The organism is Mesorhizobium sp. M1348 (genome assembly GCF_040317925.1).
In the GTDB taxonomy this organism is placed as follows: Bacteria; Pseudomonadota; Alphaproteobacteria; order Rhizobiales; family Rhizobiaceae; genus Mesorhizobium.
The window spans coordinates 1-113,415 of the sequence record NZ_JAMYLH010000007.1 but is presented as its reverse complement, the minus strand read 5'-3'; the positions used below and the strand labels follow the sequence as shown (position 1 = coordinate 113,415).

110 protein-coding genes and 3 pseudogenes are annotated in these 113,415 nt (G+C 63.1%); 51 read left to right on the top strand and 62 right to left on the bottom strand.

Annotated features, from left to right (window positions below):
* Positions 1-118 precede the first annotated feature (118 nt).
* The gene (locus tag NKH13_RS14730) at positions 119-1,951 is read left to right on the top strand and encodes a hypothetical protein (protein ID WP_352912872.1); all 1,833 of its coding nucleotides are present in this window, start codon (positions 119-121) and stop codon (positions 1,949-1,951) included.
* Positions 1,952-2,195: 244 nt separating this feature from the next.
* Here the strand turns inward: NKH13_RS14730 and NKH13_RS14725 are convergent, their stop codons facing one another.
* From NKH13_RS14725 to NKH13_RS14690, 8 genes are read right to left on the bottom strand one after another with little or no spacing between them, the layout of a single operon-like run.
* On the bottom strand, positions 2,196-3,242 hold the full coding sequence (locus tag NKH13_RS14725; protein WP_352717729.1) for a UDP-glucuronic acid decarboxylase family protein: 1,047 nt from the start codon (positions 3,240-3,242) through the stop codon (positions 2,196-2,198).
* A 23-nt stretch (positions 3,243-3,265) separates the two neighbouring features.
* Positions 3,266-4,375 carry a CgeB family protein gene (locus tag NKH13_RS14720; protein ID WP_352717731.1) on the bottom strand — a complete coding sequence of 370 codons (1,110 nt, stop codon included), beginning with the start codon at positions 4,373-4,375 and terminating at the stop codon, positions 3,266-3,268.
* Positions 4,372-5,466 carry a CgeB family protein gene (locus tag NKH13_RS14715; protein WP_352717733.1) on the bottom strand — a complete coding sequence of 365 codons (1,095 nt, stop codon included), beginning with the start codon at positions 5,464-5,466 and terminating at the stop codon, positions 4,372-4,374. Before NKH13_RS14715 ends, NKH13_RS14720 begins: the two co-directional genes overlap by 4 nt.
* Positions 5,463-6,593, bottom strand: coding sequence for a CgeB family protein (locus NKH13_RS14710; RefSeq protein WP_352717735.1), 1,131 nt, complete (start codon positions 6,591-6,593; stop codon positions 5,463-5,465). The genes NKH13_RS14715 and NKH13_RS14710 overlap by 4 nt, the downstream gene beginning before the upstream one ends.
* A 2-nt stretch (positions 6,594-6,595) precedes the next feature.
* The gene (locus NKH13_RS14705) at positions 6,596-7,696 is read right to left on the bottom strand and encodes a glycosyltransferase family 4 protein (RefSeq protein ID WP_352912871.1); all 1,101 of its coding nucleotides are present in this window, start codon (positions 7,694-7,696) and stop codon (positions 6,596-6,598) included.
* Positions 7,681-8,973: a TIGR04295 family B12-binding domain-containing radical SAM protein gene (locus NKH13_RS14700; protein ID WP_352912870.1), complete on the bottom strand. Its 1,293-nt coding sequence runs from the start codon at positions 8,971-8,973 to the stop codon at positions 7,681-7,683. The genes NKH13_RS14705 and NKH13_RS14700 overlap by 16 nt, the downstream gene beginning before the upstream one ends.
* Positions 8,970-10,049, bottom strand: a complete 1,080-nt coding sequence (locus NKH13_RS14695) for an NAD-dependent epimerase/dehydratase family protein (RefSeq protein WP_352912869.1) — start codon at positions 10,047-10,049, stop codon at positions 8,970-8,972. Before NKH13_RS14695 ends, NKH13_RS14700 begins: the two co-directional genes overlap by 4 nt.
* Entirely contained in the window at positions 10,046-11,152 is a 1,107-nt protein-coding gene (locus tag NKH13_RS14690; protein ID WP_352717741.1) for an NAD-dependent epimerase/dehydratase family protein, read from the bottom strand. Before NKH13_RS14690 ends, NKH13_RS14695 begins: the two co-directional genes overlap by 4 nt.
* A 238-nt stretch (positions 11,153-11,390) precedes the next feature.
* Between NKH13_RS14690 and NKH13_RS14685 the strand changes: the two genes are divergently transcribed.
* Entirely contained in the window at positions 11,391-11,660 is a 270-nt protein-coding gene (locus NKH13_RS14685; RefSeq protein WP_352912868.1) for a hypothetical protein, read from the top strand.
* 24 nt (positions 11,661-11,684) lie between these two features.
* Here NKH13_RS14685 and NKH13_RS14680 read toward each other — a convergent pair whose 3' ends face one another.
* Positions 11,685-12,281 carry a response regulator gene (locus NKH13_RS14680; RefSeq protein WP_352717743.1) on the bottom strand — a complete coding sequence of 199 codons (597 nt, stop codon included), beginning with the start codon at positions 12,279-12,281 and terminating at the stop codon, positions 11,685-11,687.
* A gap of 1 nt (position 12,282) precedes the next feature.
* The gene (locus tag NKH13_RS14675; protein WP_352467976.1) at positions 12,283-12,480 is read right to left on the bottom strand and encodes a hypothetical protein; all 198 of its coding nucleotides are present in this window, start codon (positions 12,478-12,480) and stop codon (positions 12,283-12,285) included.
* Between the two features lie 148 nt (positions 12,481-12,628).
* On the opposite strand from NKH13_RS14675, the gene NKH13_RS14670 reads away from it, so the two are divergent.
* Complete coding sequence (locus NKH13_RS14670) at positions 12,629-15,733, top strand: CheR family methyltransferase (RefSeq protein WP_352717745.1); 3,105 nt, start codon at positions 12,629-12,631, stop codon at positions 15,731-15,733.
* On the top strand, positions 15,730-16,089 hold the full coding sequence (locus tag NKH13_RS14665) for a response regulator (RefSeq protein WP_352717747.1): 360 nt from the start codon (positions 15,730-15,732) through the stop codon (positions 16,087-16,089). The genes NKH13_RS14670 and NKH13_RS14665 overlap by 4 nt, the downstream gene beginning before the upstream one ends.
* A gap of 68 nt (positions 16,090-16,157) precedes the next feature.
* Here NKH13_RS14665 and NKH13_RS14660 read toward each other — a convergent pair.
* Positions 16,158-18,459, bottom strand: a pseudogene (locus NKH13_RS14660) (FdhF/YdeP family oxidoreductase).
* Positions 18,460-18,604: 145 nt separating this feature from the next.
* Here NKH13_RS14660 and NKH13_RS14655 point away from each other — a divergent pair.
* The 5 genes from NKH13_RS14655 (at position 18,605) to NKH13_RS14635 (ending at position 20,135) form a co-directional block, all read left to right on the top strand.
* The gene (locus tag NKH13_RS14655; protein WP_254818791.1) at positions 18,605-18,823 is read left to right on the top strand and encodes a hypothetical protein; all 219 of its coding nucleotides are present in this window, start codon (positions 18,605-18,607) and stop codon (positions 18,821-18,823) included.
* A gap of 27 nt (positions 18,824-18,850) precedes the next feature.
* Complete coding sequence (locus tag NKH13_RS14650) at positions 18,851-19,288, top strand: GFA family protein (protein WP_352912867.1); 438 nt, start codon at positions 18,851-18,853, stop codon at positions 19,286-19,288.
* Positions 19,289-19,437: 149 nt separating this feature from the next.
* The gene (locus NKH13_RS14645; RefSeq protein ID WP_352717753.1) at positions 19,438-19,596 is read left to right on the top strand and encodes a hypothetical protein; all 159 of its coding nucleotides are present in this window, start codon (positions 19,438-19,440) and stop codon (positions 19,594-19,596) included.
* 137 nt (positions 19,597-19,733) lie between these two features.
* Entirely contained in the window at positions 19,734-19,913 is a 180-nt protein-coding gene (locus NKH13_RS14640) for a hypothetical protein (RefSeq protein ID WP_292657139.1), read from the top strand.
* Positions 19,914-19,916: 3 nt separating this feature from the next.
* Positions 19,917-20,135 carry a hypothetical protein gene (locus NKH13_RS14635; protein ID WP_352717755.1) on the top strand — a complete coding sequence of 73 codons (219 nt, stop codon included), beginning with the start codon at positions 19,917-19,919 and terminating at the stop codon, positions 20,133-20,135.
* Positions 20,136-20,178: 43 nt separating this feature from the next.
* On the opposite strand, the gene NKH13_RS14630 is transcribed toward NKH13_RS14635, so the two are convergent.
* Complete coding sequence (locus NKH13_RS14630) at positions 20,179-20,454, bottom strand: hypothetical protein (RefSeq protein ID WP_352717757.1); 276 nt, start codon at positions 20,452-20,454, stop codon at positions 20,179-20,181.
* Positions 20,455-20,893: 439 nt separating this feature from the next.
* Between NKH13_RS14630 and NKH13_RS14625 the strand changes: the two genes are divergently transcribed.
* The 9 genes from NKH13_RS14625 to NKH13_RS14585 all read left to right on the top strand — a co-directional run bounded on the left by NKH13_RS14625 (position 20,894) and on the right by NKH13_RS14585 (position 28,731).
* The gene (locus NKH13_RS14625; protein WP_352717759.1) at positions 20,894-21,610 is read left to right on the top strand and encodes a GntR family transcriptional regulator; all 717 of its coding nucleotides are present in this window, start codon (positions 20,894-20,896) and stop codon (positions 21,608-21,610) included.
* A complete protein-coding gene (locus tag NKH13_RS14620) occupies positions 21,610-22,704 on the top strand; it encodes an LLM class flavin-dependent oxidoreductase (RefSeq protein ID WP_352717994.1) in 1,095 nt (364 codons plus the stop codon). Before NKH13_RS14625 ends, NKH13_RS14620 begins: the two co-directional genes overlap by 1 nt.
* Positions 22,704-23,249, top strand: coding sequence for a flavin reductase family protein (locus NKH13_RS14615; RefSeq protein ID WP_352717761.1), 546 nt, complete (start codon positions 22,704-22,706; stop codon positions 23,247-23,249). The genes NKH13_RS14620 and NKH13_RS14615 overlap by 1 nt, the downstream gene beginning before the upstream one ends.
* Positions 23,250-23,338: 89 nt before the next feature.
* Positions 23,339-24,316 (top strand): TRAP transporter substrate-binding protein DctP, encoded by a 978-nt coding sequence (gene dctP / locus NKH13_RS14610; protein WP_352912866.1) that lies wholly within the window; start codon positions 23,339-23,341, stop codon positions 24,314-24,316.
* A 78-nt stretch (positions 24,317-24,394) separates the two neighbouring features.
* Positions 24,395-24,907, top strand: coding sequence for a TRAP transporter small permease (locus NKH13_RS14605; protein ID WP_352912865.1), 513 nt, complete (start codon positions 24,395-24,397; stop codon positions 24,905-24,907).
* A gap of 3 nt (positions 24,908-24,910) precedes the next feature.
* A complete protein-coding gene (locus NKH13_RS14600) occupies positions 24,911-26,221 on the top strand; it encodes a TRAP transporter large permease (RefSeq protein ID WP_352912864.1) in 1,311 nt (436 codons plus the stop codon).
* A 26-nt stretch (positions 26,222-26,247) separates the two neighbouring features.
* A complete protein-coding gene (locus tag NKH13_RS14595; protein WP_352717996.1) occupies positions 26,248-26,961 on the top strand; it encodes a hypothetical protein in 714 nt (237 codons plus the stop codon).
* A 42-nt stretch (positions 26,962-27,003) separates the two neighbouring features.
* Complete coding sequence (locus tag NKH13_RS14590) at positions 27,004-27,762, top strand: HpcH/HpaI aldolase family protein (RefSeq protein ID WP_352717769.1); 759 nt, start codon at positions 27,004-27,006, stop codon at positions 27,760-27,762.
* A gap of 12 nt (positions 27,763-27,774) precedes the next feature.
* Positions 27,775-28,731, top strand: a complete 957-nt coding sequence (locus tag NKH13_RS14585) for a C-terminal binding protein (protein WP_352717771.1) — start codon at positions 27,775-27,777, stop codon at positions 28,729-28,731.
* 234 nt (positions 28,732-28,965) lie between these two features.
* Here NKH13_RS14585 and NKH13_RS14580 read toward each other — a convergent pair whose 3' ends face one another.
* The 8 genes from NKH13_RS14580 to NKH13_RS14545 all read right to left on the bottom strand — a co-directional run bounded on the left by NKH13_RS14580 (position 28,966) and on the right by NKH13_RS14545 (position 36,293).
* Entirely contained in the window at positions 28,966-29,445 is a 480-nt protein-coding gene (locus NKH13_RS14580) for a MaoC/PaaZ C-terminal domain-containing protein (RefSeq protein WP_352717773.1), read from the bottom strand.
* 1 nt (position 29,446) lies between these two features.
* A complete protein-coding gene (locus NKH13_RS14575) occupies positions 29,447-30,523 on the bottom strand; it encodes a Gfo/Idh/MocA family protein (protein ID WP_352717774.1) in 1,077 nt (358 codons plus the stop codon).
* Positions 30,516-30,845 (bottom strand): L-rhamnose mutarotase, encoded by a 330-nt coding sequence (locus NKH13_RS14570; protein WP_023676093.1) that lies wholly within the window; start codon positions 30,843-30,845, stop codon positions 30,516-30,518. The genes NKH13_RS14575 and NKH13_RS14570 overlap by 8 nt, the downstream gene beginning before the upstream one ends.
* A 9-nt stretch (positions 30,846-30,854) precedes the next feature.
* Positions 30,855-31,967, bottom strand: coding sequence for a mandelate racemase/muconate lactonizing enzyme family protein (locus tag NKH13_RS14565; RefSeq protein WP_352912863.1), 1,113 nt, complete (start codon positions 31,965-31,967; stop codon positions 30,855-30,857).
* A 4-nt stretch (positions 31,968-31,971) separates the two neighbouring features.
* Entirely contained in the window at positions 31,972-33,069 is a 1,098-nt protein-coding gene (locus tag NKH13_RS14560; protein WP_352912862.1) for an ABC transporter ATP-binding protein, read from the bottom strand.
* Position 33,070: 1 nt separating this feature from the next.
* Complete coding sequence (locus NKH13_RS14555) at positions 33,071-33,937, bottom strand: carbohydrate ABC transporter permease (RefSeq protein WP_352465970.1); 867 nt, start codon at positions 33,935-33,937, stop codon at positions 33,071-33,073.
* 2 nt (positions 33,938-33,939) lie between these two features.
* Positions 33,940-34,836, bottom strand: a complete 897-nt coding sequence (locus NKH13_RS14550; protein ID WP_352660447.1) for a carbohydrate ABC transporter permease — start codon at positions 34,834-34,836, stop codon at positions 33,940-33,942.
* 140 nt (positions 34,837-34,976) lie between these two features.
* Positions 34,977-36,293 carry an ABC transporter substrate-binding protein gene (locus NKH13_RS14545; RefSeq protein ID WP_352912861.1) on the bottom strand — a complete coding sequence of 439 codons (1,317 nt, stop codon included), beginning with the start codon at positions 36,291-36,293 and terminating at the stop codon, positions 34,977-34,979.
* Positions 36,294-36,449: 156 nt separating this feature from the next.
* Here NKH13_RS14545 and NKH13_RS14540 point away from each other — a divergent pair, with 156 nt between their 5' ends.
* Entirely contained in the window at positions 36,450-37,238 is a 789-nt protein-coding gene (locus NKH13_RS14540) for an IclR family transcriptional regulator (RefSeq protein WP_352912860.1), read from the top strand.
* Between the two features lie 67 nt (positions 37,239-37,305).
* Entirely contained in the window at positions 37,306-38,142 is an 837-nt protein-coding gene (locus tag NKH13_RS14535) for an amidohydrolase family protein (RefSeq protein WP_352912859.1), read from the top strand.
* A gap of 6 nt (positions 38,143-38,148) precedes the next feature.
* Here the strand turns inward: NKH13_RS14535 and NKH13_RS14530 are convergent, their stop codons facing one another.
* The 8 genes from NKH13_RS14530 to NKH13_RS14495 are packed head-to-tail and all read right to left on the bottom strand — an operon-like array spanning position 38,149 to position 45,683.
* Positions 38,149-39,114, bottom strand: a complete 966-nt coding sequence (locus NKH13_RS14530) for an ABC transporter permease (RefSeq protein ID WP_352912858.1) — start codon at positions 39,112-39,114, stop codon at positions 38,149-38,151.
* 5 nt (positions 39,115-39,119) lie between these two features.
* Entirely contained in the window at positions 39,120-40,070 is a 951-nt protein-coding gene (locus NKH13_RS14525; protein ID WP_352912857.1) for an ABC transporter permease, read from the bottom strand.
* On the bottom strand, positions 40,067-40,810 hold the full coding sequence (locus NKH13_RS14520) for an ATP-binding cassette domain-containing protein (protein WP_352717785.1): 744 nt from the start codon (positions 40,808-40,810) through the stop codon (positions 40,067-40,069). Before NKH13_RS14520 ends, NKH13_RS14525 begins: the two co-directional genes overlap by 4 nt.
* Positions 40,803-41,540, bottom strand: coding sequence for an ATP-binding cassette domain-containing protein (locus NKH13_RS14515; RefSeq protein ID WP_352717787.1), 738 nt, complete (start codon positions 41,538-41,540; stop codon positions 40,803-40,805). The genes NKH13_RS14520 and NKH13_RS14515 overlap by 8 nt, the downstream gene beginning before the upstream one ends.
* 55 nt (positions 41,541-41,595) lie before the next feature.
* Positions 41,596-42,783, bottom strand: a complete 1,188-nt coding sequence (locus tag NKH13_RS14510) for an ABC transporter substrate-binding protein (protein ID WP_352717788.1) — start codon at positions 42,781-42,783, stop codon at positions 41,596-41,598.
* Positions 42,784-42,804: 21 nt separating this feature from the next.
* Positions 42,805-43,971, bottom strand: a complete 1,167-nt coding sequence (locus NKH13_RS14505) for an extracellular solute-binding protein (RefSeq protein WP_352717789.1) — start codon at positions 43,969-43,971, stop codon at positions 42,805-42,807.
* Positions 43,968-45,128, bottom strand: a complete 1,161-nt coding sequence (locus tag NKH13_RS14500; protein WP_352912856.1) for a CaiB/BaiF CoA transferase family protein — start codon at positions 45,126-45,128, stop codon at positions 43,968-43,970. Before NKH13_RS14500 ends, NKH13_RS14505 begins: the two co-directional genes overlap by 4 nt.
* A 3-nt stretch (positions 45,129-45,131) precedes the next feature.
* Positions 45,132-45,683: a MaoC family dehydratase gene (locus NKH13_RS14495; RefSeq protein WP_352660477.1), complete on the bottom strand. Its 552-nt coding sequence runs from the start codon at positions 45,681-45,683 to the stop codon at positions 45,132-45,134.
* A gap of 190 nt (positions 45,684-45,873) precedes the next feature.
* On the opposite strand from NKH13_RS14495, the gene NKH13_RS14490 reads away from it, so the two are divergent.
* Positions 45,874-46,971, top strand: a complete 1,098-nt coding sequence (locus NKH13_RS14490) for a lactonase family protein (protein WP_352912855.1) — start codon at positions 45,874-45,876, stop codon at positions 46,969-46,971.
* 7 nt (positions 46,972-46,978) lie between these two features.
* Here NKH13_RS14490 and NKH13_RS14485 read toward each other — a convergent pair whose 3' ends face one another.
* Complete coding sequence (locus tag NKH13_RS14485; RefSeq protein WP_023676076.1) at positions 46,979-47,692, bottom strand: GntR family transcriptional regulator; 714 nt, start codon at positions 47,690-47,692, stop codon at positions 46,979-46,981.
* Between the two features lie 258 nt (positions 47,693-47,950).
* On the opposite strand from NKH13_RS14485, the gene NKH13_RS14480 reads away from it, so the two are divergent.
* The 6 genes from NKH13_RS14480 to NKH13_RS14455 all read left to right on the top strand — a co-directional run bounded on the left by NKH13_RS14480 (position 47,951) and on the right by NKH13_RS14455 (position 53,936).
* The gene (locus tag NKH13_RS14480) at positions 47,951-49,039 is read left to right on the top strand and encodes an ABC transporter ATP-binding protein (protein ID WP_352717795.1); all 1,089 of its coding nucleotides are present in this window, start codon (positions 47,951-47,953) and stop codon (positions 49,037-49,039) included.
* A gap of 36 nt (positions 49,040-49,075) precedes the next feature.
* Positions 49,076-50,365 (top strand): ABC transporter substrate-binding protein, encoded by a 1,290-nt coding sequence (locus NKH13_RS14475; protein WP_023716671.1) that lies wholly within the window; start codon positions 49,076-49,078, stop codon positions 50,363-50,365.
* A gap of 254 nt (positions 50,366-50,619) precedes the next feature.
* The gene (locus NKH13_RS14470; protein ID WP_352912854.1) at positions 50,620-51,528 is read left to right on the top strand and encodes an ABC transporter permease; all 909 of its coding nucleotides are present in this window, start codon (positions 50,620-50,622) and stop codon (positions 51,526-51,528) included.
* 4 nt (positions 51,529-51,532) lie between these two features.
* Positions 51,533-52,351: an ABC transporter permease gene (locus NKH13_RS14465; protein WP_352717797.1), complete on the top strand. Its 819-nt coding sequence runs from the start codon at positions 51,533-51,535 to the stop codon at positions 52,349-52,351.
* A gap of 2 nt (positions 52,352-52,353) precedes the next feature.
* Complete coding sequence (locus NKH13_RS14460) at positions 52,354-53,094, top strand: aspartate/glutamate racemase family protein (protein WP_352717798.1); 741 nt, start codon at positions 52,354-52,356, stop codon at positions 53,092-53,094.
* Positions 53,095-53,099: 5 nt separating this feature from the next.
* Positions 53,100-53,936 carry a GNAT family N-acetyltransferase gene (locus tag NKH13_RS14455; RefSeq protein WP_352717800.1) on the top strand — a complete coding sequence of 279 codons (837 nt, stop codon included), beginning with the start codon at positions 53,100-53,102 and terminating at the stop codon, positions 53,934-53,936.
* 52 nt (positions 53,937-53,988) lie between these two features.
* On the opposite strand, the gene NKH13_RS14450 is transcribed toward NKH13_RS14455, so the two are convergent.
* The 6 genes from NKH13_RS14450 to NKH13_RS14425 all read right to left on the bottom strand — a co-directional run bounded on the left by NKH13_RS14450 (position 53,989) and on the right by NKH13_RS14425 (position 58,970).
* Positions 53,989-54,135 (bottom strand): hypothetical protein, encoded by a 147-nt coding sequence (locus NKH13_RS14450; RefSeq protein WP_352717802.1) that lies wholly within the window; start codon positions 54,133-54,135, stop codon positions 53,989-53,991.
* A 108-nt stretch (positions 54,136-54,243) separates the two neighbouring features.
* Positions 54,244-55,542: an NAD(P)/FAD-dependent oxidoreductase gene (locus NKH13_RS14445; protein WP_352912853.1), complete on the bottom strand. Its 1,299-nt coding sequence runs from the start codon at positions 55,540-55,542 to the stop codon at positions 54,244-54,246.
* Entirely contained in the window at positions 55,539-56,522 is a 984-nt protein-coding gene (locus NKH13_RS14440) for a branched-chain amino acid ABC transporter permease (RefSeq protein ID WP_352717998.1), read from the bottom strand. Before NKH13_RS14440 ends, NKH13_RS14445 begins: the two co-directional genes overlap by 4 nt.
* Positions 56,519-57,427, bottom strand: coding sequence for a branched-chain amino acid ABC transporter permease (locus NKH13_RS14435; RefSeq protein WP_352717805.1), 909 nt, complete (start codon positions 57,425-57,427; stop codon positions 56,519-56,521). The genes NKH13_RS14440 and NKH13_RS14435 overlap by 4 nt, the downstream gene beginning before the upstream one ends.
* Positions 57,424-58,173 carry an ABC transporter ATP-binding protein gene (locus tag NKH13_RS14430; protein ID WP_352717806.1) on the bottom strand — a complete coding sequence of 250 codons (750 nt, stop codon included), beginning with the start codon at positions 58,171-58,173 and terminating at the stop codon, positions 57,424-57,426. Before NKH13_RS14430 ends, NKH13_RS14435 begins: the two co-directional genes overlap by 4 nt.
* Positions 58,170-58,970: an ABC transporter ATP-binding protein gene (locus NKH13_RS14425; RefSeq protein WP_352717807.1), complete on the bottom strand. Its 801-nt coding sequence runs from the start codon at positions 58,968-58,970 to the stop codon at positions 58,170-58,172. Before NKH13_RS14425 ends, NKH13_RS14430 begins: the two co-directional genes overlap by 4 nt.
* Before the next feature lie 127 nt (positions 58,971-59,097).
* Here NKH13_RS14425 and NKH13_RS14420 point away from each other — a divergent pair, with 127 nt between their 5' ends.
* Genes NKH13_RS14420 through NKH13_RS14395 form a run of 6 tightly spaced genes read left to right on the top strand, consistent with a single transcriptional unit; the run spans position 59,098 to position 63,468 of the window.
* Positions 59,098-59,826: a GntR family transcriptional regulator gene (locus tag NKH13_RS14420; RefSeq protein ID WP_352717809.1), complete on the top strand. Its 729-nt coding sequence runs from the start codon at positions 59,098-59,100 to the stop codon at positions 59,824-59,826.
* A complete protein-coding gene (locus tag NKH13_RS14415) occupies positions 59,823-60,311 on the top strand; it encodes a DUF3830 family protein (protein ID WP_352717810.1) in 489 nt (162 codons plus the stop codon). The genes NKH13_RS14420 and NKH13_RS14415 overlap by 4 nt, the downstream gene beginning before the upstream one ends.
* Positions 60,312-60,671, top strand: a complete 360-nt coding sequence (locus NKH13_RS14410) for a TIGR04076 family protein (protein ID WP_352717811.1) — start codon at positions 60,312-60,314, stop codon at positions 60,669-60,671. It begins immediately after the preceding gene.
* On the top strand, positions 60,668-61,723 hold the full coding sequence (locus tag NKH13_RS14405; RefSeq protein WP_352717813.1) for an aldo/keto reductase: 1,056 nt from the start codon (positions 60,668-60,670) through the stop codon (positions 61,721-61,723). The genes NKH13_RS14410 and NKH13_RS14405 overlap by 4 nt, the downstream gene beginning before the upstream one ends.
* 8 nt (positions 61,724-61,731) lie before the next feature.
* Entirely contained in the window at positions 61,732-62,160 is a 429-nt protein-coding gene (locus NKH13_RS14400; protein WP_352717815.1) for a DUF4440 domain-containing protein, read from the top strand.
* A 48-nt stretch (positions 62,161-62,208) separates the two neighbouring features.
* Complete coding sequence (locus NKH13_RS14395; RefSeq protein WP_352717817.1) at positions 62,209-63,468, top strand: ABC transporter substrate-binding protein; 1,260 nt, start codon at positions 62,209-62,211, stop codon at positions 63,466-63,468.
* A gap of 75 nt (positions 63,469-63,543) precedes the next feature.
* On the opposite strand, the gene NKH13_RS14390 is transcribed toward NKH13_RS14395, so the two are convergent.
* The 3 genes from NKH13_RS14390 to NKH13_RS14380 form a co-directional block, all read right to left on the bottom strand.
* Positions 63,544-64,461: a sigma-70 family RNA polymerase sigma factor gene (locus NKH13_RS14390; protein ID WP_352912852.1), complete on the bottom strand. Its 918-nt coding sequence runs from the start codon at positions 64,459-64,461 to the stop codon at positions 63,544-63,546.
* Positions 64,462-64,470: 9 nt separating this feature from the next.
* On the bottom strand, positions 64,471-65,010 hold the full coding sequence (locus NKH13_RS14385) for a dihydrofolate reductase family protein (protein WP_352912851.1): 540 nt from the start codon (positions 65,008-65,010) through the stop codon (positions 64,471-64,473).
* A 141-nt stretch (positions 65,011-65,151) separates the two neighbouring features.
* Positions 65,152-65,691 carry an Lrp/AsnC family transcriptional regulator gene (locus tag NKH13_RS14380; protein WP_352452390.1) on the bottom strand — a complete coding sequence of 180 codons (540 nt, stop codon included), beginning with the start codon at positions 65,689-65,691 and terminating at the stop codon, positions 65,152-65,154.
* A gap of 48 nt (positions 65,692-65,739) precedes the next feature.
* Between NKH13_RS14380 and NKH13_RS14375 the strand changes: the two genes are divergently transcribed.
* Positions 65,740-66,921: an MFS transporter gene (locus NKH13_RS14375; RefSeq protein ID WP_352717823.1), complete on the top strand. Its 1,182-nt coding sequence runs from the start codon at positions 65,740-65,742 to the stop codon at positions 66,919-66,921.
* 49 nt (positions 66,922-66,970) lie between these two features.
* On the top strand, positions 66,971-67,399 hold the full coding sequence (locus NKH13_RS14370; protein WP_352717825.1) for a GNAT family N-acetyltransferase: 429 nt from the start codon (positions 66,971-66,973) through the stop codon (positions 67,397-67,399).
* On the opposite strand, the gene NKH13_RS14365 is transcribed toward NKH13_RS14370, so the two are convergent.
* The 9 genes from NKH13_RS14365 to murA all read right to left on the bottom strand — a co-directional run bounded on the left by NKH13_RS14365 (position 67,400) and on the right by murA (position 78,057).
* Complete coding sequence (locus NKH13_RS14365; RefSeq protein WP_352717827.1) at positions 67,400-68,530, bottom strand: anhydro-N-acetylmuramic acid kinase; 1,131 nt, start codon at positions 68,528-68,530, stop codon at positions 67,400-67,402. It lies immediately after the preceding gene.
* 5 nt (positions 68,531-68,535) lie between these two features.
* Positions 68,536-69,537: a serine hydrolase domain-containing protein gene (locus NKH13_RS14360; RefSeq protein WP_352912850.1), complete on the bottom strand. Its 1,002-nt coding sequence runs from the start codon at positions 69,535-69,537 to the stop codon at positions 68,536-68,538.
* A gap of 70 nt (positions 69,538-69,607) precedes the next feature.
* Positions 69,608-71,356 carry an ABC transporter ATP-binding protein gene (locus NKH13_RS14355; protein ID WP_352717831.1) on the bottom strand — a complete coding sequence of 583 codons (1,749 nt, stop codon included), beginning with the start codon at positions 71,354-71,356 and terminating at the stop codon, positions 69,608-69,610.
* A complete protein-coding gene (locus NKH13_RS14350) occupies positions 71,353-72,192 on the bottom strand; it encodes an ABC transporter permease (protein WP_352717833.1) in 840 nt (279 codons plus the stop codon). Before NKH13_RS14350 ends, NKH13_RS14355 begins: the two co-directional genes overlap by 4 nt.
* Positions 72,192-73,151, bottom strand: a complete 960-nt coding sequence (locus NKH13_RS14345) for an ABC transporter permease (RefSeq protein ID WP_352717834.1) — start codon at positions 73,149-73,151, stop codon at positions 72,192-72,194. Before NKH13_RS14345 ends, NKH13_RS14350 begins: the two co-directional genes overlap by 1 nt.
* Positions 73,152-73,185: 34 nt before the next feature.
* Positions 73,186-74,706, bottom strand: a complete 1,521-nt coding sequence (locus NKH13_RS14340; RefSeq protein ID WP_352717836.1) for an ABC transporter substrate-binding protein — start codon at positions 74,704-74,706, stop codon at positions 73,186-73,188.
* 98 nt (positions 74,707-74,804) lie between these two features.
* Positions 74,805-75,728, bottom strand: coding sequence for an N-acetylmuramic acid 6-phosphate etherase (gene murQ, locus NKH13_RS14335; RefSeq protein WP_352912930.1), 924 nt, complete (start codon positions 75,726-75,728; stop codon positions 74,805-74,807).
* A gap of 185 nt (positions 75,729-75,913) precedes the next feature.
* The gene (locus NKH13_RS14330; RefSeq protein WP_352717838.1) at positions 75,914-76,804 is read right to left on the bottom strand and encodes a glucosamine kinase nucleotide-binding domain-containing protein; all 891 of its coding nucleotides are present in this window, start codon (positions 76,802-76,804) and stop codon (positions 75,914-75,916) included.
* Positions 76,801-78,057 (bottom strand): UDP-N-acetylglucosamine 1-carboxyvinyltransferase, encoded by a 1,257-nt coding sequence (gene murA, locus NKH13_RS14325; RefSeq protein WP_352912849.1) that lies wholly within the window; start codon positions 78,055-78,057, stop codon positions 76,801-76,803. The genes NKH13_RS14330 and murA overlap by 4 nt, the downstream gene beginning before the upstream one ends.
* Positions 78,058-78,242: 185 nt before the next feature.
* On the opposite strand from murA, the gene NKH13_RS14320 reads away from it, so the two are divergent.
* The 3 genes from NKH13_RS14320 to NKH13_RS14310 all read left to right on the top strand — a co-directional run bounded on the left by NKH13_RS14320 (position 78,243) and on the right by NKH13_RS14310 (position 81,386).
* Positions 78,243-79,091 carry a MurR/RpiR family transcriptional regulator gene (locus NKH13_RS14320; protein ID WP_352717842.1) on the top strand — a complete coding sequence of 283 codons (849 nt, stop codon included), beginning with the start codon at positions 78,243-78,245 and terminating at the stop codon, positions 79,089-79,091.
* A gap of 243 nt (positions 79,092-79,334) precedes the next feature.
* Positions 79,335-80,444 carry a carbohydrate kinase gene (locus NKH13_RS14315; RefSeq protein ID WP_352717844.1) on the top strand — a complete coding sequence of 370 codons (1,110 nt, stop codon included), beginning with the start codon at positions 79,335-79,337 and terminating at the stop codon, positions 80,442-80,444.
* Positions 80,445-80,456: 12 nt separating this feature from the next.
* Positions 80,457-81,386, top strand: a complete 930-nt coding sequence (locus tag NKH13_RS14310) for a pseudouridine-5'-phosphate glycosidase (protein ID WP_352717845.1) — start codon at positions 80,457-80,459, stop codon at positions 81,384-81,386.
* Between the two features lie 35 nt (positions 81,387-81,421).
* On the opposite strand, the gene NKH13_RS14305 is transcribed toward NKH13_RS14310, so the two are convergent.
* The 12 genes and pseudogenes from NKH13_RS14305 to NKH13_RS14250 form a co-directional block, all read right to left on the bottom strand.
* Complete coding sequence (locus NKH13_RS14305; RefSeq protein ID WP_502914566.1) at positions 81,422-82,822, bottom strand: FAD-binding oxidoreductase; 1,401 nt, start codon at positions 82,820-82,822, stop codon at positions 81,422-81,424.
* A 183-nt stretch (positions 82,823-83,005) separates the two neighbouring features.
* Positions 83,006-84,250, bottom strand: coding sequence for a VWA domain-containing protein (locus tag NKH13_RS14300; protein ID WP_352717847.1), 1,245 nt, complete (start codon positions 84,248-84,250; stop codon positions 83,006-83,008).
* A pseudogene (locus NKH13_RS14295) lies at positions 84,243-86,500 on the bottom strand (DUF5682 family protein). Before NKH13_RS14295 ends, NKH13_RS14300 begins: the two are co-directional and overlap by 8 nt.
* Before the next feature lie 4 nt (positions 86,501-86,504).
* A pseudogene (locus tag NKH13_RS14290) lies at positions 86,505-87,584 on the bottom strand (ATP-binding protein).
* Positions 87,585-87,604: 20 nt separating this feature from the next.
* Complete coding sequence (locus NKH13_RS14285) at positions 87,605-89,038, bottom strand: DUF5691 domain-containing protein (RefSeq protein WP_352717848.1); 1,434 nt, start codon at positions 89,036-89,038, stop codon at positions 87,605-87,607.
* Positions 89,035-90,435, bottom strand: a complete 1,401-nt coding sequence (locus NKH13_RS14280) for an SWIM zinc finger family protein (protein WP_352717850.1) — start codon at positions 90,433-90,435, stop codon at positions 89,035-89,037. The genes NKH13_RS14285 and NKH13_RS14280 overlap by 4 nt, the downstream gene beginning before the upstream one ends.
* Before the next feature lie 192 nt (positions 90,436-90,627).
* Positions 90,628-91,908 (bottom strand): amylo-alpha-1,6-glucosidase, encoded by a 1,281-nt coding sequence (locus NKH13_RS14275; protein WP_352717851.1) that lies wholly within the window; start codon positions 91,906-91,908, stop codon positions 90,628-90,630.
* Between the two features lie 33 nt (positions 91,909-91,941).
* Complete coding sequence (locus NKH13_RS14270) at positions 91,942-92,982, bottom strand: ABC transporter ATP-binding protein (protein ID WP_352912848.1); 1,041 nt, start codon at positions 92,980-92,982, stop codon at positions 91,942-91,944.
* 21 nt (positions 92,983-93,003) lie between these two features.
* Complete coding sequence (locus tag NKH13_RS14265; RefSeq protein ID WP_352717854.1) at positions 93,004-93,846, bottom strand: carbohydrate ABC transporter permease; 843 nt, start codon at positions 93,844-93,846, stop codon at positions 93,004-93,006.
* Complete coding sequence (locus tag NKH13_RS14260; RefSeq protein WP_352912847.1) at positions 93,843-94,688, bottom strand: carbohydrate ABC transporter permease; 846 nt, start codon at positions 94,686-94,688, stop codon at positions 93,843-93,845. Before NKH13_RS14260 ends, NKH13_RS14265 begins: the two co-directional genes overlap by 4 nt.
* Before the next feature lie 72 nt (positions 94,689-94,760).
* A complete protein-coding gene (locus NKH13_RS14255) occupies positions 94,761-96,029 on the bottom strand; it encodes an ABC transporter substrate-binding protein (protein WP_352912846.1) in 1,269 nt (422 codons plus the stop codon).
* Positions 96,030-96,067: 38 nt separating this feature from the next.
* On the bottom strand, positions 96,068-97,111 hold the full coding sequence (locus NKH13_RS14250) for a substrate-binding domain-containing protein (RefSeq protein ID WP_352717858.1): 1,044 nt from the start codon (positions 97,109-97,111) through the stop codon (positions 96,068-96,070).
* Positions 97,112-97,339: 228 nt separating this feature from the next.
* On the opposite strand from NKH13_RS14250, the gene NKH13_RS14245 reads away from it, so the two are divergent.
* From NKH13_RS14245 to NKH13_RS14200, 10 genes are all read left to right on the top strand, one after another.
* Positions 97,340-98,314, top strand: a complete 975-nt coding sequence (locus NKH13_RS14245) for a sugar-binding transcriptional regulator (RefSeq protein WP_352717860.1) — start codon at positions 97,340-97,342, stop codon at positions 98,312-98,314.
* Positions 98,315-98,358: 44 nt separating this feature from the next.
* Positions 98,359-99,804: an ABC transporter substrate-binding protein gene (locus NKH13_RS14240; protein WP_352717862.1), complete on the top strand. Its 1,446-nt coding sequence runs from the start codon at positions 98,359-98,361 to the stop codon at positions 99,802-99,804.
* A gap of 153 nt (positions 99,805-99,957) precedes the next feature.
* Positions 99,958-100,881 carry a carbohydrate ABC transporter permease gene (locus NKH13_RS14235; protein ID WP_352717864.1) on the top strand — a complete coding sequence of 308 codons (924 nt, stop codon included), beginning with the start codon at positions 99,958-99,960 and terminating at the stop codon, positions 100,879-100,881.
* A gap of 9 nt (positions 100,882-100,890) precedes the next feature.
* A complete protein-coding gene (locus NKH13_RS14230) occupies positions 100,891-101,748 on the top strand; it encodes a carbohydrate ABC transporter permease (protein WP_023676025.1) in 858 nt (285 codons plus the stop codon).
* Positions 101,749-101,752: 4 nt separating this feature from the next.
* Positions 101,753-102,871 carry an ABC transporter ATP-binding protein gene (locus tag NKH13_RS14225; protein ID WP_352717866.1) on the top strand — a complete coding sequence of 373 codons (1,119 nt, stop codon included), beginning with the start codon at positions 101,753-101,755 and terminating at the stop codon, positions 102,869-102,871.
* On the top strand, positions 102,868-103,992 hold the full coding sequence (locus NKH13_RS14220) for an ABC transporter ATP-binding protein (RefSeq protein WP_352717867.1): 1,125 nt from the start codon (positions 102,868-102,870) through the stop codon (positions 103,990-103,992). Before NKH13_RS14225 ends, NKH13_RS14220 begins: the two co-directional genes overlap by 4 nt.
* Positions 103,992-105,554, top strand: coding sequence for an FGGY-family carbohydrate kinase (locus tag NKH13_RS14215; protein ID WP_352912845.1), 1,563 nt, complete (start codon positions 103,992-103,994; stop codon positions 105,552-105,554). The genes NKH13_RS14220 and NKH13_RS14215 overlap by 1 nt, the downstream gene beginning before the upstream one ends.
* A 7-nt stretch (positions 105,555-105,561) precedes the next feature.
* The gene (locus tag NKH13_RS14210; RefSeq protein WP_352717871.1) at positions 105,562-106,602 is read left to right on the top strand and encodes a 2-hydroxyacid dehydrogenase; all 1,041 of its coding nucleotides are present in this window, start codon (positions 105,562-105,564) and stop codon (positions 106,600-106,602) included.
* 19 nt (positions 106,603-106,621) lie between these two features.
* Positions 106,622-108,139, top strand: coding sequence for a glycerol-3-phosphate dehydrogenase (locus NKH13_RS14205; RefSeq protein ID WP_352717872.1), 1,518 nt, complete (start codon positions 106,622-106,624; stop codon positions 108,137-108,139).
* On the top strand, positions 108,139-109,077 hold the full coding sequence (locus tag NKH13_RS14200) for a sugar phosphate isomerase/epimerase family protein (RefSeq protein WP_352718003.1): 939 nt from the start codon (positions 108,139-108,141) through the stop codon (positions 109,075-109,077). The genes NKH13_RS14205 and NKH13_RS14200 overlap by 1 nt, the downstream gene beginning before the upstream one ends.
* A 47-nt stretch (positions 109,078-109,124) precedes the next feature.
* Here the strand turns inward: NKH13_RS14200 and fba are convergent, their stop codons facing one another.
* A complete protein-coding gene (gene fba / locus NKH13_RS14195; RefSeq protein ID WP_352717873.1) occupies positions 109,125-110,189 on the bottom strand; it encodes a class II fructose-bisphosphate aldolase in 1,065 nt (354 codons plus the stop codon).
* A gap of 262 nt (positions 110,190-110,451) precedes the next feature.
* Between fba and NKH13_RS14190 the strand changes: the two genes are divergently transcribed.
* From NKH13_RS14190 to derI, 3 genes are read left to right on the top strand one after another with little or no spacing between them, the layout of a single operon-like run.
* A complete protein-coding gene (locus tag NKH13_RS14190) occupies positions 110,452-111,216 on the top strand; it encodes a DeoR/GlpR family DNA-binding transcription regulator (protein WP_292653840.1) in 765 nt (254 codons plus the stop codon).
* A 10-nt stretch (positions 111,217-111,226) separates the two neighbouring features.
* Complete coding sequence (locus tag NKH13_RS14185) at positions 111,227-111,985, top strand: triose-phosphate isomerase (protein ID WP_352717874.1); 759 nt, start codon at positions 111,227-111,229, stop codon at positions 111,983-111,985.
* A 25-nt stretch (positions 111,986-112,010) separates the two neighbouring features.
* The gene (gene derI, locus NKH13_RS14180; protein WP_352717875.1) at positions 112,011-112,454 is read left to right on the top strand and encodes a D-erythrulose-4-phosphate isomerase; all 444 of its coding nucleotides are present in this window, start codon (positions 112,011-112,013) and stop codon (positions 112,452-112,454) included.
* Here the strand turns inward: derI and dhaL are convergent.
* Positions 112,451-113,086 carry a dihydroxyacetone kinase subunit DhaL gene (gene dhaL, locus NKH13_RS14175; RefSeq protein ID WP_352717876.1) on the bottom strand — a complete coding sequence of 212 codons (636 nt, stop codon included), beginning with the start codon at positions 113,084-113,086 and terminating at the stop codon, positions 112,451-112,453. The two genes, derI and dhaL, sit on opposite strands and share 4 nt — an antisense overlap.
* A gap of 9 nt (positions 113,087-113,095) precedes the next feature.
* On the bottom strand, positions 113,096-113,415 hold a 320-nt coding region (locus tag NKH13_RS14170), incomplete at its 5' end, for a dihydroxyacetone kinase subunit DhaK (protein WP_352912844.1).

Sequence of the window (113,415 nt, the reverse complement as noted above, 5' to 3'; positions counted from 1 at the left end):
AAACCGCCTTCCTCCCGGATTGTTCCTTGCCGGCTGCAAAAATCGTGCAACCGATAGTGGATCAAAGTAGCGCCCGCCGAGTTGTGCAGCCAGGGGTGAGGCAAACCGGGACGGGACAATGATCGTCTATGGCGACCACAAGCGAATTGAGAGCGCGCGACATGTTCGCGGCTCGGCCTGCGACGCGGCCGGGCACATTGCGGACATGCCAAGTGGGATCGAACGCCACGCAGCCTTGGTCGGCCTGTTCATCAGGGCTTCGGAACTGGTCCAGGGCCTCGCCGATGCTGAATTCGAGGCCAACGGCATGGACAGGAATTCCCTACAGCGGATCGCGGGCGCAAATCTCCTGGTCGGCTTGGCCCGGGACGTTGGCAGATCGTGGGGGGCCGGATTCGCCATCGACGGCCCGATCGATGCTGAAGTGCCGCGAATGCTGGCCGAACTCGATTGCGATGGCGAAATCCTGACCGGCACGGCTGAAGGATTTGCCCATTACGCGCTCTATCCGGAGAGCTATTTCGTCGCCGCGCGGCAGTCGGGTCTCGATGCGAACACATGCGTGATCGGCATCCGCAGCATCGGCCTGGGGCTGGCAGCGATGGTGGCGGCAGCCATCGGCGCACCGGCACCCGTCAGCGTCCGTCCGACCGATCATCCGTTTCGCAGGCGGCTTGCCGCCGATCCGGAACTGATCGGCGGCTGGAGGACAAGGCCGTCGGCCGATTTCGCTGTCGTCGACGAAGGCCCGGGCCTGTCAGGCAGTTCGTTTCACGCCGTCGTCGCATGGCTGCAAGCGCTGGGCATCGATGCCGGGCGCATCCATCTGTTCCCAAGCCATTCGGGTGGGCCGGGTCCCGAGGCATCGGCGGACAGTCGTGAGGCATGGACGGTTTGCCAAAAACACACCGCGGATTTCGAACGGACTTTCCCCGCTGGATCCGCTGTCCCGACGTTGCGGGATTGGGTCGCCAGGACGATCGGCAGCACGGAGGTCAGCCTGATAGAAACATCCGGCGGAGAGTGGCGTCGCCTGCACTATGGCTCGCAGGACCATTGGCCACCCGTTCACCGCGGCTTCGAGCGGCGGAAGTTCGTCGCTTCTGCGGGCCGGGAAAAATGGTCGGTCAAATTCGTCGGCCTCGGTGAAATCGGAATGCACAAGGCCGAGACTGCCAGGAGGCTGCACGATGCAGGCTTTGGCCCGGACGTCGCCGGGCTGTGCCATGGCTTTCTCGTCGAACGCTGGATCGACGGTACAACGCTGGACCGGGCAAGGCATTCGAAAGAAAAGGTGGTCGCTCATCTCGCGCGCTATCTGTCTTGGCGCGCAGCCAATCTGCCCGCCTCCGAGCCGGGTGCCTCGCTGGAGGCGCTTGCAGACATGGCCGTGCAGAATACAAGCGAGGCTTTAGGCGAAAGCCGCGCCACGGAGTTGCGGAACTGGTTCTCGAGACAGGCTCCACCCAAGACCATGCAGCGGGTCGAGATCGACGGGCGGCTTCATCCGTGGGAGTTCATCCTTTCGCGCGGTGGAAGGCTGGTCAAGACGGACGCCCTCGACCATTGCCGATCGCACGATCTGATCGGCTGCCAGGACATCGCCTGGGACATTGCCGGCGCCCGCGTTGAATACAGCCTCTCCAATGCGGCGACTGCGGCGCTCTGCAAGGCTGTGGAAGCGACTACGTCTCGTCCCGTCGATGCCAATCTGGTCCACTACTACGAGCCCTGCTATCTCGCCTTCCAGCTTGGCTTGTGGAGCATGGCTGCACGATCTGGCGATGATCGGGAACAGATCCGGCTGGCGGCCGCGGCAAGACGTTATACGGCGATGTTGCTTCGTTTCCTGGATAACCAAGGGGACCTGCGGCCCTTCGACCAGGATCAGTCCAGCCGGCGAAGCATATCCGCTTCCTTTTCGAGGATGGCCGCTACCTCCTCCCTCTGAAGATGCGTCAGCATCAGGCTCACGCAACATTCCAGATAGGTGATGGAGGCGCGCCGCAGGAAGGCAGCCGTCTCTCTTGCGGCCATTTGTTCGATGTCTTTGGCGGATCGTTTGGGATGCACAATCGTCTCCATGCCGGTACCTTGGCAGAACCAGAAGCTGGACGGGTTGTTCCCGCGACGAGAAAAAGTGACCAAATCCGCAACGACCGCGCGATCATGCAGCGGCCAGACGCTCCCCGCTATCAGGCCGGCAGGTTTTGCAGCCGGCCTGATGCGGAACGCGCGGTGGCGGCAATTCGACGTCTTCTATCGACCATCTGCGCCGTCTCAAGCTCGGCAAAATATCCGATCGTGCGCATCAAACCTTGCCTGAGCGGCACTTTTGGCGACCAGCCGAGAAGCTTCCTTGCACGGGAAATGTCGGGTTGCCGACGACGAGGATCGTCTTGCGGCAGCGGCAGGAATTTCAAGGCGGATTCGGTGCTGGTCATGCGCCTCACCAGGCCCGCCAGTTGCAGGATGGTGAACTCCCCCGGATTGCCCAGATTGACCGGCTGGCGCGGATTGGGATCGACCTCCATCAACCGGATCAAGCCGTCGACCAGATCGGAAACGTAGCAGAACGACCTGGTCTGCAGCCCGTCGCCGAATATCGTCAGCGGCCGTCTCTCGAGTGCCTGCATGATCAGGTTGGAAACGATCCGTCCGTCCGCAGGGTCCATCCTGGGACCATAGGTGTTGAAGATGCGCGCGACACGGATATCGGCCTTTCCCATTCTCAAATAATCGAAACACAGGGTTTCGGCGGTGCGCTTGCCTTCGTCATAGCAGGCGCGGGGGCCGATGCAGTTCACGTGGCCGACATAGTCTTCCTTCTGCGGATGCTGTTCGGGATCGCCATAAATTTCGCTGGTGGACGCCTGCAGGAACCGGGCGCCGTTACGGGCGGCGAGCTCCAGCAGATTGAGCGTCCCGATGACACAAGTCTGCGTCGTGTGGACCGGGTCGGCCTGGTAACGCGGCGGCGAGGCCGCGCACGCCATGTTGAAGATGCGGTCAACCGGTTCGCCAAGCTCCAACGGTCGGCAAATGTCTTGCTTGATCAGCCGAAAATCCGGACGATTGGCGATCGATGCTATGTTCTCCATGCGGCCGGTAAGGAAATTGTCGACGCAGATCACGCGCCAGCCGGCCTGGAGCATTGTCTCGCAAAGATGCGAACCGAGGAAGCCTGCGCCGCCGGCGACAAGCACGGTCTTGGTCCGTTGCGCCTTTCTTGATAGCTGCATCTCTATCTTCTCCCGTCTGCGGGTCATGCTGCGCTCTCGACGTCCAGATCGAGAACAGAACGTGGCGATTTGGCCTGCGCCAGCAGCGAAACGAATTCGCGGGCTCTTGCGATGCTTGTGTGGGCTGCCAGGATGAGCACGCGCGCCTGCTTGGCCATGGCAAGCCGGGCGCCATCGGACTCCCCGGACAGGATTCCGATTACGTCCTCGGTCCTGCGCGCGGTGTGGATCGTCCGCTCTGGAAACAGGCTGTCCAGTCCGGCCCAGCGATCGCTGATGATCGCCGTGCCGCAGGCGGCTGCCTCGAAGAGTCGCACGCTGGGCGACCATCCGGCCGCGATCATGGAACTGCGCGTGACGTTCAACGTGTAGCGTTGGCGGCTGTAAAAGGCCGCGTGATCTGCCGGCGGCAGGTGTTCGATACGATCGACGTTGTCCGGCCAGACGATTTCGCGCGGATATTGCGAACCTGCCACGACGAAGCGGCGCTCCGGCATGCGACGCGCCGGTTCGAACAGCAGGGCCTCCAGCGTCGCCTGGCGGTCGGGGCTGTAGGTGCCGAGATAGCCGAGATCCCAGCGGATTGGATCACCGGTTCCGTGATGCCGTTCCGGGTCGACGGAGCAGTAGAGCGGCTCGGCCCGCCTCGCGCCGAATTCCGCCGTCAGACGGGCAAGCGTCGGCCCGCCGGTGAAGGAGAAGTACACGTCGAAATACGGGACCTGCCGCCTGGCAATGTACTCGCAATCATCGGTTGAAAGCTTTGCCAGCGTGACCGGCGTGTCGATGTCGTAAAAGCAGAACTGACCCGTGCACAGCGATGCCACGACGTCGATGATTTTAGGGCCTTCCGGAACAAAGGAGCCGACGACCACGATATCGGCATCGCGCAGGCAGCGCGCAAAATTGCGGCGAAGATCGTCGATCGTTTCATAGTAGCGTAACGCGCAGAAATCGGGATCGCGCAGATCCCGATGACTTGCGTACCACGGCACGTCGCGTTCGAGAAAGGTGACGCGGTGGCCGAGTTCGTGGAGACCTTTAAGCAGCCCCCGAAAGGTGGTGGCGTGGCCGTTTCCCCAGGATGAGGAGAGCGACAGGCCAAGAAAGACGATGTCGAGCGGCTTCGTCATTCGGCCGCCTCCACGGTCGGACGCTCGAAATGGCGCCTGAAAATGGCGTCGGCCAAAACGGCCCGTGTCGTATAGGTATGTTCACCAAGCACCCGCCGAAGCGCAGATGCCCCGATCGCCTTGGCCCGTTCGGCGCTAAGGCTTTGCGTGATCTCGGCGACATCCTCGCCATCGCGCGCGACCAGGATTTCCTCGCCGGATTTCAGGAACAGGTCTACACCGAGCCAGGCGTCGGTGATGAGGCATGCGCCGGCGCCCGCCGCCTCGAAAACGCGCGTCGCAGGTGAAAAGCCGTTGGCCGCCATGCTGTCGCGGCTGATGTTGAGGACCGCCTTGGCCGTGACGTTCAATGCATTGTGGTCACGCGTGCCGACATGGCCGAGCCATCGGACATTGGCGGGCATCTGCTTGTCGCCCCAGCCCGATCCGCCGAGCAGGAAGCGCTGATCGGCCGAGCGGCTGGCCGGGTCGAGGAAGAAAGCCTCGACGCGCGCCTCGCGGTCCGGCAGCCGGTTGCCGAGAAAGGCGAGATCGCAGGCGAAGCGCCTATCCTTGCCGACCGGATGATGCGTTTCCGGATCGAGCGCATTGTAGATCGGCACGCATTCGGCCGCCCCCAGTGCCCGATAAGCCCAGACCACCGGGTCGCCGCCGCCATAGGTCAGCACGAGGTCGATTTCCTGCAGCGCGCGATGCAGCGGATGGTCGGGCTCGTCGCGCAACTGGCCAAGCGTCGCCGGCGCATCGACATCCCAGAATACGGTGAGCGCATCGGCACGGGCGTGATCGAGCACCGCCCGCAGCAGCGCGTCGTCGGCGAATCCGACGCCACTCGCCTTGACGACGATATCCGCCTCCGCCGCCCGCGCCGCCACCTGCATCATGGCATGCGGGGTGGCCTCGTAGACGACGACGGCACACCAGTCCGGCGCTTCGATGTCGCGATTCTTCTGGCGATCGTAGACGTCCGGCTCGTAGAAGGTGATGTCATAGCCCAGCTTGGCCAGGGCCTTGAGCAATCCGCGGTAATAGGTGGCCGCGCCGTTCCAATAGGTCGACAGCAGGCTCGATCCGTAAAATGCGATCTTCATTCGGCGGCCTCCTTTGCAAGGATCGTGTCGGCGGCTTGGCGGTGCCCGCATTCGGCGAGCACGCCGAACAATTCATCCGCCCGGTGCCGGCATGTGTGCCGTGAGCGGATCGTCTCGAGGCCCGATGTCGCCAGAGATGCGGCGAGATCCGCGTCACGCAGCACGGCGCGAAGATGATGCCGCATCTCGAAGCCGGTGTTTGCAAACAGGAAATCGGTGCCCGGCCTGAACAGACGTTCGACATCGGACCACGGCGCCGAAACGAGTGGGATGCCGCAGGCGAGCGCCTCGAACATGCGGATGGTCGGGATGCCGGGCAGGCTTTCGCGATATGGACGCCGCGGGATGTGAACCGTGATGCGGTTCGCCGCGAATGCCTTCGGCACGTCGGCATTGGCGATCCAGCCTTCGTAGCGCAGGCCGGCGGCGGCGAGGTCGGCGAGCGCCTCGCGTGGATAGCGGACGCCGTGGACAGTGCCGCTCAGGCCAAGCTCATGCACCGGGTCGACCAGGAATTCCCTGATTTCGGTGCTGCGCTCGTCGTCGCCCCAATTGCCGATCCAGATCAGGTCGGCGCTACGCTCGATTTCAGGATGGGGCTGGAACAGATGGTCATCGGCTGCCTCGTGCCAGGTGAAGACCCGCTTGCCCCATCCGGCGCGAAGATAGCTTTCCCGCAGCGCCTCGCCGAAGGCGAGCACGCCATCATAATGTTCAAGCTGCAAGGCGGAAATCGCTTGCGTGGCCGAGATGGCGCGATGGTGCGTGTCGTGGAACAGCAGCGTGAAACGGCCGCCAATTGCTTTCGCCCTTCCCAGCCGCGCGACAAGGTCCGGCTCGGTCCACTCATGCACGATCACCACATCGGCATCGGAGATCCAGGCTTCGTGGTCGAAGGCGGTGTCATAGGTGACCGGCATCAACTCGGGAAAATCCTTCCGGAATCGCTCGATCGCGAAGGACCCTTTCTCGGCCAGCAGGTTCGACCGGCTCCAGCCGTCGGCCGGCTCCAGCGCAATAGCCTGGTGCCCGCGCGCGACCAGCTCACGCATGATGCCGCGCAGGAAATGTGCGTTGCCGTGGTTCCAATCGGAAACGATCGAATGGGTGTAGAACAAAAACCGCATAATCAACTATCCGCCACGGTGGCCAGGGCCGCCTTGTCGTAGACGCCGCGCATGGCGGTCGCCTGTCTTGCCAATGAAAATCTGCGGCTTCGGCGGGCGGCTGCTTCACCGAGCTCTCGCCGGCGCTGCGCGTCGCTGCAAAGGCTATTGATGCATCTGGCGAGATCGCCCGGATCGCGCGCGTCGTAGAACATGGCCGCGCCGTCCCACAGTTCGCGATAGGTCGAAATATCGGCGAGCACCAGGGGCGTCGCCGACATCGCGGCTTCCAGCGTGGCCAGACCGAACGGTTCGTAGAGCGACGGCGATACGAAAATGCCGGCCCGGGCCATCAATGAGCGTACCTCTTCATGTGGCACCGGCCCGACGGGAACCGCATGACTGAAGCCAACATGCTGGCCGTCCGGGCCTTGCAAGGAGCCGGCAACGAAAACCGGCCATTGCGTCAGGGAGGCGGCCTGGTCAAGCACCGCCGCGTTCTTTCCTTCATCCCACCAACGCGCGGCGGCAAAAACGACCGATTCCCGCCTCTCGCCCTTCGCGCCGGGCCGCGCGCCGTTGCCGACGACGCTCAGCCGCGTGATCGGCCCGTAGCAGGTTTCGAGCATGTCGGCATGGCTGCGGCTCGGTGCAACGACCATGCCTGCTTTGTCGAAACCGCGCCGGTTGCGCTCCTTCTGCCAGGCCCATTCGCCGTCCGCCGCCTGTCCCTTGACGGCGTGGAACCATGTCACCACGCAGGAATGCGACACCGCCACGACTGGGCAGGGCACGTCGAGCCCCGCCGCCTGCGTCGGCGCGTTTAGATGGACGATTTCGATGGCGTAGTCACGGATGAGTGGGTGCAGCCCCTGCTGCAATGCGTCGAGGTCGTGCTCGTTGCGGGTCATCCAGTCGGGCGGCGTGTTGAGCCACGTCAGCGCCGCGAACGACTGGGCCTCTTCGGCCTGCTGCCTGGACGGTTCCGGACCAAGCCCGGCAAGCACAACGCTGTCGCCGCCGGCGACCAGTTGCCTGGCCAGATCGAGCGCATAGCGCCAGACGCCGCCAACCGCATCGACAGTCATCAGGATACGCCGTGGCGGGCTCAGTGTCCGCAACATGTGGCCTCCAATTCGGCCAGCGGACGCGGACGCTTCTCCTGGATGTCGCTGAACGTTCGGAAGGATGCGAGGTAATGTTCATGCGCGCGCTCCCAGGCGAGGTCATCGGGCTCGCCCCAAAGTTCGCGGTAGCTCGGCGAACTCGGATAGGGATAAAGCGGCACCGGTTCGTTGGCCCAAACGCCGTTGTCGATCAGGTGCTTTCGCCAATAGTCGACCAGCGCGGGGTCGTCCTCGACCACGCCGATCAGATTGGCCTGCACGAACGGCACGTGGCGCCTTGCGTCGACCAGCAACGCAGCTAGTTCCTCGGTGCCCAGCCGGCAGCGTTTTGCCAGCATGGCGCGGCCTTCCACCGTCAGGCTTTCGAGGCCCGCCTCGATCGAGACGCAACCGGCGGCACCGAGCAGCTTCAGCAGTTCCGGCTTCCAGAGGTCAATACGGGTCTGCACGCCGAACTTCACATCGCGATCGACCAAGGCCTCCAGCAGCGCCTTTTGCGGCAGGAAGATCTCATCGATGAAGTAGATGTAGCCGACACCCTGTGCGATCAGCCGGTCGATCTCTGCGATCACCGCCTCGTGGTTCCTGCGGCGGTAAGCATCGCGGAAATCGATCTTGGCGCAGAAGCTGCAATTATACGGGCAGCCGCGCGACGCCTCGACCTCCGCGCCAAAACCGACCTGATCATCGTCGAAGCGGTGATGATGGTGCTGATGGGCGGCAATCCAGTCCGACGGCCATTCGAGCGCTGGGTGATCGATGAACGAGCTCGCATGCACGCCGCCGTTCGAAACCAGTTCTCCATCCTTGAAATGGGCCGTGGACGGCACTGCGCTCCAGTCGTCGCGCCGGGCAAGTTCCGCGACCACTTCCTCGCATTCGCCGCGCACGACGATGTCGACGCCAAGCTTGCGCAAAGTCGGCGTCGGCGTCGCCGAGCCATGTGGCCCGATAGCGACGGTGCGGCCGCCGCGCCCGGCAAGATGGTTGAGGAAATCAGCCGGCACGCGCAACTCGGGCGGTGCGCAGCGCCAGAACAGGTAGGTCGGCGCGGTGCTGACGACGGTCATGCCAGGCTCGAAGGCGGCGACGCGATCGGCAAGCGCGGTGTTATCGAGCTTCTGGATCTGCCCGTCCAGCATCAGCACCTTGTGGCCGGCGGCTTCGAGCAAGGCTTTCGAATAGCCGAGTTCGAGCGGCAGATGCGGCTGCCGGCAGCCGAAATAGATGCTGTCCTGGTAGGTCCAGGACGGATTGACCAGAGCGACCTTCATGCCACGTACCTCGCCGGTTCGGGATGCGGGTCGAGGCGATGACGCTGCAGCCAGTCGGTGAGGTCGCGAATGCCGTTTCGCCACGAGACGTGCGCTTTCCATCCCAGCGCCGCCTCGATCGCGCGTGTGTCGGCGACGAAGAACGGTTGATCGCCGGTGCGTTCGCGGTCGTAACGGATCGGAACGTCCCGTTTCGTTATGTCGCGAATCTCCTTCAGCAGCATGCGCAGGCTGACGGCGTTGTCCGGTCCGCCGCCGAGATTGAATGCTAGGCCCTTGACTGCCTCGATCCGGTCGAGCACCGCGCGGTAAGCCGCAACCGCGTCGGCAACGTGGAGGATGTCGCGCACCTGCTTGCCGTCGCCATAGATGGTGATCGGCCGGTCGGAGAAGGCGCTGAGCAGGAAATGGGCGACCCAGCCCTGATCCTCCGTCCCGAACTGGCGCGGGCCATAGATGCAGCTCATGCGCAGCACCGCCGTCGGCAGATCGTATGACTTGGCGTAGTCGAGGACATATTGGTCCGCCGCGCCCTTGGAGCAGCCATAGGGCGTGCAGAAATCGAGGCCGCGCGTCTCGTCGACGCCGTGCGCCCGGATGCCCGCGTCGCAAGGCGCGTATTTGCCATCCTCTTCGCGCATGGCGAGGTCAGCGAGGCGGCCATAGACCTTGTTGGTGCTGGCGAAAACGACGGGGATGCGCTTGCCGCCGCGGCGAGCGGCTTCCAGGACGTTGAATGTCCCGCGCAGGTTGATGTCGAAATCCTCGTCCGGCCGAACCAGGCTCGTGGTGACGGCGGTCTGCGCGGCAAAGTGGAAAACCGCCTTCGAACGCGCCACCAGCGGCATCAGCGCCTCGGTGTCACGGATATCGGCGATTTCGGCGGCGAGGCGGTTGCCGTGCTTTTGCGTCAGCCATTCGAGATTCTGCTCGACGCCGGGACGGCTCAGATTGTCGATGACCAGCACCGGTTCGCCGTCCGACAACAGACTGTCGGCGAGGTTGGAGCCGATAAAGCCGCTGCCGCCGATAATGGCGACGGGCGCTTCGCGAAAATCGGGTGAATCCGGTCTCATGACACCAGCCCTCGCGCTTCGAGTTCCCGCTTCATCTCGGCGCTGCGATCGATGGCGACCGTGTTGCGCACCCACGCGACGAAATCCCCGAGCGAATGCTCCAGCCGGTACTGCGGCTGGAAGCCGAGCAGTTCGCGCGCCTTCGAAATGTCGGCAAAGCAGTTGCGGATATCGCCGGAGCGTGCCTTGCCGAGGATTTCCGGCTGGCGGCCAGGCACGCCCATTGCTTCGGCGAGCAGTCGGGCGACGTCGCTGACCGCGTAGGCTCGCCCGCTGCCGATGTTGATGACATGGCTGCGCGCCTGGGGCTGTTCCAGCGCCAGCCGGAAGGCGCGGGCAACGTCGCGCACATGCACGAAATCGCGCTTCTGTTCGCCGTCCTCGAAAATCAGCGGCCGCTGGCCATTGGCGATGCGCGAGGCGAAGTTCGCCAACACGCCGGTATACGGGTTCGAGAGCGCCTGTCCGGCGCCGAAGACATTGAACAGGCGCAGCGCCACCGCGTCGACGCCGTAGGTTTCGCCGAAGATCAGTACGGCGCGTTCCTGGGCGTATTTTGTCAGTGCGTAGATCGAGGCGAGATCGACCGGTTTCTGCTCGTCGGTCGGCAGCGGCGACAGGACTTCACCTTCCGGCGACAGGGGATTCCATTGGCCGCTGCGGATGTCGTCCGGCTGCCGTCTTGCATTGTCGATGCGCCGGCCGTCCGGCGTGGCATAGAGACCCTCGCCATAGACACTCATCGACGACGCAACGACGATCCGTTCGATCGGCCGTTTGATCAGTGCCTCCAGCAACGTGGCGGTGCCGAGGTCGTTGGCGCCGACATAGCGGGCGATCTCGTACATGGACTGGCCGACGCCCACTTCAGCCGCCAGGTGAATGATCGCGTCGACATCGTCGACCGCCTCCGTGATGGCGTCGCGATCGCGAACGTCGCCTTTGATCAGCTTGGCGCCTGGCGGCAGGCTGATTGCCTCGCCGCCATGCACCTGGTCCAGCAGTGCATCGAGAATTGAAACCCCATAGCCATGTTCAACGAGTTCCTGGGCGACGTGGCGGCCGATAAAACCGCAGCCTCCCGTGACCAGTATACGTTTCACGACAACTCCTCATACGAATGGCTTTGCCGCCCCAAACTTCCGGGCGAAAGGTTTGTTCCCTTGCTTCAACAAAGTTCAGGAGGCTCGCCGGGGTAGGTTTCAACCAGGCGTGGGAACATCGAAGGCTGCTTGGTGTTAGGAGCCATGTTCGACCAACCGCGCGCACATGCCGGGCAGCGATGCATTTGCTGGTTGTGCAACGCGGGGGATCTCGCGGTGGAATCGAAGGGAGATTGCGATGTCTGAATCGAAGACGACCACCGATCACGACGAAATCCGCCGTTGGGCCGAGGACCGCGAGGGGCGGCCAGCGGTGGTGCGCACCAAGGGCGAGGGCGGCATACTGCGCATCGATTTCGGCGAGCCTGAAGAGACGTTCGAGCCCGTCGAGTGGGACGAGTTCTTCAGGATATTCGATGAGAACGAACTGGCCTTCCTCTACCAGGATGAGACCAGCGGCGGAAAAACCAGCCGCTTCAACAAATTCGTCGAACGCAGCCGGAAGTAGAGTCGCGACAAACAGCGGCTGCGGTCAGTGCAGCAGGCTTGGCCCGCGTGCCCTGACGATGTTTCGCATGATGCCGTTGAGCCAGTCCTCGGTGGAGGAGCCGGATCGTCTCTTGTCGATTTCGCCGATGGCCTGCTCGAGCGTTCGCTCGACCAGCCGGTCGGAAGCATCCATGTCTCCCAGCAGCAGACGTGCCGCGAGCCGGAGCTTAGGCAGCAGCGAAAATACGTCGTCTGAGGGCTCGGACGCTCGGCCTCCCTTCGATGCCGTCGTCTCGGCTGGGAAAAGAGCATCGAAAACAGCCTGGCCGTCCGAGGATTTTCGGAGGCTGCTGGCATACCGGAGGCGCTCAGGAATAACGATGTCTTCGTCGCCGCTGAAAAACACGAACGGCACGCCACGGCGCATCAACTCGTCGGCGATCGGGAACACTCGTCGGCCGTTGAGATTGACGTCCAGGATCGCGGCTTCCGCCTCATCCGTATGTTTCGATGCCTGTTCGATCGTCGCCACTGGGCCAAGCACGACGGCGCCCATCTTGCTGAAATAACGTGCAAGATCGCCCGCCAGCATCCATTCGTCCTCGACGATCAGGATATGCAAGCCTTGCAGGTCGCGCACCTCATTGTTCCTTCTTCCTGCGGGTTTTACGGCCGTCGGCGCAGACTTGTTCAAAGTGGCTGGCCAGGAGCTCTTGCAATCGTTCCGCGAGCGCGAGCAGGCGAGGCGGAATGTTTTCAGATACGGGGAACTTGGTCAGATCCGGCGAGGGCAACAGGATTTGCTTAGCCCGCTTTATTTCAGGTGGTCGTTTTGCCATTGGAACCGCCTCCAAAGTCAAATGTTAATGCCCACCGGCGGTGCTTTGTTCCGTTGGTAGACTATTCGCTGGCCTGAGGCTCGGCCCGGTCTTAACCTAAGGCCCGATTTGACGGTCTCGTGTTCGCGGCTGTTACCAGAGGCGTGGCGTGGCATTCCAGAATGGAAGATTTCCCGTTGTCGGCGTCGGCGCATCGGCCGGCGGCATTCCCGCGATGGAGGCCTTGTTCAAAGGACTGACCGGCGGCACCGGCATGGCGTTCGTCGTCGTCACGCATCTCAGCCCGGAGCGGGAAAGTCTGCTGCACGAGGTCATCGGACGTTACACCGAAATGCCGGTCGTCGTGGCCGAGGAGGGCGTGGCGGTCCAACCGGACCAGGTCTATGTGATGCCGCAAAACGTCGTCCTCACCATCCGCAAGGGCGCGCTTTCGCTGCGCCGGCCGAACACGCTCAACCGCGAGCGCAAGCCGATCGACATCTTCTTCAGCGCATTGGCCGAGGACCAGGGCGAGTATGCCGTCGGCATTATCTTGTCGGGTGGCGATTCGGACGGCACGCTCGGCGCCAGGGCAATCAAGGAGCATGGCGGGCTGACGATTGCCCAGGCGTCCAATGGTTCCGCCCCGCGCAATCCGGACATGCCGCAGAGTGCGATTTCGAGCGGCCTGATCGACATAGCGGCGCCCGCCGAGCAGATCGGGGCAAAGCTTCAGGCGTTTGCCCGCGGCTTCGAGGTGCTGAGCGGACTGGCCGAAGCGGACGACGAGCACAAGGCCGAGATGGATCGGGCCCGCGATGAAATCTACGCCATTTTGCGCAGCCATTCCGGGCACGACTTTTCCGGCTACAAGCCCAAGACGTTCCTGCGTCGCGTAAAGCGGCGCATGCAGATCACGCAGCTGCAGTCGATCACCACCTACATAGAGCGGCTGAAGAGGGATCCCGACGAGGTGGCGAAGCTGTTTCGCGACCTGCTCATTAATGTCACCAGCTTTTTTCGCGACGCCGAAGCGTTCAAATTGCTGGAGGACAAGATCATACCGCAGATTTTCGAAGGCAAGAGCGCCTCCGATGCGGTGCGCGTCTGGGTGCCCGGCTGCGCCACTGGCGAGGAGGTATTCTCGATCGGCATGCTGATGCGCGAGCGCATGGAGAAGCTTTCCGCGGCGCCGCGCGTCCAGATATTCGCGACCGACATCGACGAGCCGGCGCTCGCCGTGGCGCGTGCGGCGCGTTATCCCGAAGCGCTGCTGCACGGGCTATCGGCACAGCGCAGGCAACGCTTTTTTCACAGCGACGGCGAGAGCTATGTGCTGGGCCAAGAGGTGCGCGAACTCTGCATTTTTTCGCCGCACAGCGTTATCCGCGATCCTCCCTTCTCGCGCATCGACATGATTTCGTGCCGCAACCTGCTGATCTATTTCGGCCCGCACATCCAGAACCGGGCCATTCCGATCTTCCATTACGCGCTGAGGCCGGGCGGTTATCTGTTCCTCGGCACGTCGGAAAGCGTCGGTCAGCACGGCGACCTGTTTGCCACGGTCGACAAGAAGCACCGGATATTCCAGGCGCGGGAACATGCCACGCCGCGGCCGCCGGTCCTTATCGGCAATGGCCGCGCGGATGTCCGTCCGGTCGGACGCGGCGGCTCGAAGAACGATGCCGCCAGTCATTCGCTCCGCCAGGCGATCGAGGCTCAGGTGCTGGAGCGGTTCGCCCCGCCTCACGTGCTGGTCAATGGCGATGGCGACATCGTCTACTATTCGGCACGGACGGGCAAATATCTGGAAGCGCCGCAAGGCGCCCCGAGCCGGCAGCTGCTGACCCTGGCCCGCCGCGGGCTGAGACTTGAGCTGCGCGCCGCGTTGCGGGAAGCAGCCACGACGCGCCGCACGGTCGTGCGGGAGAACATAGCTGTCGACGAAGACGACGGACAGCTTCAGTTCATTACACTGACGGTCGAACCGTACACGGAGCGCGGCAATGGCGAGCCCCTCTACCTCGTCCTGTTCAATCCGGTGGGACAGGCCCAGCTACGCTCCGAGCGGGCACGCGAAAGCCGCGGCACCGACGATGCGGCCGATCTCGAACGGGAGTTGCGCGACACACGCGAGCGGCTGCAGTCGACCATCGAGGAATACGAAACCGCGCTGGAGGAAGTAAAGTCTTCGAACGAGGAACTCGTCTCCGTCAATGAAGAGGCGCAGTCGACCAATGAGGAGCTTGAGGCCTCGAAGGAGGAGATGCAGTCGCTCAATGAAGAGCTCAACACCATCAACGCGGAGCTGACTGGCAAGATAGAGGAACTCGATCGCGCCAACAGCGATCTCAGAAACCTGTTCGAAAGCACGGAAATCGCCACCATCTTCCTCGACCGCAACCTTGTGGTGCGGACCTTCACTCCCGCCGCGTCGTCGTTCTTCAACTTGCGTCCATCCGATGTCGGCCGACCGCTGACCGATCTTTCGAGCCGGCTCGACTACCCCGAGCTGAAGCGGCACATCCAGGCGGTGTTCGAGACGGGAGAGACCCTGAACCATCATCTCACGCGCGACGACAAGGGCCGGTTCTACCTGGTTCGCATCAACCCTTACCGGGACAAAGGCGGCAGCATCCAGGGCGTGGTCGTGACCCTGATCGACGTGACGACACTGGCGCAGGCGGAAGAGCGTCAGCAGGTGCTCATCTCGGAGCTGAACCATCGCGTCAAGAACATGCTGGCGGTCGTCGCCAGCATCACCAACCGGACACGTGAAAACTCGGCGTCGAAAGACGAGTTCGCCGACGCCTTGATCGGCCGGCTGCAGGCGATGTCACGAGCCTACAGTCTGCTCTCGCGAGAAAGCTGGACCGAAGCTTCCGTCGAGGAACTGCTGCGCCAGGAACTCGATCCCTTCGGGGCCGAACGGTTCGAACTCCATGGCAAACGGGTGAGCCTCAAGCCGGTACAAGGGCTTTCCTTTGGCATGGCAATCCATGAACTGGCGACGAATGCCGCTAAATATGGCGCACTGTCGAAACCTGCCGGGCGGATAGTCGTAAAATGGTCGGTCGCAGACGGAACCTTCAGGCTCACTTGGCGCGAGAAGGGCGGCCCCCGCATCAAGGAGCCAACCGACAGCGGCTTCGGCCTTACCCTTCTACGTGGCGAAATCGGCTACCGGCTGGGCGGAAAGGTTGAAACAACTTTCCACTCAAATGGTTTGGAGGCGGAAATCGCATTCCCTCTGACCCGCGAGGGCTCGTCGTGACCGGACAGATGCGCGTGCTGATCGTCGAGGACGAATGGCTGATCGCCGACGACGCGGCGGCTTACCTGCGCAAAGCCGGCCATCAGGTGGTCGGGCCTGTTTCGTCGGTGACGGCAGCACTCCGGCTCGTTGGCGAAGGCGGCATCGACGCGGCGTTACTGGATATCCAGTTGAACGACGAGACCAGCTATCCGATCGCGGAAGCGTTACGGACCTGCGGTGTTCCGTTCGCCTTCCTCTCTGGGTATGGCGAACGCGAAATTCCGGCCGGGTTCCGCACTTGCAGGATCGTGCAGAAGCCGGCGAGCCAGAGTGCGATCCTGAATGCCGTGGATGAACTCGCGCGAGCCTGCTGAGGTCACGATTTTGAAAGTCGCGCCAGGTCACATCGGCGTGGTGCGTGCCCGCCGCGAATAACGAACGCCTATGCAACAATCCGCACCGGTACCGATTTGGCGGCCGGAACATGGGCCTTCTCGGCTCTGTGCCACAAAGGAATCAGCGGGTTGAGCTCGGGATAATAACCGGCGCAATTTCCTTCCGGCACCGAGAAAGGCGTGATGCGCAGCCCGCGCACGCGGCGCTCCACACCATCCTGCGCATTGGCTTCGAGATCGACTTCCTGTCCCGCGCTCAAACCGAGGCGCTGGATATCCTTTTCATTCATCAACAGCACCATGCGTGTGCCGCTGATGCCGCGCAGCCGGTCGTTGTAGCCGTAGACGGTCGTGTTGAACTGGTCGTTGGAGCGCACCGTGATCAGTGTCAGCACATCGCGGCCGGCGACATCGATGTCAGGGTCGGTTTCAAGGCCACTTGGCAGCTTGAAATTGGCCTTCTTGTTCGGCGTCTCCCACACCCGCTTGCTCGCCTTGATGTCGCGATGGAAGCCGCCGGGCGTCAGGAAACGCTCGTTGAAGTCGCGGAAATGTTGGGGGTAGCAGCGCTCGATTTCGTCGCGGATGCGGGAATAATCCCCAACCCACTCGTCCCATGGGATCGAACTCCTGCCCGGCAATGTCGCCTTGGCAAGCTCGGCAACGATCCTGGGCTCCGAAAGCAGATGTGGCGAAGCCGGAGGTCGCGACCCGAATGAGCCGTGGATACAGGCGGTGGAATCCTCTACCGACACCCTTTGGTCGCCGCTCGCCTGATGATCTCTTTCCAGCCGTGACAGGCAAGGCAACAGATAGGTTGTCCGGCTGGTGATCAGGTGGCTGCGGTTGAGCTTGGTCGCGATCTCGACATGCAGGTCGAGCCCACGCCAGGCTTTCTCGACCAGGCCGGTTTCCGGAACGGCCCGCACGAAATTGCCGCCGAGCCCAACGAAGCCCCTGACCGATCCGTCGATGACGCCTTCGCAGGTCTCGACCGTATCGAGACCTTTCTCGCGCGGCGGTTCAAAGGCGTAGAATTCGGCGAACTTGTCGAGCGGGACGAGCTCGGGTTTTTCCGATATGCCGACGGTGCGCTGCCCCTGGACATTGGAATGGCCGCGCAACGGCGAAATGCCGGCGCCGGGTTTTCCGATATTGCCGCGCATCATCAAAAGGTTGCACAGCATCTGGACGTTCTCGGTGCCGTGCCGATGCTGGGTCAGGCCCATGCCGTAATTGCCGATCACCGCGTTGGAATGGCTGTAGACCTCGGCGACATGCTCCAGATCGGCCTGCGCAATGCCGGATCGCGCGACGATATCGCTCCACTGGGTGTTGCGCAGGAAGGCTTCGAACTCGGCGAAGCCATGCGTGTGTTCGGCGATGAAAGCCGTATCGAGGACACGCGTCCTGCCGCTCTCGCGGGCGGCATCGTCGAGGGCCAGCAACGCCTTGGCGATACCCGTCATCGCGGCGATGTCGAGCGCCCGAACGAACCTGGAAGAAGTCGCTGGACATTTTGGTGCCCGGTCCGGGCGACAGCATGTCGAGGGGGTTTTGCGGATTCTTGAAGCGCTTCAGTCCCCGCTCGGGCAAGGGATTGAAAGTGAAGACGGGCACGTTGCGTTGACGTGCCTCTTGCAGCGGATGCAGCAGGCGCGGCGCCGTCACCCCGGTATTGTGCCCGAAGAAGAACATCATGTCGCATTTCGCAAAGTCTTCGAGCTGCACGGTCCCGACCGGCGAACCGATCGATTCCGGCAAGCCGACCGAGGTCGATTCATGACACATGTTGGACGAATCGGGCAGGTTCGAAGATCCATAGATCCGCGCAAAAAGCTGGTACATGAAGGAGGCCTCGAGCGAGGCCCGGCCAGACGTGTAGAACACCACCGATTTGGGATCGAGCCGCCGCAGTTCGGCAGCTATGTCGCGGAACGCATCGTCCCAGGAGACCGGCTCGTAACGGTCAACGGCGGCATTGTAGCGCATCGGCTCCGTAAGCCTGCCCTGCTTCTCCAGATCGTGGTCCGGCCAATCGAGCAGTTCCGCCACCGAGTACTCGGTGAAGAATGCGGGTTCGCAGCGCAGCTTGGTTTGGTCCCACATCGTCGCCTTGGCGCCGTTTTCACAGAATTCGAAAGGCCTCGGCTGGGCTGGCTTTGCCCATGAGCAAGACATGCACATATAGCCGTCGGCCTTGTTCTGCTTGAGCAGCGTGCTCCATATCCCGGACAATAGCAGGCCTTCGCCTCGCGCCTTGCGGACCAGGGATTTGAGCGATCCCCAGCCGCCTGTCGGGTGGTCGTATTTCTTGGTTTCGATGCGATCGGTTACGGCGGGTTTCATGCGAGCCACTCCCTGTAGAAGAGCACTCATACGAACCCGCCGTGAGGCTGAATGTTCCCGGCCGGCTCCGTCCCGTCACGCCGTCCGTCTACCCGGAACCATTTCCGCCATCGTTTGTTCGGCTAAAAGAAAGGAGCCGTGCGAAATGGAGCGACGTAACGCGTTAATTGCGATGGTGATTTCGGCCATCATCATCGTCGGCTTCCTCATAGGTTTTTTGTACGGCGATATGGGCTGGCAAACCTCGCCGCTCAAAAGAGCCCCTGAGCAGAACCAGGGTGGCAATGCTCCGGCCGACACCTCGCCTGCCGCCGGCATCAAGAAGAACCCTAAGGAAAATACCGAAATGCCAGGCCAGCAGTGAAGGCGAGTCCAGCAATGAAGTTAGCCAATGCCACGAACTGAAACGGGTTCCTGTTTTTGCGGCGCCATAACGGCGCAAATGCGCGGCGAGCCGTTCTGGGTTTGCTCCGATCACGATGACGACTGTCGCAAGGCGATAGGGAGCCCGCTAATGGTGTGGGTCGGTTATCGGCCTTCTGAATTCACATTGCTCACCGGCACACCGAAGACCTTTTCGAAAACCCCCGGCGTGCTCCGGTCCTTCTGCGCGGATTGCGGAACATCGATCGGCTATATCGACCAGGGCCTGCCCGACGAACTCTATCTGGCGATCGGCTTTCTCGATCACCCCGAACGCTTTCCGCCACAGGCCCACGCATATTGGGACATGAGGCTGCCCTGGGTCGACTTTCCAGATGAGCTGCCGCGGGTGGGGACGTATTCGAGGCAGCGAGATCCGGCCTTCGGAAATCCGGCGGAACGCTAGCTTTCGATCCCCTCGCTGGTTGGAAAACGTGCCATTCGGGGCTGCGTACGAAAACGACGATTGGCGCGCGGCTGAAAACGCGCGATCATGTGCCAATGGGCCGCCGTTTGGATGACAAGCTCGATTGCAAGGCGTGCGGGACGATCCTGATGGAGATTCCCGACAACCCGAAGGATTCGACGCCGATCTATTGCAGCAATTGCGGCGGCTATCTCGGCGAATGGGGCGATCTGCAGGAGGACTTCTTCAGGCAGGCTTTCGGCGCCCAGGCCTTCGATCTGAACAACGGAAACATCATCAAAAAATAGTCCTGGATTGTGCCGGCCTCCCGCCGGTCATGCCACGGCCTGTGGACCTGGCTCGTTGCGGCAACCGCCCTTCGTATCGGACCCTCGGGAACCTTTCTCCCGAGCCGCTTGTTTTGGGTGGCGGAAGGAGACACGCCATGAGCACAAAACCTCCCCCTGTGCCGCCGAAGAATCTGAGCCCAAAGGGCGCCGGTGACAAAAAATCGGTAGCGGCCGACCAGGCACCGCAATCTGCCGTTCCGGATCCCGACAAGCAGGGCCAGCAAGGCAATACGAAGGTCAACACCACTCATCAAGGCAACGTCCAAGATCGCTAGGCCATGTCCACGTCGAAAAAAACTCCTGCCAGCATCCGCCAGGGCGGTCCTGGCGCCGCGCACGAAAACGCCAAGAAGGCGCTGAGCGTCGAAAAGCCGCCGGCCGACTCCGACCGTCGCAGCCACAGCAAGGTCTCCGGCGGCGGTGGCGAACGCGACAGCCACCATACCCACGACCCCGAAAAGAAAGGCGACACTCGGCCCGCGCATCAGGACAAGTGAAATCGGATGGGGACGCGGAGATCGGTAGAGCTCGAGCGAAATGTCAGCGGGGACGTCGCGCCGAGACAATCGACACGACGTTGTCGACCTTTGCTACCGGGACCACCGGCAAGTCGAACAGCATCGGAAGCCCCCGCGTCGCGGCCATTTCCACGATCAGCTCCTCGATGGATTGATCGGTCAGACGGGTCTCGACGCTCCGCCGGATCATCGCTGCAAGTTTATGGACTGGCACCGGCACCGACTTCGCCCGGTCGTCGAGCAGCTTGCTGATCTCTATCACGAGGTCAGCGTCGATATTCCTGGGCAAGTCTCGCATAAGCGCCTCCTCGCCAACGAAAAGCCCGCCGCACCTTTCGATACGGCGGGCGATCCAGTAATGCGCACCGGCGAGGGGATCGGGGGTGGGCGTGCCGGCGCGCGCAGATCGCAAGTAATTTTAGTTAAATCCGCCAGCTTGGATGTGTCACGGAAAAACGTCTGTACGTTTTTTCCGAAGCGAGCGGATCGTTAGCTGTCCCCGCCGTCGCCCGGCGCGGCAGCACGCATGGCGCGCTCCGCACCCTCCGGACAGCGAGCTCTAAACAGTATACATTATAAACTTAAAACATCTTGCCAGGCGATCCAGCCTGTGCTCCACTTCGCATTGGAACAGGGCCTGCAGGTCGAATTCTATCGATATGGGGCTGCATTCAACGGATGACTGCGAGAACACCAGCCTCAAACCATATACGAAATCTTCGCATGGGAAGGCGTGGATGACGGAAACGATAGAATTCAAACGGGTTGGCGATGGCAATCTGCGTGCCCAGGTCTATCAACAAATCCGGCTGACGATACAGCATGGCGAATTGGCGCCTGGCCAGAAGCTCGTCGATGTCGACATTGCCGCCCAGCTCGGTATTTCCAGAATGCCTGTCCGCGACGCCTTGATGCAGTTGGTGCATGAGGGCTATCTCGTCGGCACCACACGCGGCTTCACGCTGCCCACACTTACCGCAACGGATGTCGCCGACATCTTCGAGGTCCGCCGCTTGCTCGAGCCGCGGGCCGCCGCGCACGCTGCGCGGACACTCGACGCCGCCAGCCTCAAGACGCTTGCAGCCGCGCTTCGGGAGGCGGAGGCTGCGGCCGCCGCCGGCGATGCCGACCGCTTTTTCCAGGCCAATTCGGCATTCAGGAATTGTTGGCTCGGTGCCGTCGAGAACGAGCGCCTTTCACAAACGATTGCCCGCTTCGCCGACCACGTGCTCGTCGTCCGCTTAAGGACGCTGTCGCACCAGCCGACACAGGCCGTCGTCGTGGCCGGCATGCGCGCCATCTACGAGGCATTCGTCAAGCGCGACGCCGTCGCCGCTTACGACTGCATGACCCACTTCATTCAGAACGCCGAGGAGCGTTTCATGAAGCTGAGCCCACCGCTTCAACATTCCAGCGGTGAAGGTGAGAGCATGTCGCGGCGGGGGAAATCATGATCAGGAAGCAGCACCCGCTGAAAGGGCCGAACAGGTTCAAGCTCGGCGTCTTTTCCATGAACGCCGATGGCGGCCTGGCAATGACCACCGTCCCCGAGCGCTGGCGCGCTCGCTGGGAAGACAACCTCAATTCCGCCTGTATCGCCGATCGCGCCGGCCTCGAGTTTCTGCTGCCGATCGCCCGTTGGCGGGGCTTCGGCGGTTTGACGCATGTGCGGGAATGGTCGTTCGAGACTTTCACCTGGGCGGCGGGTCTCGCCGTCGCCACGGAGAACATCGGTCTGTTCATGACGGTGCATGTGCCGCTGGTTCATCCGCTGCAGGCCGCAAAAGCCCTGGCGACGGTCGACCACATCTCCAACGGGCGTGCCGGCTTGAACATTGTCTGCGGCTGGAACCCGGACGAGTTCGCCATGTTCGGGCAGACGGTCGGCGACCGGACCTACGATCAGGCCGAGGAATGGATCAACATCATTGAGCGTGCCTACCAATCCAGGGAGCCGTTCGACTTCGGCGGCGAGTTCTATGATCTGAAGGGGGTCGTCAGCCGCCCGCCAAGCCTGCAGGTGCCGCGCCCGGTGACCATGAACGCCGCCTTCGGCGCGCCGGGGCGCAACTATGCGGCGCGCCACTGCGACTACCTGTTTTCGACTTTTTCCGAAATTGCGGATGGCCGCGCGCATGTGGTCGACATCACCAACCGGGCGGCTGAAGTGGGACGCGAAGTCGGCGTCTACACGGTCTGCCACGTCGTCTGCCGGGAGACCCAGCAGGAAGCCGAGGATTATTACCGGCACTACGCGCTGGAATGCGCGGACGAGGGTGCGGTCGACGAGCATATGCGCAAGAAGAAGGAATTCGCGAACTCGCATGACGCGAAGGCCTTCACCGAATATCGGCAAAGGTTCGCCGGCGGTGCTGGAACGTTCCCGCTGATCGGCACGCCGGAAAAGATCGTCGACGATCTCACCAAGATCATGGAACAGGGTTATTCCGGCGCCGCCCTCACATTCGTCAACTACACCTACGAATTGCCCTTCTTCTGTGACCGCGTGTTGCCGCTGATGCGCCAGGCCGGGCTTCGGGTAAATTGATGCCGGCGGCCGCCATTTCGACGGCATGGGTGGATGGGCACGACGCCATCAATCCGCGCGCCTTCAAGCAGGCGATGCGGGCGGTGGCAGGCTCGGTCGCCATTCTAGCGTCGGAGCATGACGAGATCGGCTTTTGCGGCATCACGGCGACGGCCGTCTGCTCATTCAGTGCCGAGCCGCCATCGCTGTTGGCGTGCGTCAACCGCAGCAGCACCTTTGCCTCGGCCATTCGCGAAGGTTTGCCTTTTTCGGTCAATCTTCCCGCCGGCGACCAGGAGAACGTTGTGCGTGCCTTTGGCGGCATGACCAAAGCCAAGGGCGCCGCGCGCTTCTCAGCCGGATCATGGGTGCGCGGCGAAACCGGCGCGCCCTTGCTTGTCGGCGCGCGGGCGATGTTCGAATGCCGGGTGGCCGAAATCATTGTGCGGGCGTCGCACATGATCGTCATCGGCATCGTCTCAGGCGTTGCGCTGGATCGCGCTGACCGATCGCCGGTCTTCTACGCGCATGGGCGGTTCCTGACAGTAGGAGATGATGTCAACTAACCGCCGTTCGTGTGGCGGCGCAGCGTGCAATTTCAGATCGGCCCGATGATGGGCCCCGGCGAAGTGAATCTATCAGAGGGAGTACGGCAATGCGCATTTGGAAATCCCTTGTTCTGGCGGCACTCATGTCGGGTGTAGCGGGTATCGCCACGGCCGAAGAGGTCGTCCTCAACGCCGTGCATTTTACGCCGACGCAGAACGGCTACGCCCAGAGCTTCCTGAAGTTCGTTCAGAAGGTGAACGAAAAGGGCAAGGGCGTGGTCCAGATCAACGTCCGTGGCGGGCCGGAGGTCATTCCGCCGATCCAGCAGGGCGCGGCGCTCAGGAGCGGCCTGATCGATGTGATCGACACACCGGCAGGGCAGTTCCTCGAGCTCGTGCCCGAAGGCGAGGTTTTCTCCGCATCGACGAAGACGCCGTGGGAGGTTCGCGAGAATGGCGGCTGGAACTTCATCAGCGGGATTTTCGAGAAGAAGGCCAATGCCCATCTGCTGGCGCATGTCGACGCGGGCTCGGGCTTCAACGTCTTCACCATCGACGAACCCAAGCTCAACAGCGAAGGCAGCATTGACTGGGGCGGCCTGAAGATACGCTCGTCGCCGCTCTATCGCGATTTCCTCGAATCCCTGGGCGCAACGGTGATCGTGCAAGCGCCGGGGGACGTTTATACCTCGCTCGAGCGCGGCGTCGTCAATGCCAACGCCTACACGGTATTTGGCTATGCGTCCTTCGGCTGGGACAAATTCACCAAATACCGTGTCGATCCGCAATTCTTCAAAACCGACGTGCTGATCTCGATCAACAAGGCGAAATGGGACACGCTGTCGCCCGAGGCGCAGAAGCTGCTTGCCGACACGGCCGTCGAATACGAGCGCGCGAGCTATGACGCCAACCTTGCCGAGTCCGAAAAGCAGGCACAGGCGATGATCGACGGCGGGCAGAAGGTGATCAGCTTGACCGGCGCCGGCCGCGACAAATTCCTGGCGGCTGCCACGCAGGCGAGCTGGGCGAGAATGGCCAAACGCGATCCCACCAACATCGATCAGTTGAAGAAATTCTTCCAGTAGCCCGAGCCGAGGGTGCCTTGTGCGCCTTCCATCAAAGCTGGGCCGAGGGGGCAAAGGTGGACATGAGGGTCGTCGGGAATGGACAGATTGTTTGCAGCGATTGGGAAGCTGAGCCTTGCGCTGGCGGCGGGCGCAAAAGTGGTGCTTGGCCTCATCATCGTCGCGGTGGTTGCTGATGTATGCGTCCGCAATCTGGGCCTGAGGCCGCTTGCCTGGGCAGTATCGGCGACGGAATACGGCCTGCTTTACGCGGCATTTCTGCCGATGCCCTGGCTGGTCCACAGCAAGGGCCATGTCTTCGTCGAGTTCCTGCGCAAGGCGCTGCCCGTGCGGGCACGGGCGGTGCTTGAAAAGCTGGTCTATCTCGCCTGCATTGCGGTCAGCCTCTACCTCGGCAGCGTCGCTCTGTCTTCCCTGACAGATGCCGTTGCGGGCGGCGAATATGAAACGCGCAGTTTCGATATGCCGAAATGGCTGATCTTTCTGCCCATCATGCTCGCCTTCTATCTCTCCGCGCTGGAATGGCTCAGATATTTGCTCGGCCGTGACACGCTGTACACGCTCGATCCGCTGGAAATGGAAGGGCTCTGACCAGTGGCCTGGCTGTTTCCATTCGCCGTGCTTGTTGGCACCATCCTGGTGTTGATGGGGCTTGGGCTGCCGGTCGCTTTCGCGTTCTTCGTCACCAATGTGATCGGGCTGTTTCTCTTCTTTGGCGGTTCGATCGGCGTGACGCAGATGGTCGCCAACTTCTCCGACGCTGTCTCGACCTATGCGCTTGCCCCGCTGCCGATGTTTCTCGTCATGGGCAGCCTGTTCTTCCGCTCCGGCCTCGGCGAGAAAGTCATCTACGCGCTCGACCTGTGCATCGGCAATCTGCGCGGACGCCTTGCTTATGTCGTTCTCGCCGCCGGCACGATCTTTTCCGCGCTGTCAGGTTCCAGCCTCGCCAATACCGGCATGATGGGCTCGCTGATGGTGCCCGAGATGCTGAAGCGAGGTTACAAGCCGCACATGGCCTACGGCCCCGTGCTTGGCGCCGGAAGCCTTGCCGTCATCATCCCGCCATCCTCGTTGGCTGTCTTGCTCGGCTCGCTGGCCCAGATCGACGTCGGCGCGCTGCTCATAGCGGGGGCTCTGCCCGGGCTGCTCCTCGTCGTCATGTACGCGGCGCTGATCTTCGCACAGACGAAGATCGACCCAGACGCCGCTCCCCACTATCCGGTGCCCGCCGTCCCCGCGGCCGAGAAGGTGAGGGCGGTCGCCGTCAACATCATTCCGATGAGCGTCATCGTGTTCATGGTGGTCGGCACGATCATCCTTGGAATAGCGACCCCGACCGAGTCGGCAGGGCTCGGCTGTGCCGCCGTCTTCGCCTTGTTGTTTGTCTACCGACGGTTCAGCTGGTCGGTGGTCTGGAAGTCGCTGGACGATGCGATGAAGGTCACGGGCATGACCTTCCTGATCATCTCGGCTTCGACGACGTTCTCGCAGATATTCGCCTTCTCCGGCGCCTCCAACGGCTTTATCCAGTTCATCGTGGGCTACGATCTTGGACCGTATCCCATGCTGCTCATGATGGTGCTCGTCATCCTGCTGCTCGGCATGTTCATGGATCAGGTCTCGATGATGCTGATCACGCTGCCGATCTTCCTGCCGATCGCCCAGCAATTCGGCTACGAGCCGGTATGGTTCGGGCTGATCCTGCTGCTCGCCTACGAGGTCGGCTTCACCACGCCGCCTTTTGGTCTGCTGCTGTTCATCATGATCGGTGTCGCGCCGAAAGGGACGTCGCTCAAAACGGTTGCCATGGCTGCGGCGCCTTACATCGCGCTGACGCTTCTGCTGATCCTGCTGATTGTCCTCTTTCCGCAGATCGCCCTCTTTCTTCCGAATTTGATCTAGTCGAACTCGATCCAGCAGGTGTCCACATGCGCTTTGCCTATCTTGCTTTCTTCCATGATGACCGCGAGGCAAATTTGGCCATCGCCCGTGAAGACGTTGACGCTGTGCGGCGTGTGATCGCGTCAACGCCGGGCCTTGCGCTTGCAAACATCTATCTGCCCGAAGTGGCGACAGACATGTTCAACGACGATGGTCCACCGCCGGTCTTTGGCTTCCAGCTCTATTTCGACGAATTGGCGGACCTGGAGGCGGCGCTGGCGCCGTCCGGCCATCTGCAGGCGCTTGCCGCGCCGGAGATGCTGTCGAGCATCGCCGCTTCGAGGCCGACGCAACAGGCAATGTGCGTGCGCCCGTTTCCCGTCGATGACGCTGGCGTCAAGACATCCGGGCTGCCCTGCAGCTATCTTGTCCACTATCCCGGGCCGGCCGAAGACATGAATGTCTGGCTCCACCACTATGTGACGCATCATCCGCAATTGATGCGGGGCTTCCCCGGCATTCGCCACATCGAGGTTCTGTCGCGACTGGATTGGTGCGGTTCGCTGCCCTGGCCGCGGATCGACCATATGCAGCGCAATCGCGTCATGTTCGACAGTCCCGCGGCATTGACGCACGCGCTGCAGTCGCCGGCGCGGCTGGAGATGCGCGCCGACTACAAGACCTTCCCGCCGTTTTCAGGCGGCAGCCGGCATTTCCCGATGTCGACGGAAGCCGTGCATCCTTCGTCAAGGGCCACATAGCGCAAACAGGTTTGCCGACGCCGAAAAATTTCTGGAGATTTCATGTACGACTTTCGCAAGAAATGTGTCTCTCTCGATCGCCTCATCGGCACCTTCTGCGCCATCCCGCATCCGGTGGCGGTCGAAGTGGCGGCTGCCAGCGGGGTCGATTTCCTGTGCATCGACTGGGAGCATTCGCAGATTGGCCGCGAGCTGATCGAGGATCTGATCCGCGCCGCGGATGTCCACAAGGTTCCTGCGATGGTGCGCGTTCCCGGCCACACGCCGGAGTGGATGGCGGCTGCGCTCGACGCCGGCGCGTCGGGCGTCCTGGTGCCGCGCGTCTCGACGGCCGAGCAAGCGCGCATGGCGGTCATGGCCTGCCGTTACCCGCCGGTCGGCGCACGCGGTGTCGGCCCGGGCCGCGCCGCCGGTTATGGCTACAGGATTCCGGACTACCTCAAATCGGCCAACGAGGTCCTGACGGTCGCCATCCAGGTCGAGACGGCCGAAGGCCTCGCCAACATCGACGACATCGTCCAGGTCGACGGCGTCGACGTGGTCTTCATTGGCCCAGGCGACCTGTCGGTCTCGATCGACGCCATGGGGCCGGCCGGCCAGGACAAGCTCAATGCCGCGATTATCAGGATCGCGGCCGCGGCGCGTGCGGCCCGCAAGGCCGTCGGCATCTTTCGCCCTTCGGCGGATGATGTCGGCAAATGGTCGCGGCACGGCATCAGCTTCTACATGCTGGCTAGCGATACGATGTTTCTCGGCGCCGGCCTTGCCGCCGGCGTCGTCTCGGCGCGCAGCGCCTCATAGCAAGAGTCTGGCATGAAGATCATCAAGACCGACGGTGTGCTGTCAGTCGAGGAGGAGCAGCTGCGCTACCTCGACGGCTTGAACGTCGAGTTTGTCGAAAAGACGCTGCTCACGGAAGATGCCCTGATCGAACACTGCCGCGACGCCGACGCATTGATGGTATTGCGGGAGCCGATCACGGGTCGCGTCTTGGCGGAACTGAAGAGGCTCAAGGTCATCGGACGGTTCGGCGTAGGGCTCGACTCGATCGACGTCGAGGCCGCCAGCCGTGCCGGTGTTCAGGTAACCTACGTGCCGGACGCCAATCTGGTTGAAGTCAGCACCCACGCTATGGCCCTGATCCTGGCCTTGACGCGCAGGCTGAAGCAGTTCGACAGCGCGGTGCGTGCCGGCCGCTGGGCTGCAATGACCGATGGCGCCGGCATCACGCGGCCCGACAGGCAGATCCTCGGCGTGATCGGCTTCGGCCAGATCGGGCGGCTGACTGCCGAGCGGGCGCGGGTCTTCGGCTTTCATATCATCGCATACGACCCGCATATGCCGGCGGAGCGCATTACGGCCGGCGGTGCTGAACCGGTCGGTTTCGATGAGCTGCTTGCCAGGGCCGACATCGTCTCGTTGCATGTTCCAGCGACACCGGAAACCAGAAACATCATGTCGGCGCAAGCCCTCTCGCGCATGAAGGAAGGGGCGATGCTCATCAACGTGTCCCGTGGCGGCCTGGTTGACGAGGTCGCGTTGGCGGATTTGATCCGGCGCAGCCATTTGGCAGGCGCCGGCATCGACACATTCGAGCAGGAGCCGCCTTCGCCCGACAATCCGCTGCTGGCGCTGGACGCCGTCCTGGTCAGTCCACACGCGGCGCACTACTCGACCCAGTCTTACGCGGAGGTTCGCAACAAGGTGTTTGCCGATGTCGCAGCGGTCCTGCGCGGCGGCAAGCCGGTATATCCGGTCAACCGGATATGACCAATTCCCGATGTCGGCACCATCCGCTGCCTGTCGACAGTTCCACCTTAACGTTCGGGGGCAGGCGCCCTTGAGCGCGACCTCGGCAAGCGGATAAAGACGGGAGTGGGTGATGTGAATTCGCATTTTTTGCCGACAGTGCCACATTTTGTTCTTGCTTTGTGCCGGCAGCTACTAATTTGCGTATGGTGCTGATTCGCACCGAGGAGCCGCCGCAAGGCGGTTTTTTTGTCTTTAGGTTTCAGCGCGATCGGTCGAGGCTCTGCTCGGCTTGTCGCGACGCTCGACGATGTAGATGTGGTCGGCGACCAGCACCACGTCGCCATGCTGGTTGATCACCTCGCAGCGCTCGACGACCCGGCCTGAATCGGGCCGCTTCGGGTCGTCTTCCTTGGCCGATATGGTGGTGCGGGTCCTGATCGTATCGCCGATGAACACCGGCTTGATGAAGCGCAGTCTGTCGTAGCCATAGGAGAAGGCAACCGGGTTGACGACGCTTGCCGTCAGCCCGACGCCGACCGAAAAGACCAGCGTGCCGTGGGCGATGCGCTGGCCGAACGGCGTCGCCTTCATGAACTCGGCGTCCATGTGGTGGGGAAAGAAATCGCCGGTATGGCCGGCATGGACGACGAAGTCGGTCTCGGTGATGGTGCGCCCGCTGGTCATGCGCGACGAGCCGATCTGGTAGTCCTCAAAGTAGATCGTCTGCTCCATGTCAGGGCCTCGCCGCTATCGGTGTTGCCGGCGCCGCGCTCGATTGGTAGGCGGCTTCGACCAGCGCCATGGTGTTCCAGCCGTCCTCGACGGAACTGACAAGCTCGGCGTCCTCGCCCGACACGTAGCGCTGGACATTGGCCATGCGGCCGGCAAAGGCGTCCGGAAACCATGCGCCGACGAGTGGAACCGCAATCCAGTCCGTGCCGCCTTTGGGGTAGATTTCGAGAATGTCCGGCTCGCCGCGCGGATAGTCGAGGTTGACGCCTAATTTGAGGTAAGCGGCGCCTTCGGTGCCGCAGATGCGGAATTCGCAGGCCTGGTGTTTTCGACCGAATTTGTGATCGTGGTTGATCGACAGCGCACAGCGGACGGTGTCGCCATAGTCGAGGATCGCGCTGGTGCGCGTTTGCGCAACCTTATGGCCGGGATGGCCCAGTGTCTTGGCGTGAACCCCCTTGGGGTCGCCGAGCAATTGCCGGATTAGGTCGAGATAATGGATCGAATGCATGGCGATCTCGACGCGCGGCGCCTGCAACAGGAATTCCCAGAGCTGCCAGGGTGTTGCCAGCGCCAGCCATGCGTCGAAATCGACCACGTCGCCGAGCCAGCCCTTGGCGATAGCATCCTTGAGCGCCAGCATCATCGGCGCAAAGCGCAGCTGGAAATTCACCGCCGCCTTGAGGTTTTTGGAACGGCAGATTTCAAGGATCTCGGTCGCCTGGCTGAGGTCACTTCCCATCGGCTTCTGGATCAGCGCCACCGCACCATCGGGCAGCGCCCTGAGCACGCCGGCATGATAGGCCGGCGGCGTCGCCAGATCGAAGACGACGTCCTTGATTGACGCAGCTTCCTCGAGCGACCGGTAAGCGGTGACGCCCCATTTCTGCGCCAGTTTTTCCGCCTTGGCCAGGTCGGGGTCGAAAAGCCCGGCAACCGGGAAACCGGCTTTCCCATAGGCCGGGAAATGCGCATCGCCGACGATCGAGCCGGCGCCGAAAATCACGATCGGCCTGGGCTTTGACGGCTGTGCCCAGGCCTGGGAGAGCGAGGAAGGATCGAAAATGTCATCAGTCATAATGGAAGACTTCGTCCATCGACGCCCACCACTCACCCTCCTTGCGGGTCGGCAGCGGCTCCTGGCATGGCATGCACAGCGCCCACCATTCCTGCGTCGTGGGGTCGGCGGCCATCTTGGCCATGTCGGCGGCATAGTCGGTGCCGTGGTACTCGAAGGTGCTGAACAAAAGGTGCTCCGGCTCCCTCAGATAAATCGAATAATTCTTGATGTTGCAGGCGGAAATCATCTTGAGGACGTCCGGCCACACAGCAGCGTGAAGCCGCACGTACTCGGCGACTTTCTCCGGCTTGAGGCCGAGCACCATTCCCATTCGCTGCATGTCCGACTCCTATTTTACTATCGGCGTGGTGAATTCCGCGATGCTCTTCGCCTTGATCGCATCCCAGTCCCAGTCGATGCCGATGCCGGGCTCGTCCGGCGCCAATGCGTGCCCGTCCTCGATACGCATTTTCTTCCCGGTCAGCTCGTCGAGCTGGGGAATATACTCGACATATCTGCCGTTCTGAACGGCGCATGTCAGGCTGACATGCAGTTCCATCAGGAAATGCGGGCAGACCGGTATGTCGAACGCCTCGGCTGCATGCGCCACCTTCAGCCACGGCGTGATGCCGCCGATGCGGCCGACATCGACCTGCACGATCGAACACGCGCCCTTTTGCATATATTCGCGGAAATGCCGGATCGAATAGAGCGACTCGCCGATGGCGATCGGCGTCGATGTGGCATTCGACAGCCGCACATGGCCGTCAATGTCGTCGGCTGGCAGCGGTTCCTCGATCCAGGCGAGGTCGAGTTCACGCAAGCGTTCGGCCCGGCGGATTGCCTCGTCGACCGAAAAGCCCTGGTTGCAGTCGGTCATGATCTCGTAGGAGTCTCCAACCGCCCGGCGCACCGCCGTCAGGCGGGCAAGATCCTCGGAGCCGTGCGGCTTGCCGATCTTGACCTTCGAGCCGCGAAAGCCCTTGGCCTTGGCGTCCAGTGCATCCTCGACCAGCGCCCCGTTCTCGATATGCAGCCAGCCGCCTTCCGTCGTGTAAAGCGGGCAGCGGTCCTTGGCGCCACCGGCCAGCTTCCACAGCGGCAGGCCCTGTTTCTTCGCCCGCAGATCCCAAAGCGCAGTGTCGATGGCCGCGAGCGCGATTGCCGTGATCGCGCCGATCGTCGTGGCATGGGTGGCGAACTCCAGCTCGTGCCAGATCGCCTCGATCATGTCGGCGTCGCGGCCAATCAGCCGCGGTGCAAGGTGGTCGGCCAGCAGCCGCATCACCGACGAGCCGCCGGTGCCGATCGTATAGCTGTAGCCGGTGCCGACCGCGCCGTCGGCATCGGTGATGGTGACGATCGGTGTTTCCTGTGAGACAAAACTCTGGATGGCATCGGTGCGCTTGACCTTAGGCATCAGGTCGACCATCCGCAGTTCGACTTTCTCGATCTTTGCCATGATTTTAACCTCGCAATGTCTTGCCCGTTTCGGCAGAAAACAGATGGGCCTGCGACAGGTCCAGGCTCATCTTGACCCGGTCGCCGGCTTTGAGCGGCTTTGGATTGAGCATGCGCGATACCCAGTCGCTGCCGTTGAATTCGGCAAACACCAGCGTCTCGTTGCCGAGTGGTTCTGTGACGGTCACCGGCAGTTCCACCTGGTGGACGTCGACCTCTTCGCCGGAACTGATGCCGTGTCCCGTCGGATAGATGTCGTCGGGCCTGAGGCCGAACACGACTTTGTCGCCGGTTCCGACATTGGCCTTGAACTGGCTGGGCAGAGGCAATCTCTCGCCGCTGGCGAACAGCAGCTGTCCGTCGTCGACAACCGCCTCGTGCAAATTCATCGGCGGCGAGCCGATGAAGCCGGCCACGAAGCGTGTCTGCGGCCGGCGGAAGACCTCGTCGGGTGTGCCGACCTGCTCGATGAAACCGTCGCGCATGATGACGATGCGGTCGGCCAATGTCATCGCTTCGACCTGGTCGTGGGTGACGTAGATCACCGTCGACCGGACCTTGGCATGCAGTTTCTTGATCTCGGTGCGCATCTGCGTCCGAAGCTTGGCGTCGAGATTGGAAAGCGGCTCGTCGAACAGGAAGACGTCGGGATCGCGCACAATGGCGCGACCCATGGCGACGCGCTGGCGCTGTCCGCCCGACAGCTGCGACGGCCGGCGGTCGAGCAATTGGTCGAGGCCAAGAATGCCGGACGCCTCGGCGACGCGGCGGTCCATTTCATCTTTCGCGGCGCCGGCTATTTTTAGTGAGAAACCCAGGTTTTCGCGCACCGTCATATGCGGATAGAGCGCGTAGGACTGGAACACCATCGAGATGTTGCGCGAGCGCGGCGGCAGGTCGTTGACCATGCGGCCGCCGATCTCGATGACCCCGTCGCTGATCGCCTCGAGGCCGGCGATCATGCGCAGGGTCGTCGACTTGCCGCAGCCGGACGGCCCGACAAGCGCGATGAATTCGCGGTCGGCGACCTCGAGGTCGATGCCGTGCACCACCGCCACCGGACCATAGCTCTTGGTGAGTTTCTTGAGCGATACAGTTGCCATGTCAGCCTTTCACCGCGCCGGAAGTGAGGCCGCCGACGAGATGTTTCTGGACGATGAAGGTAAGCGTGAGCGCCGGTATGATCATGACCACGGCCAGCGCGCACATGCCGCGCCAGTCGATGGTGAATTCGGCCGTATAGTCGAGCAGGCCGACCGGCAGGGTCTTGGAGTTGATCGAGCGTGTCAGCTGCGAGGCGAGCGCGAACTCGTTCCAGGAGGTGAGGAAGGCAAAGATGCCGGCCGAGGCGATGCCGGGGCCGGCGAGCGGAAACTCGACCTGCCAGAAGGCCTGCCAGCGCGTGCAGCCGTCGATCTGCGCCGCCTCGGCGAGGTCTTTCGGCACCTGGCGGAAAAAGCCGTCGATCAGCCAGACGGTGAAGGGCACGTTGAGTGCGACATAGACCAGGATCAGCCCGAAATGCGTATCGATGATGCCGAGCCGCGCAAAGACGAAGAACAGCGGCAGCGACAGTGCGATGCCGGGCACCGTGCGCGTCAGCATCAGGCCGAGGAACATCGCCGATTTGGCGCGGAAGCGATAGCGCGCAAAGGCATAGCCGCCGGCCATGCCGATGACGATGGCGATCACCGTCGAGGTCACCGAGATGATCAGCGAATTGCGGAAGTAGTCGAGCACCGGAATGCCGCCCTGGCCGACGCCGCTGAACATGGCGATGTAGGCGTCGAGCGAGAGTTGCTGCGGGATCCACACCGGCGGCTTGGCCATGATCTCGACGGTCGGCCGGAGCGACGACAGCACGATCCAGATGCCGGGCAGGCAGATGACCAGCATGGCCAGGAACAGTCCGATGCCGTGAACGATGCCGAGCGCTTTGTTGCCGACGCGATGCAGGCTGTTCTGGTCCATCCTCACCACTCCGCCGCGATCTGCGTGCGCGCCGCGGCGAGCTTGCGGTAGAAATAGACGGTGAACAGGATCGACAGCAGGATCGAGAAATAGGCCATGGCATTGGCCATTCCCATCCTGGCGTCGCTGTAGGCAGTGCGGGCGACGAGCGTCCAGACCAGTTCGGTGCGGCCGGCGGGGCCGCCGTCGGTCATGATCTTGACGATGTCATAGGCGCGCGCGACGTCGAGAGAACGGATGGTCATGGCGATGAAGGCAAACGGCATGATGAACGGCCAGGTGACATAGCGGAATGTCTGCCACGGCGTGCAGCCGTCGACGCGGGCCGCCTCGACCGGTTCGCGCGGCATCGCCAGCAGCCCGGCCAGGATGAGGATCGCGAACACCGAGGTCGACGACCAGATCTCGGCGATCAGGATGGCGATGAAGGCGAGATTGCCGTCGATCAGCCACGGGATGGCGCGGTCGGTCAGGCCGAGCCCCTGCAGGGCATTGTTCACCAGGCCGATATTGTCGTTGAACATGAATTTGAACTGGAAGCCCACGAGGATCGGCGAAAACATCATCGGAAACATCATGATGGTGCGCAGAACCCGCTGGCCGCGCGATGCCTTCTCCACCAGCAGGGCCAGCCCGAGCCCGATCAGCATTTCCAGGTTGAGCGCGACGGTCAGCAGCACCACGGTGCGGGCAAAGGCGACCCAGAAAGCGCGGCTGGTCAGGATGGCGACGTAGTTGCGCGCGCCGATGAAGACCCAGAACGTCTCCGGCCTGGTCAGCCGGAACGGCGTGAAGCTGGAGTAGAGCGAAAGCAGCAACGGCACCACCACCACCGCCGCCAGCACGATCACCGCCGGCAGCAGGAGCAGCAATGGTGGCGAGGGTCTCCAGCCTTTCATGTCGATCCGGTTCTGGTTGGCGCCCGGACACCGAAGGCCGCCATTGGCGAGCTGGGATCAAGACAAAGCGTGTTGCGCATGGTCCGAAAAAAATGCGGGGCGCCGCTCTTCGATAAGCGCAGCGCCCCTTGGGAGAATGGTCAAAGCTTGCCGGCGTCCTCGAGGATTTGCGTGGCCTTGGCGGCAGCGTCGTCCAGCGCCTGCTTGGAGGTCTTGTCGCCAAGGATGGCGGCCTGCAATTCGGGATAGACGGCGTTGGAGATTTCGATCCATTCAGGTGTCTGCGGCACGGCAAAAGCGTGCTTTGCCTCTTCCTGGAAAGCCGCCAGCACTTCCTTCTTATAGGGATCGCTGGCCGCCTGCTGGATGTCCCAGTCCCACACCGCCGTGCGGGTCGGCAGTGGGCCGCTTGCCGCCTCGAGCTTCTGGCTGTCCTCATTGGTCAGGAACCAGACCAGCGACGCCGCAGCTTCCTTGCTGGCGCAGTTTTCGGTGACCGAAAATCCGTGGTGCCCCGACCAGCCGGTGCGAATGCCGGCCGATCCCTTCGGCGCCACCTTCACGCCGACATTGCCGGCGACCTTCGACGACTTTGGATCGTTGAAGAAGCCTGCCCAGCCCGGCCAGTCGAGGTTGATGGCGACGGTGCCTGAGGCAAAGCCTTGGCCGAGATCGTCCCACAGATAGTTGGTGGTGCCGGCCGGCACCGCCTTGGCCTTATAGAGATTGACGAACCAGTCGAGCGCGTGCACGCCGGCTTCCGAGTTGAAGGCCGGCTTGCCATCCTTGTCGAGGTATTCGCCGCCGTCGGCGATGAGCATCTCGTAAAAGCGGCCGTTGATCGCCTCTTCCTTGCCGGCGAACTGGGTGCCATAGAAATCGGGCGGGCTGGCGAAGAATTCCGCCTGCTGGGCGACCTCGTCCCAGGTGTCGGGTGGTGTCAGGTCCTTGCCGTATTTGGCCTTGTAGGCGGCCTTCTTGGCTTCGTCCTGGTAGAGGCTCTTCTGGTAATAGAGCGCCGAGACGTCGAACTGCGCGCGCGGCAGCATTACCAGCTTGCCCTCGAGCGTCGAGGCCTTGATCGTCGACGGCACGAAGGCGTCGATCTCCTCCTTCGGCAGCAGCTTGTTGAGATCGGTGTAGATATCAGGATATTGCGGCGCGAAGGACGAGTGGTTGGAGCCGACGCACCAGTTGATGCTGCCGGAGGCGATGTCCGACTTGATCTCCTTGTCGAGCTCGAAGTGGTTTTTCTTCGAGATCACGTTGACCTTGGCGCCGGTCAGTTTTTCCCATTCGCCGATGCGCGCGTAGAGCCCTTCATATTGCTGGCCGCCGATCAGCTTGGCGTCGATAGTGACGCCGTCGAATTTGCCGGGCAGGTCGGCAGCAAGGGCACTCGCACCCAGTGCGAGCAGCGTTGCGCCGGCCGACAGGCCGCAAAACAGTTTCGTCATTGGTATCCTCCCAAGGGTCTGCGTCGATCCATAGTGGGGTCGATCGGCAGCTTCATTCATATACAAACAAAACATTTATAGGATCGTCAAGCCGAAAGTTCTTCCGGAAGCAACCGTTATGCGTATATGAAATGTGAAATTCACTGGAGAAGCCCAATGGCAGAGGACGAGGAAGACGAGCGCTATCGAGCCCCGGCGTTGGACAAGGGGCTCGACATCCTCGAGCTGCTGGCCGGCGTCGACGGCGGCCTGACGCAGGCGGAAATCGCCAAGAAACTCGACCGCAGCCCGAATGAGTTCTACCGCATGCTGGATCGGCTGGTGCGGCGCGGCTACGTCACGCGTCCCGATGGCGACCGCTATTCGCTGACGCTCAAGCTGTTTGGCCTGACGCAGCTGCACGCGCCGGTGCGCCGGCTGGTTTCCTATGCGACGCCGCTGATGCGCGAACTGGCCGAAACCACACAGCAGGCAAATCAGCTCGTCGTCTTCGATCGCGGTTCCGCCGTGGTCATTGCCCAGCAGGAAGCGCCGGATTACTGGGGCATCTCTATCCGCGTCGGCTCGCATATCAGCCTGTTCGACACCGGGTCCGGCCATGTATTGCTGGCGTTCCGCCCGCCGGAAGAGCGGCAGATGATGATCTCCGAACATCTGCGCAGCACCGACAAGCCGCCGCAGTCGCCGGAATTCTTTGCTCGCCTCGACCAGATTAGGGAACGCGGCTACGAGATGATGGCGTCGATGCAGACGGCCGGCGTGTTCAACCTGTCGACGCCCGTTCTCGGCTCAGACGGCAAGGCGATCGCCGCACTGTCGATCCCGTACATAACCCTGGTCAACGCACTCAAGGCGCCCGACATCACCAGGACGATAGAGCTGTTGCTGGCAGCGACCGAAAAGCTGTCGCAACTGGCGGGATCGACCGTCAAGCAATCGAGATAAATTCTTATTTGAATGAACAATTTCTCCGTGAGATGATCTCGACGTCGCCAAGGAGGAGAGCGCCACCATGATCTTCGACACTCATCTGCACCTGATCGACCAGTCCGCGCTGCGCTATCCCTGGCTGGCCGGCGTGCCGGCGCTCAACCGCGATTTCTCCTACGACGAATATGCAGTCCAGGCCCGCCGCGCAGGCATCGAGGGCGCACTGCATATGGAGGTCGATGTCGATCCAGCAGACATCGAGGCCGAAACCGGCCATGTCAAAGCGCTCTCGCAGCAAAAGGGCAGTTTGCTGAGGGGAGCGATTGCCTCCTGCCGTCCGGAAGAGCCAGGCTTTGCCGCTTATCTCGAGCGCCAGCGCGCCGATCCTTTCGTCAAAGGCTTTCGCCGGGTGCTGCACGTCATGCCGGATGAGCTCTCGGAAGGCGCGCTGTTCCGCGAAAACATCAAGCGGCTAGCCGGCAGCGGCCTGACCTTCGACCTCGTCGTTCTGCCCCACCAGATCCCCAAGGCGATCGCACTCGCCGACCTCGCGCCGGACGTGCAGTTCGTGCTCGACCATTGCGGCGTGCCCGACATCAAGGGTGGTGCCGAGCACCCCTGGCGCGAGCATATGGCAGAGATCGCGCGGCGACCGAACGTCGTCGGCAAAATTTCCGGTGTGGTCGCCTATGCGGATGCCGGATCCTGGACTGTCGAAACGCTGCGTTCCTATGTCGAGCACACCATCGAATGTTTCGGCTGGGACCGCGTCGTCTGGGGGAGCGACTGGCCGGTCTGCACGCTCGGCGGCGGGCTTGCGACCTGGATTGCGGCAACGCACGCGCTGCTTGCCGGCACCAGCACCGATGAACGGCGAAAGCTGCTCTCCGGCAACGCCAAGCGGCTGTGGAGTTTGTAGGCCGGCTCAGATGGTCGCCGACACGTGCCGCTCGCGGCCGTAGAGCGAAACCAGGAGCACGATGACCAGGCCAAGTGCCGCCTGCACCGTCGAGGGCCGGAAGCCGAGGCCGATCAGCAGCGTGTTGATCTCCGTCAGCACCAGCACGCCGGCAACGGTGCCGAAATAGCTGCCGCGGCCGCCGACAAGGGCGGCGCCGCCGACCACCACTGCCGCAATCGTCTGGAACAGATAGGGTTGGCCGACATCGCCATAGGCGGAGCCGGTGAAGCCGAGCAGCAGCACGCCGGCCGCGGCGGCAAAGAAGGCGCTCGCGGCATAGGTGACCGTCCACATTCGGACTGGATCGATCAGCGCCAGCGGCGCAGCACCTGGGTTGCTGCCCAGCGCATAGAGACGGCGGCCGTATGGCGTGCGCGCCAGCACCAGCGCCACCAGCAAGGTCAGCACCGCGACGCATGGCACCAGCCCCGGCACCGGCAGCGGTCCGACCGAACCGCCAATCGAAACGAAGGCGGAAACCGCTGCAGGCGCCGATCCGGATGGAAAGCCGCCGGTCCACAACAGGACAGCACCTTGCACGATCATGCCGACGCCGAGCGTCACGATCAGCGGGTGGATATCGAGCCCGCGCGAGATCAGGCCGTTCAGCGCCCCGATCAGTATGGCGAGCGCGACGACGACCGCGCAGACAAGAGCAAAATTCCAGCCGCCGCCGTAGAGCTGTGCGGCAACGACATTGGCAAAGCCGATGATGAACGGGATCGACAGATCGATGCCGCCGAGAATGACGACGAGGGTCTGGCCGATCGATGCCACCGCCAGCAGCGAGGCGATCACCAACAGTGCCCGAATGGCGAAGGGCTGGGAGTAGCCCGGAATGAGCAAGGTGCCAAGGAGATGCAAGGCGACAGCGACGGCAAAGGCACCGGCGACGCGGGCATTGGTGGATTGGAACCAGGTCTGGCGCATGCTTCTCAGCCTTTCCGCCCTGATAGCCGCTCCTGCAGCGCCGTCATGATCACGGCCACAACCAGGATCGCGCCATAGGCGATCTGCAGCACATAGGTGGAGACGTTGAAGGCGGTCAGCACGCTCTGCAGCAGGAAGATGTCGATAGCGCCGATCGCGGCCCCGGCGAGCCCGCCGCGTCCGCCGGCAAGACTGACGCCGCCGAGCGCCACCGCGGCAATCGCTATCAGCGTGTAGGTTGGCCCGATATTGGGGTCGGCCGAACCGATCAAGGCGGTCAGCATCAGGCCGGCACAGGCGGCAAGTATGCCGGTCATGACATAGGCGATGAAACGCACTTTGGTGACTGGAACGCCGGCCGTGTAAGCGGCGCGGTCGTCGCTGCCCACCGCCATCAGCTGGTCGTAATAAGGCGTCTGCCGCACCAGCCACCAGAACAGGAAGATCAGCGCCAGCGGCAGTGCCGACCAGGGTCCAGCCATCGCCTTCAGCCAGCCCGGCGCCGGCCCGATCGGCGCCGGCAGGATGGTCAGCGTCATGCCGGTGAGGATCAGATAGGTGCCGAGCGTCGCAACGATCGGCTGGATGCGGACGATGGTCGCCAGAACGCCGTTGGCGGCGCCGACGATCGCGCCGATCAGAAGCGCCGCCGGCACGATGACCAGCGGCGAAGACATGCCAAGCCTGAGAAACAGCAGCTGGATCACCATCGCATTGACGAAGCCCATCAGCGGCCCGACGGAAATGTCGATGCCGCCGCGCCCGGCGAGGATCACAGGAGCCGAGGCGAGCGCTGCGCCGATCAGCGGCGCGGCGAGCCCGATCAGCGCGCCCCAGGCGGCAGGCTGGAAGCGCGCCGGATTGAGCAGCAGATTGACCGCGATCAGGATCGTCAGCAGCACTGTCGCAAAGCCAGCGCCGCGCCATCGCGCCGCCATGCGCCGCAACCCGCTCATGCGGCGCGACCGAACATGGCGGCGATCACCGCATCGCTTTTCATCGCGTCTCCGGTGATTTCAGCCGCCACCTGCTGTTCGCGGAACACCAGCACGCGATGGCAAAGCAGCAGGATCTCCTCGATCTCGCTCGACAGGATGACAAGCGCCATCCCGTCCGCCGCAAGGCTGCGGAACACGTCATAAAGGACATGGCGCGTCGCCACGTCGACACCACGCGTGGGATCATTGAGCAGCAGGATCGCCGGTTCCAGCGCCAGTGCACGGGCCAGCAGGATTTTCTGCTGGTTGCCACCGGAAAGCGTGGTGATCGGGGCGTCCGGCCGTGGCGCGATGATCGACAGTCTGTCCCGATAGCTCTCATAGCGCTGCCGCCGCGCGGCGAAGCTGAGCAGGCCAAAACGCATATCGCGCGACAGCGTCGAGACGGCAAAATTGTCGAGCACCGATTGGGTCGGAAAAATGCCGGTGGTGCGCCGGTCGCGCGGCAAATAGGCGATGCCGCCGGCGACCGCCTTGCGGAAATTGGTGATCGCGCGCGCTCCGGTTGGCGCCTCGACGGTCACCTCGCCGCCAGCCGAGCGTTCCAGACCGGCTAGCACTTTCAGGAACCGCTCCTGTCCATGGCCGTCGAGACCTGCAAGGCCGACGATCTCGCCCGGCGCAATGGTTTGCGTCATGGGGCTTGCGCCCGGCGCGATCACCAGGCCGCGCACCGAAAGGCTGGCGCGATCAGCCATGCGCCAGCACCGCCGCCGTGCGTGGCGCCATCGCCTTGAGAAGCTCGGATGCGGTGGACGTGCCGCGTTCCTCAGTCGTCACCACGCTGCCGCCGCGCAGCACGGAAATCCGGTCCGAAAGCGCCATCACCTCGTCCATGCGATGGGTGATGAACAGGATCAGGCAGCCTTCCGAGGCAAGCTTGCGCATCATGGCAAAGACCGCCTCGCGGTCGGCAAAGTCGAGCGCCGCCGTAACCTCGTCGAGGATGAGAATGCGCGGGCTACGGACCACGGCGCGGGCGAGCACCACCAATTGCTGAACCGCAAGCGGCAATTGCCCGGTCAACTGGTCGAGCGGGATCTCGGTCACAGCGAAGCGCTTCAGCACCGCTTGCGCGCATCGCCGCCGCTCGGCGCGCGGCACGGTGCGCGTCAGCAGGCCGTCGAGGCCGAGCAGGATGTTGTCGGTGACCGAACGGTCAGGCGCGATCAGCACTTCCTGGAACACGGTGGCGAACCCGGCGGCCTGGAACGCCGCCGGCGAGAGGCCGGCAAAGGGCACTCCGTCGAGCAGGATCGCGCCGTTGTCCGGCTGGACGATTCCCGACAGCAGCTTGACCAGCGTGCTCTTGCCCGAACCATTCTCGCCCAGGATGGTGTGGATCGTGCCGGCGCGGAATGCGATTGAGGCATCGGCCAGCGCAATCGTCTCACCGTAGCGTTTCGAGATGGCCTGGACTTCCAGCATGAGCAATCCTGATGGAGAAAGCCGGCACCGCTGTTGCGGAGCCGGCTTTCATATCCTACTTGGCGCAGGCGTCCGGCACCTTCGAATAATCCCAGCCCTTGGTCGGTGCCGGATTGGCGAAGTAGGCATCGAGCCATTCCTCCGGCATCGGGTCCTTCGGCGGGACCGGGAAGATCGAGACGGCGTCTGGCGTCATGCAGTCCTTGTACCAGGCGCCGAGGTCGGCATTGTGCACCGGCGGAATCGGGATCAGCAGCGTGTTGAGCTTGGGCTTCTGTCCATCCAGCATGCGCACGCCGACACGAAACAGCGTCTCGGCCGTCCAGTGCGGCAGCACCGCATGGCCTTCGAAGCGGTATTTGTCGGGATTGGCCTTCCAGTAACCGAGCGCATCGCCGGTGATCGAGCCGGTGATCAGTGGGGCGGGGCGGCCGGCCTCGGCAAAGGCCTCGGCAACGACACGGCTTTCGCTGCCCGTCGTCCACACCGCATCGATCGGCGCCGGATTGGTGGCGATCGCCTGCAGAACCGCCGTCTTGGTGACGTTCGCAGTCCAGTTGCCGTTGACGCTGCGCGAGACCTTGAGCTTCGTGTTCTCGGCCAGTGCCTTGTCGGCGCCCTGGCGCTCCTGCACGACGATCGGGTGACCGGCAATGCCTTCGACCAGAAGCACGCTGCCGCCGTCCGGCATTGCTTTGCCGATCGCCGTCATCATGTCGTAGCCCCAGCGCGCATAGTTGGAATCGACGTTGATGGCATTCGGGCTGGTCACCGACCCGGCTGCCGTGATGAAGGGGATGCCGGCTTTGGCTGCGGCATCGATGGCATCGTCCAGCGCCGTCGCCGAGCCGGGGATCGAGGTGATGATCGAGCATTTCTTGTCGATGAAGGCGCGGATCTGGTTGATCTGCTGACTGGCGTCGTTGTTGGAATCCGACACTTCGAAGCTCGCCACGGTGCCGTCGGCGATCAGCCCGTCGACCAGCCGCTTCAACTCCTTGGTGACGGTGACGCGCCACGGATTGCCCTGGTAGGACTCGGAGTGACACCATTTCCACGGCTTTGGCGGCGGCGTGAAATTATCCCAGGCCGACGGCAGCACCTTCTGAGGCGCGCCGTCATATTGTGCCTTCAGTTCGGTCGGCAATCCAGCAATCACGCCCGAAACGTCTTGAGCGCAGGCTATGGTCGTGACCGATGCAAGTGCGGTTGCGGCCATAAGGCCGCGGATCAGGCTGTTCATGTTCTCCTCCGTTCGGTTGTTTCAGGCTCCTCCGCCGGCAACGCCGGACACCTGCGTCGAAAGATTTTCCCGAAACAGGCGATTGAGATCGGCAACGACGCGAGCGGCATTGTGCCCTTCGCTCAGGCCGAGATTGATGCGATCGGACGCCGCCTGCTGGAACGCCATGTAGCCGTCGTGCCGCGGCCTGACCCAGGCACCTTCGAGCGTGGCCCGCGTGTCCTTGTAGAAATTGCCGGTGGCTGCATTGACGGCGGCATCCTCCCAGGCCGCGGCGTGGCCGGGCTGGCCGCCGGCCGACGCATAGGGGCCGCGCTGCACCTCGCCGCTGGTGATCCAGTAAGCGAAGTCGATTGCTGCCTGCCTGGCCTTCGAAAACGCCGACACGGCAATGCCGGTCCCGCCGAGCGCCGAGCCTTTGGGGCCGGCATTGCCCGCGGCCGGGATATCCGCGAAAGCGAGGCGGTTGGCTCGAAACCCGGCGATGGCATAGGAGACATAGCCATAGATCAGCGGTGCGCAGGCGATCCGCGAGACGGATCCGGCCATTTGCTCCAGAACCGCGATCGGATCCATGTCAAGACAGGCCGGGTCGACGAGGGCCGCGATCTCGCGCATCATCTCGAAGACTTGCTTGCCCGTTGCCGGATCCACATGGTCGCCAGGGCCTTCACCGGCGGGCCGGCCGAGATTGCCGGCAAGCGTGTAGAACACCATCAGCGAATGCGGCGGCCTCAGCGGCAACAACACGCGGCCTTGCCGCGCCAGATCGAGCGCATCGGCCCAGCTCGCCGGCGCAGCCGAAAGCATGTCGGGCCGCCATGCCTGCACCTGGCTGGCCGCGTCGATCGGAAACGCCCACTGCCGGCCTTGCCAGTTGTAGCTCGGAAAGGACCGGCCGACACTGCCCGCCGCAAGTGCTGCACGTTCGGCTTCCCGGCCGGCGACATCGAGCGGCGCCAAGCAATTCTCGGCGGTGATCTGGCCGACATGCGGATGATCGATGACGATCAGATCATAGGTACGGGCCAGTTCCTCGACCGGGAAGGATTCGAAATCCTGCAGCGAGCGCTTGTCCCATTCGATAGTGGCGCCGGTCCGTTCCTTCCACAGCGCCGAACAGGCGACCATTGGGTCATAGCCGCGCGGATGGCTCCAGGTCATGCCTTTGAGCGTGACGTCGCTCACAGCCCGAATTCCTCGCGGATTTTTGCGCTGTGCTCGCCGATGCGTGGCGCGGCCCGCTCGACCTTGGCGCGGATGCCGTCGACCCTGAGCGGCGAGCGCGTGGTGAGGATCGAAACGTCATCCTCGCGCGTCACCGTCTGCAACATGTCGAGGACCTGGAAGCCTTCGCTGGCCATCATTTCCGGCCAGGTCAAAACCTTGGCGCACCAGATGTCGGCGGGCTCGAGGATACCGAGCCACTCATCGACCGTCCTGGTCGCGATTTTTTGCGCGATGATCGCCTTGATCTCGTCGCGGGCGGTGAACCAGGTCGACGGCTGGTCGCGATAGGGCGCAAGCTCCTCGAGCCCGAGGAGATCGGCGAGTTTCGAGATCGGTGTCATCGCGATCGCCAGATAACCGCCCTTGGCCGGATAGACGCCATAGGGCGCAGAGAGATAGGCGTGCGCGCTGCGGAAGCTCGACCGCCGCGGCAGCCGGCGCCCGTCATTGAGATGCGTGGTCAGCACCTCGAACTGGAAGTCGACCAGCGCTTCGAGCAGGCTGGTCTCGACATGGCTGCCCTTGCCGGTCACGCCGCGCCGCACCAGTGCCGCGAGAATGCCTTGCGCGGCGGCGGAGCCCGCCAGCATATCGGCGATCGCCAGGCCGAAGGGCACCGGCCCTTGGTCCTCGTCGCCGTTCAGCCACATCACGCCGGAGCGGGCCTGCGCCAGCAGATCCTGCCCGGGCCGCTTGACCCACGGGCCTTCCTCGCCGTAGCCACTGATCGAGGCATAGACCAGGCGCGGATTGATCTTGCGCACCGCCTCGTAATCGAAGCCCAGTCGTTCGATGACGCCGGGCCTGAAATTCTGGATCAGCACGTCGGCCTTGGCCAGCAGGCCGCGCAGTGCCGCAAGATCGGCCTCGTCCTTCAAGTCGATTGCAAGGCTTTCCTTGGCGCGGTTGATCGCATGGAAAATGGTGGAATCGCCGCCGATCTCGGTGTCGCTGAGATAGAGCCGGCGCGACAGGTCGCCGCCATCCGGCCGTTCGATCTTGATGACGCGGGCGCCGAGGTCGAGCAGTCTGAGCGAGCAGTAGGGCCCGGACAGGAACTGGCTCATATCGACAACGATGAGCCCGGTCAGCGGCAGTTCGGCAATGGCAGCCATTGCCTATTTCTCCGTCTTGCCGGCGAAATCGGCCGGATTGCGGTACTTCACCGTCTGCAGGTGCTCGCAATAAAGCACGAGCTCGCCTTCACCCTTGAAGACTTCATAGCTGGCGCGGATCAGCCCCATCTCCTTGTATTTTGGCTTCTTGTCGAGGTTGGAGCGGATCGAATAAATCGTGTCGCCGATGAACACCGGCTTGATGAAGCGCAATTTGTCGTAGCCATACGAAAAGGCGTTGATGCAATTGGTGGCGACGAGCCCGAGCCCGGCCGAGAACACGAAGGCGCCAGCGACCAGCCGCTTGCCGAAAATGCCTTCCGTTTCGGCAAACATCTGGTCCTGCACGTATGGATGGATGTCGAGCACCAGCGTGTTGAAGAGATGGCTGTCGCCCTCGGCAATGGTCCGGCGCAGCGAACGGATCTTCTGGCCGACCGGCCAGTCTTCGTAGAACCAGTTCTCCGCGTTCCAGACGGGAAGGTCGGCGTGATCCCTAGGCATGTTGGCGGGGTGTGTCGATGCCACGCCAACGGTCGGCGCGAAGCCGCTCATGACGACTTCCTCTGGGAGCGGGAATCGTCCATCAGGGCGCGCCGCAGACCAGCGAAATGCATGATCGATCCTCCCGTCAATCTTCTTTTGTGAATAGTATTTTCACATATGGGGTTGTGTTGCAAGCGAGTCTCGGCGAAATTTTGCCTGCTCCGTCGCGGCCAATGCCGGCGGAACAAGGGAGGAAGTGATGCAGAATGCCTGTCTGGTTTTCGTCGGCAGCCTCAATCGCGACGCGCCGTATTTTCAGGGCGCGCGCGGCATCGGGCTGGGTGTCTACAGTTTCGACGAAGGGACGCTGCAGACGAAGAAACTGGCCGAGACGGGAGACATCGACAATCCCACCTTCCTGTCGGTGACGCCGGACGGCTCCCACATCTATCCCAATTCAGAAGTGTTCACCTGGCGCGAAGGGGTGGTCTCGGCCTACCGTTTCGACAGGCAGACCGCCACGCTGTCCTACATCAACAAGCAGCCGACGCTGGGCAGCATCACGGCGCACAACACCATCACGCGCGACCGGACGAAGCTGCTGGTCGCCAATTACGGCATGGGCGAGGGCGGCCCCGATCGCTCGGTCGTGGTCTATGGGTTGGGTGAGAATGGCGGCCTGACAGCGCCGTTGTCGAGCGTTGCCCATAGCGGGACCGGACCGGACCCGGCCCGCCAGGAGCGGCCGCATGCCCATAGCGTAACCGAGACGCTTTCCGGCGGCATGGCGATCGTCGCCGACCTCGGCATCGACCGGCTGGTGTCCTACCGCATCGGGCCAGACGGCAGCCTGACGAAGCTCGCCGAGTCGGAGCTTGCGCCGGGCGCGGGTCCGCGCCATTTGGCGCTGCATCCGGGCGGCCGCTTCGTGTTCGTCATGAACGAGCTGGATTCGACGGTCGTCTCGCTTGCGCTGGACGAAGGATCAGGCAAGCTTACGGTGATCGACAGCAAGCCGGCCGTGCCGCCCGAGGCGCGCGACGGCAATCACTGCGCCGACATCCAGATCTCGCCTGACGGCCGCTTTCTCTACGGCTCCAACCGCGGCCATGACAGCATAGTGGTGTTTTCGATCGACCAGCAAACCGGCAGGCTTGCCCTTGTCGGCTATACGCCTTGCGGCGGTGCCACGCCGCGCAATCTGGCACTGACGCCCTCGGGCGGCCATCTGTTCTCGGCCAACCAGAATGCCGACCGCATCTCGATTTTCGCCCGTGATGCCGCAACCGGCCGGCTGAGCGACACCGGCCGCTCCATCGACATCGGCACACCGATGTGCGTGAGGATCGTGCGTTGACGTGATCTCAGAACTCGAGCGCCTGCCTGAGTGCCGGGCCGCTCCTGACGCGCAGATCGAGGTCGGCTTCGATATGGTCGATGTGGTGCAGCATCAGCGCGCTGGCGCGTTCGGCATTGCCATTTTCCAGCGCCTCGAGGATCTGCGTGTGTTCGTTGTGGCCGCAGCTCGAGATGCCCGAGCGGCCATAGAGTGCGATCACCAGCGATGAACGAGCGACCAGCTCCTCCATGAAGCGCTGCAGGATGACGTTTCCCGCGACCGACGCCAGAAGCAGGTGAAAATCCCCCGACGCCTTGATCTCCGATCGCCTTGCGTTCGGTCCGCGTTCGGCGATGAAACGGCCTTCTTCGTCGAGCTGGGCCTTGAACGCGGCGACATGTGCCGGCGTCATCCGTCCGGCGGCGGCAATCGCGATGCCTGGTTCGATGAGGCGGCGCGAAGCAAAAACCTGCCGCGCCTCCTCCGGCGACGGATTGGCGACGAAGGCGCCGCGATTGCGCTCGGTACGCACCAATCCCTCGAAGGAAAGCATCTGCAGTGCGGCGCGCGCCACGGTGCGACTGACATCGAACAGCGTGCCGACTTCGCCTTCGGAAAGCTTGGTTCCCGGCGCCAGCCGGCGATCGACGATCGCGTCGCGCAACTGGTCGCGGATCGCCTGCGCGCGATCCTCGTTGGCGGCCTCGATAGCAGGGAAAGTCTGGTCGGCAATGTTCATGGCGGTGATCCTGCGTACTTCTACCCTGAATCGCATCGCTTGGACGAGAGACAAAGTGAATACAGGGATGAAAAAGATTGCATACGATTTTTGCGAGGATCGGCGGCAATCGCCTATAATTTGTGCATTGCACAAGGATGCCGTATCGGCAGCCACGTAGATGCAGCCCCGATTTCTTCGAGGATTCAGTCGGTTGGTGCGGCGGCGCGCAACTGGCACGCATGATGCTTTGGCTAATCCGACCAAAGGGGAAGCTGGATGTCCAAAGCCGCCGAAATCGACATTGTGTCCGTTTCGAAAGTCTATGGCGCGACGACTGCTGTCGAAGGGATCAGCCTGAAAATCCCTGCGGGAACCTATTGCTGCCTGCTCGGTCCCTCCGGCTGTGGCAAGACCTCGACGCTGCGCATGATCGCCGGGCACGAGAGCATATCGAGCGGCGACGTGCGTCTCGGCAACACAGTGGTCACCGACCTGCCGCCGGCCAGGCGCGGCACCGCCATGATGTTCCAGTCCTACGCACTGTTTCCGCATCTCGACCTGATCGACAATGTCGCGTTCAGCCTGAAGATGAAAGGCGTCGGCAAGGAGGAGCGCCGCGCCAAGGCACTCGACATGCTGAAGCTGATGCAGATGGAAGCCTATGCCGGCCGCCGTCCGGTGCAGCTTTCCGGCGGCCAGCAGCAGCGCGTTGCTCTCGCCCGCGCGCTGATCACCGATCCCGAGGCGCTGTTGCTCGATGAACCGCTCTCGGCACTCGATCCGTTCCTGAAGATCCGCATGCGGGCCGAACTGAAGAAGCTGCAGACGTCGCTCGGCATCACGTTCGTCCACGTCACCCACAGCCAGGAAGAGGCGATGGCACTGGCCGACCTGATCGTGGTCATGAACGACGGCCGTATCGAGCAGGCGGCGCATCCCCGCATCGTGTTCGAGCGGCCGGCCACCGCCTTCGTCGCTCGTTTCATGGGCGACCACAATGTCATCTCCGGCCGCGTCAGCGGCAGTCGCGACGGCATGGTCGTTTTCGACGTGCCCGGCGGCGTCGCGCTCGCCGCGAGCGGGCAGGGCAGGGAGACCGGGGAACCCATCGACATCGCCATTCGCACCGACCACGTGCGCATCGGTGAGCCGCCGGCAGCCGGGCTCGGCTTCACCGGCATCGTTTCAAACGTCGAGTACCGCGGTTCGACCGTGAAGCTCTCGGTCAATGGCGCCGGCATCGAGGATTTCACGGTGATCGTCGACGACACCAGCTTCTTCGCCAGGCCGGTTGCTGTCGGCGACGCCGTGCCGATCGCCTGGGACGCTGAGGACGCGATCGTCCTTGGCCGTCTCGATTCCTGAAACCCAGCATAACCAATCAAAACAGGGGAACTGAACATGACCAACACCACCGACAAGAAGACTGGAATATCGCGTCGTTCGCTGCTCAAGACAGGTGCCGCCGCCGTCGGTTTCGCCGCCGGTTCCGGCGCCATATCAGGCTTTCCGACCATCTGGGCGCAATCGAACATCACGCTGCGCCAGTTCGGCACCGGCGTGTCCAACCTCAATGCCATCGCCGACAAGTGCAAAGCCGACCTCGGCATCACGCTGGAGATGACGGCAACCGATTCCGACGCCGCCGCGCAGCGCGCCGTGACGCAGCCCGACAGCTACGACATCGCCGACATCGAATACTGGATCTGCAAGAAGGTGTTCCCGACAGGCGTCCTGCAGCCGATGGATGTCACCAAGCTGAAATATTACGACGAGCTCGTGCCGCTGTTCAAAACCGGCAAGCTGACGCCGGACAGCGTCATCGCCCAGGGCACCGCGCCGCATACGGTCGGTTACGTCGAGGCGCAGGACAGCAAGGTCTTCGCCAAGGCACCGACCAATTGGTTCACCATGGTGCCGACGATCTACAATGCCGATACGCTTGGCATCCGCCCCGACCTCGTCGGCCGTGACATCACCACCTGGGCCGACATCATGGATCCTGCCTTCAAGGGCAAGACCGCTATCCTCAACATCCCGTCGATCGGCATCATGGATGCGGCAATGATCATGGAAGCCACAGGCAATATCAAATATGCCGACAAGGGCAACATGACCAAGGAGGAGATCGACAAGACAATCGACTTCCTGATCAAGGCCAAGCAGGACGGCCAGTTCCGTGCCTTCTGGAAGTCCTTCGACGAAAGCGTCAACCTGATGGCTTCAGGCGAAGTGGTGATCCAGTCGATGTGGTCGCCGGCCGTGGCCGCGGTCCGCTCCAAGGGCATCGCGTGCCGGTTCCAGCCGCTCAAGGAAGGCTACCGGTCCTGGGGTGGCGGGCTTGGCCTGGCAGCCCATCTCTCCGGCGCCGAACTCGATGCCGCCTATGAATACATCAACTGGTACACGTCCGGCTGGGTTGGCGGCTATCTCAACCGCCAGGGCTATTACTCGGCCAACATGGTGTCGGCCAAGAAGTTCATGTCCGAGGACGAGTGGGGCTACTGGATCGAAGGCAAGCCGGCAAAGGGCGATATCCTGTCGCCGGACGGCAAGGTCATGGAAAAGGCCGGCGCCGTGCGTGACGGCGGCTCGTTCGAAGAGCGCATGGGCAAGGTCGCCTGCTGGAACTCGGTCATGGACGAAGACCGCTACATGGTGAAGCGCTGGAACGAGTTCATCGCTGCTTGATGCAGCCGGGCAACAACTGAGATGCCTCATTCCTTCCCACCCCCCTCTGTCCTGCCGGACATCTCCCCCGCAAGGGGGGAGATTGCGCCGTCATTTCTGCTTTCGCCAATCTCCAAGGTTTCAAAAGGAGAGCCAGCGGCGAAATTGCTGATCTCCCCCCTTGCGGGGGAGATGTCCGGCAGGACAGAGGGGGGTGGGAAGGATCACGGTTTGCCAGATTATCGGCCTTGTGCGACACCTTTGGGCTGTTCCAGATGACAGTGGCACTCGATCAGCCCGCAACCATTGCCACAAAGCCGGCCAGACATAAGCGCTCCTTTGCCGGCGTCGCACCCTATCTCCAGGCGGCACCGCTGGCGCTGATCCTCGGCGCGTTCCTCCTGCTGCCGATCCTGATGATCGCCGTGGTCTCATTCTGGGACTACGATTTCGCGGCGATGTATCCGGATTTCCTGACCACCAACTACGCCGACACGCTCGGCTCCTGGGTCACCTGGAAAACCTACCTGAACACGCTGAAATACGCCGCCATCGTCTGGGCGCTGACGCTGTTCATCGGTTTCTGGGTCGCCTATTTCCTCGCCTTCCACATCAGGACCACGGCCATGCAGATGGTGCTGTTCCTTGTCTGCACGGTGCCGTTCCTGACCTCCAACATCATCCGCATGATCTCGTGGATTCCCGTGCTTGGCCGCAACGGCCTGGTCAACTCGACGCTGGTGCAAATGGGGCTGATCCCGAAGCCGATTGAGTGGCTGCTCTATTCCGAATTCGCCGTGGTTCTGGCCATGGTGCATCTCTACACGCTGTTCATGGTGACGCCGATCTTCAACACGCTGATGCGCATAGACAAGTCGCTGATCGAAGCCGCACGCGATGCCGGCGCTTCCGGCTGGCAGGTTCTCTGGAACGTCGTCATTCCGCTCGCCAAGCCCGGCATGGCGATCGGCACCATCTTCGTCGTGACGCTGGTGATGGCCGACTTTTCGACGGTGCAGGTGATGTCCGGCGGGCAGAGCGCCTCCGTCGCGCTAATGATGAAGAACCAGATGTCGCTGCTGCAGTATCCGGCGGCGGCTGCCAACGCCGTCGTGCTCTTGGTGCTGGTGCTGCTGATGGTCGCGGGTATCCTGCGCATCGTCGACATTCGCAAGGAGCTGTGAGGCCATGAGCCGCGACAAGCGCAGCCTTGAATTCTATGTGTTGGCGGCGTTCTTCGCGCTTTTCGTGCTGTTCCTCTACGGCCCGCTTTCGGCGATCCTGATCCTCTCTTTCCAGGGCGAGAATGGCGGTCTGACATTCCCGCTGAACGGCGTCTCGCTGCACTGGTTTGCCAACCTGTTCGAGCGCCAGGCGGTCGGCGACTTCGGCGGCAGCTTCAGGCGCTCGCTCGTCCTTGGCCTGATGGTGATGGTGGTGACTGTTGTCGTGTCGTTGCTTGCCGGCCTCGCCTTCCGGCAGAAATTTCGCGGCGCAACCGCACTGTTCTATCTGGCCGTCGCCAGCCTCGTCGTGCCCTCGATCATCATCAGCCTCGGCATTGGCGTCGTCTTCCAGCAGATCGGCTTCCGCCCCGCCTGGTACACGTCCGCTTTCGGCGCCCATCTGACCTGGACCTTGCCTTTCGGCGTGCTGATCATGTTTGCTGTCTTCAACCGGTTCTCGCCGGCCTATGAGGAAGCCGCGCGGGATCTCGGAGCATCGTCCTGGCAAACCTTCGCCCATGTCGTGTTGCCGATGATCGCACCCAGCCTGATCGGCGTCGGCCTGTTCGGCTTCACTCTGTCATATGACGAGTTCGCCCGCACGCTGATGACCTCGGGCACGTTCAACACGCTGCCGCTCGAAATCTACGGCATGACGACCAATGTGACGACACCGGTGCTCTATGCGCTGGGCACAGTGACGACCGTGTTTTCCTTCCTGGTGATCTTGCTGACGCTCGGCGCGATCGTCTATGTCGGCCGCCGCCGCGAGCGTGCCTGACAGTGCAGATCCTCGTCGTCAATCCGAACACCACCGCCAGCATGACCGAGACTATTGCGGCGGCGGCCCGATCGGTCGCTGCTCAATCGACGACGATCGTTGCCGTCACCTCGTCGATGGGACCGGTGTCGATCGAAGGCTATTACGATGAAGCACTTGCCGTGCCCGGCCTGCTGGTGGAGATCGCTGCCGGCGAACGCTCGGGCGCACAGGCTGCGATCATTGCCTGTTTCGACGACACCGGCCTCGATGCCGCGCGCGCCATGGCCAACATTCCGGTCATCGGCATTTGCGAGGCATCGCTCAGCACGGCCTCGTTCATCGCCCAGCGCTTTACCGTCGTCACCACCACTGGACGTTCGCGCGTGCCGGTCGAAGGGCTGGTGCAGCGCTATGGCATGGCGGGGCGCGCGCGCGTGCGCGCTGCCGATATCCCGGTTCTTGCCCTCGAAGATCCGGCGTCCGGCGCACTCCCCAGGCTGCGCAACGAGATTGCGCGCGCCATAGACGAGGATCGCGCCGAGGCGATCGTGCTCGGCTGCGCCGGCATGGCCGATCTGGCGGCGGCGCTGCAGCGGGAATTCGGGCTTCCAGTCGTCGACGGCGTCGGCGCGGCGGTGAAACAGGCCGAGGCATTGATCGCGCTTGGCCTGACGACATCCAAGCGCGGCGCCTATGCAAGCCCATTGGCAAAGCCCTATCATGGCGCGTTGAAATCCTTCGCGCCTGGTGCCGCCGAGTGATCGCAATGCCCCGAACGATCCGAACGCTCGCGCTTGAAGAAGTGCAAACCCTTGTCGATTGGGCGGCGGCGGAAGGCTGGAACCCCGGCCTCGGCGACGCCGCGCTGTTCCAGGCAGCCGACCCGCAAGGCTTCATCGGCGCCTTTGTCGACGGCGAACTGGCGGCCGGTATTTCGGCCGTTGCCTATGGCGACGATTTCGGCTTCATCGGCCTCTACATCTGCCGGCCGGACAGGCGTGGCCAAGGCCACGGTAAGGCCGTCTGGGATGCCGGCATGGCGCGGCTCGGCAACCGCACGATCGGCCTCGACGGTGTCGTCGAACAGCAGGCCAACTACCGCAGCATGGGTTTTGCATCGGCCTACCGGACGGTCCGGTGCATGGGGTCGCCCAATGTCCCGGCAGCTGCCGGCAACGACATTCGCGCCATAGGGCCGGAGCTCGTGCCGGACATACTGGACTATGACCGCCGCTTCTTTCCCGGCCCGAGGCGATCCTTCCTGGAACACTGGCTGCGCCCGCCGCATATGGCGCTTGCGATCATCAAGGACGGCGCCATTGCGGGATACGGTGTCGCGCGCCAATGCCGGGACGGCTACAAGATCGGCCCGCTCTTTGCCGACGATCTGGACGCGGCAAGCCATCTCTTTACCGCGCTCGCGCACATGTCCGGTCCTGGAAACGTCCATCTCGACGTTCCCGAAACCAGCGGACAATTTGCAGATTTGCTGTCGTCCGCCGGCCTTCAACCGGGCTTCGAGACCGCTCGAATGTACAAGGGAAGGGCGCCGCAGCTCATGCAGTCCGGGGTTTTTGCGATAACGACGCTGGAGTTGGGGTGAGGCGGTGCAGCCGACGTCTAGCGCGCAAGGTCGAGCAACAGGAATACGTGGTCTATTTTTCCTGAACTGAAATGCCGGTATCGTCGATACGAAGTTCCACGCCTTTCGGCTTAGTCTCCTCGCGATAAACGTAAATGCCCAAGGCAATGACGGCGACGACCAAAGCGCCGATGATGAGATAAAGATAGTTCTGCTTCATCCGCTGTCGTTAACAACATGATTTGAGCGAGTCTAGCAGTTCGAGATCAGGACGGCGGACGGACACGCACGATCAGCCCGGTAATCCTAAGCGCGCGGCGAGGGCGAGCTAGCCTGCCTCGTCCAGCCGGTCGCGCAGCATGCTCCAGGGGAGCAACACGTTTGGCGCATGCCGCATCAGGCTACGGAACGGGATTGGCGACGGCGGTCCAAACGGTAGCGGCAAATCCTGAGGCTTTGTTCCATCAGCCCAATCCGCAAGCACCTTGCCCATGGCAGTGGTCATGGCGATTCCGCGCCCATTACAGGCAAAGCCCGCGATCAGGCCGGGGCCGAGATCGACGAGGTGTGGCAGGAAGTCGGGCTCGACTGCAGCCATCCCCGACCAGCTGTATTCAAGCGGCGGGATTTCCTGGAGATGGAGCTGCTTCGCTAGCCGCCGCCAGATCGCCCGCGGCACCCGCGTGTCGGCACCGGGGCCAAAAACATGCATGCCGCCGGTGATCAGCCTGTTTCCGCTGTCGAAGCGGAAGGTGAAAAGATTGCGCCTGGTGTCGCCGACGCCTTGCCCGCCCGGAAGCAACCGGGTGCGTACTTCGCGCGGCAGCGGCGCCGTCGCGATCTGGAAGATTTTCAGCGGGATGTAGGTTCGCTGCAGCGTGCGCTCGAGATGTCCGCCATAGGCGTTGGTGGCGATCAACACTTTTCCGGCGCGCACCGAGCCGGAGGCCGTCTTCAAAACCCAGCCATCCCCTGTGCGACCGATCGATGCAACGCGCGTATGCTCGAAGATGCGTGCTCCGGCTTTTTCCGCCGCGTCGTCCAGCCCGCGCGCATATTCGACCGGGTTGAGGACACCGCCCAACCTGTCCATCCAGCCGCCGAGATAGCCGCGAACACCGGTCAGCTCTTCGACCGCCTGACTATCCAGCCCAACAGTCGGTCTTCCGCGTCGTGCCCATTGCTCGGCGCGCGATCTGGTCTTTTGCAAAGCGGCCGGCGAATGGGCTGGTTGTATCCAGCCGCTCTGGACGGCATCGCATTCGATGGCATGCCGCTTGATCAGGTCGAAGACGAGGTCGGCGCTGCCGGCGGCGAAATCGACAAGGCGTTCGCCGCGTTCGGGTCCGAGCTGGGCAATGATATCGTCCGGGTCCCGCTTGGCAAAATTCGGCACCACGAAGCCGGCATTCCTGCCGGTCGCGCCCCAGGCGATGAGTTCCGCTTCGAGGACGACGACCGAGATGCCTTTTTCGGCGGTGTGCAGCGCTGTGGAAAGGCCCAAGAATCCGCCGCCGACAACCGCCAGATCGACATCGAGTGGGCCTTCGAGGGCGGGCCGTTCGCGGCGATTGCGGCCGACGGCGTGCCAGAGGGAAAGGCCGGAAGACCCGGCAACGTCGATCATGACGTTGTTCCGCTCTCACCCGTAGTCACTCGGACACGCTTGCCGAAGCTTGGACGCCGCGGCCTGCCGCCGAACAGGCCATTCGGCCTGACCAGCAGGATGACGCACAGCATCACGCCGATGGCGACGATCTGCAGCGAGGCGGCGCGGGCCTGTTGTTCGGGCGAGAACAACATACTGGTCAAGGCTCCTGATCCGGCCCATATCGCCCAGACCAGGATGCTGCCGGTGACGGCGCCGATATTGCTGCCGGAGCCACCGACGATCAGCATCACCCAGACCTGGAAAGTCAGCGCCGGCAAATAATTGTCCGGAGCGATGAAGCCGGTGAAATGCGCCTGCAGCGCACCGGCAAGCGCCATGATGGCGCCGCCGACGGCAAAGGCCTGGACGCGGTAGAACCGCGCGCTTTTGCCCAGGGATATCGCGGCCCGCTCATCCTCGCGAAGCGCCTTCAACACGCGCCCCCACGGGCTGCGCGACAGATGCTCCAGCGCGAGATAGACGATCAGCGTCACTACCGAGACGACGGCAAGGTTCGACAGATTGAACAGCAACGGCGTTTCGGCGAGGTCGCCGAAGGGACGCGGGATGAAGCCGATGCCGAACGGGCCGCCGGTCAGCGTCTGGGCATTGAGCGCTACCAGTTGCACGACGACGGCGACGCCGAAAGTAGTGATCGCCAGATAGTCCGATCTCAGGCGCAGCGTGGCAATGCCGGTAATGGCGGCCGCGACGCCGCCAACGACCATTGCACCGAGCCAGCCGACAAGGATAGGCAGACCGAAGCCGCCCAGTCGCGCGGCATCGTCGGGCGTGGTCAGCAACGCCGAGGTGTAGGCGCCGATGGCAACGAAGCCGGCGACCCCGACATTGAAAAGCCCGGTCAGCCCCCATTGCAGGTTGAGCCCGAGCGTGATGAGCGAAAAGATCAGCGCGGTGGTCAGGAAGAAGGCGCCGTAGCCGAGCAGATCCATCAGCGTTCCCTCACTCCGAAAAGGCCGATGGGCCGCACGAACAGCACCGCCATCAGGATGATGAACGAGACGGCCGCCCGCCATTCGGCGCCGATCAATTGCACGGCACCCGCTTCGGCCAGACCGATGATCAGGCCGCCGAGAACGGCCCCGGGCACGCTGCCGATGCCGCCGAGGATGGCGGCCGCGAACATCGGCAGCAGCATCTCGAAACCCATGAATGGGCGGATCTGGATGAGAATGCCGATCATGACGCCGGCGACGCAGGCCAGCGCTCCGCCGATGATCCAGGTGACGCGCACCACCCTGGCGACGTCGATGCCGACCATGCGGGCAAGTGCTGCGTTCTGGCTCAACGCCTGCATCGAGCGGCCGGTCTGGGTCCGCGTCATCAGGAGATGCACGCCGAGCACCAGAACGGCGGTCAGCAGCAGCAGCGCGATCTGGTCGGGGGTAATGCGAATGCCGAAGCCTATCGGCATCGCGATCTGGATGGCCCGGCTGAAATAGGTCGGACGCGAGGTGAAGATGAATTCGAGCAGGCTTCTCAGCGCCATCGAGGCGCCGAAGCTCGCCATCACCACGATGATCGCCTGGCCCTTGGCTCGCAGCCGCGCGAACAGCACCATGTCGAGCGCTAGCGCCAGCAGGCCGGTGGCCGCCATGCCGATGATGAGCGCGGCGATCAGCGGCCAGCCGAAGGAGAGGGGAGCGATCGGCGCGATCTTGCCGAACATCGCGCCGATGGCGCCAACCACGGCGAGCGTCGCATAGGCGCCCCAGGCCATGAAGTCGCCATGGGCGAAGTTCGAGAAGCGCAGGATTGAATAGGTGAGTGTCACGCCGATGGCGCCGAGGCCGATCATCGAACCCGCAAGCAGTCCGTCAACGACAAATTGCAGGTTCATGCCGCGCCTCCTTTCCCAAGTTTGGGGCGGCGCTGGCCAAGGTAGAGCTCGGCGACGACAGGATCGTTCCAGAGCTCGGAGGCGATGCCCTGGTGCCAGTCCTTGCCCTCGACCAGCACATAGGCGCGGTCTCCAATGGTAAGCGCTGCCTTGGCGTTCTGTTCGACCAGCAGGATGGTGACGCCGGACTTGCGGATGCCGGCCAGCATCTCGAACACCATCGCCACGAATTTCGGCGACAGGCCGGCCGACGGCTCGTCGAGCACCAGCACCTTGGGATGGACGATCAACGCCCGCGCGACCGCCAGCATCTGCCGCTGTCCGCCCGAGAGATTGCCCGCGGCCGTTCTGCGCTGACGGGCGAGATCGGGAAAGGCCGCATACATTTCCGCGATGCGGGCAGGGACCTCGCGCGGCTTCAGGATGCCGCAGGCGACCTTGAGATTGTCCTCGACGGACATCAGCGGGAAGATGTTCTCTGTCTGTGGCACGAAGGCAAGGCCAAGGCGGACCATGGTGTGGGCGGGCGACGCCGTGATATCTTTGCCGTCCAGCAGAACCGTGCCGCCGGTGACAGGGACAAGGCCGGCGATCGCCTTGATAAGGCTCGACTTGCCGGCGCCGTTGGGACCGAGAACGACGACGATCTCGCCTTGGTCGACGGTGATCGAAGCGCCGCGCACGATCGGAACGCCAGGCTCGTAGCCGGCTTCGAGATCGCGGACATCAAGTACCGTTTGTCTCATGCCGCGCCCCCGAGGTAGGCCTCGATGACGCGCGGGTCGCGCGCCACCTCGTCCGGGGTGCCTTCGCACAGCAGTTGCCCGCTCGCCATGACCAGCACGCGGTGGCACAGCCGCGTCACCATGTCGATATTGTGCTCGATCAGCAGGAAGGTGATGCCGCGCGCATTGATGTCGCGGATGCGGTCGATAATGATCTCGAGCAGGGTTGCGTTGACCCCGGCCGCCGGCTCGTCGAGCAGGATGATCGCCGGGTCGGCCATCATGACGCGGGCGAGTTCGAGCAGCTTGCGCTGGCCGCCGGAAAGCACCCGCGCCGGTTCATGTGCGAGGCGGGCAAGCGTCACGAGTTCGAGCAGCTCGATGGCCCTCGTCTCGGCCGTCCGCTCTTCGGCGGCGACCCGCCGAGGTGTCAGGAAGTTGGCGAGCAGTCTTTCGCCGGCCTGTCCCTGCGCGGCCAGCATGACGTTTTCGATCAGCGTCAAGTTGGGCAGCGGCCGAGGAATCTGGAAGGTGCGGCCAAGGCCGCGGCCGATGCGGCGATGGGCTGCCTCTCCCGAAACGAGTACGCCATTGAGAAAGATTTCGCCGCTGGTCGGCAGGATGCTGCCGGCCAGCAGGTCGAACATCGTCGTCTTGCCGGCACCGTTCGGGCCGATAAGGCCGAGTATTTCGCCCGGCTGGACGTCAAACGAGACATTGTTGACCGCGACAAGGCCGCCAAAACGCCGGACGACATTTCTGGCTGTCAGAACCGGCGTACGGGTGTCCGCCCTCTGTTGTGCGGTTGTGTCACTCATGGAACCCTCTGGCCGAAAGCGATCGTCGCCGCCTTCTGGTTTTGATTTGTGATCACACTTGCTTTGATCACGCTATTCGGCTTTAATTTCTTCCGCAAGCCGAAAACGGCCAAGACCGGGACTGCCCATGCAGAAGGCCGCCATCGAACGGAACAACGAAACGCTCGCAGCCCAGCTTACGCCGGTCGGCCGCGAGACTGTGCAGGATCGCGTCTATTCGGAGCTGCGTCGCGCCTTGATCGGCGGCCTTTTTGAGCCGAGCCAGGTTCTGACCATCCGCGGCCTCGCCGATGCGCTGGTCACAAGCACCATGCCGGTGCGCGAGGCGCTCGGACGGCTGATCACGGAAAAGGCGCTGGAGGCGCTTCCCAACCGCTCCGTGCGCGTGCCGCCGATCACGCTGGAGCGTATCGACGATCTCTTGCGCGCCCGCTCTTTGATCGAGGGCGAAGCGATCGCGCTGGCCGCCACGCGCATGAACCCGCGCCAGATTGCTTCGGTCGAGGCCATGCTCGGCGAGTGGGACGAGATGCGGGCGCTGAAGCACAAGAAGGACATCGACCGCGAGGCGACGCTCAACCAGAGCTTCCACTTCGAGATTTACCGCTGCTGCGGTTCCGCCGTGCTGATCCCGATGATCGAGAGCCTGTGGCTGCAATCAGGACCCTGCATCCGCGTTGCCATCTATGCCTTTTCGGATGCCGGCGAAGTCGATACCGCCCACTACCATCGCAGCATCGTCGCAGCGCTTGCGAGGCAGGATGCGCAAGCGGCGCGCGAGGCGCTGGTGGCCGACATCAGCCGGCCCTTCGCCTTCCTGCGCGACAAGCTGCAATCGGCGAAAGGCCAGACATGACCATGCCCGCTATCAGGATCACCGAGCCACGCTCGGAGCTTTCGGTGACGGCGCTGCTGTTGCCTGAAAAGGCGCCCGACAACGCTGCCTTCCTGCTGGCCTATCTCGACAAGCCGCGCGTCGTTGCCGGCATCCATGCGATGTGGACGGGGCCGGAAATCTCCTGCCCGGTTCCATCAGCGGATATTGAGGGCCAAGCCTATGCCAGGCCGTTGCCGGCGGAGAATGCAACGCTGACGCCGCAGCCGGGCGACATCGTGCTATCCTACGTGCCGCCCCGCATGTGGGGCGGCAGTCCGAATGCGATTTTCGACATCGGCTTGTTTTATGGCCAGGGGGCGCGCCTGCTGTTCCCGATCGGCTGGCTTGCCGGCAGCGTGGTCGCGCAGGTGCGTCCCGAGGAGCGCGACCGGTTCGCCGCCACCTGCGGTGTGATCCGCCGCAACGGCGCTTGCGATATCACCTTCACGCGTGTGGAGATCTGAATGGCCGGACCAGACGACAGTTTTGAACTCTTCGACCTTCGCGTCGAGGCGGTCATTCCTGAGGGCAAGCCGATCTATTGCGGCGCCAAATCAGGTGATTATTTCGAGCTCAAGGGTGAGATGCTGTCGATGCCGGCGGGGCAGGGTTTTTCGATCTATTCCATCGCGGCTGTGTTGCCGCTTCTAGCAGCAAAGCAGCGCCCGACCCACAGGAACGACTGGATGACGTCGGACGCCGAGATCGCCTGTCCCGATCCCAATTGCGCCAGCCGGCTGCGAATCGTCAGGACCGGCAAGCGGCGGTTCAGTCATTCAGAGACCACGGCGGTGCCGCTGCCCAGGGAGAGTGACCAAAGATGACCGCCAAGGCATTCGAGCTCAGCCCCGGCTACACGATCTCGCGCGTCATTCGCGGCGGCTGGCAGCTTGCCGGCGGGCACGGCGCGATCGACCGCCAACAGGCAGTGACCGACCTGATCGCCACGTTCGACGCCGGCATCCAGACCTATGATTGCGCCGATATCTATACCGGCGTCGAGGAACTGATCGGTGCGGCGCGGCTGCGGCTTGCCAATGAGCGCGGCCTTGATGCAGCCGCCAAAATGAAGGTTCACACCAAGCTGGTGCCTGACCTCGAAAGGCTTTCCAGCATCAGCCGTGACTACATCAGAGGCATCGTCGACCAGTCGCTGCGGCGGCTGAAGACGGAGCGGCTCGATCTGGTCCAGTTCCACTGGTGGGATTATGCGCTGCCCGGTTACGTCGATGCGATGGGTTGGCTCAACGACCTCCGGCTCGAAGGCAAGGTGCGCAATGTCGGCACCACAAATTTCGACACGCCACATTTGGCCGACATCCTGGCCGCTGGCGTGCCGCTGGTCAGCCAGCAGCTGCAATATTCCGTGCTCGACCAGCGGCCGGCCAACAGCCTTGCAGCACTCGCGAAGCAAAACAGCGTCAGTTTCCTCTGCTATGGTTCGGTGGCGGGCGGCTTCCTCAGCGAAAGATGGCTTGATGTCGTTGAGCCGCAGACGCCGCTCGAAAACCGATCGCTGGTCAAATACAAGCTGATCATCGATGATTTCGGCGGCTGGGAGCTTTTTCAGGAGCTGCTTCGCGCACTGAAGGCCATCGCAGACCGCCACGGCGTCGACATCGCCACCATCGCCAGCGCCTGGGTGCTGGAGCAGCCGCAAGTGGCGGCCGTCATCGTCGGCGCCCGCAACCAGGCGCACGCCCTTGCCAATGCCAGAATCATGGACGTCGCGCTCGATGCCGAGGACCGGGCGCGGATCGCTGCCGTGATCGCGCAAAGCCGCGGGCCCCTGGGCGATGTCTACACGCTGGAGCGCGACCGCCACGGCCGCCACGGCTCGATCATGCACTACAATCTGAACGCGGGCCGGATATGAGCGCGGCAATGGACGAGAAGTCCTCTCTGTTTTCCCGCGCGAGCGCCGAGGTCGTCGATCTCCACCGCTTCTTCGTCGACTGGTTCGTTGCAGGGAGCGCGGACAGGGCGGATTTCAGCCGCTTCGAACGCGTCATGAACGAGGGTTTCTGCATGGTTGCGCCGGACGGCCAGATCCTCGATCGCGACGGAGTGCTCGACCACGTCAGGGCAAGCCGCGCTACCTGCGATGACGACTTCACTATTTCGATCGAGGATATCCGGGCCGGCTGGCAGGCCGACGACGCGATCGTCGTCTGCTACGTCGAAACACAGCAGCGCGCCGGCAAGCACAGCCGCCGTCGCTCGAGTGTTGTTTTCACCACCAGTTCATCGGCGCCCAACGGCGTTGAATGGCGACATCTGCATGAAACCTGGCTGCAGATGCCTGAAGGCTGAACAGGCTCAAGACATCAATGAGAGTCGTGTAACGAAAGGGGAACAACAATGAAAAAGACCATACTTCAGATCACCACCGCGCTGGCTCTGCTGACAGCGGCCGGCGCAGCGCAAGCCGCCGACTGCAAGATCACCGTCGGCCTCGTCATGGAACTGACCGGCCCGGCCGGCGAATACGGCCAGGCAGGCGCCAAGTCGGTCGAGATGGCCTTCCGCGACATCAACGATGCGGGCGGCGTCCGCGGCTGCGATCTCGCGACCGATACCCGCGACAGCCAGAGCCAGGGCAACATCGCCGTCGATGCCGCGACACAACTCGTGCAGGTCAAGAAGGTGCCAGTGATCATCGGCGGCATCATCTCCTCGGTGTCGATCCCGATCCTGACCTCGGTCACCGCTCCGGCCAAGATCGTCCAGGTCTCGCCAGCCTCTTCGTCGCCGACGCTGACCGCGCTCGGACGCGACGGCAAGACCAACGGCATTTTCTTCCGCACCATCACCTCGGACGCGCTGCAGGGCGTCGCCGCCGCCAAATACGCCATCGACAAGGGTTTCAAGAAGCTGTCGGTCATCCACGTCAACAACGACTTCGGCGTCAACATGGTGGCAGAATTCTCGCGCGCCTATAAGGCGCTCGGCGGCACCATCGTCTCCGACACGCCCTACAATGAAAAGCAGTCGAGCTATGCCTCGGAGGTGACCGCGGCGATGGCCGGCGAACCGGATGGGCTTTATCTCGTCAGCACGCCTGTCGACGGCGCGACCATCGCCCGTACCTGGATTTCGCAGGGCGGTGTCCAGAAATTCCTGCTCAATGACGGCATGAACAGCCCGGACTTCATCGAATCCGTTGGCGCTGACTATTTGAAGGACGCCTATGGCACGTCCTCGGGCACCAGCCCGACCGCATCGACCGAATATTTCACCAAGAACTACAAGGCGTTTTCGGGCATCGAACCTTCGAACCCGGCGGCCGACCGATCCTATGATGCCGGCGCCATTGTCGGCTTGGCCATCGCCATTGCCGGCTCCGAGGATCCGGCCAAGATCAAGGATGCGATGTACAAGGCAGTCGACCCGGCCGGCACGCCGATCTATGCCGGCAAGGACGAGTTCGCCAAGGCGCTCGGCCTGATCAAGGAGGGCAAGCCGATCCGCTACGAAGGCGTCATCGGTCCGGTCGCCTTCGATAAGTATGGCGACATCACCGGCCCGTTCCGGCTCTGGAAGATCGTCGACGGCAAGGTGACGACCGACGGCGAAATGACGACGGATGACGTCAACGCCTTGCAGGCGAAGCTTCAGTAGACTGCCTATGTCTTGTCCGGCATCGATCCCATTTCATTGAGGTTGATGCCGGACACTTGCAGGTCCTGCTGCCGGTTAGGCCGGCCTGGAAACGACTACCGCACCAGCCGCCGGCATGATCCAGGGGCAGGCATAGTAATCAGTGATGCGATTTATGATCCCGCCGGCGGCTTCGATCCGAACGGGATGGGCCGGCTTCCAACCGTCTTCGCCATGGTGGAGCACGAGCAGCACCGCCTCGCCATCAATCTCGCCAATCGCTATTTTCCAGGCCGTCGAGGCTTTTTCGTATTCGACGAAGTAAGGTGATTCCGACAGCCTGCCCTTGAAGCAATCCGCGACCCGCAATTGTGCGTCGGCGCTGGTCAACGCCCGTACCCCGTCCCAGTCGCGGCGGTTGAACAGTTCGACGTAGCGCCTGAGCAATTCCAGAAGTTCCGGATCGCTTTTGGGCTCCGAACGGACGATTGGCTCGCCCGACAAGGCGGCCAATTTCGAGCGGCCACGGTTCAACGCAGCCTTGACGCCACCCACGGTCGAGCCGACGAGATCGGCGATCTCGTCCAACGAATAGTCGAATACATCCTTGAGCAGGACGCAGGCGCGCTCCTTGGGCGGCAGGTGGATCACCAGCCGCTCGATCGCGCGATCCGCGCCCTGGCCCGCCGGCTCGACCGGCAGGATGATCTCGTCCTCGACGAAATTGGCCTCAGCCTGCTGGCGGACCTGCCGGCTTCGCAGGAAATCGATGCAGCGATTATGCGCGATGCGAAACAGCCAGGGGCGAAGGGCGCTCGCATCGTCCAGCTTCTCGATCTTCCGATAGGCCTCGAATAGCGCTTCCTGCATGACGTCTTCGGCGTCAAGCGCCGAACCGGTCATGCGTGCGCAGTAGCGGTGCAGCCGTCCACGCAAATGCGCGACCGTCTCCAGGAAGCCGGCGTAGCGGACGTCGAAAAGCCGGGTCGGGTCAAGTCTTGGCTGCATCTTCATGGTACACGATCATAGCGGGACATAGGTCAGCGTAATCACGCCGTTCTTGAAACGGTGCGTATCTATAAGCTCCAGCTTGACCAGGGACGGGTCGACATCCTGGAAAGCGCGTTTGCCTTGGCCGACGCGGGTCGGCACGATCGAGAGTTGATACTCGTCGACAAGCCTGTTGGCGAGCAGCGTCTGGTCGAGATTGCTCACTCCATACTTCAATATGTTGCCGCCGGTTTGCTGCTTGATCCTGGCGATTTCGGCAGCGACGTCGCCTTCGATCAGCGACGCGTTCCAGCTCACTGCCTTGAGGCTGCGCGACGCGACGAGCTTCTTCAGCCCGTTCATGCGGTCCATGTACTTGCTGCCTTTGACCTGCGGCCAGCGCGCCGAAAACATTTCATAGGTGACGCGGCCGAGCAGGAAAAAATCCGCCTCGCCGGCCTTTTCATAGGAGTGCTCCTTCATCTCCTCGTCGAAGTAGGGTGACGCCCATTCCATTGGTGCCTCGATGACGCCGTCCAGCGAAATGAAGCTGCCCACGATCAATTTTCTCATCGCGTGTCTCCGGTTGCGCAACAGACATCCCGTCGCACCCAAGGAACCGGCGAAAACGAAACCGACCCGATGGATGACCACAGGATGCAGTGTCTAAGACGTTCCCGGTTCGACTTTGGATACGCGTTAGGATCGTTTGAGTTAATAGAGTGGCTTGGCCATGTGCCGGGGCGTCGGCCACTCCGTCGTAATCCCCGGCTGCACCGGCCGCTCGAGATAGGTCGAGAGCACGACGTAGCTTCGCGTCGAGGTGACGCCGGGTGTTTCGTAGAGGCGCGACAGCAGGCCTTCGAGTGCCCGCGTGTCCTCGGTGCGGACCTTGATCAGCATGCATGTGTCGCCGGCCACCGAATGGATCTCCTCGACTTCGGGGTGTTCGGAGATTGCCATCAGCTCGGGCGTCTTTCCCCACCCCTTGGTGTCGATATGGACGAAGGCAAGCAGCGGCTTGTGCACCGCCTTGGGATCGATGATGACCGCGGTGTTGCGGATGGCGCCGCTGCGCCGCAGGCGCTTGACGCGTTCATGGGCTGCCGGCGGTGAAAGGCCGACGCGGTCGCCGAGCTCGGCATAGCTGATCGTGGCGTCGTCGACCAGAACGCCTAATATTTTTCGGTCGGTTGCATCGATATCGCGGGCGGCAGGCCTGTTCTGCGGAATGCCATCTGTTTCTTCATCCATATTAAAATTCCCGATTGATACAGAATTTAATACGGCCATTATTGCCATATGTCGAACAGTGATCAAGTCGCCACATTCGCAGCGGCCCCCAAGCCGCCAATTCCGGCACTCGCTTACCTGCTGACTGGGTGCATCGCCGTGATCGGCTCGAACTCGCTGGTGCTCGGTCCGATCGCACCGGCTGTGGCCGCATCCTTCGGCACAAGCGTGCCGGCAGTCATGATAGCGTCCGCTGCCTTCGGGCTCGGTACGTCGGCAAGCGCCTTGTTCCTGGCGCGCTACATCGACCGGCTCGGCGCCCGCCGCATGCTGCAAGGGGCGTTGCTGCTGCTGGCAATTGCGCTCGTCGCCAGCGCCGCTGCGCCGACCGTGACGGCGCTGGTCGCGGCCCAGCTTCTCGCCGGCATCGCAGCAGGTGTCGCCATGCCGGCGATCTACGCCAGCTCTGCCGCGATTGCGCCGCCCGGTCGTGAAAGCGGCACCATAGGCGTCGTGCTGACCGGCTGGACGCTAAGCATGGTCGCCGGCGTTTCGCTGTCGGCCGTACTTGCCGATCTGGTGCATTGGCGCGCCGTTTTCGCGGCGGTCGCGGTGCTGGCAGCACTCGCATTGGCGAGCCTGTCTCTGACGTCGCTCAGCGATGTCAGGAAGAGCGGTTCGGCGCCGACGCCACTGGGCGCTTTGGCCGTTCCCGGCATAGTGCCGCTTCTGGTTGCCTGCGCCGCCTTCATGACCGCGTTCTACGGTGTCTATGGCTATCTCGGCGATCACCTTCACAACGGCTTGGGACGGCCGGTCAGTGCCAATGGGCTTGCCGCGCTCGCCTATGGCGCCGGCTTTGGTGCGGCGGCACTTCTCGACGGCGTCATCGACCGCCTGGGCGCGCGGCGTGTCATGCCGTTTGCCTACCTGCTCGTCGCGGTCGTCTATGTCGCGATTGCTGCGGCAAGTGGCAGCTTCGGCCTGACCATAGCGATGATAGCCGTCTGGGGCCTTGCCAATCATTTCGGGCTGAACGTCCTGGTGATGCGCCTGTCGGCGCTCGACCCTGCGCGCCGCGGCACGATCATGGGTTTGAACAGCGCGGTGACCTATCTTGCGGTGTTCGTCGGCACCACGGCGTTCGGACCGCTTTATTCCACATTCGGTTTTGCGGCATCGGCGGTGGTTGCAGCCTTGCTCATGCTGATCGCTGCTGCGGCAGCGGCGTGGCGTTCACCGAAGCTGTAGCGCAGCAAGGCTTGCGTCTCGGTCCGGTCCTTCGATAGATGCTCGTTGGATGGACAATACAACGCTTGAGACAACCGGCGATCCCTTGCCGCACGAGCTGGCTTTTCTTGGAGAGCGGCTTACGGCGTTCAACGACGGTGATGTCGGTGCCTCCGGCAGGAAGACACTCGCCGTGTTCGTGCGCGATGAGCGCGGCGCTATTGTCGCCGGCATCTCGGGATACACCGCCTGGGGCTGGCTCTATGTGCAATGGCTCTGGGTCGATGAAAAACTGCGCGGCCAGCATATGGCCGGCAGGATGCTCGAGGCGGCCGAGAGGGAGGCGATCGCCCGCGGCTGTCACGGCGCCTGGATCGACACGTTCAATCCCAAGGCTGCCAAGGCCTATGAGCGCCAGGGCTATCTGCCCTTCGGCGTGCTTGCCGATTTCCCCATTGGCCGCAGCCGTATCTTCCTGCAGAAGAAATTGTCGGCTTAGTTAGCCGGCAAGGCGTCCGCCGCGCATCGGCCGGGCCACGCCGGTCGTACTGGGGAAGCTGATCGGCAAGCCCCTGAGCACGCGCACTGCCAGGAACGCAAAACACTCCGCCTCCACCGCATCGCCCTTCCAGCCGAGCGCCTCGGCCGGAACCGCTTCGACGCCAGCGCGGCTGGCAAGCATGGCCATGATCGTTGGATTGTGGCGACCGCCGCCGCTGACCACCAGCCGCTTCGGCCGGCGCGGCAGAAGATCGAGCGCCTTGCCGACGGCGGCCGCGGTGAAGGCCGTCAGCAGGGCAGCGCCATCCTCGGCATTCATCCCGTCCGCCATCGAGGCGCCGAAATCGAAACGGTCCAGCGATTTCGGGTAGGGTTTGGTCAAATACGGATGCTGCAGGAGCTTGGCCAGCCGTGCCTCGTCGACCGTCCCGACGCGCGCCAGCGCGCCGTCGCGGTCCATTTCGCCGAGCCCCTTCGATTTGATGAAATCGTTCAGCGGTGCGTTGGCGGGCCCGGTGTCGAAGGCAACAACATTGTCCTTGCCGTCCCACCAGGTGATGTTGGCGACGCCGCCGAGATTGAGCACCGCCGTGTCGCCGCTGGCGTCGGCTTCGCGCAGTAGCGCGGCGTGATAGGCGGCCGACAGCGGCGCGCCCTGGCCGCCGGCGCGCATGTCGGCCGAACGGAAGTCATAGGCGACCCTGGTGCCAAGGATGGCATGCATCAGCTCGCCATCGCCGAGCTGGCGAGTCTGGCCGAGCCGGCCGGCATGCGGGGCACGGTGCAGCACGGTCTGGCCGTGGAAGCCGACGACGCCGATGTCGGCCATGATCAGGCCGTGGCTTTCGACAAGATCCTTGACCGCATGAGACTGCGCACGCGTCAGCGCCTCTTCGGCCTCGCGGAAGATTGCCGGTTCCGGCCCGGTGAAATTCCAGCTCCTTGCCTGGCCAAGCGTCTCTTCCAGCAAGGTCCGGATCGACTGCGGGTAGGGGGCCAGCGTGTAGGTGCCGAAATCCGCGATCCGTTCGCCGTCAGTCTTGATCAGCGCGACGTCGATATTGCCGTCCAGCACGGTGCCGGTCATCAGGCCGACGGCCCACATTGGTTCGCCATTTTTCGGATTCATGACTCTCAGGCTCCATTGACGAGATCGCCGACCGCTTGGCGAAGCGCTGCGATCCCGCTGTTGAAATGACGTGTCGGATGGATCCGGTTGGTGAGCAAGGTCCACGCTCTGCCTTTGTCGAAGTCGACCCAAAGCCCGGTGCCGGTGAAGCCGGTATGCCCGAAGGTTTCGGGGCTGCACAGCCCGCCGCCGGACCAGCCTTCGTAGGGTCGCTCCCAGCCATGGGTGCGGGTTGCCGACAAGGGCGTGCGCATCAGCGCTATCGAACTCGCGGATGCGCCGGTCCCGTCCAGCAGCCCTCGCGCAAAGTCGAGGACCGAAGCTGCCGTTCCGAACAGCCCGGCGTGACCGGCCCCTTGCAATGCCGAGCAATTGTCGTCGTGGACTTCGCCGCAGAGCACACGACGGCGCCATGTGCAATCTTCGGTCGCCGCCGCTTGATCCGGTTCGGCGGAGAACGCGAAGCCCGGACCGGGATCCATTTCGCGAATGGTCTTGCCGGACAGGCGCTCCAGCACGAAGCCGAGCAGGATGAAGTTGATATCGGAATAGACCGGCTCCCCGACCTGCCACTCGCGCTGCAGGACAAAGGCGCGCAACAGCTCGGGATCGCGGCCGTAGGTGTAGATCGGCGCGACGGCGGGAAACGGTGTCTGATGGCCGAGACACCGGCGAAACGTTACGTTCCGTTCCCAGGCTTTTTCGTCATATTGGCGAAAGTCGGGCAGGACCGAAATCAGCGGCGCGTCGAGGTCGATGACGCCTTCTTCCGCCAGTGCCAGGATACGCGGCGTGGTGAAGATGACTTTGGTCAGCGATGCCAGGTCGAACCATGTCCCGACATGCATCGGCCTTATCTTCGGCACGACTTGGGCTGAGCCGATTGCCCGGACGATGCGTTCGCCGTCCCGGTCGACTATGCCGAGCACGCCGCCCGGAATGCGCGACGCAGCCACGGCCGCTTCGAGCGGGGCGAATGCGCGGTCGAAGAGATCATGGTCGATCAATTGCGGCCTCCGTCTGAAAGGCAGCGAGGGGGCTGTCCGTCTGACTCTGCATGCTTTCGGGTGATAATCATCACACGTCCAACCGTGCTCTATGATCCGGCCCGAATTGCTGCCAATTGGCCGGGCCCGGCTCAAATCCCAGCGGCCGTACAAGCGAGGGGACCTGGCGCGTGTCCAGCTCGAAACGTTCATGCCGCCGGTCTATGGAGGGAACGGCCGCGATAAGCTGTTTGGTATAGGAGTGCTTCGGCTCCGAGAGCACCGATCTGGCATCGCCGATCTCGACGATCTGGCCGGCATAGATGACCGCGATGCGATGGGCGATCCGCTCGACGACAGCCATGTCATGCGAGATGAACAGATAGGCCAGCCCGAATTCACGCTGCAGCTCGATCAAGAGCTCCAGCACCCTGGTCTGCACCGACACATCGAGCGCCGAAACCGCTTCGTCGAGGACGACAACCGAAGGATTGAGCATCAGCGCGCGAGCGATGCACAGGCGTTGCCGCTGGCCGCCGGAGAATTCGTGCGGATAGCGCTGCAGGCTGTTTTCCGGAAGGCCGACGCGTTTCAACAGCGCGGCCATTTTCGCCCGCGTTTCAGCAGTTATCCGTCCGCCGGTGGCGATCACCGGCTCTGCGAGGATGCTTTCGATGGTGAGTCTGGGATTGAGCGAGCCATAGGGATTCTGGAACACCATCTGCACGGGAAGGGCGCTCTGCCCGGCGGCGGCCTTGCGCGCGCTGGCCGAGATTGTGCCGCGCGTCGAGCGCACCAGCCCCAGAATCGCGCGGGCGGTGGTGGACTTTCCGGAACCGCTCTCGCCGACGACCGCCAATGTCTCGCCCGGCATCAGCTCGAAATCCACACCGTCCACTGCGTGCACGGCACCGGTGACACGGCTGAAAAACCCAGCCTTGACCGGAAATCGCACTACGAGGCCATCGACCTTCAGCGCCGGCTCGGCAGCTTTTTGCTTTTCGCGTTGCGCGTCCCTGCGTGTCGCACTGCCGCCGGCGAAATGCGGCACCGCATGCAGCAGATGCCGCGTATAGGGATGCTGCGGATCGTCCAATATCTGGTTCAGCGCGCCCTGCTCGACAGCTTCTCCGCTTTGCATCACCATGATCTTGTCGGCGATGCCCGCAACCAGACCGATGTCGTGGGTGATGAAGATCATCGACATCCCGGTTTCCTGCTTCAACTCGGCGAGCAGCGCCATGATCTGCGCCTGCACCGTAACATCCAGCGCCGTCGTTGGCTCGTCGGCAATGAGCAGGCGCGGGTTGCACGCGAGCGCCATGGCGATCATCACCCGCTGCAGCATGCCGCCCGAAAGCTGGTTGGGCGTGTATTTCAGCCGCCGTGCAGCGTCGGGAATACGCACGCGGTCGAGCGCGTCCTTGGCCGCCGCCGTCGCTTGCCGACCGGTCAGGCCGCGATGCAGGCGAAACGATTCCTCGATCTGCCTGCCGATGGTCAGCACCGGATTGAGCGAGCTCATCGGCTCCTGGAAGATCATGCCGATTTCGCCGCCGCGGATCTTCGTCAGTTGCGGCTCGGCCGCGGCGGTCAGGTCGAAAATGCTGTTGTCGGCCCGTCTCAGCTTGATCGAGCCCGCGGTGATGCGGCCGCCGCCATAATCGACGAGGCGATTGATCGACAGCGCGGTGACCGACTTGCCCGAACCGCTTTCGCCGACGATAGCCAGCGTTTCGCCATCGGCGAGCTCGAAGCTGACGCCGCGCACGACCTCATTGGCTTTCGGGTTGCGGCCGAAGCCGACGCGCAATCCGCTGACGGACAGCAGCGGGATCATGCGATCGATCTCCGCATCTTCGGGTCGAGGACATCGCGCAACGCATCGCCGAGCAGGTTGAAACCGAGGATGCTGATCATGATCGCTACCCCCGGGAAGATCATCAGCCAGGGAGCTGTCTCCATCAGATTGCGGCTGTCGCTCAGCATCAGGCCGAGCGACGCAGCGGGCGGCTGCGTGCCGAGCCCGAGGAAGCTTAAGCCGGCTTCGGTCAGCAGTGCCCAGGCCAGCGCCAGCGTCACCTGAACCGTCAGTGGCGCCACCAGATTGAGCAGCAGATGCCGTGTTACGATATAGCCCGCACTGCTGCCGAACGTGCGGGCCGCGTCGACGAACTCGCGCGCCTTGAGCGACAGAGCCGGACCTCGCACGACGCGCGTGAAGATCGGCGTGTAGACGATGGCGATGGCAATGACGCTGGTCGAGATTCCCGGTCCCGCAACCGCGACGATCAGCAGCGCCAGCAGGATCGCCGGGAACGCCAGCAGAACGTCCATGATGCGCATCACCAGGCCGTCCCAGCGGCGCCCGAACCAGGCTGCCGCCAGCCCGAGCACGGTGCCGGCCAGTGTCGCGAAGGCGACCGAAAAGAAGGCCACGATGAAGGACTGGCCGATCCCGGTCATCAGCCGACTTGCTACATCGCGGCCGAACAGGTCCGTGCCCATCCAGTAGGTGCCGTCAGGCGCATGCAGCCGCTCGACCCGGTGCTGCGTCAGCGGATTGTCCGGCGTCAGTCCCAGCATGCCAAGCATGGCAAGCAGCAGATAAAGCGCAACGATGGCACCGCCGATGCGGCCGCTGGTGTGCGCAAGTATAGCCCGCAATGTCGCCATCAGTGCTCGCTTAGCCGAATACGCGGGTCGAGCGCGACATAGGCGAGGTCGACGAGGAGATTGACGATCATGAAGTTGAAGGCGATGAACAGCACGCTTCCCTGCACCAGCGCGTAGTCGCGCTGCAGGATGGCATCCAGCACCATGCGGCCGAGACCGGGCAGTGCATAGATCTGCTCGACGATGACTGCTCCGCCCAGGAGATAGCCGAACTCTATGCCGCTCAGCGTCACGACCGGGATGAGCGCGTTGGGCAAAGCATGCCGCCAGATGACGTCGCGCGCCGAAACGCCCTTGCTGCGCGCCGTCCTGACATAATCGTCGCTGAGCACATCGAGCATCGCCGAACGCGATATACGGGTCACCGAAGCCGCGAAGGCAAAGCCGAGCGTCACGGCGGGCAGCAACAGCTGGCCGAGATTGCGCAGCGGATCCTGCCACAGCGGCGAAAACTCACCCATCGCCGGCAAAACGCCAAACCCCGCCGACAGCGTGTAGATGATCAGCAGGGCAAGGACAAAGTTCGGCGTCGACTGCCCGATCATTGCGACAACGCGCACGCCGAGGTCGGACAGCTTTTCATTATGAGTGGCGGCAAAGATCCCGGCCGGCATGCCGACAACCAGGGCGATGACCATCGACAGCAGGGCGAGCTCCAACGTTAGCGGGAAACGCTCGAGGATGACGTCGAGCACCGGCCTGCCATAGGTGGACGAAATGCCGAGGTTACCTTGGAAAAGACCAAGCAGCCAGCGCCAGTACTGGATGAACCAGGGCTGGTCGATGCCGAAATAAGCTGCAAGCGCATCGCGCTGCTGCGGCGTCAGCAGGCCGGCTTCGGTCCCCAGCATTGCCGTGATCGAATCGCCCGGAACCATCCGGATCGCCAGGAACACCACGATGGACACGCCAAGCAGGACGAGAGGGAAGGTCGCCAGTCGCCGCATCAGATAGTTCACGCGAAGAATGTCCTCTCGTCCGGCATCGAAGCAGCTACTGGATCGTCACCTTGGCGAGGCTGAACAGCGAACCTGTCGGCACCGGTTCGAATCCTGCGATATTCTTCTGCTGTGCCGTGTAGCTGTAGGACGTGTAGAGCCAGATCCAGGGCGACATCTCAGTGATGTGCTTCTCGAAGTCGGCGAAGATCGCTTTGCGTGCTGCCGGGTCGGTCTCGGTGCGGCCCTTCTGCATAAGGCTGTCCAGCGTATCGTCGATATAGTTCGCCACCTTCTGCAGATTGCCGGTCTTGGTCCAGTAGCGGTTGTACATAGTGTAGGGATCGGCCCTGCCGCCGTTCAGCGCGACGGCCATGTCGAAATCGCCCTTCAGCCAGGCGTCGACGTAGACGTTGAGCTCCATCATCCTGATATCGAGCTTCACGCCGATTTCTGCGAGTTGCGACTGGATGACCTGGGCTTCCGCCGCTGCCGTCGGCGGCTCGCCGGTGGCGCCGATCACGGTCGCCGAAAAGCCGTTGGCATAGCCGGCTTCGGCCATCAACCGCTTGGCCTTCCCAATGTCGCGCTTATAGCAGAACAACTGGTTCGGATCGGTCGCCAGCGCCGGGATGGTCAGCGGGCCGGTGATCTTGCCTTCGCCGAGCGAGGCGGTGTCCAGCACTTCCTGCCGGTCGATGGCGCAGGAAATCGCCTGACGCACCTTGAGTTCGGTCATCGGCTTGCGGGAAGGATTGAGCTGCAGCACGTGATAGGCAAGCACCGGCACGCGGTTCAACTGCAGGCTGGCTTCCTTGGGCACCAGCGTGGCGACAAGCGGATCGTTGAGCAGGGCAAAATCGATCTGCTTGGTGCGCATCGCGGCCAGGATCGCCGTCTCGTCCGGCAGCACGCTGATCTCGATGCCGTCGACACCAGTCGCGCCGCCCGCCCAATCCTTGTTGGCGACAAGCACTTCCTTGGAATTCGGATCCCATTTCTCGAGCTTGAACGGACCCGAGCCGACCGTCGTCGTGCCGATCGAGCCGGCCGTGATTTCGCTTGCCGGGACGATCGCCGCATTGACGTCGCTCATCGCCGTCAGGATCGGCACGTCCGGCTGCGAGAGGTGGAACACGACGGTGGCTGGATCGGGCGTGTCGATGCTGGCGATCGAGAGAAAGTTGGCGCGGGCGGCAGCACCCGTCTTCTCGTCGAGTATGCGCTCGAACGATGCCTTGACGTCGGCCGAGGTCACGGCGGCGCCGTTCTGGAATTTTGCTTTCGGATTGAGCTTGAAGCTCAGCTCCTTGCCGTCCGGCGAGAACTGCCAAGAATCGGCAATCGCGGGCGTGATTTGCAGGTTTGCGTCGAGCCGCACCAGTGGCTCATAGATCAGCTCCAGCAGCCGCAGTGAGGAGAATGCCGTCTGCTTGTGCGGATCAAGACCTGTGGCGTCCTGCGACCACGCCATATGCAGCGTCGCCGCGCTCGCCCGCACCGGTAGCGCGGCGATTCCAATCATTGCCGCGAGCGTCATGCCGGAAAGCAGTTTCTTGCCAATGTGCCGTACCATTGTCGTCTCCCATTATCGTTAACCTGATGCCTTGCAGTTCGCCGGACCGCTTCAAAGGGACACACGCCCCGGAACATCGGCCCAGTATCCATGCGGTCTTACACCGTCTTTTCGCCTATCGCCTTGCGCAGGAAACCTCCCGCGTTGGCAAGCGCCTTACGTGCTTCTTCGACGCCCACGCCGGTGATCGTCACCAGGATTGCCAGTTTTACATCATTGCCGGTCTGATCGAGTGCCTGTCGTGCCTGCTGCGCCGCGCAGCCGGTCGTCTGCATCACGATCCTGATCGCCCTGGCGACAAGCTTCTTGTTGCTCGGATTGAGGTCAACCATCAGGTTCTGATAGCTCTTGCCGATGCGGATCATGCTGGCGGTAGACAGCATGTTGAGCACCAGCTTTTGCGCGGTTCCCGATTTCAGCCGGGTCGAGCCGGTGAGAACCTCCGGGCCAACCACCGGAGAGATGGCAATATCGGCAATGCCGGCAATGGTCGATCGAGGATTGCAGGACAGCGCCACGGTGGTGGCTCCCACCTCCTTGGCATAGGTCAAGCCGCCGATGACATAGGGTGTGCGTCCGCTGACAGCGATGCCAACCACCACGTCGCCGGCGGTCAGCTTGATGTCCTGCAGCGCCTTTATTCCCTGTTTCGGATCGTCCTCGGCGCCTTCCGCAGAGTGCATCAGCGCGTCGACGCCGCCGGCGATCAGGCCCACCACAATGTCCTCGGGTACGCCGAAGGTCGGCGGACATTCCGAGGCGTCGAGGACGCCGAGCCGGCCGCTGGTGCCGGCGCCCATATAGACAAGACGTGCCCCCTTCTGGAACGCACTCACGATCCGGTCCACGGCCGCAGCAATATCGGGGATGACCTTCTCGACGGCTGCCGCAACGCCTTTGTCCTCGTCATTGATCTTGCGCAGCACCTCGAGGGTCGGCAACAGATCGATGTCCATCGTCTTCGGGTTCCGGTCCTCGGAAACCAGCCGCTCCAGCTCCGACATCAACCCTTGTTCGACCACTTCGCTTACTTTCAAGTGCGACTGCGAGCAGGACTGTGATGCCCGCGGCAAGCGGCGTCCAGTGCCTGCACCTGGCCGTCGGCTCCGTACCGGCCGTGCCGGTTCTGTTTCGTTAACTTTTTAGAATTCGATATTCCCTCTGTCAACGGAAAGCAGGAATATTATATTCCTTGCCGGGCAAGGCATCACTGGCGGCAGAGCGATTTTCTGGCCAGGATTATGGCTCCCGAAACCGCATCGCCGTCGGCCGGCTTCAGCCGTCGGCGGACGTCGGGAGCGAGCCATGGCTCAAGCGGGCTGGACAAACCTCCGAGCAGCGTAACCCGCGGCGCGCCTTTTTCGAACAGCACCCGCACGAACGTGTCGATCTGCTCGGCAGCGCCCTGCACGATCCGCCGACCGGCCGGATCGCCCTGGTCGGCATGGCGGATCACCATGGGCGCCATGGCGGCATAGTCCGTCGCGCTGGCGCGGTCCATCCAGGCCACCGCCTCGAACGGATCGTCCTTGAAGCGCTGCATCACCTCGGCCAGCAGCGCCGTCCGCTCATGCCGGCCGTCATGGGCTCGCAAGGCAAGCTGCACTGCCTTCAGTCCGAGATCAGCGCCGCTGCCCTCGTCGGAAATCGGAAAACCGTAGCCGCCGACGCGCAGGTCGCGCCCTTCGACAAAGCCGAGCCCGATCGAACCGGTCCCGGCTATGACGATGGCGCCGTCTTGACCCGAATGCGCGCCAAGGCAAGCCGCGACGCCGTCGCTGACGAAGTCGATGCTCGCAAAGGGATGTCCAATGCCGCGAAACGCCTCAAGCGCACCCTTACGGCCGATGCCGGCAAGACCGACGCCGGCGCGGATCCCGGCGATTTCCGCCGCCGCGAACCCTGCTTCTTCGATAGCCGCGCCAAAGGCCTTGGCAACGGAGGCCCAGGCCGCCTCTATACCGAGCCGCGTTGTCGCCGGGCCCGACAGCCCTTGCCCGAGCACGATTCCTGCTTCGTCTTCGATACGCGCCCGGCAGCCGGTTCCGCCGCCATCGACGCCCAGGAAATAATGCGGAGACGCCGCGCCGGAACTCATCCACTTATCCGCTCGATCTGGGCGCCACACAGCCGGAGCTTGCGGTCCAGTTGCTCATAGCCACGGTCGAGGTGGTACACACGGTTGATCGTCGTCTCGCCCTCGGACACCAGCGCTGCCAGCACGAGCGAGACGGAGGCGCGCAGGTCGGTCGCCATCACTTGCGCGCCCTTCAGCTTCTCGCCTCCGCGCACGAGCGCCATGGTGCCTTGCAGCTTGATGTTGGCGCCGAGCCGCATCAGTTCGGGCACATGCATAAAGCGGTTCTCGAAGATAGTCTCGCGCAACAGCGAAGCGCCCTCGGCACAGCACATCAACGCCATGAACTGCGCCTGGAGATCGGTCGGAAAGCCCGGATAGGGCTCCGTCGTCACATCGACGGCTTTGAGTGGCCCGTCTCTCGATACGATCAGCCCGCGGTCGCCTGGCCATATTTTCACGCCGGCTGCTTCGAGCAGCTGGACGACGGATGCCATGTGCTCGAGCCGGGCATGGGTCAGCTCAAGCTGACCGCCGGTGATAGCCGCTGCGACGGCATAGGTGCCGGCCTCTATCCGGTCCGGGATGATGTCGTGCGTGGCGGCGCGCCAGTCGGTGCTGCCCTCGATCAGGATGCGGTGCGTGCCGGCGCCCTCGATCCGCGCGCCCATGGCGTTCAGGCAGGCGGCAAGATCGGCCACCTCCGGCTCGCGGGCCGCGTTGAATATCTCGGTCTCGCCGTTTGCAGTCGTCGCCGCCATCATCGCAGTTTCGGTCGCGCCGACCGACGGTGAACTCAAGACGATGCGCGCGCCTTTCAGTCCGCTCGGCGCAGACGCGACGATCAGTCCGTTTTCGATCGCGATATCGGCGCCAAGTGCGGCAAGTGCGGCGACATGCATGTCGACCGGCCGTGCGCCGATCGCGCAGCCGCCAGGCAGCGAGACCCGGGCATGGCCGAAGCGGGCAAGCAGTGGGCCGAGAACCAGCACCGTCGCGCGCATGCGCCTGACTGTATCGTACGTGGTTTCCTTGGACACGGCAGCGCTCGTGGCGATCGTGGCAGCATGCGCCGATCGGGTGATCTCGGCGCCGTGGAGCCTGACGACGCCAAGCATGTTCTCGACATCGGTCACGTCAGGCAGGTTGGTCAGCTGCAGCGAATAGGGGCTGAGCAACGCCGCCGCTATTTGCGGCAAGGCCGCGTTCTTGGCGCCGGAGATCGTCACCGCGCCCTCAAGCCTGTGCCCGCCGACGATCCGCAATTTGTCCATGGCTCTGACCTAATCCCGAGCTGTCGCCGAGTCTACGATCTTTCATGGCCGAATCGTCGACATGCCGAAGGCTGGGCCGAAACCGCACCGGTCGAGATTTGATGGTTCATTCTTGGCTGTCAATCAGAGACGGAATAATTTATTCCTTGGCTTTGCATTGTCGATGACAGGCAACGGGGGAACGCATGTCCGTCCTGAAGAAGATCGAGGCCAAGCTCGAAGTCATGGCGCCCGGCGACCGCGAGATCGGGCGGTATATCGTCGATAATCCCGACCAGATGCTCCGCCTATCGACGGCGGGGCTTGCCGCTGAGATCGGCCGCAGCCAGTCGAGCGTCGTCAAGTTCAGCCAGAAGCTCGGCTATGCCAGCTATCAGGAGCTTAAGCTCGCCGTCAGCGAGGCCAAGTCGCAGGAATGGCACGTGCCGGCCGGCATGATCCACGGTTCGATCGAGGTCGGCGACAGCTATCTGGTCATCCTGCGCAAGCTGATCGGCAGCAAGCTTTTGTCGATGCAACAGACCGTCGCGGCCAACACCGAGCAGGAAATCGGCAAGGCCCTGGAAGCGTTGAACGGTGCGCGCCGCATTCATTTGGCCGGCGTCGGCGCATCCTCGCTAGTGGCGCGCGATTTTTCCTACAAGCTGATGAAGCTCGGCCGCAACGTGCTGCACGACAGCGACAGCCATGTGCAAATGGCCAATGTCTCGACGCTTGGACGAGGTGACGTGCTGTTCGCGCTCTCCTATTCCGGGGCGAGCATCGAAACCCTGCGGATAGCTGAACTTGCCCGCAAACGTCGCACCACCGTTATCGCCGTCACCGGACTTCGCGACAATCCGCTGAGCCGGGTTGCCGACATTCGCCTCCACACGATCGCCGATGAAGAGCGCGCGCGCTCCTCATCGATAACCGCGCGTGATGCACAACTGACGCTAACCGACCTGCTGTTCATCCTGCTCGTGCAGAAGCAGCCTGACGCCAACGAATACGTCCACAACAGCGAACTGGCCGTCTCGGTGCTGAAGGCTTAGCGGCCTTCGCAGTTTCGCGTAAAGGCACTCAGTCCTCCCCTGGTCCTGCACGCCGCCAAGAGCAAGTTTCGCCCTCTTTGGTGAAGTACCTTTCTTCAATGCGTCGCAACCGCTCTCCTCGTCAGGCGGCCACGGAGTCCGCTGGCGGGCGCCGGTGGCCAATGCGGCGGAACAAACAAATGTTGACAACAGCATCTGTTGTCTGAATATTGAAAGCCTTGAATTTGACGGCCGGATAAAACAATGGACGACCTTGGAGCACAGGAACAAGCGGTTCTCGACCTCATTGCGGCGAACCCATTCGCCGGTCAGCAGGACATAGCAACGGTGCTCGGCATCGCCCGCTCGACGGTCGCGGCCCACATCGTGCAACTCGTCAACAAGGGCTACATTCTCGGCCGTGGTTACGTCTTGCCGACGTCCAAGCGCATGGTCTGCGTCGGCGGCGCGGTGCTCGACCGCAAATACCACGCCAAGAAGGATCTGATTTTCGAGACGTCGAACCCGGTCGACGGCTATCGCAGCTTCGGCGGGGTTGCCCGCAACGTCGCCGAAAACCTTGCACGCCTCGGCGTCGACATAAGCTTCGTCTCGATCGTCGGCGACGATGAAACCGGCCGCTCGCTGGTGCGGCACCTGCGCGATCTTGGCGCCGATGTCAGTCAGGTCATCACCACCACGGAACGGCCGACGGCCGAATATGCGGCCATCCTCAACCGCAACAATGATCTCGTGCTCGGCATTGCCGACATGGAGATCTTCGATCTGTTTTCGTCGTCCTATCTCGACCGCTTCTGGCCGCATCTGGCTTCAGCGACATGGGTGTTCATCGACTGCAATCTGCCGGCTGCGACCCTCGCAGCACTGATCTCGCGCAAGCAGGGCGCGCGCTTCAAGCTCGCCGTCGACACGGTCTCGTCGCCGAAATCAGCGCGGCTGCCGAAGGACCTGACCGGCATCGACCTTCTGTTCACCAACCATGACGAGGCCAGTACGATGCTCGGCATGACGGATGCCGACAAGCGGCTGACGCCGGAGGAGGCAGCGGCAGCGCTGCGCGCGGCCGGCGCTGGCGAGGTGATCGTGACCGTAGGCGCGCATGGATTTGCCGTTGCGACCGAGAGCGGTGTGACGACCATGCACTCCGTCCCGGCCCAGCCCGTCGACATCACCGGCGCCGGTGACGCGATGATCGCCGGCACTCTGTACAAGGTGCTTTCGGGTGAGCCGCTCGCTCATGCCGTGCGCACCGGCGCGCTGCTTGCCACGCTGACTACCGAGAGCGAATCCAGCGTCCATCCTGATCTGTCGCCGCGCTTCCTTGCCGCCGGCATGTACCGCATTCCTGCCTGAAAGCGAGATGATATGAAACCTTCCCTTGTCCACTTGAACGACGAAGTCGCTGCCGCGCTTGATGAAGGCCGCGCGGTGGTGGCACTGGAATCGACTATCATCACCCATGGCATGCCCTATCCGGCCAATCTGGAAACTGCCCGTGGTGTCGAGACGGTGGTGCGTGAAAACGGCGCCGTGCCCGCCACGATCGCGGTAGTCGCCGGCAAGATTAAGGTTGGCCTCGATGACCGTGAACTGGAAGAGCTGGCAGCGGCAAAGGGCGTGGTCAAGGCTTCCGGGCGCGATCTCGCCGCCATAATGGTGCGTGGTGGCTCGGCCGGAACCACCGTCTCGGCGACGATGCGGATCGCCGCTTTAGCCGGCATCGGCATTTTTGCGACCGGCGGTGTCGGCGGCGTGCATCGCGGCGCCGAAGCCACTTTCGATATCTCCGCAGACCTGACCGAACTCGGCCAGACCGGCACGACCGTCGTCTGCGCCGGAGTTAAGTCGATCCTCGATATTGCGAAGACGCTGGAATACCTGGAGACCCAGCGCGTACCGGTTATCGCATACCGGAGCGACGATTTTCCGGCCTTCTACACCCGCTCCAGCGGGCTCAAGGCCGATCATCGCCTCGACACGCCCGACGAGATCGCGCGAGCGATGCTGCTGCATGATGAGATGGAATCCGGCACCGGCATTCTCGTCGCCAACCCAATCCCCGAAGCGGACGCGCTCGATCCGGCGTTCATCGACGGCACAATCGCAGCGGCCGTGGCTGAGGCAGAGAAGCGCGGCATCGGGCGCAAGGAACTAACGCCGTTTCTGCTCGCCCGCATCAACGAGCTTTCGCAAGGCCGCAGCCTGAGGGCCAACATCGCGCTGGTCCGCAACAACGCCGCGCTCGCCGCCCGCATCGCGGTGGCGCATGCGGAATTGAAGAGCGCGACCAGATAGAGGCAGCACCCCGCCAGCGCTACCGGCCTTCGATTTCAGCCCGGCGCGAGGTCGAAGATGCGCCCGGCATTGAGGATGTTGTTCGGGTCGAAGGCTGCTTTCAAGCGGCGCATAGCCGCGATCTCTGCATCGCTGCGCACCAGATGCAGCCATTCCTTCTTGTCGAGGCCGATGCCATGTTCGGCCGAAACGCCACCGCCAGCGCCGGCGACACCGCGGTAGACGACGCTGTATGCGGCCGCCGGATCCACGGTGCGGACCTGATAATGCAGATTGCCGTCGCCGAGATGGCCGAAGACGTAGATGTCGGCGCCCCAGTCGATGGCCTTGATGGCGGCTTCTGTTTCGCGCAGGAAAGTCCCCATTTTCGCCAGCGGGATGCTGACATCCACGCCAATCAGGCCCGCCATCGAAAACAGGAAACGGTTGGCCTCTTCTCGCACCGCCCAGAGCGCCCGGAATTCGCGCGGCGATTGCGAGACGACCACATCGTCGATCACGCCATCTTCAACCGCCTGCATCAGCACCGCGGCAAAACGTTCGCCGTCGCGATCGGGCTCGCTGCCCTGTATCTCGGCAAGCACATAGACGGGCGAGCCGGCGGGCAGCGGCGCCGGCGCCTCCATTCCGGCGATCATGGCGCCATAGAGCGGTGCGAAATTCACCTCATAGGCCGACAGCAAGGGCCCGAGCTTCCGCCTGAGCAGCGCCAGCAACGTGATCGCTGCGTCCAGCGAAGCAAGCGCGCAGAAGGCGTTGATCTCGGTGGCTGGCTTCGGATGCAGCCGCAGGCATGCGCGCGTGACCACGCCGAGCGTGCCCTCGCTGCCGATGAACAATTGGCTGAGGTTGTAGCCGGAGTTGTCCTTCGCCAAACCCTTGAGCGAGGTCAGGATACTGCCGTCGGCAAGCACCGCTTCCAGGCCAAACACCTGGGCCCGGTACATACCGTAGCGCAGCACGCGCATGCCGCCGGCATTGGTGGCGACATTGCCGCCGACCGTGGCCGTGCCGCGCGCTCCGATGTCGACGCCGAACAGCAAGCCGGCCTCATCGGCGGCGTCCTGCACCGTTTGCAGCGGCGCGCCGGCCTCGGCGATGATGGTCGCCGCCTCGCGGTCGAGAGCTTCAACGGAAGTCATGCGCTCCAGCGACAGCACAGCTTCGCCGGGTTGGATGCGAGCGCCGCCGGCGAGCCCGGTCCGGCCACCCTGGATCACAAGCCTCTGCCCCGCCTCATTGCAGAGGCGCAGTATGTCCGACACCTCGCCGGCAGTGCGCGGTCGCAGCACGACCTCCGGCCGCGCACCGGTCTTGCCGTCGGGGTCTTCCCTGTAACGCGGCCCGGCCTCATCGGCCGAGACGATCGCCGACCGGTCCAGCCGACCCTCAAGTCGCGAGAGAAGCTCGGCGGTTCGCGAGGAGAGGGCGCTCACGGATGCTATTGGCGCGCAGATAGCGATGCGACGCACGCGAAGACCGGCGAGGATTGCAGGAGCGGCTTGACGCGAATTTCGCTGGAAAGAAAAAGTGCGGAAAACCCGCCAAAAATACAGTCAGTTGCTGTCGCCATGCGCCGCTCCTGTAACAGGTCGACCATAGGCGGGGACCGCGTTTTGTCAAACTATGGCAGTTGGTGACGCCTCCGCCTCGGCGCGGACCAGCTTGATATCGGCGGTCGCCGCCCATACTCCGATATCCGCACGGCGCAAGGCCGCAGCCATCATGTCCGGAAACAGATCCGGCGTGCAGGCGAAGACGGGAATACCAACGGCTGCTACCGAGCCTGCCATTGTGGGATCGTAGCCGGGCCGGCCCTGATCAGTCAGCGCCAGAAGCACGACGACATTTACGCCGGATCGAACCAGCGCTGCCAGTCGCCTCAGCAGTTCCTGGCCATCACCGCCTTCATAGAGGTCGGTGATCAGCACCAGATGCGACTTGGTGGGCCGTTCGATACGGTCGGCGCAATAGGCGACCGCCTGATTGATGTCGGTGCCGCCGCCAAGTTGCACGCCGAACAGCACCTCGACGGGATCGCTGAGCTCTTCGGTCAGGTCGACGATCGCCGTATCGAAGCAGACAAGCTTCGTGCGCACAACCGGCAGCGAGGCCATCACCGCCGCGAAGATCGAGGCGTAGACCACCGAGCTTGCCATCGAGCCGGACTGGTCGACGCAGAGAACGACCTCATCCAGATCGACAAGCCGGCGCTGCTTGCGCATGAAGCCGACCAGTTTCTCCGGCACGATGGTCTTGTGCTCGGGTTGATAGTGGCGAAGGTTCGCCGAAATAGTGCGCTGCCAGTCGATATCGCGTGCACGCGGGCGGTTGGTTCGTCTCGATCGATCGAGCGCGCCGCGTATCGCCTCGGCGGTCTTCTGCTCCAGCTTCTGCATCAGCTTGGCGACGATATCGGCAATGATCGTCCGGGCAATGTCCTTGGTCTTGGCCGGCATGACCGAGCGCAGCGAAATCAGGTCGGCGACGAGATTGACGTCCGCCTCGATCGCCTTGAGGAATTCCGGTTCCATCAGCATCTGCTTCAGGTCCAGCCGTTCGAAGGCGTCCTTCTGGACGATCTGGACGACCTGCGCCGGAAAGAAGGAGCGGATGTCGCCCATCCATTGCGCGACGCGCGGCGCCGACCGGCCAAGGCCGCCACGCCGCTTGCGCGGGTCGGCAGAAGCGGCGCTAACGCCGTCGCCGTAGAGAGCGTCGAGTGCCGCCGAAAGCCGTTTGTCGTCGCTGGAAAGTGCCCCAGACGTTTCGTCATCGGCGCCGATCGCCAGTCGCCAGCGGCGCTCCCTTCCGCCATCAGCAGTGAGCGGGCCGGGTTCGTTCATTTCGGCCTCGTCATCCATTGCCGGTTTCTCCGTTGAGCAATGATCCAAGCAGCCCCAGGTGCCGGCGCCATGCCTCGCCGCCATCCGGCGTCGGCGTCAGGCCAGCCGGCAAGCGCGCGGCGCGGCCGAGGACCGCTTCGATCAGCCGGCGGCGTTCCATGCTGTCCAGATTGGAAAAGACGCGGCGCAGCAACGGCAGGTGCGCGATGAAAGCATCTTCGTCCAGGGATCTGAGCCACCCATCGACCGCACTGCGCAGACCCTCGTCATAAATCAGCCGTTGACCGGCTGTGCTGAAGAAGCCTTCGAAGAACCCGGCCGCTTCAGTGACAGGCGTCCCCGGTGACAGGCGTCGCCCGAGCAGCCCGGCAGCGGCTTCGGCGGACAGGCGACCGGCTTCATACAGCAGGTGTGCGGCGCACCCGGCCAGCAGCGCCGTCGACCGTGACGCCTCCAGCACGACCGCCAGCCCGTTGCGCCACCCATCCAGTACGTCTTGGCCGGGTTCGACCAGCCTGATCGCCTCATTGGCCTTGCGCATCGCACCAACCAGTGTCGCGGCGGCCTGCTCGTCCAGATCGCGCGCAGCATAGGGAAGCGCGATCGCACCTTCGACGATCAGCCGCTCCATGAGGCCGGACAGCCGGTCCGTCTGCGTTTTGCGGGCCTCGCCGTAGCGGATGATTTCGGCGAGCGGCGGCACCGACGCCAGGATCTCCAGGCATTCACTGCTGCGCGCCGCGCGTGCCTCCAACGCCGTGAGGCCGGCAGTAGATGCTTCCGACAAGTTTGCCGTGATGGCGCTCTGGACCAGTCCCGCAAGCGTATCGAGCGTCGCCGCAGCATTGATCATCTGGATCAGGCGACCGTTGGCAGCCTTTTCGATGATCGGACCGTAAATCAGGTTCTCGACCAGACGAACGGCATATTCCGGTTCCCACGCTAGGGTCCACCGCTCGCGGAAGGTGCCACGGCTGCGACCGGCATCGGTCAGTCTGCCCCAATGCACACCGAGCACGTTCAGCCGATGCAGCAATGTCGAGCGGAACAGCCCGCTTTCGCTTCGCAGGTCGACCGACAGTTCCCGTTCAGCGCCTCAGGCTTCAGGCGCGCCGCCCTCTGGTTACGCTGGAGATCCTCGATCAGCGGCGCCAGCGGTGTGTCGGGCGGAATTTCCCCGACGTCCGAACCCAGAAGCAGCTCGGCCTCAACCAGCCTCCACAGCAACGCTTCGCCGTTGAAGAGGGCCGCAATCGCGGCGTCGCGCAATTCCTCAAACCCGGGTTTCGGCCGCTCGCGAATGGCGGCAAGCGTCCGGGCGAGCCGCTCCGCTTCGATCAGCGAGGCGGTCGAGATCAGGTGACCCTTCGCCCGCAGCACGGCGGCGATCGTCGCAAGCCACAGGGTCGCCACATCGCGCCGGCCGCGCGTGCGCCAGAGATGCTTACACCAGCCCGGTGCGACGACGCCCGCGCCATAGCCGTATCCCAGCGCCAGGCGCGGTCCCGTCCACGGTGCCCATGTCATTGTGGTCTTGCGCCGCGCAATTCCCTTGATCAAGACCTGATCGTTTTTTTGAGTGTGGGTGGTCTGCAGCGCCGGCACATGCCATGCCCCGCAGACGACGGCGATCGGCCCGTCGAACTCCTTGCGCGCCGCGGCGATTTCGAGCCGCATATGCGCCTCGCGTTTTGCTTCGAGCTGCGCGATCGGACCCTCGCCATCCCGCAGTGTCGTCATCGCATCGGCGATGGCGGCAAATATGGGGCCGGGTTCCGGGTTCTGTTCAATGATGTCCGACCACCAGCTTTCTCCATCCTCATAACCGGCGGCGTGCGCCAGCATGGCTATCGGATCACGCGGTAGCGGAGCCGCGTCACCATTCTCGGGGGCTTGGATAGCTTCGGTCGCATCGGCGTCCTCCGCGCCACCGATCGCAGCAGTGGTGAACCGTGCCGATGACGGCAGGTCGATAAACTGCAACGTCGCCTTATTGCCCACAGCCCAAAGCACCGCCTGGTATTCGGGCGAGAACTCGGCGAAAGGCCAGAAGCTTGTCGAAGCCGGATCCTCCTCCGGATAGCAAAGGAGCGCCACCGGCGGCTGCATTTCGGGGCGGGCCAGCATGGGCAGAAGCTCAGAGGCGTCGATCGGCCCCTCGATCAGCACGGCGACCGGGTTCAAATCCTGCAGTGCCTGCACCAGGCTGTCGGCGGAACCCGGCCCGTGATGGCGTATCCCGAAATAGGCAATGTCGCCGTGGCCCATGGCGTCAGATCGCTGCGTTCAGCGCCGCGTAATAGCCGGCATAGTCGGGCCGCTTCTTGAGCACCGTTTCCAGATATTCCTCCAGCACCACCTTGTCCTGCACCGGATCCTTCACGATCGCGCCGACAAGGCTGGCGGCGAGACCTTCGGCGCCGAGCTTGCCACTGTCGAACCACGCCGCCTGGCTGAGCCCGCCAACCATCGTGGCGATCGCTTCTGCGGTCGACAGCGAGCCGGAAGGCGTCTTCAGCGTCACCTTGCCGTCGGCAGTCGCGCCGGAGCGCAATTCGCGGAAGATGGTCAGCACACGGGCGATCTCCTCGCCGACGTTTTTCGGCACCGGCAGGTCGAGTCCGCCAGCCATCTCGTCGACCCGTTTGGAGACGATCGCCACCTCTTCGGCCATGTCTTCCGGCAATGGCAGCACCACGACATTGAAGCGACGCTTGAGCGCCGAGGAGAGCTCGTTGACACCTTTGTCGCGGTTGTTTGCCGTGGCGATAATGTTGAAGCCGCGCTGGGCGTAGATCGAGGTGTTCAATTCCGGGATCGGCATCATCTTTTCGGAAAGCACGGTGATCAGCGTGTCCTGCACGTCCGAGCCCATGCGGGTCAGTTCCTCCAGCCGGCAGAGCTTGGCGTTCTACATGGCTCGGTAGAGCGGCGTCGGCACCAACGCTTCCTGGCTCGGGCCCTTTGCCAGTAGCTGCGCATAGTTCCAGCCATAGCGGATCTGGTTCTCGTCGGTGCCGGCCGTGCACTGCACGATCAGCGTCGAGTCGCCCATGATGGCGGCGGCAAGATGTTCCGACACCCAGGACTTGGCGGTTCCGGGAACGCCGAGCAGCAAGAGTGCTCGGTCGGTGGCGAGCGTCGCTACCGCGGTTTCCATCAACCGGCGGCGACCGACATATTTTGGCGTTACCAAGGTGCCGTCACCGGCCTTCCCGCCTGGCAGATAGGTCAGCACAGCCTGTGGCGACAGGCTCCAGCCGGCAGGCCTCTGCCGATCGTCATCGCGCGCCAGCGCCTGCAATTCCGAAGCGTAGGCCTGCTCGACCGGGAGGCGGATGGCTGCGTTCATTTTGCTGTTCTCCGGATTGGTCATGTGTTGGTTCCAGGCCCCGCCAGTGATGTGTTGAGACGTAGAAGCCCGAGTGAAGGAGCCGCGGGCGGCACGCCCGCCGCGGCCATGTCGTCGATCAATTTCGCTGCCGTGGTCGCGGTGGCAAGGAAGCCGATCGTCTCCAGTACATCGTCGAGACCCCGCCGCGCGGCGTCGTCTTTTCCGCCGGCGGCGGAACGCAGTGCGGCGAGCGCCTGTCCATTCGTCAGGTCGTCCCATTCCAACCAGTCGGCATCGATGCCTTCCGCCAGGTTGATCATGCCAAGATAAGTCGTCTCCTTGAGGATCAGCCTGATGAGGACACGCTTTCTGCGGCTGTCCAGGCGGGGAATGAGGTGAAGCACGAACAGTGCCGGTTTGCCGCCTTCGGCGATAAGCGTATCCGCCATCTGCGTAAGGGCGGCTTCGCTCCCTGAGGCGGCGACCATTCGTGCGATCAGGATGTCGGCTTTATTGTCGGCGCCGAATTGCCAGCCTCCTATGAATTCGGCTTCCGTAGTGTTGAACCGTTCGGTAAGGTCGACGAGGTTGCATATCTCGAACAGTTCGGCGCGGCGTTGCTCCTGCGCTTGGGATTTTAGTTTTGCCGGAGTGTAGATCGTCCGGCGGCGGATGAAGCCCGATCTGCCTTCAGTGATAAGGGCGGCGAGCTCGGCTACGGGATCGTCCGGTCCACCGTCGCTCGGGCGAACGTGCTCTCCTAATCTTGCCAGCAGCCGGCCAGCCAGTTCGCGCACCTTGCCGGACCTGTCGACGGAAAGGCTTTTCAGGAAAGGCGCGTCCTCGGCACTCAGGCCGAAGCGCATAAGCTCGACCAGCGCAAGCCTGACTTCCGCCGGTTCGCCCGACGCCTTGGCTTCGATCAACATTCGAGCCGATGTCGGGTCGGTACGGCGCATATCGGCAAGGGCCAAGCGTCGCGCGGCGGGATAGAACTCATCCCAGTTTTCCGCCGTCAGTTTCTCTCGTGGGGCATGTCTTTCCCCGTCCACGCTTGCTTGCCAGTCTACCCATGGTGCGTAGACGTCAGGACAGGTCTGATCCGAGGGCATCCAGTCCATGGGATGGAGCACAAAGCCGCGGCTGGCGACGAGCGCCGCCACGCGTGTCTTTCGCCTCGCGTCGGCGGCGTGCTTCAGAGCGGCTCTCAACAACGGGCGAAATCGTGCCGGCAGAATGGGCAGGACAAGTCTGGGCAGCGGCGGACGACGATTGAGTGTCGTCGGCGCGGCCGGCCGCAGCGCGACGTCGAGCGCTTGTGCTGCGATTGCCAGGAGCCGGCGCTCCTGTTCGTCGGGACTTGCACTGCCGGCGATTGCCTTCCATCCGGCCGGAGCCAGATCGAACGTAGCACCGCCGGTGATCCAGCAATCGCGCATTGCCGCCAGGCCTGTTTGCTCGCTTTCGTTCACGCCAGATCAAGCCTCCCAAACTCGCTTTGCGCCGCCAGAAGCTCAAGCCGGGCGCCGTTCCAGAGCGCTGCCGTGGCCGCAAGGTCGAGGCCGAGCAAGGTTTGATCTACCGCGCCGGCGATCGGCAAGGCGATCTCCTGCGGTTCATCCTCCGCCTGCCACCATGCCATGCCCCGATCGTCGAGCAGGATAGCGCCGGGCGGCAGCATGAGGGGACAATCGGCGATCCAGGGCGCGGCGTCCTGATGGGAAGCATGCGTGGCGAGCGGATCCTTCGCGGTGCCAAAAGCAAAATCGGGCCACGCGCCGGGCGCAACTTCCCCCATGCGCTCCGCCACCAGGGCGCGGAGCGGCATGCGTGATGGATAAAACACCAGTCGGGCATTGAAACGGTCGCCTGGTGCAAAAGCGTTGGACCGGCGCCCGGCCGAAGCCGGGAAAAAGTCGAGCAGCACGGCAAATTGCGGGGTGGCGCTCTTCAAATCGAGCAGCCAGGTCGAATGGCTGACCAGACCATCGCGGCGGCTCTCGATCTTCTCGCCGAGAACTTCCCAGAGGCTTTCAACCTGTCTTGCATCCGGACTGCTGAGAACCTGTTCGCGGGGTTCAGACGTCGATACGAGGCGCTTCAGCTCGGGGTCGTCGGGCGCCGCCCGCCACGCCTTTGCCAGCAGCACGAGCTTGCCGAGCTCGCGGATTGCCGCATCAGACCGTTCCTCGCTGCGCAGCCCCATCAGCCGCGACGGAATCTCGTCGATACGGCCGGCGAGCGCGGCTGCCTTCATATCGACCAGCCGCGCAGCAATCCGCCGGCAACGGTCGCTGCTGGCGTCGACAAACCCGGACAGACCGAGCCGTAACTGGTCGGCAATCCACTGGTCAAGCTCATCGAGCCCAGCCGACACTGCTTCTCGTGTGCTTTCCGCCCGCTTGCGCTGCGCCGCCTCGCGACGCTCCAGCGCCGCGATATCTTCAACGGCGGTGCTCTCGTCTGCTTGTGCGGCTTCGCCGATGCGCTTGGCTTCCGCGCCGGGTACCGGTTGCGCCGGCTGTGGCGTTGTCTTCCTGCGTCGGCCAAGCCAGTCATTCACCCATTCCGGCGTGGTATTGGCAGCGGCAAAACTGGCTGGCGCGGTGGCAGCAATCCACATCAGGGCCAGCGTGTGCTTGCATGGGAATTTGCGCGAGGGACAGGTGCATTTGTAGCCGTGATCGCCCGTGTCGACCACCACTCGATAAGGATTGGAGCCGGAGCCCTGGCATTCGCCCCAGATGAGCGCCTGCTGCTCATGCTTTTCGAGCCGCGGCCAGTTCGTTCGTTTGGTGAGCTTGGAGGCGGCGCTCAGCGACGCCTGATCGGGAGCAAGCGCCTCAATGGTTTTCAGATCGAATTCCAAGCCGCGTTTCTCCCCGCCCCGACGCAGTATAGATAGCGGTTTGTGAAGAATTATTATAGCTCTGGCATGGTGAAGATCGGCATGCCTTGGCCCTGTTTTGACGGGCCAGGACATGCCTCAGACGCAAATGGTGTCGACTGTTATTCGGCAGACAGAACGGGCTTTGATAGCCGGCGGCCTAGGCGGAAGCGTTCAGGCTCTGCCCTTCAGGAACTCGATCACCATTGCCGCGGTCCAGGTGAAGCGGCTGCCGCCGAGCGGCTCGCCGCTAAGGGGATCGTAATATTCGGCAAAACCGCTCTCGGCGATCAGCTCGAGACTGGATTGCGTGATCCGTTGTGCGATTTGGCTGTGGCCGGCGGCAGCAAGGCCGTCGGCGATCATGTAGTTGACCACCAGCCAGACCGGGCCGCGCCAATAGCGCTTGGCATCGAAGCGGGGATCATCGAGCTCATGCGAGGGGACGATGTAACGCGCTTTGCCAGCGATGCGCTCGATCGTTGCAGCGATGGCCGCTGCCCGGCTTTCCGGAATGGCCGAAAACACCGGCAGAATGCCGCCGACCGATGCGCTGTCAACGTGCTTTCCGGCCACTCGGTCGAAACAAATGTACTGGCCATGCGCGTCGCTCCACAGCCGTTCTATTGCTGAAAGCCCCTTTTCGGCACGGGCGCGGTTGGCCTTGGCGATTTCGGTTTCGCCAAGTGCCTCGGCGAGATCGGCAAGATCGGCGGCGGAACGGATCAGGATGGCGTTGAAGCCGGGATCGACGACCTGGAATGGCGAGGCGTCGTGCAGCCGGGCGTTGTCCCAACCAAGCCCGCGGAAATGCTGCAGCAGCCAGATATAGCGGTCATACTGTGCCTCGGTTGGACGATGCGCCGGATCGGCGTGCAGGATGTCGCGGCGGGTGTAGGGCTCGACGCCTTCGGTCGGCACGCGCTCCAACGCCTCGTCCCAGTCGATCGAGTTGTCGCGGCCGGACTCCCATGGGTGGATTATGGCGACCAGCCCTTCGCCATTCGGGTCGCGATGTTCGTAGAACCAGCGGTGCCAGGCATCGATTTTCGGCAACAGCGCACGGGCGCGCTCGGCCGCCAGGGTCTTGTCCTTGGCCCGGTCGAACAGACGGCGCACGGCAAAGCCGGCGACCGCCGGCTGGGTGATGCCCGACGTGGCGGTCGGGCGGTCCGTTCGCCAGACCTCCGGCCCGGGGAAATAGCCATCGCTCCAGACATGGAAGACGATGTGCGGTACCATGCCGTCCGGCCACTGGTGGGCGAACAGCGTGTCGATCTCGGTCCAGGCCCGAGCCTCATCGTAGTGGGCAAGACCGAGCGCGGTCAGGCAGGAATCCCAGTTCCATTGGAACGGGTAGAGGCCCTTGGTCGGTATGGTGTAGGTGCCTTGGTCGTTTTCCCTGAGCACCTCGACGGCGCGGGCGATGGTTTCGTCGACAGCAAGAGATATCATCGGGGCGTTCGTACTTTCAGGATCGAAGGTGGATCAAAGGGCGTTGGTGGTTTCGGGATCGAACCAGCGGATGCGGTCGGGTTTGGGCAAGAGCCGCAGGTGATCGCCGACAGCGACCGTGACATTCGATTCGAGGATGGCGCGGAACAGGCCGCCCTCGACATCGCAGGTGACCAGCGTGTGCGGTCCGAGCGGCTCGACAACGCGCACGGTGGCGTGCAGCCCTTCGGTGCCGGCGTCGACATCCTCGGGGCGAATGGCGAATTCTATCGTCGGCTTGTCGGATTTGGGGCCAGGCAGCGTCAGCCCGGCGACGGTCCAACTGCCGTCTGCCGCCTTGGTCGCCGGGATGAAATTCATCGGCGGGTTGCCGATGAAGGAGCCGACGAAGCGGGCCGCTGGATTGCGGTAGACCTCTACCGGCGAGGCGGCCTGGACGATACGGCCCTGGTGCATGACGGCGATGCGATCGGCGAGGCTCATCGCCTCGACCTGGTCATGGGTAACGTAGATGGTGGTGGTCTTGGACGCAGCGAGCACGCCCTTGAGTTCGGCGCGCATTTCGAGCCGCAGCAGCGCGTCGAGGTTCGACAGCGGCTCGTCCATCAGGATCACGTCAGGTTCCATCGCGAGCGCCCGAGCGACTGCCACGCGCTGGCGCTGGCCGCCGGAAAGCTGGCCCGAATAGCGCTTCAAAAGCTGCTCGATGTGCATGAGCTCCGCGGTGCGGTTGACGCGCCCCTCGACCTCCTGCTGCGGCAGCTTCTTCATCCGCAGGCCGAAGGCGATGTTCTCGAACACGGTCAGGTGCGGAAACACGGCGTAATTCTGGAACACCATGGCGATGCCGCGCTCGCGCGGCGGCAGATGGTCGACGCGACGGCCGCCGATCCAGACCTCGCCCTGGCTTGGCGTTTCCAGCCCGGCGACGATCCTCAGCAGCGTGGTCTTGCCGCAGCCCGAGGCGCCAAGCAGCACCATGAATTCCTGGTCGGCGATGGTCAGGTCGATCGAATGCAGCGCGGTGAAGCCACCGAAACGTTTTGCGACCTGCTTGATGGCGATCTCAGCCATCGGCGTTCTCTTTTGTGCGCGTCATCGGTTGGCGATCCCCCACATGGCGAACAGATATTTGCGAACGGCGAAGATGAAGATCAGCGCCGGGATGACCAGTGCCGCGCCACCGGCGAATTTGAGGTAGAGCGGCGATTCGCCGAGGCTCTGAAGCAGGAAGGCGGTCAGCGTCCGGTTCTCGATGGTGAGCACGGCGGCGGCAAACACCTCGTTCCAGGAGATGGTGAAGGCAAATACCGCCGACGCCGCGATGCCCGGCAGCGCCAGCGGTAGAATGATTTTTCGGAATGCCTGCAATCTCGTGCAGCCGAGCGTCCAGGCCGCTTCCTCCAGCTCAACTGGAATGCCGGAGAAGAGCGAGAAAGTGATCAGCACCGCGAATGGCAGCGCCAGCGTGGTGTGGACCAGCGCCAGCCCGATCGCGGTATCGTCGAGGCCGGTGCGGATGAACATCACCGCCAGCGGTAGCGCCAGCAGCGGCAGCGGGAAGGCGCGGGTCATCAGCACAAGGAAACGGAACGTTTCCTTGCCTGGGAATTCGAACCGCGACAGCGCGTAGCCGGCGGGTGCGCCGAAGCCGATCGAGAGGAGCATCGTCAGCGTGGCGACGAGGACGGAGTTCCACAGCGCCTTGGCGACACCGGCGAAATTGATGAAGAAAGAAAGGCTGCCGAAATCGAATGACGGGAAGAAGCGCTTGGGAAAGGCGGTCACCTCTTCCGGCGACGACAGCGTGTTGACGATCAACAGATAGATCGGCAGCAGCACCCAGACGCAAAGCAGGATGACGGTTGCGACCAGCAACCAGTTGCCCGCTTTGCGGGCCTCAGGCGCGGCGATCGAGAGCTCCGCGACGGTGCTCATATGCGAGCCTCCTTCGGCACACGCAGCACCCGCAGGAAGAACAGCGTGAAGCCGATCGAGATGGCGAGGATGAACAGCGCCATGGCGGCGGCGACATTGTGGTCCTGCAGCGTGAACTGCCAATTGTAGGTCTCGCCCATCAGCACCGGCAGATTGGTGCCGCCGAGTGCTGCAACCACGGCAAAGACCTCAAAGGCAAGGATGACGCGCAGGATGATCGCCGTCTGCAGGCTTGGGCGCAACAGAGGGAGCGTGATCTTGATGAAGCGCTTCCACGGGCTAGCGCCGAAGACCTCGGCTGCCTCGTAATATTCCCGGGGGATCAGCCCCATGCCGGCGACCAGAATGACCATCATGATGGCGGTCGCGCGCCAGATCTCGGCCAGCGCCACGGCAATGAAGATCGTCAGCTTGCTCTGGTAGCCGAGGAACATGACCGGCCTTTCGATGACGCCGAGATTGGAGAGCAAGGTGTTGAGGAAGCCGGACTGGTCGAAGATGGCGAGCCAGATCAGCCCGGCGGCGAGATCGGAGATGCCGAGCGGAATAGCGAAGATGTAAAGCGCGGCGCTGCGCCCGGTTTCAAGCCGCGACACCACCGTTGCCATCAGCAGCGCCATGACCAGCTGGATGGGCACGACGACGGCGCTCAACAGCAGCGTGTTGCGGACCGTGACCGGGAATTTCCAGCTGCCCGCCATGGTGCGGAAATTGTCGAGCGTAAAGCTGCCGTCGCGGGTGAACGCCTCGAAGGCGACCAACACGAACGGGTAGAGGAAAAAGACGCAGAGGAACAGCGTCGCCGGCATCAGCAGCAGATAGGGCAGGGCCTTGCCGTGCATGGAGCGTTCTCTGTTCGGCGTTTGAAAGGGTGGGCGCCCGGCGCGCTAGGTCCGGACGCCCGGGGAGGATTCTTAATCGACCGGGCAGGCGCCTTGCGAGGGTTTGTCGGGCGCCCAGCACGGCGCTTTCGCCTGGTCGATGATCGCCTTCAGCGCCGTCGCCTGTTCGTCGAGCACGCCGTGCACATCCTCGCCGCCGAGCACGATGCGCTCGAAGCTGTCGGTGTAGATCTGATTGAACTTGCCGCCGAGGCCGCCAAGTCCCATTGGCAGCAGCGCCGGCAGCGCATCCGGGGCACCGGTCATGGTGGCGATCACTGGGCTGAAGGCCTTTACCGAGGCCGGCATGTCGTCGGGCAGCTTGACGTCGACGATGGGGAAGAAGTTTGTCGCCTTCAGCGTCGCGATCTGGGTTTCCGGTTTCAGCATATAGGCGACCAGCGCCTTGGCCTCGTCCATGTCAGGCGAGGTCTTCGGGATAGCGACGCCGGCCACCACCGGCATGTAGCCGCGGCCTGCCGGGCCAGCCGGCGCCGGGAAGGCGACGAAGTCATCGGGTTTCTGGTTGAAGGCGTCGGCGAGGCGCGCGACGTGATCGAATGCCACCCAGACTTCGCCGGTTAGCAGCGGCTCCTGCATGAAGGCATAGTTGGTCGAATTCGGGTTGGTGTATTGCCACAATTCCTTGAACTTGTTCCACGCCGTCTCGGCCTCCGCCGAGCGGAACTTGGTCACCATCGAGCCGGTATACGATGGAAGGAGAAAACCCTCGAAGAAACGGTGCTTCAGCCCTTTCGGGCCGGCCGGAAAGCCGAATTTGGGTGAGCCGGTCTTCTCTGCGATGTTTTTCGCCCACTCGATGAGCTGGTCATAGGTGATGGTGTTGAGATCGGCGCCGGCCGGCAGGTATTGCAGCGCCTGCTTGTTGGCCGCCATCAGAAAGGTGGCCTGCATCCATGGCAGGTACTTCTGCTCTCCGGTGCCGAGCATGCCGAGCTTCTTGTAGGTCTCGTTGACCTTGACGCCACCGAGATCGACGCCAGAGAGATCGACAAGGTTCGCGCCGACGGTGGAGAAGTCTCCGTGCAGGCCGCCGAGCACGCCTATGGTGCCGGAGCCGGCCTGCAGTTCGGCCTGAAGGCGGGTGAGCCAGGGCCCGTCCTCGGCGACCTGATAGTCAACCTGGCCGTCAAACCCCTTCAGCACCTCACCGCGCATTTTTTGCGTCTCTTCCACAGGTCGCGCCTGTGTCGACCAGAACAACACCTGCTGGGCTTGTGCTGCGCCGGCAGCGAGCGACAGCGCCAGCACGGCGCCTGCCAATATCCTCAAAGCATTCATCGTCATCTTCCTCCCTGGGTTGCGCCGCGAAGCGGACATCAGTTCTGTCCTGTGGGTACCGAGCCATGGCTTGCTCGCGAGACAAGTGTCGGCCGGACCAGCCGGGTCAGTGGCGCGTCCGGCTTGTTGCGGATGACGGTCAGCAGCATCTCGCCGATCTCGCGCGCGCACTGCCGGATCGAAGCGTCGAAAGTGGTCAACCCCGGCGGGGCATAGGCTGAGGCGGCTATGTTGTCGAAGCCGATCACCGAAAGGTCGCGAGGAACGGCAAGTCCGGCGCGCCCCGCCTCTTCCATCACCGTCAGCGCCAGCTCGTCGAACAGCGCGATAATCGCCGTCGGCCGCTCGGTGGCGTGCAGAAGCCGGTTGATTGCCTGGATGCGGGCACCGCGATCGAAACGCGGCGCCGTCGCCACATAGAGCCTGACGGACGGATCGCCCCGGCGCGCAATCGCGGCAGCGAGCCCGTCCTGTCTGAGATGGCGAAACGTCATCGGCTCGGAAATCGTCACCAGGCCGAAATGGCGGTGTCCGAGATCGTAGAGCATGTCGAAGGCCTCGCCGAAAGCATGTGCGCCATCAGTATCGAGCCAATGGTAGGCAAAGTCGCCGTCGAGCAGCCGGCCATGCGCGACGAACGGGAAATTGCGTCGGCGCAGATAAGCAAGCCGCTCGTCGACCTCGGCGATGCGGGTGACGACGACCCCATCGGCGCGTCCGGATTCGACGACATGGCGAAGCACGGAAAGTTCCGACTGGCCCTGCGCCGCTGCGGCCAGAATCAGGTCGGACCCGTGCGAAACCAACCCTTCGCCGAGCCCGGTGACGAATTCGCCGAGGAAGGAATCGACCAGATTGGGGCCGCGGATCGGCAGCACCATGCCGACAAAACCGCTGCGGCCGGAGACCAGCGTGCGGGCTGCCGTGTTCGGCACATAGCCGGCCTGGCGCGCGGCCTCGGCGACACGTTGGCGCGTTCTCAAGGCGATCTGCTCGTGGCCGGCAAGCGCGCGCGAAACGGTGGTAATCGACAGGTCGAGCTGCGCAGCAAGTTCCTTGAGGGTGGTAACGCGGGTCGGCATCGTTTCCTCCCGAACGAAGTTTGAAACGTTTGTAATCAGTCCAGGTCAAATTGCAAACGTTTTAAATGCGCGCAAGCGGTATTTGATTCTTGCCCGTTGATCCGCTTGGCCCTTGTTCGACCAAGCCAGCAAGCTCCCGGATGGAGATTTAAACGCAGCGGTTGCTTGACTCGGGCGACGCCTTGTGAAAAATTTTGCAACAACTGATAAAAATATCAAAGGGCGGAAATGGTTGGTTTTGGCAACGGCCTGCTGCGCGATGATGAGACCGGGATGGCAGCCCGTGCCGCCTGGCTTCATTATGCTGGCGGCCTGACCCAGTCCGAGGTCGCCAAGCGGCTCGGCCTGACCAGCCTCAAGGCGCATCGCCTCATCACCAAGGCCAATCAGGAAGGCCTGGTCAAAGTCTACATCGACGGCGAAGTCTCCGAATGCGTGGAGCTCGAGGACGAATTGTCCGGCCGGTACGGCCTCGACTATTGCGAGGTGGTTCCGGACTTCGATGCCGAAGACCTGCCGCTCAAGGCGCTCGGCATCGCCGGCGCGCAGTTTCTCAAGCGCGAGATCGAACGCGGCGAAGAGGCGCTGATCGGCGTCGGCCACGGCCGCACGCTTGCCGCCTGCGTGGAATATCTGCCGCGCATATCGGCCGGCAGGATCCGTTTCGTCTCGCTGCTTGGCGGCCTGACGCGCAAGTTCTCGGCCAATCCGCATGACGTCATCCACCGCGTCGCCGAGCGGACTGGTGCGGAGGCCTATGTGATGCCCGTACCGATGTTCGCCAACACGGTCGAGGATCGAACCGTGTTGCTCGGGCAGAAAGGCGTCAGCGATGTCTTCGACCTCGCCAAGTCCGCCGACTTGCTCATCGCCGGCATCGGAACTGCCGAGCGTGAGGCCTCGCTTGTCGCAACCGGCATGATCGAGAAGGGCGAAATGGAGGAAATCCGCAGCAATGGCGGCGTCGGCGAACTGCTCGGCCATTTCTTCGACGATGCCGGAAAGGCTGTTGCGACGACGCTTTCCGACCGGGCGCTGGCACTGGCGCGCGAAGACATCAGCAACCGCAGGATTGTCGCCGTTGCCGGCGGCAAGGTGAAGGTTCGCGCCATCAAGTCAGTGCTGGAGGGCCGCTATCTCAAAGGCCTGATAACCGACGAGCGGACGGCGCGATCGCTCGTGGAACAGACGCCGGTCGGGTAGCCGGCAACCATTTCGTTGAAACTACCCTGTGGAGGAGAAGAGAAATGCATGAGAAAGAGAAAGACCTCATCGACGCGTTCCTGCGTGGACAAGTCGACCGCCGTGGGCTGATCAAGGGCCTCGGTGCAATGGGCCTTGCCGCCAGCACCGCCGGCACCCTGCTCAACCTCGGGCAGACCCGCGCCCTGGCGGCTGATTTCGACTGGCAGGCCCATAAGGGCAAGACCATCAAGCTGCTGCTCAACAAGCATCCCTACGCCGATGCGATGATTGCCGACCTCGACAACTTCAAGCAGCTGACCGGCATGGAAGTCGTCTACGACGTATTTCCGGAAGACGTCTATTTCGACAAGGTCACCGCGGCACTGTCGGCCAGCTCACCCGAATACGATGCCTTCATGACCGGCGCCTACATGACCTGGACCTACGGTCCGGCCGGCTGGATCACCGACCTCAACGAATGGATCAAGGATCCGGCTAAGACCAACCCGAAATATGCCTGGGACGACTTCCTGCCTGGCGTCAGGAGTTCTTGCGCCTGGAACGGGCAGCCCGGCGGCGTGCTCGGGTCGGAAGACGCCAAGCAATGGTGCATTCCGTGGGGCTTCGAGCAGAACAACATCACCTACAACAAGGGCATGTTCGACAAAGTCGGCGTCAGCGTTCCCGGCAATATGGATGAGATGGTAGCTACGGCAGCGAAGCTCACCAAGGACGTCGGTGGCGGTGTCTACGGCATCGGCGTGCGCGGCTCGCGCTCCTGGGCGACGATCCACCCAGGCTTCCTGTCGGCTTACGCCAATTTCGACCAGAAGGACCTGAACGTCTCGGCCGACGGCAAATTGTCGGCCGCGATGAGCACCGCCGAATCCAAGGCTTTCCACAAACAGTGGGTCCAGATGATCCAGGAGAGCGGCCCCAAGGACTGGTCGACCTACACCTGGTACCAAGTCGGTACCGATCTCGGTGCCGGCGCCTCGGCGATGATTTTCGACGCCGATATCCTCGGCTACTTCATGAATGGCGGCGACAACAAAATGGCCGGCAAGCTCGCCTTTTCCGCTTTCAAGGCCAATCCCGCCGCCAAGGCACCGACGCCCAACATCTGGATCTGGTCGCTGTCGATGTCCAATTTCTCGAAGGACAAGGACGCCACCTGGTACTTCATGCAATGGGCATCCGGACCCGAGCACGGTCTGTTCGGTGCGACCAAGATGGACTTCGTCAATCCGGTCCGTCAGTCGGTCTGGAAGGACGAGATGTTCCGCGACAAACTGAACAAGAGCTATCCGGGCTATGTCGAGATGTTCGACGTCTCGGCACCGGGCGCCAGCATCAAGTTCACTCCGCAGCCGCTGTTCTTCGATCTCACCACCGAATGGGCGGCGACGCTGCAGAAGATGGTGGCCAAGGAAGTGCCAGTCGACGAGGGCCTCGACAAGTTGGCCGAGAGCATCAACGGCCAGCTCAAGGAAGCCGGGCTCGGCTAAGCCGCGGCCAGGGCTGGCCCGTCCCGCGGGCCAGCCTTTAGGATGTGACACGTTTGCGAAGCGGTGCCGAGCGGTACCGCCTGCTCGCCCGACCGGCCGCCTTGCTCCCTTGGGCGGCCGGGACGGCGAAGCAACAGGATGACGGAGCAGCAGATGACTGCGGCGACAACACAAAGAAACAGGCCGTCGGGCTTCAGGATCAGCAAGCGGGTGCTGCCCTATCTCCTCAGCTTGCCGGCCCTGCTGGTCTGCATCGGCATCCTGATCCCGTTCTTCACATCGGTGGTCTATTCTTTCCAGCGCTACCGATTGAGCCAGCCTTGGGCGCGGCAGTTCAACTGGGGCGACAACTACATCTCGTTCTTCACTGACCCGAAGTTCTGGAACACGCTGCAGGTGTCGCTGCTCTACGCCGGCATCACCGTCGTGCTCGAGCTGCTTCTCGGTCTCGGCATCGCCATGCTGCTACAAAAGCGCTCGACGCTGAACAACTTTATCTCGATCATGCTGTTGATGCCGCTGATGACCGCGCCGGCGCTCGCCGCGCTGATGTGGAAGCTGATGACCAATCCCGGCTTTGGCGTGCTCAGCTATCTCGCCAGCCTGATCGGGCTGCAGGATTTCCGCTGGGCCTCGTCTCCGTCCACGGCACTGCTCACCGTCGTGCTTGTCGACATCTGGGTCTACACGCCGTTCATCATGATCCTGCTGCTTGCCGGCCTGCGCAGCCTGCCCACGCAGCCATTCGAGGCGGCAGCACTCGACGGCGTGCCGAGGAGCTTCGTTTTCTTCCGCATCACCCTGCCGATGCTGACCCCCTATATCCTGACGGCGACATTGTTCCGCCTGCTCGATTCCATCCAGCAGTTTGACATCATCTATGCCATGACGCAGGGCGGTCCGGGCGATACGCTGACCGTGTTCCAGGTTGAGGCTTATCTCAACTTCTTCCAGTCGACCAATGTCGGCCGCTCGGCGGCGCTGATGATCATTCTGTGGGCGATCACCTATTTCCTCTCGAATATTTTCATCAAGAACTGGCTGCGGCTGCGCGAACGCGCCCGCGGACAGGCATAGGAGGCTGGCATGGAACACACCTCCCTTCTCGAACGCATCCTGCGCGGCATTGCCTTGGCGCTGGTCGTGATCTTCTTCATGTTCCCGATCGTCTGGATCCTGATGATGTCGTTCCAGACCAACGAGACAATCCTGCGGATTCCGCCGCAGCTTGTCTTCGAGCCGACGCTCGCCAACTACACTGCCTTGATCACCGGCAAGCTGATGACGGCAGCCGGCACGCTCGATATCGCCTTCATGCGCAATCTGTGGAATTCCGTCTTTCTGTCGGTCACCTCGGTTGCCGTCGCGTTGCTGCTCGGCGTTCCCGCGGCCTACGCCTTTGCGCGGCACAAATTCCGCGGCTCGGAGGACATTGCCTTCACGCTCCTGTCGTTCCGGTTCGCGCCGGCGCTGCTGGTGCTCCTGCCGCTCACCCTCTATTTCCAGAAGCTCGGGCTGGCCAACACCTATATCGGGCTGATCTGGGTCTACCAGCTGATCTGCCTGCCGTTGATCCTGTGGATCGTGCGCGGTTATTTCGAGGATATCCCCGCCGATATCGAATACGCCTACCGCATTGCCGGACATTCCTGGTTTGCCACCTTTCGCAAGATCGCGCTGCCGCTCGCCGGTCCGGGAATCGCCGCTGCCGGTCTGCTCGCCTTCATCTTTGCCTGGAACAATTTCGTTTTTGCATTGGTGCTCGCCTCGGCCGACAAGCAGCCGGTGACGGTCGGCGCGCTCGCCTTCATCACGTCCTCGGGCATCCAGTACGGCCAGATCTCGGCGGCGATCGTGCTGTCGATCACGCCGACGCTGGCGCTCGCGCTCTATGCGCAACGCTATCTCGTCGAAGGCTTGTCGCTTGGCGCGGTGAAAGGATAGTCCGATGGCAAGCCTCGAACTGCGAAACATCGTCAAGCGCTATAAAAGCCAGACCGTTCTCGACAATCTGTCGTTGACCGTCGCCGACGGCGAAACGCTGGTCCTGTTCGGACCGTCCGGCGCCGGCAAGACCGTGCTGCTGCGGCTGGTCGCCGGCGTCATCGACCCCGACGAGGGAAAGATCCTCATCGGCGGCGAGGACATGACCGATCTCGACGCCGAGTTCCGTGGCGTCGGCATGGCATTCCAGAACTTCGCGCTGTTCCCGCATATGACGGCGTTCGATAACATCGCGACGCCGCTGCAGGCGAAGCACTCATCGCAGGGCACGATCAAGGCCGGCGTCGAGAGCGTCGCCAAGTTGTTGAAAATCGGCCATGTGCTCAGCCACAAGCCGCGGGCGCTGTCCAACGGCCAGAAGCAACGCACCGCGCTTGCCCGCGCGCTGGTCGGCTCGCCGCCGCTTCTCCTGCTCGACGATCCCTTGCGCAACGTCGATGCCAAATTGCGCTTCGAAATGCGCCTCGAACTGCCAAGGCTGCTCGCCGATCGCGGCGCGACCGTCATCTACGTCACCCAGGACTACAAGGAAGCGATGGCGCTCGGCGACCGCATCGCGGTGATGTCGCAGGGCGTCGTCAAACAGCTCGGCACGCCCGAGCAGATCTATCGCGAGCCGGCCAATGTCGAGATTGCCCGGCTGTTCGGCGACCCGACGATCAACCTTCTGGACGTCAAGCCGTCGCGGGACGCCAAGGGCATCTATGTCGGCCTGTCCAACGTCCAGGTCCATCTTGCCGGCGCTCATGAGGCGGTGGTCGGCCGCGACTGCGTGATCGGTTTGCGGCCGGAGGCACTGGCCTTTGTCGATGAAGGCACGCCCGGCGCCATCCCGGTGACGGTCGAGGCTGAGACGCCGCTCAACGAGAAGATCGTCACGCTGGTGCGAACCGTGCGCGGCCGTGAAATCCTGGTCTCGCGTCCGTCCGGGACGCCGGGCCAATCCGAAGGCCGGGCGCATATCGCCGTCGATAGCAAAAGCGCCGTGCTGTTCGATCGGGCAAGCGGCGAGCGTATCGGCTCGAAGAATGTCGTCAATTTGCGCAGTGGAGAAGCGGCATGAGCCCGACCGCAATCACCATTTCGGGCGTCGACAAGTTCTACGGTCCGATCGACCGCGGCGTACACGCCGTCAAGAACCTGACGATGGAAATCGCCAAGGGCGAGATCGTGGCGCTGCTCGGCTCGTCCGGCTGCGGCAAGACCTCGACATTGCGCATGATCGCAGGCTTCGAAGAGGTCTCGCGCGGCACCATCGCGGTTGCCGGCCGCAAAGTGCACACGTTGCCGCCGGTCAGGCGCAACGTCGCAATGGCCTTCGAGGGCTATTCGCTCTACCCGCCGCTGACCGTGCGTGAGAACATCGCCTTCGCCCTCAAGGCCGCCAGGCTGGCGAAGAGTGCGGTCGATGCAAAGGTTGCCAACATCGCCAAGCTTCTCGAGATCGAGGACATTCTCGAGCGCTATCCGAGCTCGATCTCCGGCGGCCAGCAGCAGCGCGCCAGCCTCGGCCGGGCGCTGATCCGCGAGGCCGACCTGCATCTGCTGGACGAGCCGATGGGCCAGCTCGAGCCGCAGCTTCGCGCCGTGCTGCGCGGCCGCATCAAGCATTTCATCAAGGAGCGCGGCCTGACCGCGATCCTGGTCACGCACGACCAGACTGAGGCCAACGCGCTTGCCGACCGCATCGCCGTCATGGAGGGCGGCGTGCTGCAGCAGTTCGACACGCCTGACAGGCTCAAGGAGCGGCCGGCAAACCTGTTTACCGGCACATTCGTCGGCGAGCCGCCGATGAATGTCTTCGAGGCCTATGTCGGCACAGCTGACGGCAAGATCAATCTCAAGCTGCCCGACGGGCTTTCGCTCGACTACGACAAGGATGCGTTCAGCGGCCCGGTTCGCGACGAATTGCTCAACCGGCAGCGCGTCGTCATCGGCGTCAGGCCCTATGCGGTCCGCCGCTCGAAGGATGGTGTGCCGGCGACGGTTTCGGCCAATCAATGGCTCGGCGACCAGACCCATATCGCCGCCGATTTCGCCGGCGGTTCGCTGGTCCTGGTCGAACATGACCGAACCCGCTTGGAGCTTGGCGCGCCGATCAAGATCAGCATCGATCCGAAAAACCTTCACGTCTTCGATCAGGCGAGCGGCAATGCCATTTCGCACGGCACGGAGCTTGCTTGATGCAGGATGTGCTGATCGGCATCGACGCCGGCACGTCTGTCATAAAATCCGTCGCCTTCGACACGGCGGGCAGGCAGATCGCGTCCGCCGCGCTGCCCAATAAATACGAGACACTGCCGGGCGGCGGCGCCGAGCAGGACCTGACGCGCACCTGGGCCGATACCGCGACGACCTTGCGCCAGCTCGCCGACAAGGTGCCGAACCTAGCCAGCCGGACCATTGCCGTTGCCGTGACCGGCCAAGGCGACGGCACCTGGCTGATCGACAAGGATGGTGAGCCGGTAGCCAAGGGCTGGCTGTGGCTCGACGCGCGCGCTGCTGCGGTCGTCGAGGAGATCCGCGCGCGGCCAGAGGACCGGCTGCGCTTCGAAAAGACCGGCAGCGGGCTCGCTGCCTGCCAGCAGGGATCGCAGTTCGTCTTCATGAAGCGCCACATGCCCGCGATGCTTGCCAATGCAGCGACGGCCTTCCACTGCAAGGACTGGCTCTATTTCAAGTTGACCGGTCACCGTGCCACCGACCCGTCCGAGGGCACCTTTACCTTCGGCGACTTCCGCACGCGCGGCTATTCAGATGATGTGCTCGAGGTACTCGGCGTCACCGATCTCAGGCATCTACTGCCGCCCATCGTCGATGGCACCAGGCAAAGCACCTCGCTGTCGGTAGCAGCAGCCGATGCGACCGGCCTGCTCGCCGGCACACCGGTCGTTCTGGCCTATGTCGATGTCGCCTGCACGGCGCTCGGCGCCGGCCTGTTCGATCGCGAGCGCAAGCCGGGATGCTCGATCATCGGCTCTACCGGAATGCATATGCGGCTTGCCGAAACGCCGGACGAGGTTCTGCTCAACGAGGCTGCAACCGGCTACACGATGACGATGCCGGCACCGGGCGTCTTTGCGCAGATGCAGTCGAACATGGCGGCAACGCTCAATATCGACTGGGTCCTTGGCCTCGCCTCCGGCATTCTCGCCTCGCAAGGTATCACGCGGACCAATGGCGAGATGATCGCGCTGGTCGACCAGTGGATATCGTCGTCCGAGCCAGGCTCGCTGCTCTACCAGCCCTATGTCTCGGAGGCCGGCGAGCGCGGGCCGTTCGTCGATGCCAATGCCAGGGCCGGCTTCGTTGGCATTTCGTCCAGGCACGGCTATGCCGACATGGTCCGCGCGGTGTTCGAGGGGCTGGCTTTCGCGGCACGCGATTGCTACGCCGCGATGGGGCCGCTGCCCAAGGAAATCCGCCTGACCGGCGGAGCGGCCAGGAGCCCGGCTCTGCGCAAGATCCTGGGTGCTGCGGTCGGCGCGGACATTCGCACCAGCGAGCGCGAGGAGGCCGGCGCTGCGGGCGCTGCAATGATTGCTGCGGTCTGCGTCGGCCAGTACGTATCGATGGACGATTGCGTCAGTGAATGGGTCACGCCTTTGCTCTGTGCGGCCGAGCCCAGCGACCGGAAACTTGCCGCCGCCTATGAGGCGATTGCTCCGTCCTACGCATTGGCGCATGAGGCGCTGCGGCCGGTCTGGCGTTCGATGGCCGCATCCAGACAAACTGACGTGAATTGAGAAGAGCATGCGCAAAAAAATTGCGATCATCGGTGACCGCTTCATGCTTCCGGACGTGTTTCGCGAGAAAATCGAGGCGGCCTGCGGCGATAATCTCGACATCCGCACCATTGAGACTGCATGGCCCGACGAGCCGATGGAATTCGGCAATGCTGCGCTCGGCCTCGACAAGGTCAAGGAGTATTTCGGTGATCCTGACGAGGTGGTCGATTTTATCGGCGATGCCGAAATTTTTGTTACCCAGCTTGCGCCGCTCTCCGAAGCCATGATGCAGCGCCTGCCGACGCTGAAGCTGGTTGCGGTATCGCGCGGCGGGCCGATCAACATCGACATGGCGGCCGCCAAGGCCCATGGCATCACGGTGGTCAATGTGCCCGGTCGCAATGCCAGCGCCGTGGCCGAGTTCACCATCGGCGCCATTCTCGCCGAGACGCGGCTGATCCGCGTCGGCCACGAAGCCTTGCGCAAGGGCGAGTGGCGCGGCGATCTCTACCGCGCCGACCGCACCGGCCGCGAGCTCAACGAAATGACCGTCGGCGTCATCGGCTACGGCAATATCGGCACCAGGCTGGTTCGGCTGCTGCGCGCGTTCGGCTGCCGCATCCTGGTTTGCGATCCCTATGTGCAATTGAGCGCCGAGGACCGCAATACCGGCGTCGAGCTGGTTGCGCTGGACGATCTGCTGTCGCGCTCCGATGTGGTCACGCTGCACTCCCGGGTCACCGAAGAGACGCGCGGTCTGATCGGCAAGGACGCCATTGCCCGGATGAAGCCGGGCGTGATCTTCGTCAACACCGCGCGCGGACCGCTGGTCGACTACGATGCGCTTTATGAGGCGCTCGTCTCGGGGCACATCGGCAGCGCCATGCTGGAAACGTTCGCCGTCGAGCCGGTGCCTGCCGACTGGCCCTTGCTGCAGCTGCCGAACGTGACACTGACGCCGCATATCGCCGGCGCGTCGGTGCGCACGGTGACTTATGCGGCCGAGCAGGCGGCCGAGGAAGTGCGCCGCTTCATCGCCGGTCTGCCTCCGGTCAATCCATGCTGACGACAGGGCATAGAGCGAGATGAGCGGTGAAACCGAAATCGTCGACCTCTTCGTCATCGGCGGCGGCGTCAATGGCGCCGGGATCGCGCGCGATGCGGCAGGCCGGGGCCTGTCGGTCATTCTTTGCGAAAAAGACGATCTCGCCGAGGGCACCAGTTCGCGATCGGGAAAGCTCGTTCATGGCGGTTTGCGTTATCTCGAATATTACGAGTTCCGCCTGGTGCGCGAGGCGCTGATCGAGCGCGAGGTGCTGCTCGAATCCGCGCCGCACATCATCTGGCCGATGCGCTTCGTGCTGCCACACAGCCCCGATGACCGGCCGGCCTGGCTGGTCCGGCTCGGCCTGTTCCTCTACGACCATCTTGGCGGCCGCAAGCGGCTGCCGGCCACGCGCACGCTCGACCTGCGCACCGCGCCAGAAGGCGCGCCGATCAAGGACGCCTTCAAGCGCGGCTTCGAATATTCCGACTGCTGGGTCGACGACGCCCGCCTGGTCGTCATCAACGCGCTCGACGCCGCCGAGCGCGGAGCCAGGATATTCACCCGCACCGCCTGCATTGCCGCCCGTCGCGAAAACGGCCTGTGGTCGGTGGAGATGCGCGACGGTCGAACCGGCGTCAGGACCACAGTCCGGGCACGGGCGCTGATCAATGCCGCCGGTCCCTGGGTCAATGACGTCATCAACCGCGTGGCTGGCCAGAACTCCAAGCGGAACGTGCGCCTGGTCAAGGGCAGCCACATCGTCGTGCCAAAATTCTGGGAAGGGCGACAGGCCTATCTCGTCCAAAACAGCGACAAGCGCGTGATCTTCATCAATCCCTATCAAAACGATCTCGCGCTGATCGGTACCACCGATATTCCCTATGACGGGCGGCCGGAGGACGTGACCGCGGATGCCGGCGAGATCGATTATCTGATCAAGGTGGTCAACCGCTACTTCAAGCGCCAGCTTGCGCGCAGCGACGTCGTTCGTTCGTTTTCCGGCGTCAGGCCGCTCTATGACGACAATGCCGACAATCCGAGCGCGGTGACCCGCGATTATATTTTCGAACTCGACGCTTCGGCAGGGCAGGCGCCGCTGCTTTCCGTCTTCGGCGGCAAGATCACCACCTTCCGTAAATTGGCCGAGCACGCGCTGGACCGCATCGCCCCGTTCTTTCCGAAGATGGGCAAGCCGTGGACCTCGAAAGGGCATCTGCCGGGCGGCGATATCGCCAATGCCGATTTCGAGCAGTTCCTCGGTGACCTCGGCCACGAATATCCCTGGATGCCGGCATCGCTGGTCAAGCATTATGGCCGACTCTACGGCACAAGGACGCGTGATCTGGTCGGCACGGCTGGTTCGCTCGCCGAACTGGGCCGGCGCTTCGGCAAGGATTTTTTCGAGCGCGAAGCCAACTACCTGTTCGAGCACGAATGGGCCGAGACCGCGGCCGATATTCTCGAACGACGCACCAAGCATGGCCTGCATCTGTCCGGCGCGGAAAGAGAAGCGTTCGAAGACTGGTGTTCGAGTCGGCTGGCGAAGGCCGGCTGATGGCTTTTGCGCTATCCCTCAACACCAATCCGCTGGTCAACCGTTTTGCCGAGCCGGACGACCTGATCGATACGATCGCCTACGCGATCGGCATCCGAGACGTTCAGCTCACGCATGAGTTCGTCAATCCCGGCTGGCCGGCGGCGACGATCGCCAAATTCATCCGCCTGTTCCGCTCCGCTCTCACCCGCACCGGTGTGCGCGTAACATCGGCGATGACCGGCCCCTACGGCAGGCTCAATCATTTCGGCCATCCCGACGCCGACGTGCGGCGCTATTATGTCGACTGGTTCAAGACTTTTGCCGAAATTTCGGCCGAACTCGGCGCTGCCGGCATGGGCACGCAATTCGCGATCTTCACCCATCGTGACTACGACGATCCTGAGCGTCGCGCGCGGCTTTTCGACATCGCGCTGGAATGCTGGCGTGAGGTTGCCGAGCATGCCCGGGCCGCCGGCTTGACCTACCTGTTCTGGGAGCCGATGTCGGTCGGCCGCGAATTCGGCCACACGATCGAGAGCTGCCGCGCGCTGCAGCGCGAAATCAATGCGACCGGCACGGCGATCCCGCTCAAGATGATGGTCGACATCGACCATGGCGACGTGACGTCGAGCAATCCGGACGACATCGACCCTTATGCCTGGGCCGAAGCTTTTCCAAAGGAATCGCCGATCATCCACATCAAGCAATCGTCGATGAACAAGGGTGGCCATTGGCCGTTCATTGCCGCCCACAACAAGGACGGCCGCATCACGCCGGAAAAGCTGCTGGAGACGATTCGCCGGGGCGGCGGCATCGGCAACGAGATCTGCCTCGAATTGTCGTTCCGCGAACGCGAGCCGGTCGACCATCAGGTCGTCGCCATGATCCGCGAGTCGGTCGACTACTGGGCGCCCTTCATCGAGACCGGCAGGGCCGATCTGTTGCCGCGAGCATGATGGGATGAGCAGGAGCCGAGGCGGCTCCTGCTCAGAACCGGAATATGTCAGCCAAATTTCGGATCGAGGCTTCCGGACTTGTAGCGTTTGGCCATTTCCGGCAGCGGCAGCGGCTTGATCTTGGAAGCGTTGCCGGCGGTGCCGAATTGCTCGAAGCGCTCCTTGCACAGCTTCCGCATGGCTGCCATTGCCGGCGTCAGATATTTGCGCGGATCGAATTCGCTCGGATTCTCGGTCAGCACCTTGCGGATCGCGCCGGTCAGCGCCATGCGGTTGTCGGTATCGATATTGATCTTGCGCACGCCATGCTTGATGCCGCGCTGAATCTCCTCGACCGGCACGCCCCATGTCGGCTTCATCTGGCCGCCATATTTGTTGATGATCTCCTGCAACTCCTCCGGCACCGAGGACGAGCCGTGCATGACGAGATGCATGTTAGGCAAGCGGCGGTGGATTTCCTCGATGACGTTCATGGCCAGTACAGCGCCGTCCGGCTTGCGGCTGAACTTGTAGGCGCCGTGGCTGGTGCCCATGGCGACTGCCAGCGCATCGACATGGGTGTCGCGCACGAACTGTTCGGCCTGTACCGGATCGGTCAGCAACTGGTCGTGGCTGATGACGCCCTCGACGCCATGGCCGTCTTCCTGTTCGCCGCCGCCCATCTCAAGCGATCCAAGAACGCCGATCTCGCCTTCCACCGACACGCCGCCCCAATGCGCCATGTCGACGACGCGGCGGGTGATGCCGGAATTATAGGCGTAGTCGGCGGGTGTCTTGCCGTCCTCCTTTAGCGATCCGTCCATCATCACCGAAGTGAAGCCGTGCTGGATCGCGGTGACGCAAGTGGCTTCGTTGTTGCCATGGTCGAGATGCATGCAGACCGGGATATCGGGATGGATTTCGACCAGCGCATCGATCAGTTTGGCAAGCACGACGTCGTTGGCGTAGGCCCGCGCGCCGCGGCTCGCCTGCAGGATGACCGGCGATTTGGTCTCCTCGGCGGCCTCCATGATAGCGAGGCCCTGTTCCATATTGTTCATGTTGAAGGCAGGCACGCCATAGCCGTATTCGGCGGCATGATCGAGCAATTGTCTCAGTGTGATGCGAGCCACTCAGTAGTCTCCCGTATCCGGTTTCGAGCCAGTGTTTGCGGGCTGTTCGGTTGTCGTCGAGCCCCTGATGCTTCTGGCCGCATTTCCGCGGCACCGCAACCGCTGGGCGCTCGGCCGGCAGCAATTCTTGTTACAGCACGCGACCAGAAGCGTCATGATATCTCATAGAGACATAACATTATCACAAAAAATTTGGTGGCTGTGCGACGTTTCCTGTTATATCTCGGAACGTGCGTTCGGGTTGCACGAGGAATCCGCGGAAATGAAGAGCGACGGCCGCCGGCAAGGCATCATGGATTTTCTGATGGACACCGGCACCGCCAGTGTCGACGATCTTGCCTCGCGCTTCGGCGTCTCCAAGATGACCGTCCACCGTGATCTCGACGAGCTCGAGGAAAGCGGTTTTCTGCGCAAGGTGCGCGGCGGCGCCTCGATCCAGCCGAGCAGCCTTTTCGAGAGCGATTTCCGTTACCGCCAGCGGCTGGCCGGCGATGAAAAGCAGCGCATCGCCGCCGCCGCCGTGACGATGATCGAACCGGGCCAGACGGTGATTATCGACGATGGCTCAACCGCGGGCGGCGTTGCTCGGCACCTTGCCGATCTGCGTCCGCTGACGGTGATCTCGAACAACCTGGCTGTCATCCAGGATTTGGCGGGCGTTGCCGGGATTAACCTGATTGCGCTCGGCGGCCAGTACAGCAAGAAGTTCCACGGCTTCTTCGGCCTGCTCGCCGAGGACACGCTGAAATCATTGCGCGCCGATGTCGCTTTCCTGTCGTCATCGGCCATACATGGTGCCTCTGCCTTTCACCAAGATCAGGAAGTGGTCCAGACCAAACGGCTGATGATGGCCGCAGCCGCGCGCAAATATCTGCTGGTCGATCATGGGAAATTCGGCCGCACCGCCTTGCATTTCCTGACCGATCTCAAGGCTTTCGATACCGTCTTCACCGGCCGCGAGCCGCAGCCGCAGATGCGCGCGGCGCTGGATGGTGCTGGCGTTTCGCTGACAGTGATCGCAGAGTAGGAGAGCACGCATGGTTTACTGGGTCGGCACCAGCTGGAAAATGAACAAGACGCTCGCCGAGGCGATGGCTTTCGCCGATGCATTGGCCGAGTTCGTCCCCGGTTTCGACGAGCGCATTCAGCCCTTCGTCATCCCGCCCTTCACGGCGATACGCGAGGTCAAGAAAGCGCTGTCGCCGGCGCGCATCAAGGTCGGCGCGCAGAACATGCATTGGGCTGACGCTGGCGCCTGGACCGGCGAGATCTCGCCGATAATGCTGAAAGACTGCGAACTTGATATGGTAGAGTTGGGCCACAGCGAACGGCGCGAGCATTTCGGCGAGACCGACAAGGCTGTCGGGCTGAAGACTGCGGCGGCGGTGAAGCACGGTCTCGTGCCACTGATCTGCGTCGGCGAGACCTTGGCTCAACGCGACAGCGGCCAGGCCGATGCGGTGCTGGCCTTGCAGGTGCACGGCGCGCTGCAGTTTCTCGAAGGCGCGGCCAAGGCGGCGACTATCCTGTTCGCCTATGAGCCGGTCTGGGCGATCGGTGACAAGGGTGTGCCGGCAAGCTCGGACTATGCCGGCCGACAGCAGGCGCTGATCAAGAAAATCGCCGGCGACCTCCTGCCGGCCATACCGCCGGTGCTTTATGGCGGCAGCGTCAATCCGCAAAATGCCGCCGAACTGATCGGACAGTCTCATATCGACGGCTTGTTCATCGGCCGTTCCGCCTGGCAGGCGGAAGGCTATATAGACATCCTCAAACGCGCCTCGGCGGCGATCTAAGCATCGAACAGGAAGGAAACCGAACATGAAAATAGCCATTGGAGCCGACAGCGCCGGCAAGCCGCTGCTCGACGTCATTGCCTCTCACCTCGCCACCAAGCCCGGCCTCACGGTCAATGACCTCAGCCAGGCGGGCTACTATGCCGACCTGTCGCAGAAGCTCGCCCAGACCATCCTGGACGGCGAGAACGATCGCGGCATCCTGTTTTGCGGCACCGGGATCGGCGTATCCATTTCCGCCAACAAGGTGCCCGGCATTCGCGCCGCACTCACCCACGACACCTATTCGGCAGAGCGCGCCGCAAAATCCAACAACGCCCAGATCATTACCATGGGCGCCCGCGTCATTGGCCCGGAACTGGCCAAGTCGATCGTCGACGCATGGCTCGCATCGGAATTCGATGAGAAGGGACCATCGGCAGGCAATGTCCAGGCCATCGACAGGCTCGACGCGGCGAAGCGGGGTTAGACCAGACTGTTCCGCATCGCATTGATGATCGTCACGGCCGACGCGGCGCCGGGATCCATGTGCCCGAGCGACCGCTCGCCGAGCCGCGACGAGCGGCCCTTCGCGGCGATCATGTCCTTGGTCGCCTCGGCGCCGCGCTCAGCCGCGGCGAACGCAGCGTCAAGACTTTCGGCCAGCGTCTTGCCGGCGCCTTGGGCTGCGGCGGCCGCTTGCGCCGCCGGCAGCCAGGCGTCGACCATGGTCTTTTCGCCGAGCTCGGCCTTGCCGCGATCCTGGATGCCTTGCGCCATCGCCCGGAGCATGGCGATGACGTCAGCGTCCTCCAGAATTGCCTTGCCTTTGACGGCGACGGCACCGCGCATGAAGGCCGTCGCATAGAGCGGGCCTGACGAGGCGCCGACGGCGTTGAGGAACGACTTTGCCGCGGTGTTGAGCAATGCCGTCGGCTCGGTCGACGCATCGATCTGGTCCAGCGCGTCGCGCACAGCGCCAAAGCCGAGCGCCATCGCAATGCCGTGGTCGGCATCGCCGATGACGCCGTCGAGCCGGCAGAGCCGGTCCTTGTCGGCATCGATCGCCGCGGCGATCGCATTGAACATTCTTTTCAAGCCGGCTGTGTCGATCGAGGTCATGATGCCCTCTCAGCCGGCACGGAACATGGCGCAGTCGCAGGGATGGTCGAGCATCTCCTGCAACTCGCCGTCGAGATGCATCAGCGTCACCGAGGCGCCGGCCATTTCGAGCGAGGTGCAATAATTGCCGACCCAGGTCGCATGGACAGCGACACCGATGTCATCGAGCCTGTGCTTGACCCGTCGGTTCATGACGTAAAGTTCCATCAGCGGCGTCGAGCCGAGCGAATTGACGAGCACAGCGACCTTGTCGCCTCGCGCCGGCGCCATCTCGTCGAGGATATTGTCCAGCATCTCGTCGGAGATCTCGGCGGCCGTCTTCAGGTTTC

Coding starts and splice junctions, on each gene's coding strand:
- NKH13_RS14730 (WP_352912872.1), top strand. CDS start 119: ATGATCGTCTATGGCGACCACAAGCGAATTGAGAGCGCGCGACATGTT.
- NKH13_RS14725 (WP_352717729.1), bottom strand. CDS start 3,242: ATGCAGCTATCAAGAAAGGCGCAACGGACCAAGACCGTGCTTGTCGCC.
- NKH13_RS14720 (WP_352717731.1), bottom strand. CDS start 4,375: ATGACGAAGCCGCTCGACATCGTCTTTCTTGGCCTGTCGCTCTCCTCA.
- NKH13_RS14715 (WP_352717733.1), bottom strand. CDS start 5,466: ATGAAGATCGCATTTTACGGATCGAGCCTGCTGTCGACCTATTGGAAC.
- NKH13_RS14710 (WP_352717735.1), bottom strand. CDS start 6,593: ATGCGGTTTTTGTTCTACACCCATTCGATCGTTTCCGATTGGAACCAC.
- NKH13_RS14705 (WP_352912871.1), bottom strand. CDS start 7,696: ATGTTGCGGACACTGAGCCCGCCACGGCGTATCCTGATGACTGTCGAT.
- NKH13_RS14700 (WP_352912870.1), bottom strand. CDS start 8,973: ATGAAGGTCGCTCTGGTCAATCCGTCCTGGACCTACCAGGACAGCATC.
- NKH13_RS14695 (WP_352912869.1), bottom strand. CDS start 10,049: ATGAGACCGGATTCACCCGATTTTCGCGAAGCGCCCGTCGCCATTATC.
- NKH13_RS14685 (WP_352912868.1), top strand. CDS start 11,391: ATGTCTGAATCGAAGACGACCACCGATCACGACGAAATCCGCCGTTGG.
- NKH13_RS14675 (WP_352467976.1), bottom strand. CDS start 12,480: ATGGCAAAACGACCACCTGAAATAAAGCGGGCTAAGCAAATCCTGTTG.
- NKH13_RS14655 (WP_254818791.1), top strand. CDS start 18,605: ATGGAGCGACGTAACGCGTTAATTGCGATGGTGATTTCGGCCATCATC.
- NKH13_RS14650 (WP_352912867.1), top strand. CDS start 18,851: ATGCCACGAACTGAAACGGGTTCCTGTTTTTGCGGCGCCATAACGGCG.
- NKH13_RS14645 (WP_352717753.1), top strand. CDS start 19,438: ATGGAGATTCCCGACAACCCGAAGGATTCGACGCCGATCTATTGCAGC.
- NKH13_RS14640 (WP_292657139.1), top strand. CDS start 19,734: ATGAGCACAAAACCTCCCCCTGTGCCGCCGAAGAATCTGAGCCCAAAG.
- NKH13_RS14635 (WP_352717755.1), top strand. CDS start 19,917: ATGTCCACGTCGAAAAAAACTCCTGCCAGCATCCGCCAGGGCGGTCCT.
- NKH13_RS14630 (WP_352717757.1), bottom strand. CDS start 20,454: ATGCGAGACTTGCCCAGGAATATCGACGCTGACCTCGTGATAGAGATC.
- NKH13_RS14625 (WP_352717759.1), top strand. CDS start 20,894: ATGACGGAAACGATAGAATTCAAACGGGTTGGCGATGGCAATCTGCGT.
- NKH13_RS14615 (WP_352717761.1), top strand. CDS start 22,704: ATGCCGGCGGCCGCCATTTCGACGGCATGGGTGGATGGGCACGACGCC.
- dctP (WP_352912866.1), top strand. CDS start 23,339: ATGCGCATTTGGAAATCCCTTGTTCTGGCGGCACTCATGTCGGGTGTA.
- NKH13_RS14605 (WP_352912865.1), top strand. CDS start 24,395: ATGGACAGATTGTTTGCAGCGATTGGGAAGCTGAGCCTTGCGCTGGCG.
- NKH13_RS14595 (WP_352717996.1), top strand. CDS start 26,248: ATGCGCTTTGCCTATCTTGCTTTCTTCCATGATGACCGCGAGGCAAAT.
- NKH13_RS14590 (WP_352717769.1), top strand. CDS start 27,004: ATGTACGACTTTCGCAAGAAATGTGTCTCTCTCGATCGCCTCATCGGC.
- NKH13_RS14585 (WP_352717771.1), top strand. CDS start 27,775: ATGAAGATCATCAAGACCGACGGTGTGCTGTCAGTCGAGGAGGAGCAG.
- NKH13_RS14580 (WP_352717773.1), bottom strand. CDS start 29,445: ATGGAGCAGACGATCTACTTTGAGGACTACCAGATCGGCTCGTCGCGC.
- NKH13_RS14575 (WP_352717774.1), bottom strand. CDS start 30,523: ATGACTGATGACATTTTCGATCCTTCCTCGCTCTCCCAGGCCTGGGCA.
- NKH13_RS14570 (WP_023676093.1), bottom strand. CDS start 30,845: ATGCAGCGAATGGGAATGGTGCTCGGCCTCAAGCCGGAGAAAGTCGCC.
- NKH13_RS14565 (WP_352912863.1), bottom strand. CDS start 31,967: ATGGCAAAGATCGAGAAAGTCGAACTGCGGATGGTCGACCTGATGCCT.
- NKH13_RS14560 (WP_352912862.1), bottom strand. CDS start 33,069: ATGGCAACTGTATCGCTCAAGAAACTCACCAAGAGCTATGGTCCGGTG.
- NKH13_RS14555 (WP_352465970.1), bottom strand. CDS start 33,937: ATGGACCAGAACAGCCTGCATCGCGTCGGCAACAAAGCGCTCGGCATC.
- NKH13_RS14550 (WP_352660447.1), bottom strand. CDS start 34,836: ATGAAAGGCTGGAGACCCTCGCCACCATTGCTGCTCCTGCTGCCGGCG.
- NKH13_RS14545 (WP_352912861.1), bottom strand. CDS start 36,293: ATGACGAAACTGTTTTGCGGCCTGTCGGCCGGCGCAACGCTGCTCGCA.
- NKH13_RS14540 (WP_352912860.1), top strand. CDS start 36,450: ATGGCAGAGGACGAGGAAGACGAGCGCTATCGAGCCCCGGCGTTGGAC.
- NKH13_RS14535 (WP_352912859.1), top strand. CDS start 37,306: ATGATCTTCGACACTCATCTGCACCTGATCGACCAGTCCGCGCTGCGC.
- NKH13_RS14530 (WP_352912858.1), bottom strand. CDS start 39,114: ATGCGCCAGACCTGGTTCCAATCCACCAATGCCCGCGTCGCCGGTGCC.
- NKH13_RS14525 (WP_352912857.1), bottom strand. CDS start 40,070: ATGAGCGGGTTGCGGCGCATGGCGGCGCGATGGCGCGGCGCTGGCTTT.
- NKH13_RS14520 (WP_352717785.1), bottom strand. CDS start 40,810: ATGGCTGATCGCGCCAGCCTTTCGGTGCGCGGCCTGGTGATCGCGCCG.
- NKH13_RS14515 (WP_352717787.1), bottom strand. CDS start 41,540: ATGCTGGAAGTCCAGGCCATCTCGAAACGCTACGGTGAGACGATTGCG.
- NKH13_RS14510 (WP_352717788.1), bottom strand. CDS start 42,783: ATGAACAGCCTGATCCGCGGCCTTATGGCCGCAACCGCACTTGCATCG.
- NKH13_RS14500 (WP_352912856.1), bottom strand. CDS start 45,128: ATGGCTGCCATTGCCGAACTGCCGCTGACCGGGCTCATCGTTGTCGAT.
- NKH13_RS14495 (WP_352660477.1), bottom strand. CDS start 45,683: ATGAGCGGCTTCGCGCCGACCGTTGGCGTGGCATCGACACACCCCGCC.
- NKH13_RS14490 (WP_352912855.1), top strand. CDS start 45,874: ATGCAGAATGCCTGTCTGGTTTTCGTCGGCAGCCTCAATCGCGACGCG.
- NKH13_RS14485 (WP_023676076.1), bottom strand. CDS start 47,692: ATGAACATTGCCGACCAGACTTTCCCTGCTATCGAGGCCGCCAACGAG.
- NKH13_RS14480 (WP_352717795.1), top strand. CDS start 47,951: ATGTCCAAAGCCGCCGAAATCGACATTGTGTCCGTTTCGAAAGTCTAT.
- NKH13_RS14475 (WP_023716671.1), top strand. CDS start 49,076: ATGACCAACACCACCGACAAGAAGACTGGAATATCGCGTCGTTCGCTG.
- NKH13_RS14470 (WP_352912854.1), top strand. CDS start 50,620: ATGACAGTGGCACTCGATCAGCCCGCAACCATTGCCACAAAGCCGGCC.
- NKH13_RS14465 (WP_352717797.1), top strand. CDS start 51,533: ATGAGCCGCGACAAGCGCAGCCTTGAATTCTATGTGTTGGCGGCGTTC.
- NKH13_RS14455 (WP_352717800.1), top strand. CDS start 53,100: ATGCCCCGAACGATCCGAACGCTCGCGCTTGAAGAAGTGCAAACCCTT.
- NKH13_RS14450 (WP_352717802.1), bottom strand. CDS start 54,135: ATGAAGCAGAACTATCTTTATCTCATCATCGGCGCTTTGGTCGTCGCC.
- NKH13_RS14445 (WP_352912853.1), bottom strand. CDS start 55,542: ATGATCGACGTTGCCGGGTCTTCCGGCCTTTCCCTCTGGCACGCCGTC.
- NKH13_RS14435 (WP_352717805.1), bottom strand. CDS start 57,427: ATGAACCTGCAATTTGTCGTTGACGGACTGCTTGCGGGTTCGATGATC.
- NKH13_RS14430 (WP_352717806.1), bottom strand. CDS start 58,173: ATGAGACAAACGGTACTTGATGTCCGCGATCTCGAAGCCGGCTACGAG.
- NKH13_RS14425 (WP_352717807.1), bottom strand. CDS start 58,970: ATGAGTGACACAACCGCACAACAGAGGGCGGACACCCGTACGCCGGTT.
- NKH13_RS14420 (WP_352717809.1), top strand. CDS start 59,098: ATGCAGAAGGCCGCCATCGAACGGAACAACGAAACGCTCGCAGCCCAG.
- NKH13_RS14415 (WP_352717810.1), top strand. CDS start 59,823: ATGACCATGCCCGCTATCAGGATCACCGAGCCACGCTCGGAGCTTTCG.
- NKH13_RS14410 (WP_352717811.1), top strand. CDS start 60,312: ATGGCCGGACCAGACGACAGTTTTGAACTCTTCGACCTTCGCGTCGAG.
- NKH13_RS14405 (WP_352717813.1), top strand. CDS start 60,668: ATGACCGCCAAGGCATTCGAGCTCAGCCCCGGCTACACGATCTCGCGC.
- NKH13_RS14400 (WP_352717815.1), top strand. CDS start 61,732: ATGGACGAGAAGTCCTCTCTGTTTTCCCGCGCGAGCGCCGAGGTCGTC.
- NKH13_RS14395 (WP_352717817.1), top strand. CDS start 62,209: ATGAAAAAGACCATACTTCAGATCACCACCGCGCTGGCTCTGCTGACA.
- NKH13_RS14390 (WP_352912852.1), bottom strand. CDS start 64,461: ATGAAGATGCAGCCAAGACTTGACCCGACCCGGCTTTTCGACGTCCGC.
- NKH13_RS14385 (WP_352912851.1), bottom strand. CDS start 65,010: ATGAGAAAATTGATCGTGGGCAGCTTCATTTCGCTGGACGGCGTCATC.
- NKH13_RS14380 (WP_352452390.1), bottom strand. CDS start 65,691: ATGGATGAAGAAACAGATGGCATTCCGCAGAACAGGCCTGCCGCCCGC.
- NKH13_RS14375 (WP_352717823.1), top strand. CDS start 65,740: ATGTCGAACAGTGATCAAGTCGCCACATTCGCAGCGGCCCCCAAGCCG.
- NKH13_RS14370 (WP_352717825.1), top strand. CDS start 66,971: ATGGACAATACAACGCTTGAGACAACCGGCGATCCCTTGCCGCACGAG.
- NKH13_RS14365 (WP_352717827.1), bottom strand. CDS start 68,530: ATGAATCCGAAAAATGGCGAACCAATGTGGGCCGTCGGCCTGATGACC.
- NKH13_RS14355 (WP_352717831.1), bottom strand. CDS start 71,356: ATGATCCCGCTGCTGTCCGTCAGCGGATTGCGCGTCGGCTTCGGCCGC.
- NKH13_RS14350 (WP_352717833.1), bottom strand. CDS start 72,192: ATGGCGACATTGCGGGCTATACTTGCGCACACCAGCGGCCGCATCGGC.
- NKH13_RS14340 (WP_352717836.1), bottom strand. CDS start 74,706: ATGGTACGGCACATTGGCAAGAAACTGCTTTCCGGCATGACGCTCGCG.
- NKH13_RS14330 (WP_352717838.1), bottom strand. CDS start 76,804: ATGAGTTCCGGCGCGGCGTCTCCGCATTATTTCCTGGGCGTCGATGGC.
- murA (WP_352912849.1), bottom strand. CDS start 78,057: ATGGACAAATTGCGGATCGTCGGCGGGCACAGGCTTGAGGGCGCGGTG.
- NKH13_RS14320 (WP_352717842.1), top strand. CDS start 78,243: ATGTCCGTCCTGAAGAAGATCGAGGCCAAGCTCGAAGTCATGGCGCCC.
- NKH13_RS14315 (WP_352717844.1), top strand. CDS start 79,335: ATGGACGACCTTGGAGCACAGGAACAAGCGGTTCTCGACCTCATTGCG.
- NKH13_RS14310 (WP_352717845.1), top strand. CDS start 80,457: ATGAAACCTTCCCTTGTCCACTTGAACGACGAAGTCGCTGCCGCGCTT.
- NKH13_RS14300 (WP_352717847.1), bottom strand. CDS start 84,250: ATGGATGACGAGGCCGAAATGAACGAACCCGGCCCGCTCACTGCTGAT.
- NKH13_RS14275 (WP_352717851.1), bottom strand. CDS start 91,908: ATGATATCTCTTGCTGTCGACGAAACCATCGCCCGCGCCGTCGAGGTG.
- NKH13_RS14270 (WP_352912848.1), bottom strand. CDS start 92,982: ATGGCTGAGATCGCCATCAAGCAGGTCGCAAAACGTTTCGGTGGCTTC.
- NKH13_RS14265 (WP_352717854.1), bottom strand. CDS start 93,846: ATGAGCACCGTCGCGGAGCTCTCGATCGCCGCGCCTGAGGCCCGCAAA.
- NKH13_RS14260 (WP_352912847.1), bottom strand. CDS start 94,688: ATGCACGGCAAGGCCCTGCCCTATCTGCTGCTGATGCCGGCGACGCTG.
- NKH13_RS14255 (WP_352912846.1), bottom strand. CDS start 96,029: ATGAATGCTTTGAGGATATTGGCAGGCGCCGTGCTGGCGCTGTCGCTC.
- NKH13_RS14250 (WP_352717858.1), bottom strand. CDS start 97,111: ATGCCGACCCGCGTTACCACCCTCAAGGAACTTGCTGCGCAGCTCGAC.
- NKH13_RS14245 (WP_352717860.1), top strand. CDS start 97,340: ATGGTTGGTTTTGGCAACGGCCTGCTGCGCGATGATGAGACCGGGATG.
- NKH13_RS14240 (WP_352717862.1), top strand. CDS start 98,359: ATGCATGAGAAAGAGAAAGACCTCATCGACGCGTTCCTGCGTGGACAA.
- NKH13_RS14235 (WP_352717864.1), top strand. CDS start 99,958: ATGACTGCGGCGACAACACAAAGAAACAGGCCGTCGGGCTTCAGGATC.
- NKH13_RS14230 (WP_023676025.1), top strand. CDS start 100,891: ATGGAACACACCTCCCTTCTCGAACGCATCCTGCGCGGCATTGCCTTG.
- NKH13_RS14225 (WP_352717866.1), top strand. CDS start 101,753: ATGGCAAGCCTCGAACTGCGAAACATCGTCAAGCGCTATAAAAGCCAG.
- NKH13_RS14220 (WP_352717867.1), top strand. CDS start 102,868: ATGAGCCCGACCGCAATCACCATTTCGGGCGTCGACAAGTTCTACGGT.
- NKH13_RS14215 (WP_352912845.1), top strand. CDS start 103,992: ATGCAGGATGTGCTGATCGGCATCGACGCCGGCACGTCTGTCATAAAA.
- NKH13_RS14210 (WP_352717871.1), top strand. CDS start 105,562: ATGCGCAAAAAAATTGCGATCATCGGTGACCGCTTCATGCTTCCGGAC.
- NKH13_RS14205 (WP_352717872.1), top strand. CDS start 106,622: ATGAGCGGTGAAACCGAAATCGTCGACCTCTTCGTCATCGGCGGCGGC.
- NKH13_RS14200 (WP_352718003.1), top strand. CDS start 108,139: ATGGCTTTTGCGCTATCCCTCAACACCAATCCGCTGGTCAACCGTTTT.
- NKH13_RS14190 (WP_292653840.1), top strand. CDS start 110,452: ATGAAGAGCGACGGCCGCCGGCAAGGCATCATGGATTTTCTGATGGAC.
- NKH13_RS14185 (WP_352717874.1), top strand. CDS start 111,227: ATGGTTTACTGGGTCGGCACCAGCTGGAAAATGAACAAGACGCTCGCC.
- derI (WP_352717875.1), top strand. CDS start 112,011: ATGAAAATAGCCATTGGAGCCGACAGCGCCGGCAAGCCGCTGCTCGAC.
- dhaL (WP_352717876.1), bottom strand. CDS start 113,086: ATGACCTCGATCGACACAGCCGGCTTGAAAAGAATGTTCAATGCGATC.